Origin of the sequence: Mesorhizobium sp. AR07 (genome assembly GCF_024746815.1) — a bacterium.
GTDB lineage: Bacteria > Pseudomonadota > Alphaproteobacteria > Rhizobiales > Rhizobiaceae > Mesorhizobium.
Window position 1 is genome coordinate 3,455,621 of sequence record NZ_CP080525.1, and the last position, 110,443, is coordinate 3,566,063.

113 protein-coding genes, 1 tRNA gene, 3 pseudogenes and 1 riboswitch (2 of these 118 cut by a window edge) are annotated in these 110,443 nt (G+C 62.7%); of the genes and pseudogenes, 64 read left to right on the forward strand and 53 right to left on the reverse strand.

Features of this window, described 5'->3' with window-relative positions; genetic code table 11:
- From BPNPMPFG_RS17590 to BPNPMPFG_RS17600, 3 genes are all read left to right on the forward strand, one after another.
- On the forward strand, positions 1-718 hold the 3' portion of the coding sequence (locus BPNPMPFG_RS17590) for a LytTR family DNA-binding domain-containing protein (RefSeq protein WP_258589997.1). It extends 152 nt beyond the left edge of the window; the window shows 718 of its 870 coding nt (coding positions 153-870); its start codon lies off the left edge, out of view; its stop codon occupies positions 716-718.
- Positions 719-1,091: 373 nt separating this feature from the next.
- Complete coding sequence (locus BPNPMPFG_RS17595; protein WP_258589998.1) at positions 1,092-1,679, forward strand: YqaA family protein; 588 nt, start codon at positions 1,092-1,094, stop codon at positions 1,677-1,679.
- 89 nt (positions 1,680-1,768) lie between these two features.
- Entirely contained in the window at positions 1,769-2,287 is a 519-nt protein-coding gene (locus tag BPNPMPFG_RS17600) for a disulfide bond formation protein B (RefSeq protein ID WP_258589999.1), read from the forward strand.
- 165 nt (positions 2,288-2,452) lie between these two features.
- On the opposite strand, the gene BPNPMPFG_RS17605 is transcribed toward BPNPMPFG_RS17600, so the two are convergent.
- Positions 2,453-3,010: an HNH endonuclease gene (locus BPNPMPFG_RS17605; RefSeq protein WP_258590000.1), complete on the reverse strand. Its 558-nt coding sequence runs from the start codon at positions 3,008-3,010 to the stop codon at positions 2,453-2,455.
- A 128-nt stretch (positions 3,011-3,138) separates the two neighbouring features.
- Entirely contained in the window at positions 3,139-3,780 is a 642-nt protein-coding gene (locus tag BPNPMPFG_RS17610) for a DNA-3-methyladenine glycosylase family protein (RefSeq protein ID WP_258590001.1), read from the reverse strand.
- A gap of 73 nt (positions 3,781-3,853) precedes the next feature.
- On the opposite strand from BPNPMPFG_RS17610, the gene gluQRS reads away from it, so the two are divergent.
- Positions 3,854-4,729 (forward strand): tRNA glutamyl-Q(34) synthetase GluQRS, encoded by an 876-nt coding sequence (gene gluQRS / locus BPNPMPFG_RS17615; protein ID WP_258590002.1) that lies wholly within the window; start codon positions 3,854-3,856, stop codon positions 4,727-4,729.
- Positions 4,730-4,879: 150 nt separating this feature from the next.
- Positions 4,880-5,788 carry a DMT family transporter gene (locus BPNPMPFG_RS17620; RefSeq protein ID WP_258596800.1) on the forward strand — a complete coding sequence of 303 codons (909 nt, stop codon included), beginning with the start codon at positions 4,880-4,882 and terminating at the stop codon, positions 5,786-5,788.
- Here the strand turns inward: BPNPMPFG_RS17620 and BPNPMPFG_RS17625 are convergent.
- Positions 5,758-6,606 carry a YihY/virulence factor BrkB family protein gene (locus BPNPMPFG_RS17625; RefSeq protein ID WP_258590003.1) on the reverse strand — a complete coding sequence of 283 codons (849 nt, stop codon included), beginning with the start codon at positions 6,604-6,606 and terminating at the stop codon, positions 5,758-5,760. The genes BPNPMPFG_RS17620 and BPNPMPFG_RS17625 overlap by 31 nt on opposite strands.
- Positions 6,607-6,665: 59 nt before the next feature.
- Between BPNPMPFG_RS17625 and BPNPMPFG_RS17630 the strand changes: the two genes are divergently transcribed.
- The 7 genes from BPNPMPFG_RS17630 to BPNPMPFG_RS17660 all read left to right on the forward strand — a co-directional run bounded on the left by BPNPMPFG_RS17630 (position 6,666) and on the right by BPNPMPFG_RS17660 (position 12,203).
- The gene (locus BPNPMPFG_RS17630) at positions 6,666-7,532 is read left to right on the forward strand and encodes an SDR family oxidoreductase (protein WP_258590004.1); all 867 of its coding nucleotides are present in this window, start codon (positions 6,666-6,668) and stop codon (positions 7,530-7,532) included.
- A 23-nt stretch (positions 7,533-7,555) separates the two neighbouring features.
- The gene (locus BPNPMPFG_RS17635) at positions 7,556-7,747 is read left to right on the forward strand and encodes a twin transmembrane helix small protein (protein ID WP_258590005.1); all 192 of its coding nucleotides are present in this window, start codon (positions 7,556-7,558) and stop codon (positions 7,745-7,747) included.
- Positions 7,748-7,773: 26 nt separating this feature from the next.
- Positions 7,774-8,355 (forward strand): cob(I)yrinic acid a,c-diamide adenosyltransferase, encoded by a 582-nt coding sequence (locus BPNPMPFG_RS17640; protein WP_258590006.1) that lies wholly within the window; start codon positions 7,774-7,776, stop codon positions 8,353-8,355.
- 28 nt (positions 8,356-8,383) lie between these two features.
- Entirely contained in the window at positions 8,384-9,184 is an 801-nt protein-coding gene (locus tag BPNPMPFG_RS17645) for a rhomboid family intramembrane serine protease (protein WP_258590007.1), read from the forward strand.
- Between the two features lie 182 nt (positions 9,185-9,366).
- Positions 9,367-10,116, forward strand: coding sequence for an electron transfer flavoprotein subunit beta/FixA family protein (locus BPNPMPFG_RS17650; protein WP_258590008.1), 750 nt, complete (start codon positions 9,367-9,369; stop codon positions 10,114-10,116).
- Positions 10,117-10,277: 161 nt separating this feature from the next.
- Positions 10,278-11,207, forward strand: coding sequence for an electron transfer flavoprotein subunit alpha/FixB family protein (locus BPNPMPFG_RS17655; RefSeq protein ID WP_258590009.1), 930 nt, complete (start codon positions 10,278-10,280; stop codon positions 11,205-11,207).
- 117 nt (positions 11,208-11,324) lie between these two features.
- Positions 11,325-12,203, forward strand: coding sequence for a 3-hydroxybutyryl-CoA dehydrogenase (locus tag BPNPMPFG_RS17660; protein WP_258590010.1), 879 nt, complete (start codon positions 11,325-11,327; stop codon positions 12,201-12,203).
- A gap of 150 nt (positions 12,204-12,353) precedes the next feature.
- Here the strand turns inward: BPNPMPFG_RS17660 and BPNPMPFG_RS17665 are convergent, their stop codons facing one another.
- From BPNPMPFG_RS17665 to BPNPMPFG_RS17675, 3 genes are all read right to left on the reverse strand, one after another.
- Positions 12,354-14,276 (reverse strand): PAS domain S-box protein, encoded by a 1,923-nt coding sequence (locus tag BPNPMPFG_RS17665; RefSeq protein WP_258590011.1) that lies wholly within the window; start codon positions 14,274-14,276, stop codon positions 12,354-12,356.
- A gap of 346 nt (positions 14,277-14,622) precedes the next feature.
- A complete protein-coding gene (locus tag BPNPMPFG_RS17670; RefSeq protein WP_258590012.1) occupies positions 14,623-15,261 on the reverse strand; it encodes an NrsF family protein in 639 nt (212 codons plus the stop codon).
- 1 nt (position 15,262) lies between these two features.
- Positions 15,263-15,814, reverse strand: a complete 552-nt coding sequence (locus tag BPNPMPFG_RS17675; RefSeq protein ID WP_258590013.1) for a sigma-70 family RNA polymerase sigma factor — start codon at positions 15,812-15,814, stop codon at positions 15,263-15,265.
- Between the two features lie 233 nt (positions 15,815-16,047).
- Here BPNPMPFG_RS17675 and BPNPMPFG_RS17680 point away from each other — a divergent pair, with 233 nt between their 5' ends.
- From BPNPMPFG_RS17680 to BPNPMPFG_RS17705, 6 genes are all read left to right on the forward strand, one after another.
- Positions 16,048-16,185: a hypothetical protein gene (locus tag BPNPMPFG_RS17680; protein WP_258590014.1), complete on the forward strand. Its 138-nt coding sequence runs from the start codon at positions 16,048-16,050 to the stop codon at positions 16,183-16,185.
- Positions 16,186-16,260: 75 nt separating this feature from the next.
- Positions 16,261-17,301, forward strand: a complete 1,041-nt coding sequence (locus tag BPNPMPFG_RS17685; RefSeq protein WP_258590015.1) for a hypothetical protein — start codon at positions 16,261-16,263, stop codon at positions 17,299-17,301.
- A gap of 9 nt (positions 17,302-17,310) precedes the next feature.
- The gene (locus tag BPNPMPFG_RS17690) at positions 17,311-18,663 is read left to right on the forward strand and encodes a hypothetical protein (protein WP_258590016.1); all 1,353 of its coding nucleotides are present in this window, start codon (positions 17,311-17,313) and stop codon (positions 18,661-18,663) included.
- 123 nt (positions 18,664-18,786) lie between these two features.
- Positions 18,787-19,794, forward strand: a complete 1,008-nt coding sequence (locus BPNPMPFG_RS17695; protein WP_258590017.1) for an iron ABC transporter substrate-binding protein — start codon at positions 18,787-18,789, stop codon at positions 19,792-19,794.
- A 173-nt stretch (positions 19,795-19,967) separates the two neighbouring features.
- Positions 19,968-21,548 (forward strand): ABC transporter permease, encoded by a 1,581-nt coding sequence (locus tag BPNPMPFG_RS17700; RefSeq protein ID WP_258596802.1) that lies wholly within the window; start codon positions 19,968-19,970, stop codon positions 21,546-21,548.
- Positions 21,545-22,627, forward strand: coding sequence for an ABC transporter ATP-binding protein (locus tag BPNPMPFG_RS17705; protein ID WP_258590018.1), 1,083 nt, complete (start codon positions 21,545-21,547; stop codon positions 22,625-22,627). The genes BPNPMPFG_RS17700 and BPNPMPFG_RS17705 overlap by 4 nt, the downstream gene beginning before the upstream one ends.
- A 15-nt stretch (positions 22,628-22,642) precedes the next feature.
- Here the strand turns inward: BPNPMPFG_RS17705 and BPNPMPFG_RS17710 are convergent, their stop codons facing one another.
- The 5 genes from BPNPMPFG_RS17710 to BPNPMPFG_RS17730 form a co-directional block, all read right to left on the reverse strand.
- Positions 22,643-23,452 carry a phosphodiesterase gene (locus tag BPNPMPFG_RS17710; RefSeq protein WP_258590019.1) on the reverse strand — a complete coding sequence of 270 codons (810 nt, stop codon included), beginning with the start codon at positions 23,450-23,452 and terminating at the stop codon, positions 22,643-22,645.
- Between the two features lie 67 nt (positions 23,453-23,519).
- Positions 23,520-24,620, reverse strand: a complete 1,101-nt coding sequence (locus tag BPNPMPFG_RS17715) for a sn-glycerol-3-phosphate import ATP-binding protein UgpC (RefSeq protein ID WP_258590020.1) — start codon at positions 24,618-24,620, stop codon at positions 23,520-23,522.
- Between the two features lie 19 nt (positions 24,621-24,639).
- On the reverse strand, positions 24,640-25,554 hold the full coding sequence (locus BPNPMPFG_RS17720; RefSeq protein ID WP_258590021.1) for an ABC transporter permease subunit: 915 nt from the start codon (positions 25,552-25,554) through the stop codon (positions 24,640-24,642).
- A 7-nt stretch (positions 25,555-25,561) separates the two neighbouring features.
- On the reverse strand, positions 25,562-26,446 hold the full coding sequence (locus BPNPMPFG_RS17725; RefSeq protein ID WP_258590022.1) for an ABC transporter permease subunit: 885 nt from the start codon (positions 26,444-26,446) through the stop codon (positions 25,562-25,564).
- A 159-nt stretch (positions 26,447-26,605) separates the two neighbouring features.
- Complete coding sequence (locus tag BPNPMPFG_RS17730; RefSeq protein WP_258590023.1) at positions 26,606-27,958, reverse strand: extracellular solute-binding protein; 1,353 nt, start codon at positions 27,956-27,958, stop codon at positions 26,606-26,608.
- A 241-nt stretch (positions 27,959-28,199) separates the two neighbouring features.
- Between BPNPMPFG_RS17730 and BPNPMPFG_RS17735 the strand changes: the two genes are divergently transcribed.
- The 4 genes from BPNPMPFG_RS17735 to BPNPMPFG_RS17750 all read left to right on the forward strand — a co-directional run bounded on the left by BPNPMPFG_RS17735 (position 28,200) and on the right by BPNPMPFG_RS17750 (position 33,268).
- Entirely contained in the window at positions 28,200-29,234 is a 1,035-nt protein-coding gene (locus tag BPNPMPFG_RS17735; protein ID WP_258590024.1) for an endonuclease/exonuclease/phosphatase family protein, read from the forward strand.
- 79 nt (positions 29,235-29,313) lie between these two features.
- Entirely contained in the window at positions 29,314-30,012 is a 699-nt protein-coding gene (locus BPNPMPFG_RS17740; RefSeq protein WP_258590025.1) for a hypothetical protein, read from the forward strand.
- Between the two features lie 20 nt (positions 30,013-30,032).
- On the forward strand, positions 30,033-30,563 hold the full coding sequence (locus BPNPMPFG_RS17745; RefSeq protein ID WP_258590026.1) for a hypothetical protein: 531 nt from the start codon (positions 30,033-30,035) through the stop codon (positions 30,561-30,563).
- 254 nt (positions 30,564-30,817) lie between these two features.
- Positions 30,818-33,268 (forward strand): sensor domain-containing diguanylate cyclase, encoded by a 2,451-nt coding sequence (locus BPNPMPFG_RS17750; RefSeq protein ID WP_258590027.1) that lies wholly within the window; start codon positions 30,818-30,820, stop codon positions 33,266-33,268.
- Between the two features lie 34 nt (positions 33,269-33,302).
- Here the strand turns inward: BPNPMPFG_RS17750 and tlpA are convergent, their stop codons facing one another.
- Entirely contained in the window at positions 33,303-33,992 is a 690-nt protein-coding gene (gene tlpA / locus BPNPMPFG_RS17755; RefSeq protein ID WP_258590028.1) for a thiol:disulfide interchange protein TlpA, read from the reverse strand.
- 35 nt (positions 33,993-34,027) lie between these two features.
- On the opposite strand from tlpA, the gene argH reads away from it, so the two are divergent.
- The 5 genes from argH to BPNPMPFG_RS17780 all read left to right on the forward strand — a co-directional run bounded on the left by argH (position 34,028) and on the right by BPNPMPFG_RS17780 (position 38,007).
- A complete protein-coding gene (argH, locus tag BPNPMPFG_RS17760) occupies positions 34,028-35,428 on the forward strand; it encodes an argininosuccinate lyase (RefSeq protein ID WP_258590029.1) in 1,401 nt (466 codons plus the stop codon).
- Positions 35,429-35,521: 93 nt separating this feature from the next.
- Positions 35,522-35,728, forward strand: a complete 207-nt coding sequence (lptM, locus tag BPNPMPFG_RS17765) for an LPS translocon maturation chaperone LptM (RefSeq protein ID WP_258590030.1) — start codon at positions 35,522-35,524, stop codon at positions 35,726-35,728.
- 69 nt (positions 35,729-35,797) lie between these two features.
- Positions 35,798-37,066 carry a diaminopimelate decarboxylase gene (gene lysA, locus BPNPMPFG_RS17770; RefSeq protein ID WP_258590031.1) on the forward strand — a complete coding sequence of 423 codons (1,269 nt, stop codon included), beginning with the start codon at positions 35,798-35,800 and terminating at the stop codon, positions 37,064-37,066.
- 124 nt (positions 37,067-37,190) lie between these two features.
- The gene (locus tag BPNPMPFG_RS17775) at positions 37,191-37,676 is read left to right on the forward strand and encodes a BrnT family toxin (RefSeq protein ID WP_258590032.1); all 486 of its coding nucleotides are present in this window, start codon (positions 37,191-37,193) and stop codon (positions 37,674-37,676) included.
- Between the two features lie 79 nt (positions 37,677-37,755).
- On the forward strand, positions 37,756-38,007 hold the full coding sequence (locus BPNPMPFG_RS17780; RefSeq protein WP_258590033.1) for a BrnA antitoxin family protein: 252 nt from the start codon (positions 37,756-37,758) through the stop codon (positions 38,005-38,007).
- Positions 38,008-38,061: 54 nt separating this feature from the next.
- On the opposite strand, the gene BPNPMPFG_RS17785 is transcribed toward BPNPMPFG_RS17780, so the two are convergent.
- Positions 38,062-38,364, reverse strand: a complete 303-nt coding sequence (locus BPNPMPFG_RS17785) for an ArsR/SmtB family transcription factor (RefSeq protein ID WP_258590034.1) — start codon at positions 38,362-38,364, stop codon at positions 38,062-38,064.
- 49 nt (positions 38,365-38,413) lie between these two features.
- Here BPNPMPFG_RS17785 and BPNPMPFG_RS17790 point away from each other — a divergent pair, with 49 nt between their 5' ends.
- The 3 genes from BPNPMPFG_RS17790 (at position 38,414) to BPNPMPFG_RS17800 (ending at position 42,506) form a co-directional block, all read left to right on the forward strand.
- A complete protein-coding gene (locus BPNPMPFG_RS17790; RefSeq protein WP_258590035.1) occupies positions 38,414-39,355 on the forward strand; it encodes a threonine/serine dehydratase in 942 nt (313 codons plus the stop codon).
- A gap of 116 nt (positions 39,356-39,471) precedes the next feature.
- Positions 39,472-42,078, forward strand: coding sequence for a TIGR02302 family protein (locus BPNPMPFG_RS17795; RefSeq protein WP_258590036.1), 2,607 nt, complete (start codon positions 39,472-39,474; stop codon positions 42,076-42,078).
- 56 nt (positions 42,079-42,134) lie between these two features.
- Positions 42,135-42,506, forward strand: coding sequence for a VOC family protein (locus BPNPMPFG_RS17800; RefSeq protein ID WP_258590037.1), 372 nt, complete (start codon positions 42,135-42,137; stop codon positions 42,504-42,506).
- 75 nt (positions 42,507-42,581) lie between these two features.
- Here the strand turns inward: BPNPMPFG_RS17800 and BPNPMPFG_RS17805 are convergent, their stop codons facing one another.
- Together BPNPMPFG_RS17805 and BPNPMPFG_RS17810 are read right to left on the reverse strand one after the other, a co-directional pair.
- Entirely contained in the window at positions 42,582-43,532 is a 951-nt protein-coding gene (locus tag BPNPMPFG_RS17805; RefSeq protein WP_258590038.1) for an IS630 family transposase, read from the reverse strand.
- 179 nt (positions 43,533-43,711) lie between these two features.
- Positions 43,712-44,575, reverse strand: a complete 864-nt coding sequence (locus tag BPNPMPFG_RS17810; protein WP_258590039.1) for a LysR family transcriptional regulator — start codon at positions 44,573-44,575, stop codon at positions 43,712-43,714.
- Positions 44,576-44,777: 202 nt separating this feature from the next.
- Between BPNPMPFG_RS17810 and BPNPMPFG_RS17815 the strand changes: the two genes are divergently transcribed.
- A complete protein-coding gene (locus tag BPNPMPFG_RS17815) occupies positions 44,778-45,728 on the forward strand; it encodes a DMT family transporter (protein WP_258590040.1) in 951 nt (316 codons plus the stop codon).
- A gap of 9 nt (positions 45,729-45,737) precedes the next feature.
- Here the strand turns inward: BPNPMPFG_RS17815 and BPNPMPFG_RS17820 are convergent, their stop codons facing one another.
- From BPNPMPFG_RS17820 to BPNPMPFG_RS17835, 4 genes are all read right to left on the reverse strand, one after another.
- Positions 45,738-47,339, reverse strand: a complete 1,602-nt coding sequence (locus tag BPNPMPFG_RS17820) for a tetratricopeptide repeat protein (RefSeq protein ID WP_258590041.1) — start codon at positions 47,337-47,339, stop codon at positions 45,738-45,740.
- A gap of 139 nt (positions 47,340-47,478) precedes the next feature.
- Complete coding sequence (locus BPNPMPFG_RS17825) at positions 47,479-47,850, reverse strand: response regulator (RefSeq protein WP_258590042.1); 372 nt, start codon at positions 47,848-47,850, stop codon at positions 47,479-47,481.
- Between the two features lie 74 nt (positions 47,851-47,924).
- Positions 47,925-48,467 (reverse strand): hypoxanthine phosphoribosyltransferase, encoded by a 543-nt coding sequence (gene hpt, locus BPNPMPFG_RS17830; RefSeq protein ID WP_258590043.1) that lies wholly within the window; start codon positions 48,465-48,467, stop codon positions 47,925-47,927.
- A 24-nt stretch (positions 48,468-48,491) separates the two neighbouring features.
- Positions 48,492-49,136, reverse strand: a complete 645-nt coding sequence (locus BPNPMPFG_RS17835) for a hypothetical protein (RefSeq protein ID WP_258590044.1) — start codon at positions 49,134-49,136, stop codon at positions 48,492-48,494.
- Between the two features lie 192 nt (positions 49,137-49,328).
- On the opposite strand from BPNPMPFG_RS17835, the gene ftsE reads away from it, so the two are divergent.
- From ftsE to BPNPMPFG_RS17850, 3 genes are all read left to right on the forward strand, one after another.
- Positions 49,329-49,988 (forward strand): cell division ATP-binding protein FtsE, encoded by a 660-nt coding sequence (ftsE, locus tag BPNPMPFG_RS17840; protein ID WP_010911739.1) that lies wholly within the window; start codon positions 49,329-49,331, stop codon positions 49,986-49,988.
- A complete protein-coding gene (locus BPNPMPFG_RS17845; RefSeq protein WP_258590045.1) occupies positions 49,981-50,970 on the forward strand; it encodes a cell division protein FtsX in 990 nt (329 codons plus the stop codon). Before ftsE ends, BPNPMPFG_RS17845 begins: the two co-directional genes overlap by 8 nt.
- 133 nt (positions 50,971-51,103) lie before the next feature.
- Positions 51,104-51,829: a YdcF family protein gene (locus tag BPNPMPFG_RS17850; RefSeq protein ID WP_258590046.1), complete on the forward strand. Its 726-nt coding sequence runs from the start codon at positions 51,104-51,106 to the stop codon at positions 51,827-51,829.
- A 4-nt stretch (positions 51,830-51,833) separates the two neighbouring features.
- On the opposite strand, the gene BPNPMPFG_RS17855 is transcribed toward BPNPMPFG_RS17850, so the two are convergent.
- Positions 51,834-52,478, reverse strand: coding sequence for a pyridoxamine 5'-phosphate oxidase family protein (locus BPNPMPFG_RS17855; protein ID WP_258590047.1), 645 nt, complete (start codon positions 52,476-52,478; stop codon positions 51,834-51,836).
- 24 nt (positions 52,479-52,502) lie between these two features.
- Positions 52,503-52,973 carry a nuclear transport factor 2 family protein gene (locus BPNPMPFG_RS17860; protein WP_258590048.1) on the reverse strand — a complete coding sequence of 157 codons (471 nt, stop codon included), beginning with the start codon at positions 52,971-52,973 and terminating at the stop codon, positions 52,503-52,505.
- A 122-nt stretch (positions 52,974-53,095) separates the two neighbouring features.
- Between BPNPMPFG_RS17860 and BPNPMPFG_RS17865 the strand changes: the two genes are divergently transcribed.
- Both BPNPMPFG_RS17865 and BPNPMPFG_RS17870 read left to right on the forward strand, forming a co-directional pair.
- Positions 53,096-53,998 (forward strand): LysR family transcriptional regulator, encoded by a 903-nt coding sequence (locus BPNPMPFG_RS17865; protein WP_258590049.1) that lies wholly within the window; start codon positions 53,096-53,098, stop codon positions 53,996-53,998.
- Between the two features lie 124 nt (positions 53,999-54,122).
- Positions 54,123-54,911: a lysophospholipid acyltransferase family protein gene (locus BPNPMPFG_RS17870; RefSeq protein ID WP_258590050.1), complete on the forward strand. Its 789-nt coding sequence runs from the start codon at positions 54,123-54,125 to the stop codon at positions 54,909-54,911.
- Between the two features lie 18 nt (positions 54,912-54,929).
- Here the strand turns inward: BPNPMPFG_RS17870 and BPNPMPFG_RS17875 are convergent, their stop codons facing one another.
- The 3 genes from BPNPMPFG_RS17875 to BPNPMPFG_RS17885 form a co-directional block, all read right to left on the reverse strand.
- Positions 54,930-55,553, reverse strand: coding sequence for a LysE family translocator (locus tag BPNPMPFG_RS17875; RefSeq protein WP_258590051.1), 624 nt, complete (start codon positions 55,551-55,553; stop codon positions 54,930-54,932).
- Between the two features lie 91 nt (positions 55,554-55,644).
- Positions 55,645-56,592 (reverse strand): aldo/keto reductase, encoded by a 948-nt coding sequence (locus BPNPMPFG_RS17880; RefSeq protein ID WP_258590052.1) that lies wholly within the window; start codon positions 56,590-56,592, stop codon positions 55,645-55,647.
- A 123-nt stretch (positions 56,593-56,715) separates the two neighbouring features.
- On the reverse strand, positions 56,716-57,237 hold the full coding sequence (locus BPNPMPFG_RS17885; protein WP_258590053.1) for a gamma-glutamylcyclotransferase: 522 nt from the start codon (positions 57,235-57,237) through the stop codon (positions 56,716-56,718).
- A gap of 134 nt (positions 57,238-57,371) precedes the next feature.
- On the opposite strand from BPNPMPFG_RS17885, the gene BPNPMPFG_RS17890 reads away from it, so the two are divergent.
- Both BPNPMPFG_RS17890 and BPNPMPFG_RS17895 read left to right on the forward strand, forming a co-directional pair.
- Positions 57,372-58,367 carry a DUF2125 domain-containing protein gene (locus BPNPMPFG_RS17890; protein ID WP_258590054.1) on the forward strand — a complete coding sequence of 332 codons (996 nt, stop codon included), beginning with the start codon at positions 57,372-57,374 and terminating at the stop codon, positions 58,365-58,367.
- Positions 58,368-58,374: 7 nt separating this feature from the next.
- Positions 58,375-59,298, forward strand: coding sequence for a sugar kinase (locus tag BPNPMPFG_RS17895; protein ID WP_258590055.1), 924 nt, complete (start codon positions 58,375-58,377; stop codon positions 59,296-59,298).
- Between the two features lie 8 nt (positions 59,299-59,306).
- Here the strand turns inward: BPNPMPFG_RS17895 and BPNPMPFG_RS17900 are convergent, their stop codons facing one another.
- Both BPNPMPFG_RS17900 and hisC read right to left on the reverse strand, forming a co-directional pair.
- On the reverse strand, positions 59,307-60,242 hold the full coding sequence (locus tag BPNPMPFG_RS17900; protein ID WP_258590056.1) for a prephenate/arogenate dehydrogenase family protein: 936 nt from the start codon (positions 60,240-60,242) through the stop codon (positions 59,307-59,309).
- 6 nt (positions 60,243-60,248) lie between these two features.
- Entirely contained in the window at positions 60,249-61,358 is a 1,110-nt protein-coding gene (gene hisC / locus BPNPMPFG_RS17905) for a histidinol-phosphate transaminase (RefSeq protein WP_258590057.1), read from the reverse strand.
- Positions 61,359-61,631: 273 nt separating this feature from the next.
- On the opposite strand from hisC, the gene BPNPMPFG_RS17910 reads away from it, so the two are divergent.
- Complete coding sequence (locus BPNPMPFG_RS17910; protein ID WP_258590058.1) at positions 61,632-61,847, forward strand: hypothetical protein; 216 nt, start codon at positions 61,632-61,634, stop codon at positions 61,845-61,847.
- Positions 61,848-61,881: 34 nt separating this feature from the next.
- Here BPNPMPFG_RS17910 and BPNPMPFG_RS17915 read toward each other — a convergent pair whose 3' ends face one another.
- Positions 61,882-62,136: a type II toxin-antitoxin system Phd/YefM family antitoxin gene (locus tag BPNPMPFG_RS17915; RefSeq protein ID WP_258590059.1), complete on the reverse strand. Its 255-nt coding sequence runs from the start codon at positions 62,134-62,136 to the stop codon at positions 61,882-61,884.
- Positions 62,137-62,333: 197 nt separating this feature from the next.
- Positions 62,334-62,411: riboswitch (SAM riboswitch) on the forward strand.
- A gap of 114 nt (positions 62,412-62,525) precedes the next feature.
- Between BPNPMPFG_RS17915 and metX the strand changes: the two genes are divergently transcribed.
- Together metX and metW are read left to right on the forward strand one after the other, a co-directional pair.
- Positions 62,526-63,695 (forward strand): homoserine O-acetyltransferase MetX, encoded by a 1,170-nt coding sequence (metX, locus tag BPNPMPFG_RS17920; protein WP_258590060.1) that lies wholly within the window; start codon positions 62,526-62,528, stop codon positions 63,693-63,695.
- Positions 63,696-63,810: 115 nt separating this feature from the next.
- The gene (gene metW / locus BPNPMPFG_RS17925; RefSeq protein WP_258590061.1) at positions 63,811-64,425 is read left to right on the forward strand and encodes a methionine biosynthesis protein MetW; all 615 of its coding nucleotides are present in this window, start codon (positions 63,811-63,813) and stop codon (positions 64,423-64,425) included.
- Positions 64,426-64,441: 16 nt separating this feature from the next.
- Here metW and BPNPMPFG_RS17930 read toward each other — a convergent pair whose 3' ends face one another.
- Entirely contained in the window at positions 64,442-64,762 is a 321-nt protein-coding gene (locus tag BPNPMPFG_RS17930; RefSeq protein WP_258590062.1) for a DUF1330 domain-containing protein, read from the reverse strand.
- A 372-nt stretch (positions 64,763-65,134) separates the two neighbouring features.
- On the opposite strand from BPNPMPFG_RS17930, the gene BPNPMPFG_RS17935 reads away from it, so the two are divergent.
- Entirely contained in the window at positions 65,135-66,070 is a 936-nt protein-coding gene (locus BPNPMPFG_RS17935; RefSeq protein WP_258590063.1) for a glycosyltransferase family 2 protein, read from the forward strand.
- Positions 66,071-66,078: 8 nt separating this feature from the next.
- Here the strand turns inward: BPNPMPFG_RS17935 and BPNPMPFG_RS17940 are convergent, their stop codons facing one another.
- The 3 genes from BPNPMPFG_RS17940 to BPNPMPFG_RS17950 all read right to left on the reverse strand — a co-directional run bounded on the left by BPNPMPFG_RS17940 (position 66,079) and on the right by BPNPMPFG_RS17950 (position 69,714).
- Positions 66,079-66,882, reverse strand: a complete 804-nt coding sequence (locus tag BPNPMPFG_RS17940) for a DUF1194 domain-containing protein (protein ID WP_258590064.1) — start codon at positions 66,880-66,882, stop codon at positions 66,079-66,081.
- 88 nt (positions 66,883-66,970) lie between these two features.
- Complete coding sequence (locus BPNPMPFG_RS17945) at positions 66,971-68,797, reverse strand: ABC transporter ATP-binding protein/permease (protein WP_258590065.1); 1,827 nt, start codon at positions 68,795-68,797, stop codon at positions 66,971-66,973.
- A gap of 128 nt (positions 68,798-68,925) precedes the next feature.
- The gene (locus BPNPMPFG_RS17950; protein WP_258590066.1) at positions 68,926-69,714 is read right to left on the reverse strand and encodes a class I SAM-dependent methyltransferase; all 789 of its coding nucleotides are present in this window, start codon (positions 69,712-69,714) and stop codon (positions 68,926-68,928) included.
- Between the two features lie 162 nt (positions 69,715-69,876).
- Between BPNPMPFG_RS17950 and gloB the strand changes: the two genes are divergently transcribed.
- Both gloB and BPNPMPFG_RS17960 read left to right on the forward strand, forming a co-directional pair.
- Positions 69,877-70,644, forward strand: coding sequence for a hydroxyacylglutathione hydrolase (gloB, locus tag BPNPMPFG_RS17955; protein WP_258590067.1), 768 nt, complete (start codon positions 69,877-69,879; stop codon positions 70,642-70,644).
- A 12-nt stretch (positions 70,645-70,656) separates the two neighbouring features.
- Positions 70,657-71,085, forward strand: a complete 429-nt coding sequence (locus tag BPNPMPFG_RS17960; RefSeq protein ID WP_258590068.1) for a cupin domain-containing protein — start codon at positions 70,657-70,659, stop codon at positions 71,083-71,085.
- On the opposite strand, the gene BPNPMPFG_RS17965 is transcribed toward BPNPMPFG_RS17960, so the two are convergent.
- From BPNPMPFG_RS17965 to BPNPMPFG_RS17975, 3 genes are read right to left on the reverse strand one after another with little or no spacing between them, the layout of a single operon-like run.
- Positions 71,082-71,756: a lysoplasmalogenase gene (locus BPNPMPFG_RS17965; RefSeq protein ID WP_258590069.1), complete on the reverse strand. Its 675-nt coding sequence runs from the start codon at positions 71,754-71,756 to the stop codon at positions 71,082-71,084. The two genes, BPNPMPFG_RS17960 and BPNPMPFG_RS17965, sit on opposite strands and share 4 nt — an antisense overlap.
- The gene (gene yddG, locus BPNPMPFG_RS17970; RefSeq protein WP_258590070.1) at positions 71,753-72,667 is read right to left on the reverse strand and encodes an aromatic amino acid exporter YddG; all 915 of its coding nucleotides are present in this window, start codon (positions 72,665-72,667) and stop codon (positions 71,753-71,755) included. The genes BPNPMPFG_RS17965 and yddG overlap by 4 nt, the downstream gene beginning before the upstream one ends.
- 42 nt (positions 72,668-72,709) lie before the next feature.
- Positions 72,710-73,498 (reverse strand): DUF3108 domain-containing protein, encoded by a 789-nt coding sequence (locus tag BPNPMPFG_RS17975; RefSeq protein ID WP_258590071.1) that lies wholly within the window; start codon positions 73,496-73,498, stop codon positions 72,710-72,712.
- Positions 73,499-73,754: 256 nt separating this feature from the next.
- On the opposite strand from BPNPMPFG_RS17975, the gene rpmB reads away from it, so the two are divergent.
- From rpmB to BPNPMPFG_RS17990, 3 genes are all read left to right on the forward strand, one after another.
- Complete coding sequence (rpmB, locus tag BPNPMPFG_RS17980) at positions 73,755-74,051, forward strand: 50S ribosomal protein L28 (RefSeq protein ID WP_258590072.1); 297 nt, start codon at positions 73,755-73,757, stop codon at positions 74,049-74,051.
- A gap of 138 nt (positions 74,052-74,189) precedes the next feature.
- A complete protein-coding gene (locus BPNPMPFG_RS17985) occupies positions 74,190-74,870 on the forward strand; it encodes a queuosine precursor transporter (protein ID WP_258590073.1) in 681 nt (226 codons plus the stop codon).
- 80 nt (positions 74,871-74,950) lie between these two features.
- The gene (locus tag BPNPMPFG_RS17990; protein WP_258590074.1) at positions 74,951-75,631 is read left to right on the forward strand and encodes a spermidine synthase family protein; all 681 of its coding nucleotides are present in this window, start codon (positions 74,951-74,953) and stop codon (positions 75,629-75,631) included.
- 24 nt (positions 75,632-75,655) lie between these two features.
- On the opposite strand, the gene BPNPMPFG_RS17995 is transcribed toward BPNPMPFG_RS17990, so the two are convergent.
- From BPNPMPFG_RS17995 to BPNPMPFG_RS18020, 6 genes are all read right to left on the reverse strand, one after another.
- Positions 75,656-76,141, reverse strand: coding sequence for an SRPBCC family protein (locus BPNPMPFG_RS17995; protein WP_258590075.1), 486 nt, complete (start codon positions 76,139-76,141; stop codon positions 75,656-75,658).
- Positions 76,138-76,506, reverse strand: coding sequence for an ArsR/SmtB family transcription factor (locus BPNPMPFG_RS18000; protein ID WP_258590076.1), 369 nt, complete (start codon positions 76,504-76,506; stop codon positions 76,138-76,140). Before BPNPMPFG_RS18000 ends, BPNPMPFG_RS17995 begins: the two co-directional genes overlap by 4 nt.
- Positions 76,507-76,828: 322 nt before the next feature.
- Complete coding sequence (locus tag BPNPMPFG_RS18005) at positions 76,829-77,857, reverse strand: esterase-like activity of phytase family protein (RefSeq protein WP_258590077.1); 1,029 nt, start codon at positions 77,855-77,857, stop codon at positions 76,829-76,831.
- Positions 77,854-79,752 carry a cobaltochelatase subunit CobT gene (cobT, locus tag BPNPMPFG_RS18010; protein WP_258590078.1) on the reverse strand — a complete coding sequence of 633 codons (1,899 nt, stop codon included), beginning with the start codon at positions 79,750-79,752 and terminating at the stop codon, positions 77,854-77,856. The genes BPNPMPFG_RS18005 and cobT overlap by 4 nt, the downstream gene beginning before the upstream one ends.
- Positions 79,753-79,763: 11 nt before the next feature.
- A complete protein-coding gene (gene cobS / locus BPNPMPFG_RS18015) occupies positions 79,764-80,750 on the reverse strand; it encodes a cobaltochelatase subunit CobS (protein ID WP_258590079.1) in 987 nt (328 codons plus the stop codon).
- 122 nt (positions 80,751-80,872) lie between these two features.
- A complete protein-coding gene (locus BPNPMPFG_RS18020) occupies positions 80,873-81,502 on the reverse strand; it encodes a J domain-containing protein (RefSeq protein WP_258590080.1) in 630 nt (209 codons plus the stop codon).
- 180 nt (positions 81,503-81,682) lie between these two features.
- Between BPNPMPFG_RS18020 and BPNPMPFG_RS18025 the strand changes: the two genes are divergently transcribed.
- Complete coding sequence (locus BPNPMPFG_RS18025) at positions 81,683-81,985, forward strand: BolA family protein (RefSeq protein WP_258590081.1); 303 nt, start codon at positions 81,683-81,685, stop codon at positions 81,983-81,985.
- Positions 81,986-82,006: 21 nt separating this feature from the next.
- On the opposite strand, the gene BPNPMPFG_RS18030 is transcribed toward BPNPMPFG_RS18025, so the two are convergent.
- The gene (locus BPNPMPFG_RS18030; RefSeq protein ID WP_258590082.1) at positions 82,007-83,560 is read right to left on the reverse strand and encodes an acetolactate synthase large subunit; all 1,554 of its coding nucleotides are present in this window, start codon (positions 83,558-83,560) and stop codon (positions 82,007-82,009) included.
- Between the two features lie 127 nt (positions 83,561-83,687).
- Positions 83,688-84,494, reverse strand: coding sequence for an alpha/beta hydrolase (locus BPNPMPFG_RS18035; protein WP_258590083.1), 807 nt, complete (start codon positions 84,492-84,494; stop codon positions 83,688-83,690).
- Between the two features lie 391 nt (positions 84,495-84,885).
- On the opposite strand from BPNPMPFG_RS18035, the gene BPNPMPFG_RS18040 reads away from it, so the two are divergent.
- Genes BPNPMPFG_RS18040 through BPNPMPFG_RS18050 form a run of 3 tightly spaced genes read left to right on the forward strand, consistent with a single transcriptional unit; the run spans position 84,886 to position 89,719 of the window.
- Positions 84,886-86,835, forward strand: a complete 1,950-nt coding sequence (locus tag BPNPMPFG_RS18040; RefSeq protein ID WP_258590084.1) for a PrkA family serine protein kinase — start codon at positions 84,886-84,888, stop codon at positions 86,833-86,835.
- Positions 86,836-86,854: 19 nt separating this feature from the next.
- A complete protein-coding gene (locus BPNPMPFG_RS18045) occupies positions 86,855-88,168 on the forward strand; it encodes a YeaH/YhbH family protein (RefSeq protein WP_258590085.1) in 1,314 nt (437 codons plus the stop codon).
- Between the two features lie 9 nt (positions 88,169-88,177).
- Positions 88,178-89,719, forward strand: a complete 1,542-nt coding sequence (locus BPNPMPFG_RS18050; RefSeq protein ID WP_258590086.1) for a SpoVR family protein — start codon at positions 88,178-88,180, stop codon at positions 89,717-89,719.
- A gap of 132 nt (positions 89,720-89,851) precedes the next feature.
- On the opposite strand, the gene BPNPMPFG_RS18055 is transcribed toward BPNPMPFG_RS18050, so the two are convergent.
- The 3 genes from BPNPMPFG_RS18055 to BPNPMPFG_RS18065 are packed head-to-tail and all read right to left on the reverse strand — an operon-like array spanning position 89,852 to position 92,516.
- A complete protein-coding gene (locus tag BPNPMPFG_RS18055; RefSeq protein ID WP_258590087.1) occupies positions 89,852-90,748 on the reverse strand; it encodes an HlyC/CorC family transporter in 897 nt (298 codons plus the stop codon).
- Positions 90,745-91,908 (reverse strand): 3-dehydroquinate synthase, encoded by a 1,164-nt coding sequence (gene aroB / locus BPNPMPFG_RS18060; protein ID WP_258590088.1) that lies wholly within the window; start codon positions 91,906-91,908, stop codon positions 90,745-90,747. Before aroB ends, BPNPMPFG_RS18055 begins: the two co-directional genes overlap by 4 nt.
- Positions 91,905-92,516 carry a shikimate kinase gene (locus tag BPNPMPFG_RS18065; RefSeq protein WP_258590089.1) on the reverse strand — a complete coding sequence of 204 codons (612 nt, stop codon included), beginning with the start codon at positions 92,514-92,516 and terminating at the stop codon, positions 91,905-91,907. The genes aroB and BPNPMPFG_RS18065 overlap by 4 nt, the downstream gene beginning before the upstream one ends.
- A gap of 211 nt (positions 92,517-92,727) precedes the next feature.
- On the opposite strand from BPNPMPFG_RS18065, the gene BPNPMPFG_RS18070 reads away from it, so the two are divergent.
- The 5 genes from BPNPMPFG_RS18070 (at position 92,728) to BPNPMPFG_RS18090 (ending at position 96,706) form a co-directional block, all read left to right on the forward strand.
- A complete protein-coding gene (locus tag BPNPMPFG_RS18070; protein WP_258596803.1) occupies positions 92,728-92,880 on the forward strand; it encodes a histidine kinase in 153 nt (50 codons plus the stop codon).
- A gap of 64 nt (positions 92,881-92,944) precedes the next feature.
- A complete protein-coding gene (locus BPNPMPFG_RS18075) occupies positions 92,945-93,862 on the forward strand; it encodes a site-specific tyrosine recombinase XerD (protein WP_258590090.1) in 918 nt (305 codons plus the stop codon).
- A 99-nt stretch (positions 93,863-93,961) separates the two neighbouring features.
- Positions 93,962-94,912, forward strand: coding sequence for an acetyl-CoA carboxylase carboxyltransferase subunit alpha (locus BPNPMPFG_RS18080; protein ID WP_258590091.1), 951 nt, complete (start codon positions 93,962-93,964; stop codon positions 94,910-94,912).
- A 219-nt stretch (positions 94,913-95,131) separates the two neighbouring features.
- Positions 95,132-96,451: a L,D-transpeptidase family protein gene (locus BPNPMPFG_RS18085; protein ID WP_258590092.1), complete on the forward strand. Its 1,320-nt coding sequence runs from the start codon at positions 95,132-95,134 to the stop codon at positions 96,449-96,451.
- 12 nt (positions 96,452-96,463) lie between these two features.
- Positions 96,464-96,706: a sulfurtransferase TusA family protein gene (locus BPNPMPFG_RS18090; RefSeq protein WP_258590093.1), complete on the forward strand. Its 243-nt coding sequence runs from the start codon at positions 96,464-96,466 to the stop codon at positions 96,704-96,706.
- A 3-nt stretch (positions 96,707-96,709) separates the two neighbouring features.
- Here BPNPMPFG_RS18090 and BPNPMPFG_RS18095 read toward each other — a convergent pair whose 3' ends face one another.
- Positions 96,710-97,816 carry a CobW family GTP-binding protein gene (locus tag BPNPMPFG_RS18095; protein ID WP_258590094.1) on the reverse strand — a complete coding sequence of 369 codons (1,107 nt, stop codon included), beginning with the start codon at positions 97,814-97,816 and terminating at the stop codon, positions 96,710-96,712.
- Positions 97,817-97,884: 68 nt separating this feature from the next.
- Positions 97,885-99,048, reverse strand: coding sequence for a D-alanyl-D-alanine carboxypeptidase family protein (locus BPNPMPFG_RS18100; RefSeq protein ID WP_258590095.1), 1,164 nt, complete (start codon positions 99,046-99,048; stop codon positions 97,885-97,887).
- A gap of 216 nt (positions 99,049-99,264) precedes the next feature.
- Here BPNPMPFG_RS18100 and BPNPMPFG_RS18105 point away from each other — a divergent pair, with 216 nt between their 5' ends.
- Positions 99,265-100,428: a M20 aminoacylase family protein gene (locus tag BPNPMPFG_RS18105; RefSeq protein ID WP_258590096.1), complete on the forward strand. Its 1,164-nt coding sequence runs from the start codon at positions 99,265-99,267 to the stop codon at positions 100,426-100,428.
- Between the two features lie 83 nt (positions 100,429-100,511).
- Positions 100,512-100,588, forward strand: a tRNA-Arg gene (locus BPNPMPFG_RS18110).
- 363 nt (positions 100,589-100,951) lie between these two features.
- On the opposite strand, the gene BPNPMPFG_RS18115 is transcribed toward BPNPMPFG_RS18110, so the two are convergent.
- The 3 genes from BPNPMPFG_RS18115 to BPNPMPFG_RS18125 all read right to left on the reverse strand — a co-directional run bounded on the left by BPNPMPFG_RS18115 (position 100,952) and on the right by BPNPMPFG_RS18125 (position 104,341).
- On the reverse strand, positions 100,952-101,308 hold the full coding sequence (locus BPNPMPFG_RS18115; RefSeq protein WP_258590097.1) for a hypothetical protein: 357 nt from the start codon (positions 101,306-101,308) through the stop codon (positions 100,952-100,954).
- Positions 101,309-101,903: 595 nt separating this feature from the next.
- Positions 101,904-102,962, reverse strand: coding sequence for a YihY/virulence factor BrkB family protein (locus BPNPMPFG_RS18120; protein WP_258590098.1), 1,059 nt, complete (start codon positions 102,960-102,962; stop codon positions 101,904-101,906).
- Between the two features lie 812 nt (positions 102,963-103,774).
- On the reverse strand, positions 103,775-104,341 hold the full coding sequence (locus tag BPNPMPFG_RS18125; RefSeq protein ID WP_258590099.1) for an ABC-type transport auxiliary lipoprotein family protein: 567 nt from the start codon (positions 104,339-104,341) through the stop codon (positions 103,775-103,777).
- Positions 104,342-104,518: 177 nt separating this feature from the next.
- Between BPNPMPFG_RS18125 and BPNPMPFG_RS18130 the strand changes: the two genes are divergently transcribed.
- Positions 104,519-105,130, forward strand: coding sequence for a DUF2062 domain-containing protein (locus tag BPNPMPFG_RS18130; protein ID WP_258596805.1), 612 nt, complete (start codon positions 104,519-104,521; stop codon positions 105,128-105,130).
- 128 nt (positions 105,131-105,258) lie between these two features.
- Here the strand turns inward: BPNPMPFG_RS18130 and BPNPMPFG_RS18135 are convergent, their stop codons facing one another.
- Together BPNPMPFG_RS18135 and BPNPMPFG_RS18140 are read right to left on the reverse strand one after the other, a co-directional pair.
- The gene (locus tag BPNPMPFG_RS18135) at positions 105,259-105,534 is read right to left on the reverse strand and encodes a hypothetical protein (protein WP_258590100.1); all 276 of its coding nucleotides are present in this window, start codon (positions 105,532-105,534) and stop codon (positions 105,259-105,261) included.
- 169 nt (positions 105,535-105,703) lie between these two features.
- Positions 105,704-105,914, reverse strand: a pseudogene (locus BPNPMPFG_RS18140) (cold-shock protein).
- Between the two features lie 739 nt (positions 105,915-106,653).
- On the opposite strand from BPNPMPFG_RS18140, the pseudogene BPNPMPFG_RS18145 reads away from it, so the two are divergent.
- Together BPNPMPFG_RS18145 and BPNPMPFG_RS18150 are read left to right on the forward strand one after the other, a co-directional pair.
- A pseudogene (locus tag BPNPMPFG_RS18145) lies at positions 106,654-106,941 on the forward strand (CorA family divalent cation transporter); the annotation flags it as partial.
- A 404-nt stretch (positions 106,942-107,345) separates the two neighbouring features.
- A complete protein-coding gene (locus tag BPNPMPFG_RS18150) occupies positions 107,346-107,651 on the forward strand; it encodes a GlsB/YeaQ/YmgE family stress response membrane protein (RefSeq protein ID WP_258590101.1) in 306 nt (101 codons plus the stop codon).
- Between the two features lie 126 nt (positions 107,652-107,777).
- Here BPNPMPFG_RS18150 and BPNPMPFG_RS18155 read toward each other — a convergent pair.
- Positions 107,778-108,079 (reverse strand): annotated as a pseudogene (locus BPNPMPFG_RS18155) (ABC-type transport auxiliary lipoprotein family protein); the annotation flags it as partial.
- A 120-nt stretch (positions 108,080-108,199) separates the two neighbouring features.
- Between BPNPMPFG_RS18155 and BPNPMPFG_RS18160 the strand changes: the two are divergent.
- From BPNPMPFG_RS18160 to BPNPMPFG_RS18170, 3 genes are all read left to right on the forward strand, one after another.
- Entirely contained in the window at positions 108,200-108,505 is a 306-nt protein-coding gene (locus tag BPNPMPFG_RS18160; RefSeq protein WP_258590102.1) for a hypothetical protein, read from the forward strand.
- Positions 108,506-108,651: 146 nt separating this feature from the next.
- The gene (locus tag BPNPMPFG_RS18165) at positions 108,652-109,020 is read left to right on the forward strand and encodes a PAS domain-containing protein (RefSeq protein WP_258590103.1); all 369 of its coding nucleotides are present in this window, start codon (positions 108,652-108,654) and stop codon (positions 109,018-109,020) included.
- Between the two features lie 50 nt (positions 109,021-109,070).
- Positions 109,071-110,443, forward strand: the 5' portion of a protein-coding gene (locus BPNPMPFG_RS18170; RefSeq protein ID WP_258590104.1) for a PAS domain-containing HWE histidine kinase family protein. Its footprint extends 1 nt past the window's final position; only the first 1,373 of its 1,374 coding nucleotides appear in the window; its start codon is at positions 109,071-109,073; its stop codon straddles the right edge of the window (only 2 of its three bases are visible, at positions 110,442-110,443).

The following is a 110,443-nucleotide window of genomic DNA, read 5'->3' on the forward strand; positions in this document are numbered from 1 at the left end:
CGATGCCGGCATTCCCCTGGTTCTGGAATTCTCCAGCGTATCGGTACTCTTGGTACTAATTCCTCTGATGAGCGTCTTCATGCGCATGGTGCCATTGCAGCCTTCGCGATGGCTCGTTGCTCTGCCGCTTTATCTGGGCATGAGCATTGCCTTCTCCGCTCTGCATGTGCTCGGCATGGTGACACTGCGCAAAGCACTCTTCTGGGTCTTCTGGGGCCGTTCCTACATCTTCTTCAGGGCGCCGTTGACCGATTTTCTCTATGAATACCGCAAGGACCTGCTGTCTTTCTCGGTCATCGTGGTGATCTGCCACCTGGTGCGGCGGCTTGAGGAAAAACGGCGCGAACCGACGGCCGCCGGGGTGCAGTCACATCCGGCGGGCCGTCTGGCGTTGAGGTCGGGCAGTCGCACCGTCTGGGTGGATGCCGCTACCTTCGAATGGGCCAGCGCTGCGGGCAACTATGTCGAATTCCATGGCGGCGGCTCACATCTCCTGCGCATGACACTTCTGGGGCTGGAGGATCTGCTCACACGGTCTGGAGTGGATGTGGTTCGGGTGCATCGCTCTCGCATCGTCAATCGCGCCAAGGTGCGTGAAGTGCTGCCCACGCGCGATGGCGACTTCGTGGTGCGTCTGCTGAGCGGCGCTGAAGTGCGCGGCTCCAGACGTTATCGCGAAATCCTGGCAGTCGACGCAAGCGGCGATAGTTGCCCCTAGAGCAATCCCAGGAAAGTGTGAAACGGTTTTCCCGGGGAAAAGCGCGTAGCGCTTCCCTTAGGGAATTGCGACAAAACAAAGAGATAGAGCGGTTCGGCGTTTCCGTGAAACGATGAACCGCTCCAGATGCGACAACGGGTCGGACCCTGTTCGTCAACTGGCCAATTGCCGACGGTCGCGGATGCGACCAAACTTCACCTTTCGATTTCGTGACGGCGCTGCCATTGTGCAGCGCGGAAAATCTTTCTAGACAGGCGGCGCATCAAAGTGCGGCGCGTCTGACGGGATGGATGGCGCGCTTTGGGTCTTGTTTGTGCATGCCATTGTCCCGAAACCGCTGCGCACTTTTGGGCGACACGCATTAGGAGTGCCGATGCTTCGCGGATTGTACAACTGGACCTTGTCGCTGGCGGCGAGCAAATCCGCCGAGTGGTGGCTCGCCTTCATCGCTTTCGTCGAAAGCTCGGTGTTTCTGGTGCCGGCCGACGTGCTCTATCTGCCGATGGCGCTGTCGCGGCCGGAGCGCGCCTACCGCTACGCGCTGATCGCCACCGTCGCTTCGGTGCTGGGCGGCATCGCCGGCTGGTTCATCGGCCACTATGCCTATGATGCGGTGGCGAGGCCGATCCTCGAATTCTACGGCAAGTATGACGAGTTCGAGAAGCTGCGCGCGGGGGCGGGCACGGGCTTCATCATCCTGATGCTGATCACCTCCGGTGCGGCCCATCTGCCCCCGATCAAGGTCGTGACCATCCTGTCCGGCGTTATCGGCGTCAATCTGGCGCTGTTCATCGTGCTGGCGATCGTCGCGCGCGGCGCCCGCTTCCTGCTCTTGGCCTGGCTGCTGCGCCGCTATGGCGAGCCGATCCGCGAGTTCATCGAAAAGCGCCTCGGACTGATCGCCGGTGCTGCGGCGGCTGCCCTGATTTTGCTCTATATCCTGGTCAAATACGCGCTCTAGTCCATGTCGCCCAAAAGTGCTCAGCGGTTTTGGGACAACGACATGGACGAAGGTATCGAGCGCGGCGAACGCAACGGATGAAAGACACGATGACAGCGACCATGAATGCCGACGCTGGACGCCAGCGGACCCGGGCGGCCTTGTTTCTCGCTGTTGCCATGGCCGCGACCGTCGGCTCGGCACTGGGCTTCCAGTATCTTGGCGGCTACATCCCTTGCCACCTCTGCCTGGAACAGCGCACGCCCTACTACATCGGCGTGCCGCTGATGCTGCTGGCGGTGATTGCATCCATGCTGCACGCGCCGGCATGGCTGACGCGCGGCCTGCTGGCCATTGGCGGCCTGCTGATGCTCTACGGCCTCTATCTCGGCGTCTATCACTCCGGCGTCGAATGGCAGTGGTGGGCCGGCCCGACCGATTGCACCGCCGGCGCCGGGCCGGTCGACACCGGCGGCAAGGGCGTGCTCGACGCGCTCGACAAATTCGTGCCGCCGTCCTGCGACAAGGCGGCGCTGCGCATCCTCGGCCTGTCGCTGGCCGGCTGGAACGCCATCGCCAGCCTGATCCTGGCCGCCGTCGCCTTCCGTGGCGCTCTCACCCGCGACTGAGCCAGGGCGAATGAGCGGCGCGACGCAGGGTTCGAGCAAAAATTCGGCAGGCTGAGTCGGATGGCGCGGCTTTCGAGAACCGGAGCGGAGCGTACTTAAGTACGTGAGCACCGGAAGCGCAGAAAGCCGCGCCAGGCGGCCAGCATGGCGGATTTGTGTCGAACTCTATGGTTCGAGTTCGACATCCCAGTACAGATAATCCATCCAGCTCTCATGCAGATGGTTGGGCGGGAACAGGCGGCCGTTGTTGTGCAAATCGTGCACCGTCGGCTGGTAGGGTTTCTGCAGCGGCCACATCTTGGCGTGCGACGGCATCATGCCGCCCTTCCTGAGATTGCAGGGCGAGCAGGCTGCAACGACATTCTCCCAGGTCGTGGCCCCTCCGCGATGGCGCGGGATGACGTGATCGAAAGTCAGATCCTCCGGCGTGCCGCAATACTGGCATTGGAAGCGGTCGCGCAGGAAGACGTTGAAGCGGGTGAAGGCCGGATGCCTGGACGGCTTCACATAGGCCTTCAGGCTAACGACACTCGGCAGCCTCATCGAGAAGGTCGGCGAGGAGACGGCGTGCTCATATTCGGCGACGATGTTCACCCGGTCGAGGAACACCGCCTTGATGGCATCCTGCCAGGACCAGAGCGACAAAGGGTAATAGCTGAGCGGACGGTAATCCGCATTCAGCACCAGTGCTGGAAGCCCATCCGGAGATACGGCAACCGTCACGTGTTTACCTCCTTGGTTCTAGACCCGAACGGCGCGGATACTGTAAGCCTGACATGACAGGGATGTGAAGCGGATTGTCGCGTCGCTGAAGCGCCAAAAATGAATGATTTTTATGCTTTTTCGCGGATTCAGGCCGGTGGCGCGGCGTCCCGCCCCCTGGTTTCGCGATAATACGACCAGAAAAGCCGCGATGCGACACCTCGCCACGGGCTCCATGATTCGGCCAAGGCGATCAGTGTTTTCTCCGGCGGACGCGGCTCGATGCCGAGCGCGTGGCCGACCGCGCTCTGCAAGGCGACGTCGCGCGCCGGAAAAATATCGGGGTGCCCGGCGGCAAACAACAGATACACTTCCGCCGTCCATGGGCCGATGCCAGACACCGCCGTCATCGCCGCGATCGCCTCCTGGGCATCGAGCGAACAGAGGTGATGAAGATCGAGCCCGTCGTCCACCGCCTGGGCAATGGCGATCAGGCCGCGCTGTTTCGGCCGCGACAGCCCAGCCTCGCGAAACATATCTTCGCCGGCAGCAAGGATCGCCTGCGGCGTCAGCGGATCGACGAGTTTGATCAGCCGGCCGAAGATCGCATCGGCGCTGGCGCGCGACACCTGCTGCGAGACGACGATCGAGGCCAGGCTCCGGAACCCCGGCTCGGAGAGCCGCAGCGGCACCTCGCCGGCCATGCCGCGCACCTTTTCGAGGCGCGGGTCGATCACGCAAAGCGCATCGAGCCCCCGGGCAATGTCGTCTGATGTGGCGATGCGCTGCATGCTTTCTTGTTCCTTGACCCCTGACAAGGTAGCAATTGGCGAAGCGCCGCAAAACAGGATTGCCGCCTGAGAGATGACACTCCTGACATTCCGCTTCGCGCCCAGCCCCAACGGCGAGCTGCATCTCGGCCATGCCTATTCGGCACTGCTCAATCAGCAATTGGCTGACGCCACCGGCGGTCGCCTGCTGCTGCGCATCGAGGACATCGACACGACGCGCTGCACGCCGCAATTCGAGGCCGGCCTGCTTGCCGATCTGAAATGGCTGGGACTTGGCTGGGACGTACCGGTGCGCCGCCAGTCCGAGCATTTCGCCGAGTACCGGGCGACACTTGACCGGCTGGTTCGGGACGAACTCGTCTATCCCGCCTTCATGAGCCGCGGCGAGATCCGCGCCTTCATCACCGACAGCGAAAAGCGCGGACGCGACTGGCCGCGCGATCCCGACGGCGTGCCGCTCTACCCCGCCGCCGACAAGGCGCTGCCCGTGAAGGAACGCAAGCGAAGGATCGCCGAGAACGCGCCCTTCGCCTGGCGGCTGGACGTCGATGCGGCCATGGCGCATGTCGGCAAGGACCTGTCATGGGCCGAATTCGTCGATGAGACGCTGTCGGCGACGCGCGCGATCGAAGCCCGCCCACAGGATTGGGGCGACGTGATCGTGGCGCGCCGCGACATCCCGACCAGCTACCACCTCGCCGTCGTCATGGACGATGCGCTGCAAGGCATCAGCCATGTCGTGCGCGGCCGTGATCTGTTTTCCGCCACCGGTGTGCAACGCCTGCTTCAGGAGATCCTTGGACTGCCGCAGCCGGCCTATTTTCATCATCGCCTCATCCTGGGGCCTGACGGACGAAAGCTGTCGAAGAGCCTCGGCGACACCGGCCTTGCCGCCTTGCGCCGTGCCGGTGCATCGCCGGACGACGTCAGGCGGATGGTCGGGTTTTGATCCCGGCGAGGCCAGGGGAACCGCGTGGCGAATTCGCCGACCGTTGAATTCCGGTGACGCATGGATCAATGGTTTCGTTTTGCGCGCCGGCTTGAACCGCATTAGAGCATCGCCACGGTCAACTCTCCTCAGCACGGCGGTCTCTTGAACATGCACAGCATCAAGCGGTTCATCCCCGCCACCTTCGTCGTCCTGTGGGCGACCGGCTTCATCGGTGCGCGCTACGCCATGCCATGGGCGGAGCCGTTCACCTTCCTCGCCGCGCGTTTCGTCCTGGCCGCCATCCTGCTCGCCGTCCTGATGCTCGTGCTGGGCTCGAAGAGAGCCACCCGCACTGAAGCGCTGCACGCCACCGGCGCCGGCATCCTGATGCACGGAGTCTATCTCGGCGCCGTCTTCTGGGCCATCCACCGGGGCATGCCGGCCGGATTTTCGGCCCTCATCGTCGGCTTGCAGCCGCTGATCACGGCCGTGCTTGCCGGCAAATTTCTCGGCGAGGCGATCCTGCCGCGCCACTGGGCAGGCCTTGGCATCGGCCTCATCGGCATCGTCATCGTGCTGTGGCCCAAGCTCCTCGCGCTCGGCGGCGGCGTGACGGCGGCGACGTTGACAGCCTCGCTGGTCTCTGTGCTCGGCATGAGCGCCGGCACCATCTGGCAGAAGCGCTTCGCCTCCGGCGGCGACCTCGTCGCGGCGACCATGTGGCAATATGTCGGCGGCGCATCGCTGATGATATTGGCCGCACTCGCCTTCGAAACGCACACGGTCGTCATCAACGGCGAATTGATCTTCGCCATGGCCTGGCTGGTGCTGGTGCTGTCGCTCGGCGCCATCTTCCTGCTGATGGTGATGATCCGCGACGGCGAGATGTCGAAAGTCGCCTCGTTGTTCTATCTGGTGCCGGCGGTGACGGCCATCATCGCCTGGGCCTTGTTCGACGAGCAGCTCAATGCGCTGCAGATCGCCGGCATGGTGATCGCGACATTTGGGGTTGGGCTGGCGACGGCTCGCCCGACCAAAGCATCGGGTCAGCCGACCCGGGCACGTGCCTCCAGGTAGCGGCTGATCGCGGCATTGAGCTCGCCGCCGAGGATGAAGATCGCCGAGACCATGTAGAGGAAGACCACGGCGATCATGATCGAGGCGAGGCCGGCATAGGTCGTCACATAGGACGAGAAATGATCGAGATAGGTGGCGAAAATCGTCGATCCGACAAGCCATGCCACCAGTGTGAAGATGATCCCCGGCACCAGCGAGACGAAGCGGCGCTTGCCCGCCGGCAGCCAGAAATGGACAGCAAACAATCCGCCGACGATGACCGCCGAGGCGATGACATAACGCCATAGCGTGATGGTGCCCATATAGGGCTTGATGCCTTCGATATGGGCTTCGGCGAGCCGCGCCAGCAGCGGCGCGAACACCAGGAGTACGCTGATCGCCAGGAAACCGGCCGTCGCGATCAGCACGAAGATGATGCTCTGCACGCGGCGATAGATGATGCCGCGCGTTTCCGAGACGCGATAGGCGCGGTTGAGCGACGTGCGCAGCGCCTCGATGCCGTTCGAGGCAAAATAGGCGGCAAGCACCACGCCATAGGTCAAAAGGTCGCTGCGGCGGACGGTGAGCACATTGAGCACTTCGCGCGCGATAGGCTTGGCAATCTGTTCGGGCCAGGTGTCGAACACCAGATGCACGGCCGTGTCCGAGAACGCCTGCGCGCCCAGGAAGCTCGCCAGCGTGGTGGCAAAGATCAGGAATGGGAACAGCGCCATCAGCGAGGTGATCGCCAGATGGCTGGCCATCGCCCAGCCGTCATCGGTGTTGAAGTGGCCAAGCGCGTCGTAGAGAACCCGCTTGAGGGCTACGATCTTCCGCATTGAGAACCGCGTCCCTCCAATTGTCTCCACGCCGCGAATATGGGAAGGGATTGCGGCAAATGGCAACCCTTGGCGAAACCACGAACAGTCCGGCGCAAGAGTTGCGCTCGATCATCGTCACCGGCGCATCTTCGGGAATAGGCGCCCATTGCGCCCGCGCGTTGCAGGCGGAAGGCTGGCGGGTGTTCGCAACGGCGCGCAAGCCGGAAGACATTGCCGCACTGGAAGCCGACGGCATCGAGGCTTTCTACCTCGACTACAGCGAACCGGACTCCATCGCGGCACTGGTGACGGCCGCGCTCGATCGCACCGGCGGCCGGCTCGATGCCCTGTTCAACAATGGCGCCTATGCGCAAGCCGGCGCCGTCGAGGATCTGCCGGTGGCGGCGCTCAGGGAGCAATTCGAGGCGAATTTCTTCGGTTGGCATGATCTGACCCGCCGTCTGATGCCGGTGATGCGCCGCCAGGGTCATGGCCGCATCGTCCACTGCTCGTCGATCCTCGGTCTTGCGCCGGTGCGCTTTCGCGGCGCCTATTCGGCATCGAAACACGCGTTGGAAGGTCTGATGCTGTGTCTGCATCAGGAGCTCAGGGGCAGCGGCATCCATGTCTCGCTGATCGAGCCGGGACCGGTAACGTCGAAAATCGCCAGCAACGCGCTTCCGTGGTTTCTAAAGAACATCGATCACGAGAATTCGGTCCACCGCCTCGACTATGAGGCGCAACTGGAAAGGCTGCGGGCCGGCGGCAGCACGTCGCGGCTGAAACCAGGCCCGGAAGTGGTGCATGCGGCGCTGCGCCATGCACTTCTGTCGCGGCGCCCGCGTCCGCACTATGTGGTAACAGTGCCGGCCAGGATCGGCGTCATGCTCAAACGCATCCTGCCGGCATCGATGCTCTACCGCTTCCTTGCCGAACGCGCCTGAACCAACCGAACTGGGAACACACCATGGGAACCGTCTTCAACATCCTCGCCATTCTGGTCATGGTCGCTGTGGTGATCGTGCTTGTTCGCGGCCTCATCAACATGATGCGCGGCGGTTCCGGCGTCACCTCGAACAAGCTGATGCAGGCGCGTGTTCTGCTGCAGGCCGTGGCGCTGGCGCTGATCCTGCTGGCGGTGTATTTCACCCGCAAGTGAGGGATATCGGCCGCTGGGGAGGCGACGTGGTCAAGCTCAACAAGATCTACACCCGCACCGGCGATGACGGCACCACGGGCCTCGGCACCGGCGAAAGGCGGCTGAAATCCGACTTGCGGGTGGACGCCTACGGCACGGTCGACGAAGCCAATGCCTGCATCGGCATCGCCCGGGTCCACACGGCGACAACCTACCCGGCAATCGACGCCATGCTTTCCCGCATCCAGAACGACCTTTTCGACCTCGGCGCCGACCTCGCCGTTCCCGATGACGGCAAGCCCCTCGGATATGAGCCGCTGCGCATCATCGCCACGCAGACTGACCGGATCGAAAAGGATATCGACCTGCTCAACAAGGATCTTCAGCCGCTCAAATCCTTCGTTCTGAACGGCGGCACGCCGGCCGCCGCCGCCTTGCACCTCGCCCGCACGGTGGCACGGCGGGCCGAGCGGCTGATGGTGGCGCTGGCCCAGGATCCGCGCGAGCACGTCAACCGCGACGGGCTGAAATACATCAACCGCGTCTCGGATTTCCTGTTTGCCGCCGCCCGGGCGGTCAATGACAATGGAAATGCCGACGTGCTATGGGTTCCCGGCAAGAACCGCTGATTGTCGAAAGCGGAAGAGGGCCTGGGGAATGTTCATCCCGCTTTACGACACCAACAGGCTGCGCCACATCAGGCTGCAATATGTGACGATCGGGCTGATCGTGGTCAACGCCCTGGTCTATTGCGCCACATCGCTCGGCGGGGAGAACTTCACCAATGCCGCGGTGCTTGGCCTAGGCTTCATCCCGTCGGTCGTTCACAACACCGCCGAGCTCGACCCTCGTTTTGTCGTCATCCCCGCGAGCCTGAGCTACCTCACCTATTCCTTCCTGCATGCCGACATCTTTCACCTCGGCGGCAACATGCTGTTTTTGTGGGTGTTCGGCGACAATGTCGAGGATGCGCTCGGTCACATCCGCTACCTCATCTTCTACCTGTTGTGCGCCGTCGCGGGAGCCGCCTTCCAGAGCTTCGTCGCCTGGGACTCGCAGGTGCCGCTGATCGGCGCGTCCGGCGCCATCGCCGGCGTGGTCGTCGCCTATCTGATCCTTTATCCCAGGGTGAAGGTCTGGGTGCTGGCCTTTGCCCGTATCCCTCTGCGCATTCCGGCCTTCATCCCGCTCATTCTGTGGGTACTCTTCCAGGTGGTGATGTTTGCCGCCGGCGGCGAGGACCAGATTTCCTGGGCCTGCCACATCGGCGGCATCATCGCCGGCGCCATTCTGGTGCTCGTCTTGCGCAGCCGTGGCGTGCCGCTGTTTGCTCCCGCTGACCAGGATGACGCCGCTGCTGCTCCCGAACAGCCTGCGGTTGCTGCTGAGCCGGTAAGGCCTCAGCCACCCGCCACGCCGACTCGCTGGGGGCGAGGAAACGCTTCCAATCCGGACTGAACCGATTTGAGCGGCTTGCTGCGTATTGACGTGCAGTGTTGCCGCAACTACGGAAACGTCTCCGTCTGAGCCCAAGGCGGGCAAAGACCAGAATTTCCATCCGGAATGTCGGCTTTCGACAACTCAGAAAGGGCGCGGACTGTTATAGCGCGCCCAACTATCTCAAGAGAGGTGACAGGCAAATGAAGATCCTTGTGCCCGTGAAGCGGGTTGTGGATGCGAACGTGAAGGTTCGCGTGAAGGCTGATGGTTCGGCGGTTGAGCTGGCCAATGTGAAGATGGCGATGAACCCGTTCGACGAGATCGCGGTCGAAGAAGCGATCCGGCTGAAGGAAGCCGGCAAGGCGGACGAAATCATCGTCGTTTCGATCGGCCCGCAGCAGGCGCAGGAAACCCTGCGCACCGCGCTCGCCATGGGCGCCGATCGCGCCATCCTGGTCAAGACCGACGAGCAGACCGAGCCGCTCGGCGTCGCCAAGGTGCTGAAGGGTGTCGTGGAGGCCGAACAGCCCGGCCTCGTCATCCTCGGCAAGCAGGCGATCGACGACGACAGCAACCAGACCGGCCAGATGCTGGCAGCACTCCTTGGCTGGGCGCAGGGCACTTTCGCCTCCAAGGTGGTGATCGATGGCGACAAGGCCAAGGTGACGCGCGAAGTCGACGGCGGCCTGCAGACGGTGGAGTTGAAGATGCCGGCGATCGTCACCGCCGACCTTCGCCTCAACCAGCCGCGCTATGCCTCTTTGCCCAACATCATGAAGGCCAAGAAGAAGCAGCTCGACGAGAAGAGCCCGGCCGACTACGGCGCCGACGTCAAGCCGCGGCTGAAGGTCATCAAGACCGAGGAGCCGAGCGGCCGCAAGGCAGGCGTCAAGGTTAAGAGCGTCGCCGAGCTGGTCGACAAGCTCAAGAATGAAGCCGGCGTGTTGTAAGGAATTCCGATGAGGCCGGCCTGCAAACGGTCGGCTTCTGCGCTTCCGGTGCTCACGTACAAGAGTACGCTCCGCTCCGGTTCTCGAAACCAACCGTTTTCGGCTCGGCCTGATCGGAATTCAGGGAGCCTCGAAGACGAAAGTCAGGGAAACCAAATCTAATGGCAATTCTCCTCATCGCCGAACATGACAACGCAACGCTTTCCGACCAGACCGCCAAGGCGCTGTCGGCGGCGCTGCAGATCGGCTCGGACGTGCATGTGCTGGTGGCCGGCAAGGGCGCCAAGGGTGCGGCCGATGCCGCCGCCAAGCTGAAGGGCGTCAGCAAGGTGCTGCTGGCCGAGGCCGACGAACTCGCCGAGCGCCTCGCCGAACCGATGGCGGCACTCGTGGTGTCGCTGGCGGGCGCTTACGACACCATCATCGCGCCGGCGACCTCGTCGGGCAAGAATGTCGCGCCGCGCGTTGCGGCCCTGCTCGATGTCGCGCAAGTGTCCGAGATCATCGAAGTGGTGTCATCAGATACGTTCAAGCGACCGATCTATGCCGGCAATGCCATCCAGACGGTGCAGTCGAGCGACGCCAAGAAGGTGATCACCGTGCGCACGGCCTCCTTCCAGGCAGCCCCCGAGGGTGGCTCGGCCGCGGTCGAGACCGTCAAGGCGGCAGCCAATCCCGGCCTCTCCAGCTTCGTCGAGAACAAGCTCTCCGACACCGACCGTCCGGAACTGACCTCGGCCAAGATCATCATCTCGGGTGGGCGCGCGCTGGGTTCGGCGGAAAAGTTCCAGGAGGTCATCCTGCCGGTCGCCGACAAGCTCGGTGCCGCTGTCGGCGCTTCGCGCGCTGCGGTCGACGCCGGCTATGCGCCCAACGACTGGCAGGTCGGCCAGACCGGCAAGGTCGTCGCCCCCGATCTCTACATCGCGGTCGGCATTTCCGGCGCCATCCAGCACCTGGCCGGCATGAAGGATTCGAAGGTCATCGTCGCCATCAACAAGGACGAGGAGGCACCGATTTTCCAGGTCGCCGACTACGGCCTCGTCGGCGATCTCTTCGTCATCTTGCCGGAACTGCAAAAGGCACTTTGACGCTTTCTGCCAAAGCGTATTAAATAGTGAAGGGTGGGGTAGACGAAGTCGCCCCGCCCTTTTAGTTTGCACCGCACAAAAAGCAGGCCGAGAAGGCCTTTTGACGGGATCGGTGTAATGAGCAAGATCGAGACGATCGGCATCATCGGCGCGGGCCAGATGGGCGGCGGCATCGCCCATGTCTCCGCGCTTTCAGGCTTCAAGGTGCTGATCTACGATATATCGCCCGACCGCATCGAGAAGGGCATCGCCACCATCAGCGGCAACATGGCCCGTCAGGTGGGGTCCGGCAAGCTCGACGAGAAGGTGCGCAACGAGGCAATGTCGCGCATTTCGTCCGCGCCGGCGATGGCCGATCTTGCCGGCGCCGATCTGGTGATCGAGGCGGCGACCGAGGACGAGACGGTCAAGCGCAAGATCTATGCCCAGCTCTGTCCGCAGCTCAATCCCGAAGCCATCCTGGCGACCAACACCTCGTCGATCTCGATCACGCGGCTTGCCGCGCAGACCGACCGGCCGGAGCGTTTCATCGGCATCCATTTCATGAATCCGGTGCCGCTGATGAAGCTGGTCGAGCTGGTGCGCGGCATCGCCACCGAGGACCAGACCTTCGAGGCGGCAAAGACCTATGTGAAGCAGCTCGACAAGACGATCACGGTTTCGGAGGATTTTCCGGCCTTCATCGTCAACCGCATCCTGCTGCCGATGATCAACGAGGCGATCTACACGCTCTATGAGGGTGTCGGCTCGGTCGACGCCATCGACACCGCCATGCGGCTCGGCGCCAACCATCCGATGGGGCCGCTGCAGCTGGCCGATTTCATCGGGCTGGATACCTGCCTGTCGATCATGCAGGTGCTGCATGACGGCCTGTCGGATTCGAAATATCGCCCCTGCCCGCTGCTGGTGAAATATGTCGAGGCCGGCTGGCTCGGCCGCAAGACCGGACGTGGTTTCTACGACTATCGCGGCGAGCATCCCGTCCCGACGCGGTAGAGCGGTTTGTTTTGACGCAATTCCCCAAGGGAAAACGCTATGCGCTTTTCCCGGGAAAACCGTTTCACACTTTTCCTGGAATTGCTCTGGTCAGTCCACTCAGCGAAAACTGCAGCTGGCTTTCGGGATCGCAAGCCATCGGCACCGGGATCAGGAGGCCGCGGCCAGCGGCTCGGGCGGTCCTGCCCTGTCGTCCACGCTCTCGCCGTCCGGCGCCACGGAAACGCAGCCACGACCGGCCGCCTTGGCCGCATAGCAAGCGGCGTCGGCCCTGGCGATGATCTCGTCGACTTCGCCGCAATTGGCGCCGATCGCGGCCAGCCCAATGCTGGCGCCGATCATGTGAGGACGGCCGTCCCAGGTGAAATCCAGGCCGCCTATCGCATCGATGATGGAGCGCGCCGCAATCTTGGCGCCGGCCGCCGAACCCGATTTCAGAACGACCGCGAATTCGTCGCCACCCAGACGCGCGACGATGTCTTCGGGACCAAAGACGCCGCGCACCGCCTCGGCAACCCGCTTGAGCAAGGCATCTCCCGCTGCGTGGCCGCCGGTGTCGTTGACCAGTTTGAAGTGGTCGAGGTCGATGAACATGAACTGATGTCCGCTGCCTCTGCCCGACGTGCCGTCCTTGCGCGCCTGATCGACCAGTTCCTCCATGGCGCGGATGAAACTCGAGCGATTGGCAAGGCCGGTCAGCGCATCATGCGCGGCGGCGTGCGCGAGCTGGCGCTGCAGCGCGCGCGCATCGGTGAAGTCCTGGAAGACGATGACCAGCCCGCAGAATTCGTTCCGCTCGTTGATGATCGGCGACACGACCTGGCGGATGCTGCAGCGCGTGTCGTCGCGCCGGATGAGAACGGCGCGGCTGTTCTGATCGGCGGGGGTCTGGCCGCCGATCGCCGGCCGGGTCACGCCGATCCGGTGCCCCGTCTCCTCGTCGGCCGCCCAGTAGACATGGCCAAGCATCTTGCCGAGGGCCTCGGCGCCGGCAATCCCGGTCAGCTTTTCGGCGACCGGATTCATGAAGGTAACGCGGTTTGCGGCATCGGTGCAGATGACGGCATCGCCGATCGACTGCAGCGTTACCCTCAGCCGCTCCTTCTCATCGGCCAGCATTGCCGCCGACACGGTGAGGCGAGCTTCGGCCTCCTTGCGCCGGGTGATGTCGGTCAGGCTGCCGATGGCCCTGACCAGGCGGCCTTCCTCGTCACGCTCGATGGCCTTGCCGCGGTCGAGGATCCATATCCAGTGGCCATCCTTGTGGCGCATCCTGAACTCGGCTTCGAAGAACGGCGTCTTGCCGTCGAGATGGGCGCGATCCGCCTCGGCGACGGTCTCGCGATCGTCGGGATGGATGAGCGTCAGCCAATGGTCGGGATTTCCGTCGAGTTCGCCATCCGTATAGCCCAGCATCTTGACCCAGGTCGAGGAATAGGTCGTGCCGCCCTTGCGCATGTCGAGGTCCCAGACGCCTTGGCCGGCGCCGGCCAGCGCGAAATTCCAGCGCGTTTCCGCTTCGGCTATGCGCGCCTCGGCCTGCTTGCGCGCGTCGATGTTCTCGATCTGCGAGACGAGATAGAGCGGACGGCCGCTGTTCTCGTCACGAATGACCGAGCCGGCAAGATGAGCCCAGACGGGCGTGCCGTCCTTCCTGAGGTAGCGCTTCTCGAAATGGAAGGAATTGACCGTGCCCGCTTTCAGACCGTCCATCGTTTCCCGGCCGACCTGCAGATCGTCGGGATGCGTAATCTGGAAAAAGGTCAGCGCCTCGATCTCCCCGCGGCTGTAGCCAAGCATGGCGGCGAAGGCCGGATTGGTCTCGAGAATGCGACCGTCGAGGCCGACAACGGCGATGCCGATCGCCGAATCCTCCATGGCGCGGCGGAAGCGCTGTTCGCTCTCCGCGATCTGCCGGCGATCCTCACTGACCCGGCGGTTGAACAGGACGGCGAGGAAAAGCGCGCCCACCGCCACCCCCACCGAGATCAGCAGGCAGAATGTCAGCGCCTCGGTGCCGGGATCCAGTCGCGACAGCACCAGCGAAGCCGCCACGACGCTGAGGCCGGCCACGAGCAACGCCAACCCTGCGTGCCCAAAGGATCTTCGGCCGGCCATTCCTCGCCACATCACGATACGTGCACCCCCGTGCGCAAGCGCATGCTCTCGCGCCAATCCTGACGGACCGATTTTAAGGAAAGGTTGCGCGCGGCATACCGGCGCCATCGCCAACCGACAAACAATTGCCGGCATGATTAAGGATCAGTGTGCAGGGGTCGCGGCTGAGCAATTCCAGGAAAAGTGTGAAACGGTTTTCCCGGGAAAAGCGCGTAGCGCTTTCCCTTAGGGAATTGCGCCAAACAAGGAGATGGAACGGTTCGGCGTTTCCGTGAAACGATGAACCGCTCCGGGCGGGGCGCTACCAGCGCACGAAAAACCGCCCGCCGAGCGCGCCAAGCAGCGCCAGCGCCGCGATCGCTATCGAGTACCAGGTGGCGACGAATAGCGGCGAATCGTCGAAGCAGTGCGCGGCATAGAAGGTCGCAGCCAGCCCGCCGGCGAGCAGGCCAGCGACCGCACCGGCAAGCACCGGCCGTGTCGGTGCGCCGTAGCGCAGCATCCACAGGAAGATCGCAAGCGGGCCTATCCCGATCAGCGGAATGAAGGTCATGCAGATCATCATATTGGTGCCAACCAGACGCGTCCCCCAGTCGGCCGAGGGCACGGCGAACAGTTCCAGCACCACGGCCACGGCCACAAGCAGCGGCGCGGCGATCATCCCCACGGCCGCCCGACCGGTGGAAGCGCCAGGGGTCGACAGCGCGCGGATCAGGACAAAGGCGCTGATTGCAAGCGCGCCCGTGAAGACGAATTTGGAGAGGAAACGCATCGTATGCGCGGCCGCCATGAAGTCCGGACGCGGACCGATCGTCAGCAGGAAAACGATTGCCGCGATCACGGCCGCCGCGCCGGCGGCCATCCACCAGGCCGAGCGCAACGGCATCGTCTTGCTGTGGGCATCGGCGTCGAGCGCCTTGATAAGATCGTCGGTCCTCATGTCATTCCCGCCCAAAACGCCCCTGGCCAAATCGCTTGGCAATCGCGGCGAGCCCGCGATGCAGCGACACGCGCACAGCCGTCTCGCTGATGCCGAACTTGGCCGCCGTCTCGCCGATGGAACGGCCTTCCACCGAGACGGCCGAAACCACCGAGCGCTGCGCCGGCGACAGGCTGTCCAGCGCCCGGTTGATGTCACGTTCGCTGGCGGTCTCCGTTTCCGGCTCGGCGAAGGTCTCTGCTATGTCGTCGACATCGATCTCGATGCGCCGCCCGCGCCGCCGGAATGCGTCGATGAGCTTGAAGCGGGCGATCGCATAGATCCACGGCAACACCGGCGCATCCTGGCGCCAGGTATGTCGTTTCACATGAATGGCCAGCAAGGTTTCCTGCACGACATCCTCGGGGTCGACTCCGCCCTGCACGATCTTGCGCCGGGCAAAGCCCCGAACGAGCATGGCAACCCGGTGCAGAAAGTCGGCGTAAGCCCTTTCATCTCCCGCGATCGCGGCCCGCATCAGCCGGGAAAGCTCGGCCTCGTCCTTGCCGCTCACAAGAGTTCACTCCCCGATTTTCGCGCCTCGGCACTGATTTGTTACGTGGCCGGCGAAATAATGTCCAAGCCAAACTAAGGGCAAATCACGAAAGTTTGCGAAAATGACACGCCGAAATTCCATGCCGGAATCCTTGGGCCTTTGGCCTGCCATGGCGCGGAACAGGGCGGTCAAGCTTTGGTTGACGTTAGGTAAGCTCTTCTGTAGCGTCAAAGGATCGGGGGGACGCCGACATGGATTTCATTGAACGTATCTTTGGATTTTCTCCCGACAACGGCTCGGGAACTTTCGAAGGCAGCATTGTCATCGCGGTCATAGTCGTTATCGCCGCCATCTATTTCTACAGAAGACAGAAATCGTCGAGAAAATGACATCATCGACATTGGTGGGGCTATGCCCCGCCAGACAGGCATCGCCGTTGCGTCCTCAGCGTGGGAAAACACGGTATGGTAGGATCTCTGGTCGACCACATTCGAATTGCGGCCCTGCTGTTGTTCACCGCGGATTTCTGGAAGCGTCTCGCCGCCGGCCTGAAGGCGCTGTTCGCCACGGTATGCATGTTGCTTTGCCGGTTGGCCAAGCGCCAGCGGTTGCCGAGCCCCGCACAGAACGATTGCTGTATTCAGCTGCCGCCCGATATCTATAAGCGCGCTGACCCGCTTCTCTATGCCCAGTACTATCTGATGGCGCAGGGGCTCGCCGTCACCTGGGACAATCCCGACATCGACATTTTCGACGGTGCCACACTGGTCACCGGCGCGCTTAAGCCCGCTCATCGATATCGCGTGCGCGTCCGCGTCTGGAACGGGTCCTATGACGCCCCAGCGGTCGGGGTGGGCGTGGCGCTGTCCTATCTGTCCTTCGGCGCACAAACCGTCTCTCATCCGATCGCCAGCACCGGCGTCAATCTCGGCGCCAAGGGCACGATCGATTGTCCCGCCTACGCCGAGTTCGGTTGGACCACACCTGCCATTGGTGGCCATTACTGCCTTCAGGCACAGCTTTCCTGGGGCGATGATGCCAACCCCGACAACAATCTTGGCCAGAAGAACGTCAACGTCGCCCAGTTGCAGTCACCGGCAAAATTCGCCTTCACCGTCCGCAACGAAGCCTCGGTCGCCCGCCGCTTCCAGATCGAGGCGGACAGCTACGGCCTGCCGAAACTGCGGCCATGTACCCCAGGTCGAGGAAGCGAGCGCGCGGACGCACCGGAATCGCGGCTTGCCGAGAGCAAGGCGCGCTGGGCAAGAGCCCTGGGCGAACAGGCTTACGGCCGTTTTCCCGTTCCGGAGGGCTGGTCGGTCAGAATCGTGCCGAACATTTTTTCGCTGCAGCCGCGCCAGGAGGCCGAGGTCGCTGTAGAGATCGAACCGAAGGACGCCGCCTTCAGCGGCTCAAAAACCTTCAACGTCCACGTCTTCACGATCAGCGAGAGCGGATTGCGCACCATGACCGGCGGCGTGACGCTGACCGCAACGAAAGGCTGAGGCGCTCCGATGGCTTACAAGCACTATACGAGCTGCTTTCTCTATCCGGCCGGAGGCAAGCCCTACAACGAGAACGACCGGCTGGCTTTCCTCGCCGGCCAGGCGCTCCAGATCATCGTGATCACGGGTCTTGCAGCCGCCTTCGGCTTCCTGCTCGGGCCGGTCGGCGCGGTGCTTGCCGCCGCCATCGCATTTCTGGCTTCCGCCACCGCGACGATCGACAAGGCGGCCGCGGAATGGCTTAACCATCGCCTGATCTGCCTGGACAAGGACAATCCGAAATGTGCCGTCGGCATCGTGTCCTACAATCCGTTCCGGAGCGATCTCGGCGCGTTCGACAACGATCAGTATTTCGACGTCATACTGATGCCGCATCCGACGACCGAAATCCTCAACGCCGAAACGAACGAGGCGGCGTTGGCGGCCGCCAATCGCTACAATGCCGATGGCACCGTCGTCACGGAATTCGCCGCGAAGATCTTGGCCCATCCGGCAAACGACATTCTCAATGACGGCTTCCAGGGCCATGAATTGCTGCTGCCGCGCGACGACCTGAATACCGATTTGGGCTACGCCACCGCCGATGACCATGCGCGCTGGGGCCTGCACTGCGAGGCCGAGGGCGACTTCTGGATCAAGATGCGCCAGTGGGCGCCGGCCATCGTCATCCTGCTGACGGCGGCGCTGGTCGTCACCGCGGCGTCGGCAGCGGCCGGCGCCAGTGTTGGAGCCACTGTCGGTTGCGCCATCGGATCGTTTTTCCTGGGTGCGCTGGGCTGCGCCATTGGCTCCTTCTTCGGAGGATTGCTCGGAGGAGCCATTGGTGGCGCCATCGGCGGAGCGGCATCCTACTACGGCGGAATCAAGCCGGTCCTGGGGGGACTTTTCAACTGGAACCCAGGCGATGTCGAGGACGCCAATGTCGGCGACAAGGCGCTCGGACCGATCCGGATGGGCGATCACGTCGCCGTCCTCGGCGAACATGTCTATGACGGCTACCACAAGGGCTGGCACGAGTTTCATCCGCTGATGGCGGTGGTCAAATTCCATGCCGCGGCGAGTGTCGATGCAAAACACTATCTGCAGTGGGATCCGGACTTTCCAGATGCGGGCACCGTCCCGCCAAAACCTCCGGGAGAAGCGACCGACCTCACCGCCCAGGACATGCGCGACGGGCTTGGCAGCGCGGCGTTCAGGACGCGCTGCGAGAATTTGCGCAAAACCTGGTGCGCCATGCTCAACGAGGCTTTCGATCCAGAGACCAAACGAACACGGCAGGGACTGGAACAGCGCTGGACCATTCATCCGATGATCGATGGCTGTATTCCGGAGGCGCAGCCACCTGTCCCGCATATCGGGTGATCCCGCCATCGATGTCTTGACGCTCGAAACCGTGATGAGCTGACTCTTTTTAAATCTTGACTAACATGTTCATGAATTGGTAATCGGGCGCATCCGCAGTGCGGACAACCCGAGGAGTCCCTGATGAAATCCACCCTTCTTGCCCTGGCCGGCGCCACCGCGCTCGCAATCAGCCTGATCGCGGGCCCGGCAATGGCCGAAGATGCCGGCATCGTCGTCTACAACGCCCAGCACGAGAGCCTGGCCAAGGCATGGGCCGAAGGCTTCACCAAGGAAACCGGCATCAAGGTCACCGTGCGCAACGGTGGCGACAGCGATTTCTCCAACCAGATCGTCGCCGAAGGTGCTGCCTCGCCCGCCGACGTGTTCCTGACGGAGAACTCGCCGGCCATGGCGCTGGTCGAGAGTGCCGGCCTGTTCGCGCCGGTCAACGCCGACACGCTGGCCCAGGTGCCGCAGGACTACCAGCCGGCCAGCGGCAAATGGGTGGGTGTGGCCGCACGCAGTACCGTCTTTGCCTACAACAAGACCAAGCTCAACGCCGACCAGCTGCCCAAGTCGATGCTCGATCTCGCCGATCCGAGCTGGAAAGGCCGCTGGGCCGCCTCGCCGTCGGGCGCCGATTTCCAGGCCATCATCAGCGCGTTGCTGCAGCTCAAGGGCGAGGCCGCCACGGCGGACTGGCTTAAGGCGATGAAAACCAATTTCACCGCCTACAAGGGCAACAGCACGGTGATGAAGGCGGTCAATGCCGGCGAGATCGAAGGCGGCGTGATCTACCACTATTACTACTTCGGCGATCAGGCCAAGACAGGCGAAAACAGCAAGAATGTCGACCTGCACTATTTCAAGAACCAGGATCCGGGCGCCTTCGTTTCGATCTCCGGCGGCGGCGTACTGGCCTCGAGCAAGCATGCGAAGGAAGCCCAGGCCTTCCTGAAATGGGTGACCGGCAAGGGCGGCCAGGAGATCTTGAAGACCGGCGATTCCTTCGAATATGCTGTCGGCAAGGGTGCGGAGTCCAATCCCAAGCTGGTGCCGCTGGCCGATCTGCAGGCGCCCAAGGTCGATCCGACGACGCTGAACTCCAAGAAGGTCACCGACCTGATGACGGCAGCCGGCTTGCTTTAGTTGCCATTCGTCCTAAAAGGACAGCCGACCACGCTCCCGCGGGAATTCGCTTTCCGCGGGAGTGATTTGTTTTTCGAGATGACATTCGTCGATGACGACACGCTGTGTTCCCGATCGCAATTGCGGTCCTTCAATTGCTGCCGCTGGACGGCAACGGCACGGCGTCTGACCTGATGCAGTCCGCGGTCGATCTCGCGCGCGCGGACCTGCCTTCGGGCAGAAGCCGGAGAACGCAGCGACGCGCAGCCCCTTGGCTGGTCATCGCCGCCATCTGCGTTTCGCTGCTGGCGCTGCTGCCGCTAGCCTTCATCATCTGGGTCGCGGTGCGGACCGGCTGGGAAACCGTCGCGGCGCTGGTCTTCCGGCCGCGTGTCGGCGAGCTTCTGGTCAACACCGGCCTGCTGGTCGTGCTGGCCGTGCCGATCACCATCGTGCTGTCGGTGACGCTGGCCTGGCTGACCGAGCGCAGCGACCTGCCCGGCGCCAGGCTCTGGGCATGGCTGTGCGTGGCGCCGCTTGCCATCCCGGCTTTCGTGCACAGCTATGCCTGGATCACCTTGGTGCCCGGACTGCACGGCCTGTGGGCCGGAGTGCTGGTGTCCGTCATCGCCTATTTTCCGTTCCTCTATCTGCCCGTATCGGCGGCGCTCCGCCGCCTCGATCCCGCCCTGGAGGACGCAGCAGCCGCACTCGGCCTCGGGCCATGGCGCGTGTTCTGGCGCGTCGTGCTGCCACAGCTCAGGCTCGCCATCTGCGGCGGTTCGCTGCTGGTCGGCCTGCATCTGCTGGCCGAGTACGGCCTCTATGTCTTTATCCGCTTCGACACCTTCACCACGGCGATCGTCGACCAGTTCCAGTCGACCTTCAACGGACCGGCCGCCAACATGCTGGCCGGCGTGCTGGTCAGCTGCTGTTTCGTGCTGCTCGGCCTCGAAGTGCTGGTGCGCGGCGAGGAACGCTATGCCCGTGTCGGCTCCGGCGCCGCACGGTACCAGCAGCGCACGAGCCTTGGACGCGCCACCATCCCGAGCCTGGCCTTGCTTGCCGTCACCACTCTGCTGGCGCTTGGCGTGCCGTTCGTCACCATCGGCGGCTGGCTGGTCGCCGGCGGCGCCGATGTCTGGCGCTTCGACGAGATTGGCCTGGCGCTCGGCCAGACGCTGTTCCTGGCGCTCGCCGGTGCGCTGCTGGCCACTGTCGCCGCCATGCCGATGGCCTGGATCTCGATCCGCGCACCGGGGCCGCTGCAGCGCCTGCTGGAGGGTTGCAACTACATCGTCGGCTCACTGCCCGGGGTCGTGATTGCGCTGGCGCTGGTCACCATCACCGTGCGCATCGCGCTGCCGCTCTACCAGACCCTGTTCACCATCCTGGTGGCCTATGCGCTGATGTTCCTGCCGCGCGCGCTGGTCAGTCTGCGCGCATCGATCGCCCAGGCGCCGGTCGAACTCGAACGCGCCGCCGCCAGTCTCGGCCGGCCGCCGTTGCGGGCGCTGTGGTCCACGACGATCCGTCTGTCGGCGCCCGGCGCCGCAGCCGGCATGGCGCTGGTGGCGCTCGGCATCATGAACGAACTGACCGCCACCCAGATGCTGGCGCCCAACGGCACCCGCACGCTGGCGATGGCGTTCTGGTCCTACAGCGGCGAGATCGACTATGCCTCGGCGGCGCCTTACGCCTTCATCATGGTGGCGATGTCGCTGCCCCTGACGTGGCTGCTCTACGTCCAGTCGAAACGGATGGCCGGACGATGAGCTTTCTCGAACTGAACGGAGTGCACAAGCGTTACGGCCCGGTCGCGGCCGTTGCCGGCGTCGATCTGAACGTCGTCAGCGGCAGCCGCACGGCGATCGTCGGTCCGTCCGGCTGCGGCAAGACGACCTTGCTGCGCCTGATCGCCGGCTTCGAAGCGCCGGACCAGGGCCGCATCGCGCTCGACGGCGAGGTGCTCGCCAAGGACGGCAGCGCCGTGCCGGCGCACCGCCGCGGCATCGGCGTGGTGGCGCAGGACGGCGCGCTGTTCCCGCACCTGACCATTGGCGACAACATCGGTTTCGGCATGGGTCGCGGCGAAGACAAGCGCGCCGAGCGTATCGTCGAACTCGCCTATATCGTCGGGCTGGACAAGGCGATCCTCAAGCGCCGCCCGCACGAGCTCTCCGGCGGCCAGCAGCAGCGTGTCGCGCTCGCCCGCGCCATGGCGATGAAGCCGCGGCTGATGCTTCTCGACGAGCCGTTCTCGGCCCTGGACACAGGCCTGCGCGCCTCGATGCGCAAGGCCGTGGCCGAGCTTCTGGAGGCGGCCGGCATCACCACCATCCTGGTGACGCACGACCAGGCCGAGGCGCTGTCCTTCGCCAGCCAGGTGGCGGTGATGCGCGATGGCAGGTTCTCGCAGGTCGGCACGCCGCGCGACCTCTATCTCAAGCCGAAGGACAGGATGATCGCCGAGTTCCTTGGCGACGCCATCATCCTGCCGGCAAAGGTCGCCGACGGCTTCGCCAGTTCACCGCTCGGCCGCATCGCCGTCGACACGAATGAGCGGCGCGATGTTGCCCGCATCATGCTGCGGCCGGAGCAGATCGCCTTGAAGAGAACGTCGCGCGAAGGCATGTCGGGCACCCCGGACATGCTTTTCGGCGAGGTGACCGAATCCGAATTCGCCGGCTCGATGTGCACGATCGCGGTGCGGCTTTTGAACAGCGCCGATCCGCCCGACGCCGCCGCGATCGGCAACACGCCGCTGGTCCTGCGCAAATCCGGCATGGACGCGCCGGCGGTCGGCGAGATCGTCCGGCTGACCGTATCGGGGAAAGCGCACGTGTTCGCCTGAGGCTTGCGATGAGCCTCAGGCAGTGATGCGTTCGCCGGTTTTGGCGGAATAGATCGGCCATTGTTCGAGAAAATCGCAGCCATGCACGACCACGCGCCCGGCCGCGCTGTCGGCGAGGATGACCGCGTAGGAAGGCGGCGCCTGCTCGACGATCTCGCTTGATCTGTCGAGCGCCAGCTCGAACCGGCAGTGCAGGCCGCGCTGCGCCGAGAACGGGATGCCGGCGACCGTGCCGGCGATGTCGCGATGAACATGGCCAAAGAAGATGTGGCGGACGTTGCCATGGCGCCGCAGCAGGCCAAGGAATTGTTCGGGCTGCGCAAGCGCCAGCGGGTCGAGTTGCGGCAGGCCGAGCGCGACCGGCGGATGGTGCATGAAGACATAGGCGGGCCTGCCGGCTGCTTCTTCGAGCCGGGCGTCGAGCCAGGCAAACCGCCTCTCGCACAATTCGCCTTCGATGCGCCCTTCCGCCAGGCTGTCGAGGAACAACAACACCTCGTCGGCCGTCTGATGGGTCGACTGCGCGAAGCCGTTCTCGTCGACAGCGCATTCGGGAAACGCCCCGGCAAGATTGGCCCGCCGGTCGTGATTCCCCGGCAGCAGCCGCCAGGGCACCGACAGTGCGCTCAACGCCGCCCTGAGGTCGGCATAGCTTTCGGACGCGCCGGTCTCGGTCAGGTCGCCGGTGAAGACGCAAAGAGCGGCATCACCGTGATGCGCGTTGATGTGCGCGATGCATGAGGCCAGTCGCTGATGCAGGTCGACGCCATAGCGGCGCTCGCCTTGCCGGCCGAGATGGACATCGGTGACCTGGATAATCTTCATCGCGTTTTTTCAACCTGCCGAGCACTCACCGCGCCAGCCATCATCCTGACGGTCGATTTCCGGGAGATCAGAGTGCCGGCTCCGGCACGGAAGCCTTGAAGACATCGAGACGGCTTCCCGTCTCCGACGAGAAGAAATGCATGTCCTCTGGTGAAATCTTCAAGCCGACCGCACTACCGGGCTCTGGATGGACCGCCTCCGACGTCATCACCGAGAACGGTGCGCCGTCGAGATCGAAATAGATCACCCGTCCCGCGCCCAGTTCCTCGACCAGATCGACAGTGGCATCGAGCGCGCCGGCCGTGCCCGGCGCCACCAGCCGGACGGCTTCCGGCCGGATGCCCATCGCGACCCGCGTGCCGACAGGCAGGCCGGCACGCGCGATGGCGAGGCGCCGGCTACCGCCGAGCAGCGACAACCCGTCGAGTTCTACCGTGCCCTCAAGCATGTTCATCGCCGGGGCGCCGACGAAGGTGGCCACGAAGCGACTGGCCGGCCGGGTGTAGATCTCACCGGGCGTGCCGACCTGTTCGACACGTCCGCCGTTCATCACCACCAGCCGGTCGGCCAGCGTCATCGCCTCGACCTGGTCATGCGTGACGAACACCGAGGTCGCGTTCAAACGGCGGTGCAGCTTGCGGATTTCCGAGCGCATCTGAACGCGCAGTTTGGCGTCGAGATTGGACAGCGGCTCGTCGAACAGGAACACCTTGGGTTCGCGGATCATGGCGCGGCCCATGGCGACACGCTGCCTCTGCCCGCCCGAGAGCGCCATCGGCTTGCGGTCGAGCAGATGCTCGAGCTCCAGCGTGCGGGCAACCGCCTGTATGCGCTGCGTGCGCTCGGCGGTCGGAACACCGGCCACCTTGAGCGAATAGCCGATGTTCTGCGCCACGCTCATATGCGGATAGAGCGCGTAATTCTGGAACACCATGGCGCAGCCGCGCTCGCGTGGCTCCAGTTTGTTGACGACGGCTCCGTCGATCGCGATCTCGCCGCCGGAAATCTCTTCCAGCCCGGCGATCATCCTGAGCAGCGTGGACTTGCCGCAGCCGGAAGGCCCGAGAATGACAACGAATTCGCCCGAGGCGATGTCGAGGTCGACGCCGTGGACGATCTGCAACTTGGCGTAGCTCTTCTTGACGTCGCGAATGGTGATGGAGGCCATCGGCTCTCTCCTTCTGAAGTCACTTCTCGGTGGCGATCAGGCCGCGCACGATCCAGCGCTGCATGGCGACGACGACGATCAGCGGCGGCAGCATGACGATGAGTGTGCCGGCCATGGCGATGTTCCATTCGGGAATGCCGCCGACGTTGGGGATGAGTTGCTTGAGTTCGGTGACCGCCATCGCATGGGATTGATCGGTAGTGATGAGCAACGGCCACAGATACTGGTTCCATGCATACAGAAACATGATGGTTCCAAGCGCCGCCATGTTGGTGCGCGACAGCGGCAGCAGAACATCGATGAAGAAGCGCAGTGCGCCGGCGCCGTCCATGCGCGCCGCCTCGGTCAATTCGTCCGGTATCGTCAGGAAGAACTGCCGATAAAGGAAGGTGCCGGTGGCCGTCGCGACCAGCGGCAGGATAAGCCCGGGATAAGAATTGAGCAGCCCTAGGTTCAGCGAGACCTGAACGCCCGAAACCTTTTCGATGAGCCAGCTTATGCCGGTCACGTCGAGGATCGCCTGGTAGGGCGTAAGCACATTGGCAACGACCGCGTAGGTCGGGACAATGCGCACTTCCAGCGGCAGCATCAGGGTGACGAAGATCAGCCAGAAGATGAAGGTGCGGCCGGGATAGCGGAAATAGACGATCGAAAAGGCGGTAAGCGCCGAAATGATCACCTTGCCCGCCGCGACCCCCGTGGCAACGATGAAACTGTTGAGCAGCTTGGGGCCGAGATCGGCCGTCGTCCACGCCGTCTTGATGTTGAGCCAGAAATCGCTGCCCGGCAGCAGGGACATCGGCACGTCGTTGACATCCTTCAGATTGTGCGACGAGGCAATCACCACGATCACGAAAGGCGCGATCGCCAGCAAAAACCCGATGAACAGCACGAGGTGCGTGACGAAGTTCAGGATGGGGTTGCGCTCTACCATGACCGTCTCACTGATAGTGCACGCGCCGCTCGATAAAGCGGAACTGGAAGATGGTAAGCACGATGATGAGCACCATCAGGATGATGCTCTGCGCGGCGGCGCCCGAAAAATCGAGGCCTTTGAAGCCGTCGGAATAGATCTTGTAGACCATCAGATTGGTCGCGTTGGCCGGCCCGCCCGAGGTCATGATGTCGACGATGCCGAAGGAATCCTGGAAGCTCTCGGTGATGTTGATGACCAGCAGGAAGAAGATCGTCGGCGTGATCAACGGAAACTGGATATCCCAGAAGCGTCTGACGACGCCGGAGCCGTCCATGGCCGCCGCCTCGATCAGCGAACGCGGGATGGCCTGGAACGCGGCGAGGAAGAAGATGAAGTTATAGCCGACATATTTCCAGGAAAAGGCGATGATGATCGAGGCCATGGCATTGGCGCCGTTAAGGCCGGGGTCCCAGAAGCCGGGCCAGGCCTGATTGACGACCGCCATGAAGCCGGCTTCCGGCGCCAGAATGAAGCGGAACGCCATTGCCAGCGCAGGCGCCGCGATGCCGTAAGGCCAGATCAGCACCACGCGATAGAAGCGCGAGCCGGCAAGCTGGCGGTCGGTCAGCGCCGCGAGTACGAGCGCGATGAACATCGCAAGCCCGGTGCTGATGGCGGCAAAGACCAGGCTGGCGGTGACCGAATTCCAGTAGTCGGCGTTGGACAGGATCGAGCGGAAATTGTCGAGCCCGACCCAGACATTGCCGCCACCCCAGGGCTGCTGCAGTGTCAGCGACCAGTACACGGCCTGACCGGCCGGCCAGTAGAAGAACGTGAAGATCAGGAGGAGCTGCGGCACCGCGAAAAGGATGCCGATCGTCCAACTGCTGAAGGTAATGCGTTTTTCCATCGGTCCGCCGCCGCTGATCAACAGCCAGTCTGGAGCAAAGGGAGATTAATATACGAAGCGGCCGCCCGTCGACCCAAGCATGATCCCGAAAAGTGGAAACCGGTTTTCGGAAAAGATCATGCTCGGACAAGACCGGCGGGCGGCCATGGATTTCGGCTATCAGGGCAGGGTCTTGCCCGGATAGGTCTGCTGGAAGCGGTCGAGAATGGCATTGCCATTCTTGACCAGCGTATCGAGGCCTTCCTGGACGCTGACCTTGTTGGCGAAGATCGCCTGCATCTGCGTGCCGAACTCGGCGCGGATCTGGGTGAAGTTGCCCAGCCGGACACCGCGGGTGATTTCGGTCGGCTCGGACGCGGTCAGGCTGGCGATCGCCACTTCACGGCCCTTGTAGGGCGCCTTGTCGTAGAAGCCGGTGGACTTCATGTAGTCGAAGCCCGACTTGGTCACCGGGATGTAGCCGGTGTTCGTCGACCAGAACAACGCGGTCTTGGGGTCGTGGATGAAGTTGAGGAACGCGGCCGCGCCCTTGTATTCCGCATCCGACTTGCCGGAGAGAACCCACAGCGAGGCACCGCCGACGAGCGAATTCTTGCGCTCGGTGCCGGCATAGGCCGGCAGTTCGGCGACATCCCAGCGCATGCCTTCCTTCTGGGTCTTGCCGACGGTGCCATGGTCGCCGACCGAGGTCAGGATGACCTGGCAGGTGCCCGAGGCGAAGGCCTGGACCATGTCCTGGCCGAGATCCTTGGACTTGATCTTGATCAGGCCGGCATCATACCACTTCTTGAGGTCGGTGACGTACTGGACGAACTTGGTCTTGTTGACTTCCAGACGCGCGTCGAGGCCGTCATAGCCATTGTTCTTAGTCGCCACCGGCTGGTTGTGGATGGCGGAGAACTGTTCCATCAGCTGCCAGCTTTCGTTGGCGGAGATGTTGATCGCCATCGGGCACTCGTAGCCGGCGCTCTTCATCGCCTGAAGGTCGGCGCCGACATCTTCCCAGGTCTTGGGCGCTTCGGTCTTGCCGATCTTGGCGAAGGCGTCCTTGTTCCAGTACATCAGCGCCGTCGAGGAATTGAACGGGAACGACAGCATCTCGCCCTTCGACGTCGCGTAGTAGCGCGCGATGCCGGGGAAATAATCGGCGTAGTCGATCTTGTAGCCGTTTTCTTCCATCAGCTTGTCGGCCGGCTTGTAGGCGCCGGAAAGCATCATGGTGGCGGTGCCGACATCATAGACCTGGACGACGGCGGGCTGCTTGCCGGCGCGGAAGGCAGCGATCGTGTTCTGCAGCGTGGCGTCGTAGTTGCCCTGGCTGGTGCAGACGACTTCATAGTCGGACTGCGAGGCGTTGAAGTTCTTGCACATCGTGTCGACCACGCGGGCGAGGTCGCCCGAAAGGCCGAACCAGAAATCGAATTTTACCGGCTCTGCGACGGCAGGCATCGCCAGCACCGTGCTGAGCGCGCCAACGGCAAGGGCAGCGAAGCCCCGCTTGATGATGGTCATGATTTCTTCCCTCTTGAATGGCTGTTGACAAGGGTCTTGCGCAAGTCCTTGCCCGCTCTCTTAGAGAAGGTATGTGACAGTTCTGCTGTGGCCTTCGGGCCAGTGGACAGCCCGTCTCTTCTCCCCTCGGCGTGTACCGGCACGAAAACGTCATGCCGGTGCTTTAGGTAGCTAGGGCAGCTGTCGATGACGTAAAGACTGAAGAGCGCCAATGATTATGCGGCTAAAGGGATGAGTGAAGATGCTTGTTCGGCAGCTGACACATGTACCCATCGCCGACCGCCACGCGATGCGCCAGGGACCGCGCGACAGCGCCACCCATCTGCGACATGCGACCACCATTCCGGCACTTGGCCAGATCGAGATCGGCGGCAAGGCCTCGCGTGAGTATGCCGGCGAGACGCTCACCGTCGTCGCCTGGAACGTCGAGCGGCTGCGTTACGGCGACGCCATCGCCGCGACGCTTGCCGGCCAGTCCCCGGATGTCGTGTTGCTGTCGGAGGTGGACGAAGGCATGGCGCGCTCGGGCAACGGTCATCCGCTGCGCGCGCTCGCCGACCGGCTCGGCCATGCCTTCGCCTACGGCGTCGAGTTCGTCGAGCTCGGCGGCGGCAACGAAGCGGAACGTGCGGCCACCGGCGACGCCACCAATGCCGAAGGCTTTCATGGCAACGCCGTCACCAGCGCCATCCCGCTGCTTCGGCCCTTCCTGGTGCGCCTCGACGCGACCGGCGGCTGGTTCCGGCCGGAACACGGCCAGCCGCGCATCGGCGGGCGCATGGCCATCGGCGGCCAGGTGCGGATCGGCAACCGCAGGGTGACGGTCGTCTCGGTGCATCTCGAAAACCGCACCGATCCCGCCGGCCGCGCCGTCCAGACACGCCACCTTCTCGATGCCATCGACAAATATGATCCGCAGGCACCGGTGCTGCTTGGCGGCGACTTCAACACGCTGACCGCCGGCCATGAGGAACGCCATGACGATCCCCAGGCCTGGGCGGCGCGCATCGCGGCCGAGCCCGACCGGCTGCTCAATGTCGAGCCACACGAACCGTTGTTTGCGATCCTCGCCGGGCGTGGCTACGACTGGAACGCCGCCAACACCCTCGACCTGCCCACCCAGCGACGCGAGGCCGGCACGCCGGTCGGCCGCATCGACTGGTTCTTCACCCGCGGCCTCGTTGCCAGCGATCCAGCGGTTCTTCCCGCTATGCTGCCGGACGGCGGCCCGAGTTCCGATCACGAGGCACTCATTGTGACGGTTCGCGTGGCATGATCCGATACTGGCTTACGAAGCTCATTGACAAGAAATAGGCCTCGACCGACGATGTCTGTCGCCGTCCCTGCCGCCGCTATTGCGCCGGCTGGCGGGCGGCAATTCGGGGCGACCACTTCGCATGAGCCGGATCGAACTAGTCGGAGGCCTGGTCGGCGTTGTTGTCGCCGTTCTGGGGCTGGTCGATTCGTTTCACAGCTTTCTCGCCGCGGGACTGGCCCTGAAACTCTTCGTGCTCGGAATTGCCGGTGTCATTTCGATAGCCTTGCTGACCTCGCGGCTGATGAGTGGACCCCGACCACGGAACATTCTTTCCGGCGCCGCCAAATTGCTGCTCGTTTGCGGCGTCTTTGTTGTGGTGGCGCTGCTGCTGGCGACGAGATCGCCGATCATGCTTCGGGAGGAGACCACCAATGGCAAGTCGGTGTCTACACTTGTCGCCGCCTATTCATCGGCCAATGCCGTCACCATCCAGCTTCCCCCACAAGTGACAGCCAATTGCATATGGTCCGATGCCGGGCCTGGAGGCTTTCCCCAGCTGGATGTCCAGATGGTCGACTGGGATTCTCCGGTTCCCAAACTCCACATCGATAACTTCGTCCATCCCCAGCGCGTGGCGGTTGAATGCAGCCCTCCGGCGCTGCTGCGCGACATCACAGTGGACCCACCGCTGACCGAAATGTTCCTGCGGCGACAAGCCGACCGCTGGTTGAATTGGATCTTGAGTTTGGGAGGATTGACATGGCTGGCCGCTTGCTGCCGTCTTTGGGTCTCGTAGCGCTTGGCGTAGGACTCGGTATGTCCTTCGGCGCCTTTGGCGAGTCGACCACCTACGATCACCTCGGGCAGGTCATTGAATATCAGACCGGCCGGCCCGTTGAAGCCGCGATCAAGGCTTGGCCACAGTCGGTCCGCACGGGTCGCGACGGCGACTGCTCTCTCTATGGCGATACACCACTCGATTCCCGGAGATCTGAAGGCGATGGCCATTTCCAGCTCGATATTTCGAGCGAAAGCCATACCTACACCGTGACCTATTGTGCGTCCGGCTTCGTGCCTCGCGACGACCGCGATCTGCCGAACGACAAGCAGGGCGAGGTCCTACCGACACCGGCCAGGCTATGGCCGATCAAAATGAACGAGGGCGACGCCGTCGCTTTCAACCAGGCGGTCGGCAGCCGATTGATCTTTTCACTGAACGAGATCGCCTATCTGAGGAAAGTCGACACAAAGGCTTTCCAGCAAATCGTTGACCAGATTGCCGAGCGATCCCAGAATGGCGACACGATCCAGGCCCTGTCCCGTTTAGCGGGCCTCTGGGACAAGTAGACGCGGCGGCAAAACTGACGTGACGGGCCCCGGCCCTTGAATTCATAGATCTCAATCTTCGGCCGGATAACCGGTTACTGAAGCACATCCGGCCCATTGAACCCCGCGTCCATCCGGACAACGGCCTGATCTCGCAGTCGCCCTGCCCTGGAAAAGCACGCCAGGGTTGCAAGCTCCCTTAATCGATCCTTCAACGAGCAAGGGCTAGTCAATCACATTGCCTTGTTTGCTTCGAATAGATCAGGTTGGAGAAGATGCTGACGGTCTACAATTGTATCGTCAACGAACACGATCTGAGACTGGTCGCGCTTGCGGCATTGATCTGCGGAATATCTTCTTTCTCTGCAGTCAATTTGCTTCATCATGTCGGCAGATCGGCAAATCGAAACCGGCTTGCCTGGTTGATGATTGCGGCGACGTCGACCGGCTTCGGTATCTGGGCAACGCATTTCATCGCCATGCTTGCATTCACGCCGGGAATACCCAACGCATACAACCCGGAATTCTCCGTGCTCTCGCTTGCCGCCGCTGTCGTCCTGACAGCGGCCGGCATGTGGGTCGCCACCTTGCGCAACGGGCTCGACCACCATCTCGTCGGCGGCGCCATTCTGGGCGGTGGCATCGCCACCATGCACTATGTCGGCATGGCGGCATTCGAGGTGCAGGGCCGGATCGAATGGAACCTGCTGCTTGTGGCGGTCTCCTTGCTGGCGGGGGTGGCACTTGCGGCGCTGGCGCTTGTTGTTGTCCTGCGTCGCCCATCGCTGTCCGCGACACTGGGCGGCGCGGTGCTCCTGACACTGGCGATCTGCAGCTTGCATTTCATCGCCATGGCCGCGGTCTCGATCTTCCCGGACTCCTCGATAGAGATATCGCAATACACGATCGAGCCCACGTCGCAGGCCTTCGCCGTGGCGGCCGCCAGCCTGGTGATCCTTGTTCTTTCGGGCACGGCACTTTGGATAGATCTGCGCTTCCGCCGCCAGAGGATCGAGGTCGACCGCATGCACGGTCTAGCCAACGCCGCCGTGGAGGGTCTGATCGTCTGCGACGGCAGCCGCGTCATCAGCGCCAATGACAGCATGGCGAAGCTGACGGGCATCGCGACCGCGACGCTGAACGGGATGCTGCTTGGCGACCTCTTCGACGAGCGCACCGCGTCCGATATGTCCGGCTTCGGCGAGCAGCCTCGGGAGACCGAATTGAGGGGCCGCGATGGCACAGGCATTCCCGTCGAACTGATCGCCCGGAGCATCGACTATTGTGGCAAGCCTCACAACGTGATTGCGGTCCGCGACATTCGCGAGCGCAAGAAGGCGCAACAGGAGATCCTGCGCCTTGCCCATTTCGACCCATTGACCGGACTTGCCAATCGCCGCAGCTTTTCCAGCCGGCTCGATATGGAAATCGCCGCGATGGGCCAGGCCAGGAAAAGCGGCCACCTGGCGCTTCTGCTGCTCGATCTTGACCGGTTCAAGGAGGTCAACGACCTGTACGGGCACGGCGCTGGCGACGCCATGCTGCAGAAGGTTGCGCATTGCGTGACCGGCATCCTGCATCAAGGACAGATGGTCGCGCGACTGGGCGGCGACGAATTCGCCATCATCGCCCCGAACCTGACCGACCCGCTGGAGGCCGGCCGCATCGCCGACGCTGTGCTGACCGCGATGCGCGAGGAAAACAGGGGCTCGGTCGGCGGCGGCCTCGTGTCGGCCAGCATCGGCATCGCGCTCTATCCATCGGATGCCGAAAACCAGGCCAGCCTGATAAGCCACGCCGATACGGCACTCTACCGGGCCAAGACCGAAGGCAAGGACACATACCGCTATTTCGAGGCCGCGATGGGGGCCGAGGCCCGCGACAAGCGCGTGATGGAGCACGAACTGCGCCAGGCGGTCGCGCGCAACGAGTTCTACCTCGTCTACCAGCCGCAGAAGGAGATCAGCAGCGGCAAGATGCTCGGCTTCGAAGCTCTGATCCGTTGGCGGCATCCGGTGCGCGGCGATGTACCTCCGACCATATTCATCCCGGTGGCCGAAGACAGTGGAGCCATTGGCCAGATTGGCGAATGGGTGCTGACGGCGGCCTGCGAGGAAGCCGCCCGCTGGGAAAACCCGCTGGCGGTGGCCGTCAACGTCTCGGCGGTGCAGCTTCACAATCCGAATTTCAGCCGCAAGGTCCACGAAACGCTGCTGAATTCCGGTCTTGCACCGGGCAGGCTGGAACTCGAGATCACCGAAACGGCGCTTGTGAAGGACATGCCGCGCGCGCTGGCGACCTTGCGGCAGGTCAAGGCGCTGGGCGTGCGCGTGGCCATGGACGATTTCGGAACCGGCTATTCCTCGCTCTCCAACCTTCGCGCCTTTCCCTTCGACAAGATCAAGATCGATGGCTCCTTCATCAAATCCGTCGACAAGAACGGTCAGGTCGCGGCGATCGTGCGCGCCGTTCTCGGGCTTGGGCGCGGTCTCGGCCTGCCGGTTCTGGCGGAGGGCGTCGAGACGCTCGGCGAACTGAAATTCCTTGACGCGGAGGCCTGCGAGATCGGCCAGGGCTACTATATCGGCAGGCCAGGCCTCATCGAGGAATTCAGCGAACTGACAGGCGTCGACGCCTCTATGGTCGGCAAGGATGCCGCTGACCAGCGCAACAGAAGCGTCCTGGCCTTCGCGCCAGCGCCTGCACTTGGTCTGAACAGGGCCTGATGCATGTCGCTCAAAAGTGGCAAACGCAACGCGCTTAGAGGCTTTCGGGCTTGAGCGCCGTCTCGATCAGCCGCTTTGCGTCCGGCCCCGACCATTCGGCCGGGCCGTTCATGTGGGCGACCAGGCAGCCTTCGCCGTCGATCAGCAGGGTGACGGGAAGGCCGAGCGCAAGGCCGCGCGTCTTGAGGTCATTGAACAGCGCCATCGTCGAATCCCGGTAGTAGCCGAGCGTTGCCACGCCGGTGTCCTTGAGGAACTTCTTCGGCTTCACATCGTCGCCGGCATCGACATTGACGGCGACCACCTGAAAGGCGTCGCTGCCCTTTTCCTTCTGCAGCGCATCCAGCGCCGGCATTTCGGCCCGGCACGGCGCGCACCAAGTCGCCCACAGATTGAGCAGCACCGTCTTTCCGGCATGGTCGGCGAGCGTCATCGGCTTGCCGTCCGGGCCGTTGAAGGCAAGCGCCTTCAAGGATTGCGGCGGATCGGCCGGCAACAGTGCCGCGACCTCGCCGGTGGCGGCTGCAGCTATCTTCTTGGCGCGGTCGCTCTTGGCGGCGCAGGCGACATCGTCCTTGGTCTCGCCAATGGCCACTTGGCGCTCGGCGTTGTTGCCAGACCGGCTCTCGCTGACATATACCGCGACCGCGCCGGCCAGCACGCCCGCCACCAAAGCGGCGAGGATCAGGCGCGGGGCCGGGAAGAATCTATTACCGTCTGCCATTTTCTCAAAACTGCTCCGAAGCACGGGTTATAGCGATGAGCGACAAGAAGACCAGCAACCAGATGTGGGGCGGACGTTTTGCCTCGGGTCCGGCCGCGATCATGGAAGCGATCAACGCGTCGATCTCGTTCGACCGCAAACTCTATGCGCAAGACATCAAGGGCTCGATCGCCCATAGCGAGATGCTGGCGCAAACGGGCATTATTTCGGCGGCCGATCAAGAAAAAATCGCTCACGGGCTGAACACGATTCTGAAAGAGATCGAGGCCGGCACGTTCGAGTTTTCCACCCGGCTCGAAGACATCCACATGAATATCGAGGCTCGCCTCGCCGACCTCATCGGTCCGGCGGCCGGCCGGCTGCACACCGCCCGCTCGCGCAACGACCAGGTCGCGGTCGACTTGCGGTTGTGGGTCAAGGACGAATGCCTTCGCGTCGCCGAGGCGCTGAAAGGGCTGATCGAGGCGCTGCTGGCGCGGGCCGAGGAGCATGCGGCGACCGTGATGCCGGGCTTCACCCATATGCAGGCGGCGCAGCCGGTGACCTTCGGCCATCACTGCATGGCCTATGTCGAGATGTTTTCGCGTGACCTGTCGCGGGTCCGCGACGCGATCGAACGGATGGACGAAAGCCCGCTTGGTGCCGCAGCACTTGCCGGCACCAGCTTCCCGATCGACCGCCACAGAACCGCCAAGGCGCTCGGCTTCCGCGAGCCGATGCGCAATTCGCTGGACAGCGTTTCGGATCGCGATTTCGCGCTGGAGTTCCTCGGCATGGCCGCGATCTGCGCCACGCATCTGTCGCGGCTGGCCGAGGAGATCATCATCTGGTCGACGCCGCAATTCGGCTTCGTCAGACTGTCGGACAGCTTTTCCACCGGCTCGTCGATCATGCCGCAGAAGAAGAACCCAGACGCCGCCGAACTGGTGCGCGGCAAGACAGGCCGCGTCACCGGCCATCTGGTCGGCTTGCTGACGGTGATGAAGGGCATGCCGCTGACTTATGGCAAGGATATGCAGGAAGACAAGGAATCGGTGTTCGATGCCGCCGAGACCCTCGACCTGATGCTGGCGGCGATGACCGGCATGGTTTCGGACATGACGGTCAACGCGGCGGCGATGAAAAAGGCCGCCGGCTCCGGCCACGCGACCGCCACCGACCTCGCCGACTGGCTGGTGCGCACGCTCGGCCTGCCGTTCCGCGAGGCACATCACGTCACCGGCCGGGCGGTGGCGCTGGCCGAAGAAAAGAAAATGGGGCTGGAGAAGCTTTCGCTGGAGGATCTGCAGTCGATCAATCCCGGCATCACGGCGGATATATTCTCGGTGCTGGCGGTGCAGAACTCGGTCAAGAGCCGGACCAGTTTCGGCGGCACGGCGCCGTCGGAAGTCAGGAAGCAGATCCGCGGCTGGAAAAAGCGCATTGCAAAGGCGTGATCCCGGATATTGCGACCAGCAATATCCGGGGTGCAATACGCTGAGAACTCGGCTAAAAGCGGCGGCTGGCAAGAATTTCGGACGGATGGATCGATGACCGGAAGCAGGATTTTGGTGACGCTGACGCTGCTGGTGGCGATTGCGGCCGTCTCGGCCTGCGGCAGGAGGGGCGCTCTCGACACGCCCTATGAGGCGGCCGTCCAGGCGCGCAAGGATGCCTCGAAGGCGCGCCAGCCCGTGCCGCCGGAGCCGGAAAAACCGGTCAAGGACAAGAAGTTCTTCCTCGACCCGCTGATCTAGAGCCGATGAGCCGGGGGTAGTCTTCCTAAACCCGGTTTCTTCGTGCTCCAACTTTCCGGAACCACTCTCGTGAACCATTTCGACTACCGCGACGGCGTGCTGCATGCCGAGGACGTGGCGATACCCGATATCGCCGCACAGGTCGGCACGCCGTTCTACTGCTATTCGACAGCCACGCTGACCAGGCACTACCGGGTGTTTGCCCAGGCTTTTGCCGGGCTCGACACACTGGTCTGCTACGCTATGAAGGCCAATTCCAACCAGGCTGTGCTGCGAACGCTAGCCAGGCTCGGTGCCGGCGCCGACGTGGTGTCGGAAGGCGAATTGCGGCGGGCGCTGGCCGCCGGCATTCCGGCTGGCAAGATCCTGTTCTCGGGCGTCGGCAAGACCGCGCGCGAAATGGACTTTGCGCTGACCGCCGGCATCCTCTGCTTCAACGTCGAATCGGAGCCGGAACTCGAGCTGCTGTCGGCGCGAGCCGCGGCACTCGGCAAGGTGGCGCCGATTTCGCTGCGCATCAATCCCGATGTCGACGCCAAGACCCACAAGAAGATCTCCACCGGCAAGGCCGAGAACAAGTTCGGCATCCCATGGCAGCGGGCGCGTCAGGTCTATGCCCGCGCCGCTCAGCTTCCGGGCATCAGGATCACCGGCATCGACACCCATATCGGCAGTCAGATCACCGAGCTGCAGCCTTTCGACGACGCCTTCGCCCTGCTTGTCGATCTGGTCGGCACGCTGCGTGCCGATGGCCATGCCATCGAGCATGTCGATCTCGGCGGCGGCCTCGGCATCCCCTACCGCGTCGACAACAATCCGCCTCCGCTACCCGACGCCTATGCCCAGATCGTCAGGAAGCATGTCACTAGGCTCGGGCTGAAAGTGATGTTCGAGCCGGGCCGGCTGATCGTCGGCAATGCCGGCATCCTCGTCTCGGAAGTGATCTTCGTGAAGGAAGGCGACGCCAAGAATTTCCTGGTCGTCGACGCCGCCATGAACGACCTGATACGGCCGACGCTCTACGATGCCTTCCACGACATAAGGCCGGTGGTTCAGCCGCCGCCCGATACGCCGCGCATGATGGTCGATGTGGTTGGCCCGGTCTGCGAGACCGGCGATTATATCGGCCTCGACCGCGACTTGCCCAGGCTGAGGGCCGGCGACCTGATTGTCGTCTCCACCGCAGGCGCCTACGGCGCGGTGCAGGCCGGCACCTACAACACCCGCCTGCTGGTGCCGGAAGTGCTGGTCGACGGCGACCGTTTCCACATCGTGCGCCCGCGCCTGACCTATGACGACCTGATAGGGCTGGATTCGGTGCCCGACTGGCTAAGGTAGACCCGCTTCATCCCGTGTTGCCATCGGGGATGAACGGCAGCTTCTCACGTATTCCTTCGCAGAAACTCAAAGAGTTCGCGTTTGTCCGGTTGCGGTGCACGCAGTCGGCAGGACAGCGGCAGGCTTGACCTCGGTCTCCCTGGCGAAAGACTTGTGTTTATGCGTGCGGCGCAGCGGCCGCGAAACATGCCCAATATGTCCCACGCACTTTCGCGGCCAAGGCGGCGACGGTCACGCGGTCGCGAACCTGAAACTTTCCTGTATATACGGAAATGCTTGTGCCGAGCGCATTTTCTGTATATACAGTAAATGGCAGCGGGGGCTGGCGATGAAGTTTGAAGGGGATGACGAAAAGGCGAAAAAGAACAAGGCAAAACACGGCGTATCTTTCGAGCTTGCCGAGGCCTTCGACTACGACAACGCCATGATCTTCGAGGATGCAAGCGAAGATCATGGCGAGGAGAGGTTCGTCGGGATCGGCTTTATCGGCAACACGATCCATCAGATCGTTTACACACCGCGCGACGGCAACATCAGGGTCATCTCCCTTCGACGCGCCACCAGACAGGAGATCAGCGACTATGTCGAATACGTCGAAACCGGTTACTAGGAGCTCCACCCCACTGAGAAAAAGGCGAGCACCGGCAGTAGCGTTGATCGGCACAAATGAGCAGGAGAGAAGGAGCCTCTTGGAACGGGCCAAGGCGGCTCTTGAGAATATGACGGACGAAGAAGACGCCGTCATCACCGCCGCGGCTCGAACGGATCCCGACGCACAGCCGAACCTGATTGCTAGACGCGGGAGGCCGCGATTGGATCACGCCAAGGTCGCAATTTTGCTGAGGCTGGATCCGGACGTCGTTGAGAGCTTCAAGAAGAGTGGTTCAGGCTGGCAGACACGCATGAATGCGGCACTGCGCCAGGCGGCCAAGCTCGACTAAGCATAGATGGCACCGCGGCACGACCCACGTGTGGTCAGGGCAATCTCTCGACCGCTACAGCCGACTCTGGATGAGCGCTTTTGTTTCGGCGATCCTGTCCTCGTCGCGGCGATAGAACGTCCATTGCTTGATGCGCTTGGCCCGCAACAGGCCGGCCTGGGTCAGCACACGCATATGTTCGCTGAGCGTCGCCTGTGTGATGCCGAGCTTCTCGGCGATCAGCAGCGCGCAAACGCCGTCCTCGACCAGATCGCCATCGACTTGGCGTGGGAAATGCGCGCGCGGGTCCTTCAGCCAGTCGAGGATCTGCAACCTGCGTTCGTTGGCGATCGCCTTGAAGACATCAACCTCTTGCATTTAGCCATTTTGCCAAGTTACTAATTGCTGTCAATCCCGGGAGATGGTCATGACCAACGGCAACACGATCACACGCGAACGCATTGCCGCGATGGAGCCGCGCATCCGGCCCTATGTGCGCCACACACCGGTGCTGCGCGTCGACATGGCCGACTTCGACCGGCCGCCGCTGGCGGTCGACCTGAAGCTCGAATGCCTGCAGCATTCCGGCTCGTTCAAGGCGCGCGGTGCCTTCACCAATCTTTTGGAGCGACCTGTTCCCGAGGCCGGTGTCGTCGCCGCATCGGGTGGCAATCATGGCGCGGCGGTCGCCTATGCTGCTATGCGGCTTGGCCACAAGGCGACCATCTTCGTTCCCGAAGTGAGCCCGCCGGCCAAGCTGGAGCGGATCCGCAGCTACGGCGCCGAGCTCATTGTCGGCGGCGCCCGCTATGCTGAGGCGCTGGCCGCCAGCGAGCGTTTCGCCGAGGAAACCGGCGCCTTGCAGATCCATGCCTTCAACCAGGAGGAAACGCTGATCGGCCAGGGCACGCTCGGGTTGGAGATCCAGAGCGATCTGCCTCACCTCGACACGCTGCTGGTCGCCGTCGGCGGCGGAGGCCTGATCGGCGGCATCGCCGCCTGGTTTGCCGGCCGCATCCGCATCATCGCCATCGAGCCGGAAGGAGCGCCGACGCTGCATCGCGCCTTCGAGGCCGGACGCCCTGTCGACGCGCCGGCCGAGGGCATCGCCGCCGATTCGCTGGCGCCAAAGCGCGTCGGCGACATGATGTTCCCGATAGCGGAGGCCTTTGTCGAACGCTCGATCCTGGTCAGCGACGACGACATCATCGCCGCGCAGAAGGCGTTGTGGAACCGGGTGCGCATCATTTCCGAACCGGGTGGCGCGGCCGCCTTCGCGGCGGTCCTGTCCGGGCGCTACGCGCCGGCACCAAGCGAACGCATCGCCGTGCTGGTCTGCGGGGCGAATGCGAACCCGGCAACCTTCTGAGCGAACCTTCGCGGCGGCCTTCACGTTTTTTCGAACTGCCTCGCCTTTGCCGTGTTTGCTGGTATTCTTCTGACTCGTGAGGCTTGGGCTATCCCGCCCGCCCCATGGAAGGGCCGATGACGCAACGACCCATCTTCAACAGCGATCGCGGCCTGGCCGGACGCCTTGCCTTGAGCCGGCTGGCGACACGGGTCTCGATGATGGTCGAGCGTGGCTGGCCGTTGCTGCTGCCGCTCTTCATCATCGCCAGCCTTTTCCTCAGCGTCTCCTGGCTCGGCATCTTCTCGCGGCTGCCGGATATGGCGCGCATCGGCCTTGTCGCCGCATTCGGCGTGGCGGCGCTGGCCGCGCTCTATCCGTTGCGCTTCTTCCGCGTGCCTGACGCCACCGAAATCGACCGCCGGATCGAGGCGGCCAATGGCTTGTTGCACAGCCCCGTGCTGGTGCAGACCGACCGGCCAAGCGGCAGGGAAAGCAGCTTCTCGCAGGCGCTGTGGCGCGAACACCAGAAGCGCATGGCCGGAAAGCTCGGCAGCCTCGGTGCCGACCTGCCGCGCACGCGCGTGCCGGAGCGCGACCCCTGGGCGCTGCGCGCGGTGGCGGCGCTTCTGCTGGTTACCGCCTTTGCCTTCTCCTTCGGACCGACCGGCGGCCGGATGGCTGACGGGTTCAATGCCCATGGCGCGCACGATGCCGTGCCGCCGCGCATCGACGCCTGGGTGACGCCGCCGGCCTATACCGGCAAGCCGCCGATCTTCCTGACCGCCGACGCCAACCAGGCAACACCGGCCTTCACCGTTCCGGAAGGCAGCGACGTTTCGCTGCGCGTCACCGGCGGGTCGGGCAAGGAAACGCTTGCCTATACCAACAAGGACGGCAATTCCCGCGCCATCGACCCGGCCAGCCCGCAAGCCGCCGCTACGGCCAAGCCGACGGCAAGCCCGGCAACGCCATCCCCGACAACGCCATCAAAGGTGCGCCAGTTCACCGGCAAGCTGACCGGCGACGGCACGCTGACGCTGAAGTCGGGCGAGGATCAGCTCGGCCGCTGGGCCTTCGCCGTCGTGCCCGACAAGCCGCCGCAAATCCGCTTCGTCGGCGAACCGAAACGCGCCGCCAACGGTGCCCTCGAGCTCAACTACCAGATCGACGACGACTACGGCGCGGCCAGCGCCAAGGCGGTTTTCGCGCTCGCCGATCCGCAGGCACCCAATGCGCATCCGCTCTATGGTCCGCCTGAAATGGCGCTCTCGCTGCCGCGCCGTGGCGGCAAGTCGAACGCCGCCAGGACGTCGAAGGACCTGACCGAGCATGTCTGGGCCGGCAGCAGCATCAAGCTGACGCTGTTTGCCACCGACGATGCCGGACACACCGCATCGAGCGAGACCAAGACGTTGCCGATGCCGCAGCGGCCATTCGCCAATCCGCTGGCGCGGGCGGTGATCGAGCAACGCCGCCTGCTGGCACTCGATGCCAACGCCAAGCCGCGTGTGCTCGACCTGATGGACGCGATCACGCTGCGGCCCGAGGACACGTTCGACAACATGTCCCACTACCTCGCCATCATGAGCGCCCGCAGCCGGCTGAAGATGGCCGTCAGCGACGACCAGTTGCGCAACGAGGTGTCCTATCTCTGGGAAATCGCGCTCGGCATCGAGGAAGGCAACCTCTCGGCCGCGGAAAAGCGGCTGCGCCAGGCGCAGCAGGCACTGCAGGACGCCATCAAGAACGGCGCCAGCGACGCGGAAATCGAAAAGGCGATGAAGGAACTGCGCGAGGCGATGAACCAGTTCCTGCAGGAATTCGCGGAACGCGCCAAGCAGAATCCCAACGCGCCGCAGATGCAGCAGAACGGCCAAGAACTGCGCCAGAGCGACATCGACCGCATGATGAACCAGATCGAGAATCTGGCCAAGTCGGGCGATCGCGACAAGGCGCAGCAATTGCTGTCGCAACTGCAGGACATGATGAACAATCTGCAGGCCGGCCGTCAGCAGCAAGGCGGTCAGCAGGACAGCGAGATGCGCCAGCAGATGGACAAGCTCGGCGAGATCCTGCGGCGCCAGCAGGAGATGATGAACGACACCTTCCGTATGGATCAGATGCAGCGCGGCGAGCGCCAGCGCGGGCAGAACCGCGACGAGCAGCTCGGCCAGAACGGTCAGCAAGATCAATCGGGCGAAAACGGCAAGCCCGGCCAGGATGGCCAGCCGAAGCCGATGACGCCGCAGGAATTCGCCGACGCGCTGAAACAGCTGCAGCAAGGCCAGGGCCAGCTGAAAAGCGATCTCGAGCAGCTGAAGAAAGGGCTCGAAGGCATGGGCATGGAGCCCAATGAAGGATTTGGCGAGGCCGGCAAGTCGATGGGCAATGCCGAGCAGGCGCTCGGCGATGGCGAAGGCGATCAGGCCGTCGGCCACCAGGGCCGCGCGCTGGAAGCGCTGCGCAAGGGCGCCAAGGACATGATGAAGCAGATGCAAGCCATGCAGGGCGATCAGGGCGGCAGCCAGGAAGGCGGCCGCCAGCAGAACGCCGACCGTGACCCGCTCGGCCGGCCGCGCGCCAGCCAGGGCCCCGATTTCGGCGATTCGGTGAAGGTGCCCGACGAGATCGACGTGCAGCGCGCCCGCCAGATTCTGGAAGCGATCCGCAAGCGGCTCGGCAATGCGCTCAGCCCCGACATCGAACGCAGCTATCTGGAACGGTTGCTCGAGCTGAAATAGGGATTGCAGCCCCGCCTTCACCCCGCCCGAAAACCCTCTCGAACGGTGGCAACACCATGCCGAAACTTGGCGCCATAACGGCCATCCTGCGCATCTTCGACATTGCCAAGGCGCGCGAATTCTATGTCGGCTTCCTCGGTTTCGAGGTGCAATGGGAGCATCGCTTCGACGACAATGCGCCGCTTTACATGGCGGTCGGCCGCGACGGCTGCGTGCTGCATCTCAGCGAGCATCACGGCGATGGCGCACCTGGCATTGCCGTGCGCATCAAGGTCGAAGACATCGCGGCACTTCATCGCGAACTGATCGGCAAAAACTACCGCTTCGCCAGGCCGGGCCTGGAAGAGACGCCGTGGAAATCCCGCGAGGTATCGGTCGCCGATCCGTTCGGCAACCGGCTGCATTTCTACGAGGATGCCGCAGGCTGAGTCTTTGTTTTGTGCATGTCGTTATCCCAAGACCGCCGCACACTCTTGAGCGACACGCACTAAAGCGTGTCGCGATTAATTGGCCTCATATCCGGCAGCCTTGAAGAAGTTTCTGCATTCGGCTGGCTCGAACAGGTGGCAGATATCGCCGAGAGCGTCGCAGAGGGCATCGAAAGTTCTGGCCGCCTTCTTTCGCAGCCGCGCCTTGAGTTTTGAGTAGGCCATCTCGATCGGATTGAGATCGGGTGAGTATGGCGGCAGGAACAGGAGCCATGCGCCCCTTTGGCGAACCAGTTGGGCAGCGCGCTCGTTCTTGTGGAAGCCGACATTATCGAGAATGACGACATCGCCGGGCGACAGTTCGGGAGCGAGCTGCGTTTCGACGTAGCGTTCGAAGATGGCGGCATTCATCGGCGCGTTGACGATCCACGGCGCGACAAGACCGTGACATCGCAGCCCGGCGATGAAGGTCTGCGTCTGCCATTTGCCGAATGGCGCATGCGTCCTGAAGCGCTCGCCCTTCGGCGCCCAGCCGGTGCGTTTGGTCAGTTTGGTATTGGTCGACGTCTCATCGATGAAGATCAGCCGCGCCAAAGCCTTGTTGAAGAAGCGCTTTCGCCGCCCGATCCACAGTTCACGCGCCTGGCGCACGTCGGCCCGCTGCTGCTCGCTGGCCAGTAGAGTTTTTTTATGACTGAGCCCAAGGCGATTGAGCAGGCGACCGACATTGGAGCGGTGCACGCTCACCCCGCGCACCTCCAGCTCGACGCAAAGCTCATCTAGCGTCAGTTCGCCGGTCTCGGCCAACCGCGAGCGGACAAACTCGGCATGCGGCTCAAGCTTGCCGCCGCCCACATGGCCCTGCCGACGCGCTTCAAGCGAACCGGTCTGCCGCCGCAGGTTGATCAGATTGTTCACAAAGCGAGGCGAAACGCGGAAATGGCGCGCAGCCTCGCGGTGACCATGTCCCTCATCGACATACGCAACAACACGCCGACGCAACTCAAGCGGTAGCGGCTTGCCCATCGCGGTCTCCTTTCAGCCGCAATGAATCACGAACTCAAATCTATGGGAATCCTGAATCCCTTAAATCGCGACACGCTTTAGAGCAGTTCACCGTTTCACGGAAACGCCGAACCGTTCTATCTCTTTGTTTTGATGCAATTCCGGACGGAAAACCGTTTCACACTTTTCCTGGAATTGCTCTAAATCTGCCTGTTGACGAACGCCTCGCGGATCGCCTCTTGCATGCCGTCGATCGCCTCGCCGGAGGCATTCGGGTTGCGATGCATGACCACATTCGAGGAATCGATGTCGCCGAACCCGTCCGCGGACGTCAGTTCGCGACAGCCGGCCGGAATGTTGCTGCGCGAGATCGGCGCGATCGCCAGCCCCGAGGTGACGGCGAGCTTGAGACCGCCGGTGGTGTCGCTGGTATAGGCGACACGATAGGCGAGGCTGCGCTGCTCCAGCGATTTGACGGCAAAATCCTTGCACCAGCCGGCCCGGTTGTAGAGGGCGATCGGCACCGGCCGCTCCTCATGCATGTGATGCAGGGTCGATGTTACCCATACGGTCGGATCGTGCATCAGCACTTCGCCGCCGGCAGGGTCCTGCCATTCGAACACCACGCAGAGATCGAGTTCGCCGGCGGCGAGCGCTGCGATCTGCGCGCCTGAGTGCGCATAGCGCACGGTAACCTCGACCTGTGTGTGGCGCTTCGAAAAAGCGCCGAGTGCGCGCGACAGGATGGCGTGGCCATATTCCTCCGGAATGCCGATGCGCACCGGCCCGCCAAGCGGCGCTGCCGCCATCGAGGCCGCCGTCTCGTCGAGCAGTGAGACGATGCGGCGGGCGTTGACGATGAGTTCGTCGCCACGCCGCGTCAGCGCGACGCCGCGCGAACCGCGCTCGAACAGGCTGTCGCCGATCAGCTCCTCGAGCTTCTTCATCTGCATCGACACCGCCGACTGGGTGCGGCCGGCCTGCTCCGCCGCCCTGGTGAAATTGCCGGCCTCGGCAATCGCCACGAAGGTGCGCAGAAGATCGCTGTCGAGGGTCGGCCGCATAGGAATCCGCCATCAGGAAATTTGATTTCAGATATCATTCCAATTCGTTTGCAACATGTCAAATGCCGGACGATAGTCCCCTCACCCCATTGGATATGCGGCCGCGAAATCGGCCGCGGACCAATTCGAAGAGTCCTCACTCATGCCCGCTGCCCGAAACGGTGGCGGGTTCTTTTTCGCTTGCAGGGAGCCCGGAAGGCACATGCAGAACCGGATGGTGCTTGGCATCCTGAGCCTGTGCCTGGGCGTGCTGGTCTTTTCTCTGCAGGATCCGCTCGTCAAAGCCGTGTCGAGCGGCTACCCGGTGACCGAGGTGATGGCGATCCGCTCGATCGTCGCCTTGCCGATCCTGATCGTTCTGGTCCAAGCCGATGTCGGCTTGCCGGCGATCCTGTCGAAGCGATTCGGCATGCTGACGATACGCGCTTTCATTCAGTTCACCTCCTATACGGTGTATTACCTGGCCATCGCCGCCTTGCCGCTGGCCGACGCGGTGGCGCTCTATTTCATGGCGCCGCTGTTCATCATGATGCTGGCAGGGCCATATCTTGGCGAGCGTGTCTCCTGGCAGACGCTGGCGACCGTGCTGATCGGGCTGTTCGGCGTCGTCGTGATGCTGCGCCCCGGCGCCGGGCTGTTCGACTGGGCGGCGCTGCTGTCGCTGGGCTCGGCGGCGCTGTACGGTTTTTCGCAGCTGATGGCCCGCAAGATCGGCGATACCGAATCGTCCACCGTCATGGCCTTCTATCAGAACGGCGCCTATCTGGTCGGCGCCGCCGTGGTTGCCGGCGCGTTCCACCTGGCCGGGATCACCCACGCCGTCCACCCGAGCCTGGAATTCCTGGTGCGGCCCTGGCTTTGGCCGACGCTGCCCGATTTTCTCAAGATGGCGGCCTGCGGCTTCGTCGCCTCGGCCGGCATGATCCTGCTGTCGCAGGCCTACCGGATGGCACCGGCCAACCGCGTTGCCACATTCGAATACACCGGCATCCTGTGGTCGCCGCTGTGGGGCTTCCTGTTCTTCGCCGAGGTGCCGCGGACGACGACCGCGATCGGCGCGGCCCTGATCATCGGCGCCGGCCTGCTCGCACTCAACTCCGAACGCCGCAAGAGTGCTCCGCCCGTGCTTGCCGCCACCAGCGACACGGCATAAGGCCCGGTGTCAGCCTGAGAGAATTTCGATGAAGCGCTGGATGATTGGTCGGGTTGGCGAATTCGTCTTGTCCAGTTCCAGGAACTTCTTGTAGGCGGCGATCGCTTCGGGCTTGCGATCGCTGTCGCGGTAGCTGTCACCCAGCGCGCTGTAGATTTCCGCCTTGTCCGGCGCGAGCTTCACGGCCGCGTCCAGCGCCCCCAGCGCTTCTTTCTGCTTGCCTAGCGCCTGCAGGCAGTGGGCATATTCCAGCCAATAGGAAGCGTTGCCGGGCTCGATCGTCCTGGCACGATCGTATCGCTCGGCTGCGGCATCCCATTTGTGCAGCAGGGCAAGCAGATTGGCGTCCTGGGCCTGCGCATCGGCATTTGCCGGCGAATAATCGGCGGCGTCGCGGAAAACCTTCTCCGCCTCCTGGTAATTGCCGTCACCGACATACATCGACGCGAGATAAGCGAAGGCCACGATATAGCCGGGGTCGAGTTCCAGCGAACGGCGCAGCAGGCTGACGCCTTGGTCCTTGTTGCCGCGATCGAGTTCGATCTTGCCGGCCTTGGCGTAGTAGCGCGGATTTTCCGGATCGAGGTCGGCCGCCTCGATCAGAAATTTTATGGCGTCGTCGGGCTTTTTGCGAGCCATTGCTATGTCGGAGAAGCCTTCGACAGCGAGCGCGTTGTGGGCGTCGCGACTGTGGACCTCCTTGAATTCGGCCTGAGCCCCATCGAGATCGCCGGAGACGCGCAGCACATTTCCCAGATTGAGCCGCGCCGGCAAAAAACCGGCGTCGAGCGCTATGGCCGCCTGAAAATCCTCGATGGCTGCCGGCAGGTCGCTGGCATTGTAGCGGATGAGACCGACGAGATTGTAGGCCCATTTCGCATCCTTGTGGTGCGAGCGGATCAGCCGCCGCGCCAGTGTGGTCGCCCGCAGCGGCTCTTTCTCGGCATCCGCCGCGATGGCGACAAACGGATCAAGGCTCGCCATGATGCTGGAGGCTGCGTCGGCAAAGTATTGCCGTTCGGGTTCGTCGCCGATCGGCGGCAGATCGATGATCTCGACCGTGTCGCGAACAACCCGCAGCCGCAAGCGCAGGCCCGCGCGGGCACATTCTTTGTCGGAACAGACGAATTCTCCCGAAATACGCGTCTCATAGGCATTGAACAGCCGGCGCACGTGAAAGATCAGCGACTCGATCGAGAAGCCGGAATCCGGGAAGGAAAATTCGACGCGGCGCGACTGCGGGATAGCGCTTATGCTTGCCTTGCTGGTCTTGGCCTTGGCCGTTACGTCCTGAAGTCCGTCCCAGACGCGGCTTGCCGCGACATCAGCGGTCAGGCCTTCCTTGCTCAGCGCCTCGGGGACGGCGATCGGCTCGATGACCACCTCATCACGGCGAAACTGGCTGACCAGCACCGGAAACACGATGATGACGGCGACCAGGAAAAGCGCGTTCAGAAAGATGCTGCGGACCGTGGTCGACCACGTATCGAAACCGGCAAGCGAAAGCCGCTCGCGCAGACGGCGTGGCCGGACCTGTGGCGGCGTCGAAGTTTGCGCGCTTGCAGGCTGTTCTCCCGCCGTCGTTTCAACCTTGCGACGCTGACGCGCCATTCGCCCACCCCAAACTGCCCCAGGTCATATTAGGTGATACGAAGATAGATTGTCACGTGGCGGCTTTTTTTGTGGTGATGTGGTTAGCGAGCCCGCGCCAGGATCGGGCAGCAATCGATTCGGATATGCAAGACTTGCCTTAAGCGAAGCAGATCAGCGCCCGTTCGACGCGTGAGCGGATTTCGGCGAGCGTAAAAGGCTTCTGCACGACATCGAGAATGATGCCGTTCAACTCCTCGGCGCGCTCGCGCTGGTCGGCATAGCCGGTCATCAGCATGATCTTCATTGCCGGAAAAAGGGCTGCTGCCGCGATCGCCATCTCGATGCCGTCCATCTCCGGCATGCGGATGTCGGAGACAACGAGATCATAGCCGCCACGCGCTGCCTGGATCAGCGAAAGCCCTTGCGCGCCGTCCGCGGCGATATCGATTGCGTGCCCGGCGCGTTCAAGCGCGCGTGCTGCCAGGGTGCGGACGGACTCATCGTCCTCAACGATCAGAAGCTTTGCCATGGCCGGCATATTTGGCTGCGAAAAGTTGACTTTTCCTGAAGGCGCAGGGGTCAACAAACCTTTTTGGAAATCACTCACACATCGCCTTTCACGACGCCGACGAACGGCAATTCGCGAAAGGCGTGCGCGACGTCCATGCCATAGCCGACGACGAAATAGTCGGGGCAGTCGAAGCCGACATAATCGGCATTGAGCGCGGTCTGGCGGCGCATGCGCTTGTCGAGCAGCACGGCGATGGCGCAGCTCTTGGCGCCGCGCGACAGCATCAGTTCGCGGGCGAAGCTCAGCGTCTTGCCTGATTCGAGGATGTCGTCGATCAACAGCACGTCGCGGCCGGCAACCTCATTGTCGATGTCGCGCAGCACCCTCACCTCGCCGCTGGCGGTGCCGGCGCCGTAGCTGGAGATGAAGATGAATTCGACCTCCGGCGACAGGCCGACATCATGCATGGCGCGGATCAGGTCGGCGGCGAAGATGAACGAGCCCTTCAGCACCGAAATCACCAGCAGATCGTGGTAATCGTGGCCGGCGATCTCCTTGGCGAGTTCGAGATTGCGCCGTGCGATCGCCGATGCCGAAAACAGCACCTCGATGTCCTTGCCGCGTACGATGGGCATTGGTGATCTTCCCCCGGTGATCGCCTATTGGGCGAAAGTGACCAAAACGGTTCTTACGCCGTTTCTAGGCACGTCGAGCCGGCTGGCAAAGCCGAATCTCTCGCCAGACGCCAGCGCGCGGCCGGATGTCCCCAACGTATAGCGGGTTGTGCGCCCGTCATTGCCGGTCACCCGGATTTCGAGCGGCGGCAGCGGCGCCGGTTTCGCGCCGTCGTTGGCGGCCTCGCCATCGACGAACAGCACGGGGTTCGCTCCGGAGGCGTCGACGCGTGACGTGACACTTGTAATGCTCAGCGCCGACGCCTGCGCGCTGGGCAGGAACGGCGATTGACGCACCAATGCATGCCCGCCGGAGACCCAGAAGGCGGCTAAGGCGGCACCAATCCCGGCGATCCAGAAGATCGGACCGCCGCGCGAGGCCGGCGGCCGCTCCGCTGGGGCCTCGGGCTTGCGCAACATGTCCATGCCCTCGATGGACGGCGTGACGATTGCACGCGGCAGCGGCGAAACGTTTTCCACGGCGGGGACAAAACGCGGCATCACCACGTAGTCGGCATCGACGATATCGGTCGCTGGAGCGCGCATGAACCGATCCGCTGCGGCAATTGCCGCCGGATCGGTCATGATTTCGCCGGAAACCGGGCGCGCGGTTCTATCCTCAGCCATCATGGCCCCAGCATTGCAGCACGTGTTCGCTTTTCGTTTCTTTTGCGTAAACACAAATGGTTAACGCTTCCCCACCGGAGCCTTCGTGACGAGCCGAAAGAGCCCAGTAATTAACCGCCGGTTAACCATGCCGGCCGATGGTCTTTTCCCAGAACAGGCTGGCTCGCTGCCGCCGCGAATTTCAGGTCGTCGAAATTGATTCGCTTCGAAAATGTCGGCCTCCGCTATGGCATGGGTCCGGAAATCCTCCGCGACATTTCCCTGCACATCCCGGAGCGCTCCTTTCAGTTCTTGAGCGGACCTTCGGGCGCCGGCAAGACGACCTTGCTGCGCCTGCTGTTCATGTCGCTGAAGCCGACACGCGGGCTGATCACCATCTTCGGCAAGGACCGCTCGCGCATCTCGCGCACCGAACTGCCGCATCTCAGGCGTCGCATCGGCGTGGTCTTCCAGGATTTTCGCCTGCTCGACCACATGACCACCTATGAGAACGTCGCCCTGCCGCTGCGCGTGCGCGGGCGCGAGGAGGCAAGCTACCGCACCGATGTCACCGAACTGTTGAAGTGGGTTGGGCTCGGCGAGCGCATGCATGTGCTGCCGCCGGTTTTGTCCGGCGGCGAGAAGCAGCGCGCAGCGATCGCGCGGGCACTGATCGAGCAGCCGGAAATCCTGCTGGCCGACGAGCCGACCGGCAATGTCGACCCGCCGCTGGCGCGACGCCTGTTGCGGTTGTTCATCGAGCTCAACCGTCTCGGCACCGCCGTGGTGATCGCGACCCACGACCTTGGCCTGATGGAACAGGTCGACGCGCGCCGCATGATCCTGGCCGGCGGAAGGCTGGATATCTATGACTGAGATCTCCGCCGAACATGTTGCGGAACAGGACGCCGAGGTGGCGCAGGCAAGGCCCCGCGCCCAGCGCAAGATGGCCCCGATCGTGCCGGCGCAGAACATTGCCGGCCGCGCGCTGGTGCTGGTCATCGCCATCATGACATTCCTGTCCTGCCTGACCTTCGGCGCGGTGACGCTGGTGCGTGATACCGCCTCGGTCTGGGAGAACCAGATTTCGCGCGAGGCAACGATCCAGGTCAAGCCGGTCGACGGCCTCGACATGGAGGCAGCCCTTACGCAAGCCTCGCAGATCGCAGGCCAATTCCCTGGCGTGAAGGCGACCCGGATCATCGATCGTGAGGCGACAGCGCGGCTGCTGGAGCCGTGGCTAGGCTCTGGTCTCAACATCGACGAACTACCGGTGCCGCGCCTGATCATCGTCACCATCGACGAGAACAGCCCGCCCGACTTCGCCGCAATGCGCGCCGCGATCACGCCGAAATTGCCGAGCGCCTCGCTCGACGATCACCGCACCTGGGTCGACCGGCTGGTGGCCATGGCCCGCACCACGGTGACCATCGGCATCGCGGTGCTGGCGCTGATGCTGTCGGCGACGGTGCTGACCGTGGTGTTCGCCACGCGCGGCGCCATGGCCGGCAATGGTCACATCATCGAGGTGCTGCATTTCGTCGGCGCCGAGGCAAGCTTCATCGCGCGTGAATTCCGCCGGCATTTCCTGGTCACCGGGATGAAGGGTGCCGCCGCCGGCGGGGCCGCCGCGGTGCTCGTTTTCATCGTCTTTTCCTGGTGGTCGTCGCGCAACATGGCGACGCCGCAGGCCGACCAGGCGACCGCGCTGTTCGGCAATTTCGCCATCGGCTCGGCGGGCTATCTCGGTGTCGTGCTGATGGTGCTGGTGATCGGCGCGCTGACGGCGGCAACCTCGCATGCCACCGTCGTCGCCTATCTCAGCGACATCGATGTCCGCCAGCCGGATGCAGGGTGATGCATGTCGCCCAAAAGTGGGAACCGGGTTTGGGACAACGACATGGACAGAACAGGGTGATCACGGATGGAGAATTGCCGTAACGTAAAGTGCGTCTTTCACCTACCCAAGGCCGCATTTCAGGGTTAACCATATGGCGATGGACGCGCGGGATTCGACCGGGACGGCTGGACAGATGCCAGTGGTGGTTGCGCGTTTGCACGACCACGGCAAAGCCAGCCGTTTGAGGGCTGCGCTCCGCATATCCGCCTTCTCCCTGCTCTTGCTCGCAACACTGTTCGCTGGCGGCTTCGGCTGGTTCGCCAACAAGGTCAGCCATCTGACGACGCCCGCCAATCCGGCCAAGGCTGACGCGATCATCGTTTTGACCGGCGGCCAGTCCCGCCTTGATGCCGCCATGGATCTGCTGGCCTCCGGCAAGGGCGAGCGGCTGTTGATCAGCGGCGTACATCCTTCCGCCAGCCGCCGCCAGCTTCAGGCCGCCACCGGCGGCGACAAGAAGCTATTTTCCTGCTGCGTCGACATCGACAGGGCCGCGCTCGACACGATCGGCAACGCCGAGGAAAGCGCCAAATGGATCGAGAGCCATGCCTATGGCACGGTGATCCTCGTCACCAACAACTACCATATGCCGCGCAGCCTGCTCGAAATGGGCCGGCTCTTGCACCATGCCAGGCTTGAGCCCTATCCGGTGGTCAACGCCAATCTCGACAATGGCGGCTGGCTGACCAAGCCGGCGGCTCTGCGCGTGCTGTTCACCGAATACAACAAGTATCTGCTGGCGCTGGCGCGCGGCATCGTGCCGGTGAAGCCGACTCCCGACGGCATCGCGCTGGCCGAAACCGCGGCCGGCGGCTGAACCATCATTCCCGGGCGCCTGCCCCGGCGGCTGCGCTTCCCATCCCCTTGAGGCGTGCGATCTCCTGTTCAAGGCGCTCGATGCGCCTGTCCCGCTCGCCAAGCGCCGCTGCCACGTCAGCCGCCTCGAAGCGCTGCGGGATATGTTGCGGGCAATTGGCGTCCCAGGCCGAGACCGCGAACAGGATGACCTGCTCGGGGCGTGCCTTGTAGTCTCGCGGCATCAGTTTCGCCATCAGCTCGGCATCGTTCTCGACGACGCACGCCGTGCCCCAGAGCTTGATGCGCTGCCGGTGGGCATAGTCGATCAGGAACAGGAACGCCTGCGGATTGTCGGCCAGATTGCCCTGCGTGATGAACTGTCTGTTGCCGGCAAAATCGGCGAAACCGATCGTCTTTTCATCCAGCACCTTGAGAAAGCCCGCAGGCCCGCCGCGATGCTGGATGTAGGGCTGGCCATCACCATTGGCCGTCGACAGGAAGACGCTGGTCTGCATCTCGATCAAGGCGGCGAGATCCGATGTGATGACGGTTTGCCAGCCGCCGCGCTCCTCGACGCGAGCATAGGACTGGCGTGAGCCCTTGCGGGCCTGGATCGCCTTGACGGTCGGCGTGAAGGCGACGTCGCTGGTGAAAGCATGCGCGTTCATCGAAAGCCTCCTGCTCGGAAGGTGCTAAAGCCCGAGCGCCGAAAGCGACGGATGATCGTCCGGACGGCGGCCGAGCGGCCAGTGATATTTGCGGTCGGCCTCGCCGATCGGCAGGTCGTTGATGCTGGCGATGCGCAGGCGCATCAGCCCGTGTTCGTCGAATTCCCAGTTCTCGTTGCCATAGCTGCGGAACCACGAGCCGCTGTCGTCGTGCCATTCATAGGCGAAGCGCACGGCGATGCGGTTGGCGTGGAAGGCCCAGACCTCCTTGATCAGCCGGTAGTCGAGCTCGCGGCTCCATTTTCGCGTCAGAAAGGCCTGGATGGCATCGCGGCCTTGCAGGAATTCGGCGCGGTTGCGCCAGCGGCTGTCCGCTGTGTAGGCAAGCGCGACCCGGGCCGGATCGCGCGAGTTCCAGGCATCCTCGGCCATGCGCGCCTTTTGCGCGGCGGTCTCGGCTGTGAACGGCGGCAGCGGCGGCCGGCTTTCAGACATGGTGGCTCCTTGCTCGTCGAGGCCATGCTGCAGGCTGGCCAACACCTCTGATATAGAGCCTTCCATCCTTCAAATGCAGATGACATATTCGCAACCTATCCTTCCATTTTCCGGAAGAAGCTATGGATCGTCTCGAAGCCATGTCGCTCTTTGTCGCCGCGGTGGAGGCCGGCAGCCTTTCCGCGGCGGCCCGCCGCTTCGGCATTCCGCTTGCGACGGTCAGCCGCAAGGTTTCCGACCTGGAACGCCATCTGAACACACGCCTGTTGAACCGCTCGACGCGCCGGCTGACACCGACCGATGCCGGCCGGGCCTATCTTGCCGCCTGTCGTCGCATCCTTGACGACGTCGGCGAGGCCGAGCGCACGGCAGCCGGCGAATACAGCGCTCCGACCGGCGAACTGGCCATCACCGCGCCGGTCGTCTTTGGCCGCCCGCACGTGCTGCCGGTCGTCACCGGTTTTCTCGCTGCCTATCCCGACGTGAACATCCGCCTGACGCTGGCGGATCGGATAACCCAGTTGGTCGAGGACCATTTCGACCTCGCCATTCGCATCGGCCAGCTGCCCGATTCGAGCCTGGTCGCCATCGGCGTTGGCTCGATCCGCCGCGTCGTTTGCGCCAGCCCGGCCTATCTGCTCGAACACGGCACACCGACGACCCCGCAGGGGCTGGAAACGCACAGCTGCATCACCTTCGAGGGACTTGCCTCCGCCTCCACCTGGAGCTTCGCCAAAGGCAAGGCCGAAATCCCGGTTCAGGTCCGCTCGCGGCTGCAGGTCAACACCGCCGAAGCGGCCATCGACGCGGCGATTGCCGGCGTCGGGCTGACAAAAGTGCTTTCCTACCAGATCGAGGATGCGCTGCGATCGGGCACGCTGCGCGTCCTGCTGCGGGAGTTCGAACCGGAGCCATGGCCCGTAAGCCTGGTGCATGCGGGCCACGGCCTGCTGCCGGTCAAGCTGCGCGCATTTCTCGATTTTGCCGCCCCGCGCCTGAAGGAGCGGCTGGCGCGATTGATGTAGCGGAACCGGGCAGCCCGCCGATCGACGGATCGTTCTTCTTCGCCGGCCGGAGCGGCCCTGCGGCCATTTCCATTTTCCCCGCGCTTGGTGTAACCAACGCTCACCTCCTCACCGGGCCTCCCCAATGCTCTATGTCCGATCGCTGACGTTCAATTTCGTCTTCTACGTCAATCTGATCGTCCAGATGATCCTCTGGACCCCCTACTATTTCCTGTCGCCCCGGCACCGCGCCTGGTTCGTGCCGAAATTCTGGTCGCGCAGCTCGATGTGGCTCTATGACAAGATCGCCGGCACCAGCAACGACATCACCGGCCAGGAAAACCTGCCCGAAGGCTCCTTCATTCTGGCGCCCAAGCATCAGTCGTTCTGGGACGCCATCGCCTTTTTCCCCTTCCTCCAAGATCCGCTCTACATCCTCAAGCGCGAGCTGACCTGGATCCCGTTCTTCGGCTGGTACATCATGAAGATGCGGATGATCCCGGTTCACCGCGGCAGCCGCTCAAAAGCGCTGAAGGCAGTGGTCGCGGCGACAAAAGAGGAAATGGCGCGCAATCCCCGCCAGCTCATCATCTACCCAGAAGGCACCAGGCGCGCGCCGGGCGACGAGCCGGCATACAAATACGGCATCGTCGAAATCTATGCGCAGCTTGGCGTTCCGGTGGTGCCGGTCGCCCATGTCGCCGGCCTCTACTGGCCGCGCCGCAAATTCCTGCGCTATCCCGGCACCGTCAAGGCGCGTTTCCTGCCGCCGATCCCGCCTGGCTTGAGCAAGGACGAATTCATGGCGCGGCTGATCGGCGAGACCGAGGCGGCCTGCGATGAGCTTCTCATCGAGGCATCCCGCGCGCCCAACCCGCCGGCCTTGCCGCCAACCGCGGTGAAGCGGTTGCAGGAACTTGGCGCCAAAGCCTGAGCGAAGGCGCTCGGCAATTCAGCCGAACATGGCCAGCGCGGTGGTCAGCACCAGCGTCGCGGCAAAGACCAGATTGATGATCCGCGAGGCCGCGGGCCGACGCAGGAAGCGCGCGAACGCCGCCCCCGCGACAAGCCACAGAGCGTGGATGGCGACGATCATCAGCGCGAGAACGGCCAGCTTGAGCCATATGCCGATGTCGCCGCCTTGGCGCGATGAAGCGCCGGCGAACACGGCGGCGATCGCCACATAGGCTTTTGGATTGGCGACAGCCAGCAGAAACCCGGCCAGCCATGTAGGCCGCGAAGCCTCGCCGGAACGCGCCGCCAATGGCGGGGCCGTGGCGATCTTGAACGCGAGATAGAGGATGTAGGCGGCAGAGGCGACGACCAGCAACGGCGCCAGCTTCGGCATCGAGGCAAGCACCGCCACCACCCCGGTTGCCACCACCACAAGCACGGCGATCGTGCCCATGATGATCCCGCAGGCATAGCGCAGCGAGTGGCGCAGCCCGAAGGCCGCCCCGACGGCGGTGACGCTTATCGTAGCCGGCCCCGGACTGCCCATGACGACGGTGGCGGCAAGCACCAGCGCCAACAGCTGCCGCCAAAGGTCCGGCTGCGAAAGAAGCGGCTCAGTCATTTCACCCTCTGCCTTGCCCGTGCGAAGGACGGTATGACAGGACAGGAGGGGTGGGTCTTGGACGTTCGTGCGTGCGCGGCCGCCGGAAGCTTCAGCCGCTCGCTCTGTCGAGTTCGGCCATGTCGTTGGCGGTCAGCTTCAGCGACACCGCCTTGATCAGGCTGTCCATCTGGCTCGGCTTGGTGGCGCTGGCGATCGGCGCGGTGACGCCTGGCCGCGCGATAACCCAGGCAAGCGCCACCTCCGCCTGCTTCGCCGCATGCCTGGCCGACACGGCATCCAAAGCCGCGAGGATGCGCATGCCGCGCGCATTCAGATAGCTGCCGATATCTTCGCCGCGCTCGCTTTGGCCGAGATCGGCCTCACTGCGGTATTTGCCGCTGAGAAAACCCTTGGCCAGGCTGAAATAGGTGATGACGCCGATATCCTCGGCCACGCACAAATCGCGCAACGGCCCATCGAAGGAGGACCGATCGTAGAGATTGTATTCCGGCTGCAGCACCTCGTAGCGCGGCAGGCTGCGCAGGCTGGCCACATCGAGTGCGGCGCGTAATTGGCCGGCGTCGAGGTTCGAGCAGCCGGCATAGCGGATCTTGCCCTTGGCGAGCAGCTTCTCGTAGGCGCCAAGCGTTTCCTCATAGGGCGTGGCCGGCTCCGGCCAGTGCGACAGATAGAGATCGATGACGTCGGTCTGCAGCCGCTTCAGCGACGCATCGACCGCCTTTTCGATATAGGCGGCGGACAGGTCCTTGTGGCCCTGCCCCATATCCGAACCGACCTTGGTGACCACCACGACCTGATCGCGATTGCCACGCTCCTTCATCCACTTGCCGATGATGGTTTCCGATTCGCCGCCCTTGTGGCCGGGCACCCAGCGCGAATAGGCGTCCGCCGTATCGATGGCGTTGAGGCCGGCCCCGACGAAGCGGTCGAGCAGGTCGAAAGAGGTCTTCTCGTCGGCGGTCCAGCCGAAGACATTGCCGCCCAGAACCAGCGGCGCGATGGAAAGGTCGGTGCGACCGAGACGACGTTTCTGCAAGGCGGATCTCCGGGATGATTTGGGCGGGCGAATGCCGCCCACTGGCTGGGGTTCGGACCCTAACCTAGGTCTTACCTCATCGAGGTCAAAGGCCTGGCCGCCTTTTTCCGCAGAGCCAGCGCTTCACAAAGGCGCGACCCGCCTGGCCACATCCTCCAGCCAGTGGTCGCTTATCCCCAGCGCCTCGAGATGCTCCAGCGTGCTGAGCACATAGTCCTCGTTGTTGCCGGACTGGCCGACCGCGCCGCGCACCACGGCCGCCGCGTCCGCCGCGTCGAGCGCACCGGCATATTGCTCATGCTGGCGGTCGACGATGTAGGCCACGGCCTCGACCGTCCCGCCGCCGTCCACGCGAACCTTGAGCGTGCGTTCGAGATAGACATTGGTGACCAGCTCGCGCTCGCGCAGATAGGCGATGACCTCGTTGCGCAGTTCGCCGGGAACGCGGAACGCCAGGCCGACGCAGGAGCCGCCACGATCGAGGCCGAGCACCAGCCCCGGCCGCTGGCGCGTGCCGCGATGCACGAAGGAATAGACGCACAGCGAGCGGCGGTAACCATGCAGGCGGGCGCGTTGTGTCTCGACATGCGCGAAACCCGGCCGCCAGATCAGCGACCCATAGCCAAATACCCAAAAATCGCCCATATCGCCGTGCCTGATTGCAAAAGAGTGGCAACACCGCACCGAAGCCGGTGTTTTTTCCGTCCGTCTCCGTCTACCTATTGCTGCCGGAATCGAGAATCCGCCTACAACACCCATGCGTTAATGAGAGCCCAAGCATGACGTCAAGTGACGAACGCCAACCGAAGCGCCGCCGCCTGTCGTGGCTTGTGGCCTTCGTCGTCGTGCTGTTCGCCATCTACAGCGGCGGCTGGTTCTATCTGGCCGGGCGGGTCAAGAGCGAAGCCGACAAGGCGGTGGCCACGCTCAACAAGAATGGCGTCCAGGCCGGCTGCGCCAACCTCCAGGTCAGCGGCTACCCCCTGAGCTTTGCCGTCTCCTGCGACAACCTTGCTTATGAGGACGATGGGAGGAACATCGCCGCCTCGGCCGGCAGTTTCAATGCCGTCGCTCAGATCACCCAGCCCCTTTCGCCGGTCGCCGATCTGCGCGGTCCGCTCAGGACGTCCGTTCCGGGCATGGTGCCGCTGTGGATCGACTGGGACAATCTGCAGGCCAACGTCAAACTGTCATGGCCGCTGCCACGGCGGATTTCGCTCCAGGCCGATGGCCTGTCCGGCCAGACCGACCCGGCCGACGACACCGATCCGGTCCAACTGTTCAGTGCCGGCAAGGCGGCCGGCCAATTGCAACCGAACGGCGGGGATCTCGACTATCTCGGCAGTTTTGGCGATCTCGAGATCAATGCCGACGCGATCGGTGGGCGCGTGCTGCCGGCGCTCGATGCCAGCGGCGACGTAACGCTGAAGAACGGCATCGCCCTGATCGGCACGCAAATGAAGAGCCTGCGCGGCCAGGCGATCGAGATCCGCAACCTCGATCTGTCGTCGGGCACGGCGCGCGTCACCGTTTCCGGACCGCTGTCGGTCGATGCCGAAGGCCTGGTCGACGCCGACCTGATGATCAGGCTGAAGGACCCGAAGGCCGTGGCCGCCATCCTGGGCGCCGCCATACCCGAGCAGAAGAGCCAGATCGAGCAGGGCTTTGGTGCCTTGGCGCTGCTCGGCAGCGAACCGTCGATGCCGCTGAAGGTGGTCAAGGGCAAGGCATCGCTCGGCTTCATTCCGCTGGGCAAGATCAAGCCTGTGCAATAGCGCGTCGATGGCAAAGCCCGTAAAACTCCTGAGTGTCGGCGCGCTGACGCTGGACACCGTCCTGCGCGTCGAAACGCTGCCCGTGCACCAGGGTAAGTTCATCGCCTCCGACGGCGTCCAGATCGCCTCGGGCATGGCGGCGAGTGCTGCCTGCGCAGCACTTCGTCTGGGCGCCGAAATGTCGCTATGGGCGAGTGCGGGTGATGACCCTGTCGGCGATCAGCTGATTGCCGGGATAGAGGCGGAAGGCGTCGATTGCAGCTTCGTGCGCCGCGTCAGGGGCGCGCGCTCGGCGTTGGCGTCGATCCTGGTCGACGCGCATGGCGAGCGCATCATCGTGCCTTTCTACGACAGGCTCGCCCAGGCCGATCCGCAAGCTTTGCCGGTCGCCGACCTCTCCGCATTCGATGCCGTGCTGGTTGATGTGCGCTGGCCAGGTGCCGCGGCGCTGGCGCTTTCGGCAGCGCGCGCGATCGGCCGGCCGGCGATCCTCGACGCCGATACCGCGTCACGGGATGTGCTCGAGCGGCTGTTGCCGCTGGCGTCCCACATCGTCGCTTCGGAACCGGCGGCGCGCATTCTTTGCGGCGCGGAACTGGATCCGCGCCAGGCCTGCGAGGCACTTGCCCGGCGCAGCGATGCCTTTGTCGCGGTCACGGGCGGCGCGGCGGGAACCTGGTGGTTCGATCGCGCGACGGGATCATCGCGCCATGTCGCGGCGCCAAAAATCAAGGCGGTCGACACGCTGGCCGCCGGCGATGTCTTTCACGGCGCCTTCGCCGTCGCCATGGCCGAAGCCATGCCGGTCGAGCAGGCCTTGCGCTTTGCCAGTGCGGCCGCCGCGCTCAAATGCCTGCGCTTTGGCGGCAGGCTGGGCGCGCCGGACCGCGCCGAGACGCTGGCCATGGTCGCTGCGACCTGGCCAGTCTGAAAACAGACTTAGCTCTTCGCAGGGTGCTCGACCGCCTGACGGCCGAAATCGGGCACGTCGATGTCCTGGCCGGCCTCGATGATCGAACGGCGCACGGCCCGGGTGCGGGTGAAAAGGTCGAAAAGCTTTTCGCCATCGCCCCAGCGGATCGCCCGCTGCAGCGACGCCAGATCTTCAGAAAACCGCGCCAGCATTTCGAGGATGGCGTCCTTGTTGTGCAGGCAGACGTCACGCCACATCGTCGGATCGGAGGCGGCGAGACGGGTAAAATCGCGAAAACCCGAGGCCGAATATTTGATCACTTCGGACTTGGTCACCGACTGCAGATCGTCGGCGGTGCCGACGATGTTGTAGGCGATGATGTGCGGCAAATGCGAGACGATCGCCAGGGTCATGTCGTGGTGCTGCGGATCCATGGTGTCGATGTTGGCGCCGCAACGGCGCCAGAATTCCGAAAGCCGCTCCAGCGCATCCGGATCGGTGTCGGGCAGCGGCGTGAAGATGCACCAGCGATTGTCGAACAGATCGGCGAAACCGGCATCCGGGCCGGATTTTTCCGTGCCCGCCAACGGATGACCGGGAATAAAATGCACGCCATCGGGCACATAAGGCTGCATCTGCGCGATGACCGATGCCTTGGTCGAGCCGACATCGGTGAGGATCGCGCCCTTCTTCAGCGCCGGCGCGATTTCCTCGGCCACCGCGCCGGAGGAGCCGACCGGCACCGAGACGATGATCAGATCGGCGTCACGGACCGCTTCTTTCGCATCGGTGGTGTAGGAAGAGCCCAGCCCAAGCTCTTGCGCCCGCGCCAGCGTCGCGGCACTGCGGGTCGAGATGGCGACGTGGCGGGCGAGGCCCTCGCGGCGGATGACGCGGGCCAGCGACGAGCCGATCAGGCCGATGCCGACCAGCGCGATTTTTTCAAACATCGGTGAAGCCATGGTGTTCTAGCTTTTCAGGAATGTCGTGAGTGCGGCGACAACACCGCGATTGGCCTCTTCGGTGCCGACGGTCATACGCAATGCGTTGGGAAAGCCGTAGCCGGAAACGCGCCGCAGGATATAGCCGCGCGCGGTCAGATAATCGTCCGCCGCCGCCGCCGAATGTTTCTGGTCGTCGGGAAAATGGATGAGGATGAAATTGCCGACGCTGGGCGTCACGCGCAACCCGAGCCCCGTCATCTGTTCGCTCAACCAGGCCAGCCAGGTCTCGTTATGCGCCACACTGCGCTCGACATGGGCGCGGTCGCGGATCGCCGCGATGCCGGCCTCGATCGCCGTCGCGTTGACGTTGAAGGGCCCGCGCACGCGGTTGATCGCGTCGACGATATGCATCGGCGCGTACATCCAGCCGATCCGCGCGCCGCCCAGGCCGATCTTTGAGAAGGTCCGGGTCATCACCACATTCTCGGCGCTGCCGACCAGTTCGATGCCGGCTACATAATCATTGCGGCGGACATATTCGGCGTAGGCCGCGTCGAGCACCAGGAGCACATGCCTGGGCAGGCTTGCATGCAGGCGGCGCACCTCTTGGAACGGCACATAGGTGCCGGTCGGGTTGTTGGGATTGGCGAGGAACACGATCTTCGTACGCGACGTGACAGCGGCCAGAATGGCGTCTATGTCGGCGCGCTCGTCGGTCTCCTTGACCGCGACCGGAGTGGCTCCGGCCGATTGGATGTAGATCTTGTAGACCATGAAGGCGTGTTCGGTGAAAATTGCTTCATCGCCGGGCGCGAGATAGGTCTGTGCCAGAAGGCCCAGGATCTCGTCGGAACCGTTGGAGCAGATGATGTTCTGCGCGTTGAGGCCATGCACCTCGGCGATCGCTTCGCGCAGCCGCCTGGCGGTGCCGTCGGGATAGACGTCGAGCTTCCCGGCAATCTCGCGTGCGGCCTCGATTGCCTTCGGCGACGGACCGAGCGGGTTCTCGTTCGACGACAGCTTGTAGACCTTGGCGACGCCGGCGGGCGCCGTGCTCTTGCCCGGCACATAGGCGTCGATGTCCATGATGCCCGCGCGCGGGGTTGGACGTGCCTTGTCCGGTGTCTGGCTCATGTCGCAAAATCCGTCGAGAACGCTTCCGCCGGGAAGCCGCAGCGGAAATACAAGTCATGGCCCGCAATGTCGAGAGGTGGCAGCCCGGGTGCCGCGTCAATCATCACGGCTGACGACCCGAGTTTTGCGCACCCGCTGGAGCTCCAAAATTCCACGACGTAGCTGATCGAACAAAGCTGGTGGAAGCATCCCATAGGCATAGCTGCCGTTGGAGCGCGGTCGAATATCATAGCCCGGCCAAAGGAAGCGGTTCAATTCGTCAAGACGCAACCAATGCTGGCCTTCATCGAGGCCAAGCGCGCGGCAAACCGCAATCGGAATCTCGATCGATGTTGCTTTGTTGGATGGTGGGCTATGAGTGATCGGGGCGACAATGGTACGGAAGTGGCCATCCGTGTCACGCGGCGTGGCAACAACGATCGCGCAAGGACGATCCTTTGCGCCTTCGATGTTGCCATCGGCGCGTTCGGCACTCCACAGAAGCTATAGCGAATGACCAGGCCCGGCTTCGGAACCGGGAGCCTCACCTCGGTTCCACGCCATATTCGGCAGCCTCGATGGAAGCTATGGTGTCGTCATCGAGTTCGCCCACGATCAGGACTTCACGTTCCCGACGCTTCAGCAATTCGTAATGCTCGAATTCGGCGGCAGAAAGGTACGCCCCAACAACCCGCCCATGATTGGTCACATTGATGACCTTCTTGGAGATGGCTTCATCCTGATACTTCGCAAAATTTCGGGCGAAATCGCTCGCCGGTATCGCGGTATTCCGTGGCACACCTGCCTCCATCCGATACAAGGGTCTCTGAAGCGGCTGAGATAAAATAGAGGGGACCTCAGGCGATCGTATGAATATGCGTAATTTACGCAAATTGCGCAAGATAGTCGAACAGGCGTCGTCGGGCAATTTCTCGGAACACCAAAGACGCGCGAACGCTCCCGTTGACGTTGATACCCCTCAGGCTTAGAAGAGGTACGAACTTCCGTGGTGATTTGGCCGGTCGGCTTGCAGCCACGTTAAACAAGTTGCTAAAGGGCCGTTTGCATCCTGTAACCGGCTTTGCGACTGCAATGCCGGTTTTTTGTTGTCCGCGCCGGCCGGACACCGCATCGGCATCGATTTTCGAGAAGCACGGTGCGTGGATTCAAACGTGTGAGATGGATGCAATGGCCGCTCTGCGCGCTGGAAAAACCAACAACGAGGCCGACCAGCCGTCGAGCCCGGTTTTGCGTTTTGGGCCCGACAAGCCGCTCAAGCTTGACGCCGGCACGCTGCTGTCGCCGTTCCAGATCGCCTACCAGACCTACGGCACGCTGAACGACGCCCGCTCCAATGCCATTCTCGTCTGCCATGCGCTGACCGGCGACCAGCATGTCGCTAGCACCAATCCGGTGACCGGCAAGCCTGGCTGGTGGGAAGTGCTGATCGGCCCCGGCAAGATCATCGACACCAACCGTTTCTTCGTCATCTGCTCCAACGTCATCGGCGGCTGCCTGGGCTCGACCGGCCCGGCCTCGACCAACCCCGCCACCGGCAAGCCCTACGGGCTCGACCTGCCTGTTATCACCATCCGCGACATGGTGCGCGCGCAGCAGATGCTGATCGACCATTTCGGCATCGAAAAGCTGTTTTGCGTGCTCGGCGGCTCGATGGGCGGCATGCAGGTGCTGGAATGGGCGTCGAGCTATCCGGAACGCGTCTTCTCGGCACTGCCGATCGCCACCGGCGCGCGCCACTCCTCGCAGAACATTGCCTTCCATGAGGTCGGCCGGCAGGCCGTGATGGCCGATCCGGACTGGCATGGCGGCAAGTATTTCGAGCACGGCAACCGCCCGGAAAAGGGGCTGGCGGTGGCGCGCATGGCCGCCCATATCACCTATCTGTCGGAAGCCGCCCTACACCGCAAGTTCGGCCGCAATCTGCAGGATCGCGAGGCGTTCACCTTCGGCTTCGACGCCGACTTCCAGATCGAGAGTTACCTGCGCCACCAGGGCATGACCTTCGTCGATCGTTTCGACGCCAACTCCTACCTCTACATGACGCGATCGATGGACTATTTCGACCTCGCGGCCGATCATGGCGGCCGGTTGGCCGACGCCTTTGCCGGCACCAAAACCCGCTTCTGCCTTGTGTCCTTCACCTCGGATTGGCTGTTTCCGACCGAAGAGAGCCGCTCGATCGTGCATGCGCTCAACGCCGCCGGCGCGTCGGTATCCTTCGTCGAGATCGAGACGGACCGAGGCCACGATGCCTTCCTGCTCGACGAACCGGAACTGTTTGCCGCCATCAACGGCTTCATCGGCTCGGCGGCACGGGCGAGAGGGCTCAGCGCATGACCCCGAAAAGTTGCAGACTTTTCGGATCAGGATCATGCGCCAGGCATCAGCGCTTGACCCCGAAAAGTTGCGGACTTTTCGGATCGGGATCATGCGCCAGGCAGGAGGCGAAATCATGAGCGTCAACCGCGACCACCGCGTCGATCTCGAGGTCGTCGCCAACCTCATCCCGCCACGGTCCCGTGTGCTCGATGTCGGCTCGGGCGATGGCTCGCTGCTCGAATTGCTGCAGGACAGCAAGCAGGTCGACGGTCGCGGACTTGAGCTGTCGCAGCGTGGCGTCAACGAATGCGTGGCGCGCGGCCTCTCGGTCATCCAGGGCGATGCCGACACGGATCTCGAATTCTATCCCGACAAAGGCTTCGATTTCGTCGTCCTGTCGCAGACCCTGCAGGCCACCCGCAATCCGAAGCTGGTGCTCGACGAGCTGCTCAGGATCGGCAATCGCGCCATCGTGTCCTTCCCCAATTTCGGCCATTGGCGGGTACGCCTGTCGCTGTTCGTCAACGGCCGCATGCCGGTGACGAAGGATTTGCCCTATTCCTGGTACGACACGCCCAACATCCACTTTTGCACCATCCGCGACTTCGTCAATTTGTGCGACGAGCTTGGCGCGACAGTGGAAAAGGCAACAGCACTCGACGACAACGGCCAGAAGATCGGCCTGTCGATGCCCTGGTGGTTCTGGAACTTCTTCGGCCAGCAGGCGGTGTTCCTGCTGAAACGATAGGAGCCGCTCGCCGCCCCTATTCCAGGACGTCCGTGGCCTTATGCGGATGCTCGACCCCATCGACGAAGATCACGTCGGATTCCGAGTTGTTGGTCCGCAACGTCAGTATCGCCTGATAGGCGGCTGAATAGTACCAGTTGCGCACTTGCTGCCTGTCGGGAAATTCGATGATGATCAGGTGGCCCGACCATTTGTTTTCGATCACCTCCACATTCCCGCCATGAACCAGAAAGCGGCCGCCGAACGGCTCCAGCGTGGCATCGATCTTGTGCAGATATTCGATAAGCTGCGGACCCATCCGGGCCTGGCGCATATGGGCAACGGCGTAAGCAGTCATGACTGTACTCCTCTGGAACGGAAGCCGACCAGCCGGCCTCGCGATGGGCAATCTGCCCAAACACCGGCCGCGATGCGATTATGTCAGACGTAATGGGATCCATGCGATCCGCCATCGATGGCGGTGTCGTCACGGGAGCGATTTGCAAGCAAATCCCGTCGCAATAGTGTTGCAGTTGAAGCGCTACACTTGGAATTCGTCATGTCCCGCGCATCGCGCAGCATCATGATGGGGTGACACGGGCGCCTGTTTTCTGTAGCGTCATGGCGAATACAGGGGATATGGAAGGGGGAGTCCGATCCATTTGACCGTCCTGAGGATCGAAAGACCTGGCAGGAGGCGCATTTTTGTGCTGGAAATGGCTGACGCAACATGACCGGGAAGACTGAGCAGGCTCCTCTCATCACAGTGATCACGCCGACCCACAACAGGCGGGAAGCGGTGTTGCGCGCCGTGGAAAGCGTACTTTCCCAGAGCATGTCGAGGTTCGAGCATATTGTCATCGACGATGGCTCGACGGACGGAACCGCGGCGGCGCTGGCCCGCATTCGCGATCCGCGACTGATCTATATCGGCGCGAAATGGCGAGGCGCCAATGCCGCCAGGAATGCGGGCATCGAGCGAGCGCGAGCACCCGTCGTGACGTTTCTCGATTCCGACGACGTCTATCTGCCGCACAGGCTTGAACGGACCCTGACCTGGTTCGATGCCGACCCGGGGCTCGAAGTGCTGATCAGCTCCTATATCTCCCTGAAGGGCGGACGCGCCACCAATTGCGTCAATCGCGATGCGTTCCTTAACTCGGCCACGCTCGAGCGAACGCTGGTCGCGGAGACGATCTTGATCGCAGGATCGGCGATAACAGCCCGCCGCGAGGCCTTGCTGGCCATCGGCGGCTACGACAGCGACATCGCCCGGATGCAAGATCGGGAATTGCTGCTGCGCCTTGCCCGGCGCTTCGGCGCGCAATTGTCCCAGAATATCGACTGGACGAAGCACAATTCGGAGAATTCGATTTCGCGACGTCGCCGCGGCTATGTCGAAGCCTATGCGAACCTGATGCGCAAACACCCGAATATTGCCCGCTCCTACCCGCACATTCCGCCCTACATGATCACACGGCAGATCGTTTCCGATATTCTGAAGTGCCGGATCCCGGAAGCCTTCTCAGGCTACATGGCCAACCGCTCGTCGAAAGACCTCGGCTATTCGCTGCCCGAGCTGATCAATGGCTATGTCTATGGCCGACGCTGGCGCCGCGACCTCCACGATGAGTTTCGGCAGAAGTTCGGCGCCCGGCCGGCCTGACACTGTGCTTATCGGTCGAGTTCCGGAAAATACGGGTCCGAAAGAAGCCGTCTGTCTCGCTCGCCTTGCAGGCAGTCGATAGGCGCGGCAGCGTCGACGGGGATGACCCTGGACTTATCCTGACTGCCGCTGACCTCCAGGATCAGCTTGCGGCGGATAGCCGTCGAAAATTCGGCGGCCCCATAAATCGGCAGCACGAAGGATCCAGGCCCTCCGGTCACGCACTGCGCATAGTACTGGTCGAGATGGCTGAAGGTTGGCGACGGGCTGATCAGGATCGGCAGGCCGTTGATAACGATGCCCTTGGCGATTGCCGCATCACGCGTCGCGGTGACCGGCGGCCCGATATTGTTGGGGCCATCGCCTGATATATCGATGACGCTGCGTTCGCCCTCGAAGGACGTGCGATCGAAAAGCCCGGCGCCGAAAACCAGCGCGCCGGAAATCGAGGTGCCGCGGAAGCTCCGGAACGGGCGCGCCGCGACCTTGTCGGCAAAGCTGTTGGCGCTCTCGGCGCTGTCGATGATTTGCCAGTCGATGACCCCGTCGTCGCGCACCGTGCCGGCCCATTCGAAATAGGCGAGCGCGATGCGGCCCGTATTGCCGGCACGGACAGCCTGGATGAAATCGGCATGCCGCAGTGCCTCGACATAGCCGGCGCGCTGCAGGGCGAACTCCTTCTCGTCCATCGACAGCGAGATGTCGACCGCCAGCACCAGCTTGACGTCCACGGCCAGCCCATCCCGTGGCGCGGCGATGGGAGCTGCCTGGGCGCAGGCAAGACAGGCAAGCAGGCGGAGCGCATCAAGCATGGCCGGCGCCAAGGTTGTTTCTTCGGGGCAAGCTTCCCTTGCGATCACGGCAAAATAAAGCTTGGCGCCCGTAACCCAGGAAGACAGCCTACTTTTTGCGGCGGGCGCCAGCTGGCGGCGGGTCGATCGCGCCGGCTCTGACGCGGGCAGGTTTCAGCGCCGGTGCGCCGGAATCCTTGACGATCGTCAACGCACGCGGAAAGAAATGATTGTTGTGCAGGCCGCGCCCGATGTTGAGGATCGCGGCCTCGGGCAAGCGCTTCTCCAGCATCGACAGCACGCGCCGCAGTGAGGGTCCGTCGAATGCGTCCATGGCTTCGTCGATGATCACCCATTTCGGCTGTCGCAAGGCGAGCCTGGCGAAGGCCAGCGAGCGCTGTTCGTCATCGCCCAGTTCATGCTCCCAGCGTCCGGCGCGGTCGAGCGACGAAGACAGCCGTTCAAGACCGACCTCGGCAAGCACCGCCGAAATGTCGGCATCACTCGCAGGTGCTGGTCCGTTCGGGTGATCGAGAACCTCGCGCAACGTACCCGCCGGGAAATACGGAACGCGCGGCACGAATATGGGGGTTTCTCCCGCCGGCAGGCCGATCCGCCCGCTTCCCCACGGCCACAGGCCGGCAATGGCGCGGAAGAACAACGTCTTGCCCGCGCCCGGGTCGCCGGTGATCATGACGCGCTCGCCGGGGCGGATTTCGACATGCTGGTCGCCGAGCCTAGTGCAGCCCTCCGGCGAGGCCACTTCCAGCTTCTCGAAAGTCAGGTTGCCATTGGCGTTGTCACCGAACTCGATGCGCCTTTCCTTGTCATGCAGTACATCGGTTTCATCGAGCGCGATGCGGAAGTCGGCGACGCGCATCAGCGTGGCGCGCCAATCGGCGATGCTGCCGATGTTGTTGATGAACCAACGCAGGGAAGAGTGGACCTGGTTGAAGGCGCCGACCGCCATCATCAGCCCGCCAAAGCTGATATCGCCTGAGAAATAGACCGGCGACGCGACCAGGATGGGCGCCACGACGGTGATCCAGCCATAGGTATCGGTCACCCAGGACAGGTTGATCTGGGCGGTGTAGATGCGCCGCATGGCGCCCAGCACCGTGTCCAGGTCGAGCCCGAGCCGTCGCCTGGCGTCGGCCTCGCCATGGTACAGCGCAATGGCATCGACATTCTCGTTGACGCGCACCATCGAAGAGCGCAGCTCCGCTTCCCGCGTGTAGCGGTCACTGTTGAGGCGGATGAGTGGCCGACCGACCAGCCAGCTCAGCCAGGAGGCGGTGCCGGCATAAAGGATGGCGGCCCAGACCATGTAGCCCGGTATGGCCAGCGAGGTGCCGCCAATGTGGAAGACGAAGCCCGCGGACAGTTCCCACAACACGCCGACGAAGGACACGAGCAGGATGCACGACTGCAGCAACCCGACGCCGAGATCGGTCGACAGGTCGCTAAGATGCGCGGCATCCTGCTGCATGCGCTGGTCGGGATTGACGCCGATGGCGCCGGCATTGGCCAGCCGGAAGGCGCGTGCCGGCCGCATCCACTGCTCGATCAAGTCCAGCGTCAACGCCTCGCGCAACTTCAGCCTGATCATCTGGTTGAGCCAGGTCTGGCCGATATTGAGCACCAGAAGCCCGCCTGCGATTGCCGCGAAGACGAGAAGCTGGTGCAGGAAGGCCGCCATGTCGCGGCGCGCAAGCGCATCGTAGAAAGGCTGGTTCCAGCGGTTGAGCAGGACCTGGCCGATCGACGTTGCGATGATCACGGCCATGATGCCGGCCGACATCCAGAGCAGTGTCTTGCGAACCGGAGATCCCGTCAGCGCCCGCCTGATCGTCGCCACCTGATCGCGCAGGCTGCTGGCCTCGACCGTCACGGCAACCGGCTGAGCGGTAGCGTCTTTGTCCAGCTGATCAGCCATGTCAGTGGTCCTTGCGTTCAGATTGCGTGCTGAAACCGGATGGAGAGAACTGACGGCATTGGTCTTTCAACGGGCCGCGAACGACAGATAGGTCGGGAAACGCCGCGCGTCGCAAATTTTCACCATGATCACGAAGGTGTCACCCGGCGAGCCAACGATGTCGCTGCCTCGGCCTCGGCCCGGCGGCCTAGCCGCGTGGCGCCGTGCGGCGACAGCACCGGCACGAAGACGCGGCGCGAGGCGCGCTGGGCGACCGGCACGCCTTGATAGAGCCGTTTCTGCGCTTCGACGACGATGACACCGGAAAAGATCGGCCACAGCCGCCGGCCGGCGCGTTCCAGCACATTGTGAAAGCGCATCATGAAACGCCGCCGCGACGGCGGGAAGAACAGCGCATCCGACCAGGACGCGGGCGTGAAATTCGCTTCGCGCAGCAGCTCGGTCAGCTGGCCGCGCGAGAAGGGCCGGCCATTGCCGAACGGCGTGTGCTCGAAGCGCGCCCAGACACCGCGCCGGTTGGGCACCACGATGACGACGCGCCCCGCCGGCGACAGCACCCGCCAGATCTCGTTCAGCGTTTCGCGCGGGTTTTCGACATGTTCGAGCGAATGGACGAGCAGCATGCGGTCGATGCAGGAATCGACCAGCGGCAGTTCCTCGTCGAAGACCAGTGCCGTCGCCGTCGGCCCCGTCGCTGGCCAGACCACCGCGCCTTGCGTTGCCGGCATGAAGGCGAAGACCCGCTCGGCGTCCGTGCCGAAGCGCTCCAGCCACGGCAAGGTGTAGCCGAGGCCGACCAGCCGCTCGTTGGGTACGGCTGCCCAGATCGACGACAACGCCATGGTGATCGAGCGCTCGGCGAACCGGCCGAGTGTTGTCGAATAGAAGGAGCGAAGATCGACGATGTCGGAATGCATGTCAGCGATGTAGCCGTGATATCGGCGGGTTTCAACAAAAGGCCTCGATGAGCCCGACATTCCAGAATGTCATTCGACATTCCCGAGGTGTCGTTGGACATTCCTGGGATGACATCGGCGCGCCGACGCTCTATGTCTGCGGCGACAATGGAGATAGATGCGATGCCGGTCGAAATCGAACAGTTCATGTGCCGCAGCGACAATTTCGGCGTGCTGGTGCATGACCCGAAAAGCGGTCAGACCGCGATCATCGACGCGCCCGAGGAAGCGCCGATCCTGGCCGCGCTCAAGCGCACCGGCTGGACGCCGACGATGATCCTGACCACGCATCATCATGTCGATCACATCGAAGCCAATCTGGCGCTGAAGGAGCGCTTCAAGCTGCGTATCGTCGGCCCGGAAGCGGAGAAGGCCAAGATCCCCGGCATCGACGAGACCGTCGAAGAGGGGTCCGTCATTCATCTCGGCGACGAGCGGATCGAGGTGATCGCCACGCCCGGCCACACCGCCGGCCACGTCTCCTACTACTTGCCTGCATCGAAAGTGGCGTTCACCGCCGACACGCTGTTTGCGCTGGGCTGCGGGCGACTGTTCGAATGCAAGCCGCCGGTCATGTATGACTCGTTGAAGAAGCTCGCAGCGCTTCCCGCCGCCACAACAATCTATTGCGGCCACGAATACACGCTCTCCAACGCCCGTTTCGCGCTGACTGTCGACCCGACCAATTCGGCGCTGAAGGAGCGTGCCGCCAAGATCGAGGCGCTGCGGGCCGACAACAAGGCGACGCTGCCGACGACGATCGGCGAGGAACTGTCGACCAATCCGTTCCTGCGCTGGCACGATCCGGCGATCCGCAAGCATCTTGGGCTGGAGAAAGCCTCGGACGCCGAGGTGTTCGCCGAAATCCGCAGGCGCAAGGACAATTTCTGAACGTTGGAACCCATGACCGCTGCTGCCGAAATCATCGCGATCCTCGGTCTGAAGCCGCATCCGGAAGGCGGCTGGTATGCGGAGACCTTTCGTGATGGCGCTGGCGGCGCGCGCGGCCATTCGACCGCGATCTATTTCCTGCTGGAACGGCATCAGGTTTCGGCCTGGCACCGGGTCAAGGACGCCACCGAGGTCTGGCATTTCCATGCCGGTGCCCCGCTGGCGCTGTCGATGAGCGAGGAAGATGGTGCCGTGGTCGAGCAGGTGCTCGGCACCGACCTTGCGGCGGGCGAGCGGCCGCAGATCGTCGTGCCGGCCGGCTGGTGGCAATCGGCGCGCAGCCTGGGCGAATGGACGCTGGTCGGCTGCACCGTCGCGCCGGGCTTTGAGTTTGCCGCGTTCGAGCTGGCTGAGCCGGGCTGGCAGCCTGGAACACCCTAACGCAGCAGGAACCCCAGGGTGATCGCCAGTTGGGCGGCGTAGTAGAGTACCCAGACGGCGAAGCGCATCCAGACGCGATGCGGCGAGATGGCGGCCACCAGGAATTTTTCCGCGGCGAGCAACCCGTCCGATGCCATGAACGACACGGCACCACTGATCACCCAAGCGTTGCTGGTGGTGAGCGCCGAGATTCCCATCGCCAGGATGGCCGCGACATAGACAACGATCGGAACACGCAAACCGGGACCGACGCGCCGCCTCAGCGCCGCCAGCATGACGATCGCGAACACGACCATGGCCAGGACGATCGCCCCGCGCCACGGTTCGGCGCCAAGCAGTGTCAACCCGCCACCGTTGCGCAGGAACAGCGCGACATAGACGATGTGGGCGACGAGAAAACTGGCCAGCCCGCCGAGAAACGCCTTTTCGCCATCGCGCGACAGGAAGGCGTCGCCGACGGCGCTGAGCGCGAGCGCAATGACCAGCAGCAGCGGGCCGCCCTGCAGCGCCGCCAGCACGGCAAGCATCGCCACGGCGAGCGTCTTTGCAGCCGAGCGGGCAAGCCTCGGCGGCATGCCTAGCGTGAAAGCATAGATCACCGCCGCCGCCAGCGAAAAGATCAGCGTCGCATTGGCGTTGGCGTCGATGCCGCCTGGGAACGGCATCGTCATGCCCCGGCTCCGTTTTCGGATGCCTTGGCTCCGCTCTCAGTCTCGGCCGGCTTGCGCTGGAACAGGGACTTTGCCGCAAGTGCCGCCCCGCCGGTGATCAGCACGCAGGCGGCGAGGATGCGCAGCGACGGCTCGGCGACACCGGCGGCGATCAGCACCAGCGTCGACAACAGCGGCGCCGCGTAGCTTGCAGCACCCAGCACCTGGATGTTGCCGCGCTTGACGCCGATGTCCCAGGCATAGAAGGCAGCACCGACCGGCATCAGGCCAAGGCCGAGCACGGCAAGCCACTGGCCGGCGCCGTCCGGCAGCACGGTCTGTTCCAGCGCCAGATGGCAGGCGAGCGACAGCACCGCTGTCGCGGCGCAGAACCAGGTGACGATGCTGGTCGGCACCGACGGGAAGCGTCGCGACAAAAGCGAATAGGACGACCACAGCACGGCGCAGACGGCGGCCATGGCATAGCCGAAGGCATACTGGGCGTCGAACGCCAGCCCGCCGCCCTTGGTGACGATCAGCACGGTACCGGCAAGGCCGAGCAGCGCGCCGACGACATGGTTCCAGGCCAGGCGCTCGCCCGGCATCAGCGCCCACCCCAGCACGATCAGCAGAGGCCACAGATAGGCGATCAGGCTCGCCTCCACCGCCGGCGCATTGCGCAGCGCGGTGAAGTAGAAGAAGTGGTAGCCGAACAGGCCGGCAATGCCGATCAGCCACACTTGCGGCGGTATCTTCTGGTTCTTGTCGGCGGCGGGCATGAACAGCCGTGCGACAAGCCCGACGCCGGTGCCGATCGAGAAGGTGATTGCCGACAACAGGAACGGCGGCACCTTGCCGGATGCATCCGTGAGCAACGCCAGCAGCGCCCACATGGCGACCGCCGAAAAGCCGATCAGTGTTGCGCGCCCCATTCTGTCTCCAGTGGCGCGCCCATTCTGTCTCCAGTAGCGCGCCTATTGTACCGCTTCGAAACGTCCGGCGCTGATGGTCAAGGTACCGATCTGCGTCTCGACCGTGGCGTGGATCGGCGCATATACGCCGGTTTGGCCGAGCGGCGCAAACGTCACCATCATGCGGCTGCGGTCCTTCAGATAATTGAGCGCCTTGCGACCTTTGCGGTAGCCCGACACCGGCTCGAAACCCATCCGGCAGGTGACGGTGTCGCCCTTGTAGCCCGGCACCGAGATCGTGCCTTTCGAGGCATAGGTCAGCGTCAGGTCGGCACGCATCTCGCCATCATAGAACTTCACCGTGCGGCCGCAGACCTGGTCGAGGCTGTCGGCATGGATGACGGTGGCGGCCATCGGGTCGAGCACCGACGACAGGTCGCTGGCGCCAAGCGGCACCCAGTCCTTGGGGTCGCGCTTGCCCGGCGCCGGGATGACCTGCGTCGAGGTGACCGTGCCATTGGTGAAGCGGATGTCGACCACCGAGGCCTTCTTGCCGGAGGTGTAATCGGCACGGAACGCCTGCGGCACCATTTTCTTGTCCGCAATCGTGCCTTTGGATGAGATCGTGCCGCGCGTATCGTCGAACAGCTTGGCAAGGCCCGCGGCCTTGACGCTGCCTTCGATCGCGTAGGCTCCGTTCTCATAGTGGCTGGAAAACGTTGATTTCGCTATTGAAAGACCGAAGAACGACACCGTGTACTCGCCCTTGAACGATTGCGGCGAGGCAGCTGTGGCGGCGGACGGCAAGGCAATGGCAAGCACGGCAACAAGGGCATGAGACGAACGAGGCATGGCGGGATCGGGTCCTTGTTTTTGGCCGGAGGCGGGCAACTCCGGGCTGGCATGTCCCTATCAGACCGCTTATAGGATGAAATCCGGCCTTAATATGAAATGCCGGGCGCGTCCGTGGGGAAGCCGGAGCTTGACGCCTCGGCGAAATGCAACTATGGAACGCCAACTTTTTCCATAAGGCCGCCTGACCAGAACCGCGCGCCACCCGGCGTGGGCTTGAATGTTTGGCAGACCCCGAGAACTGAAGGTTAGAACAATGTCCCGCACCTGCGAACTCACTGCCAAGGCAGTCATGTCCGGCAACAATGTGAGCCACGCCAACAACAAGACCAGGCGTCGCTTCCTGCCGAACCTCGTCAATGTGACGCTGATTTCGGAAGCGCTGAACCAGAATGTGCGCCTGCGCATTTCCGCCAACGCGCTGCGTTCGGTCGAACATCGCGGCGGTCTGGACGCTTTCCTGGCCAAGGCCGACGTCAAGGAATTGTCGCAGCGCGCGCGTCTCTTGAAGAAGCAGATTGCCAAGAAGCTCGCCGAACAGGTTGCAGCTTAACATCGTTTAAGGCGGGGGACGACCGCCCTGGGCATCGGATCGATCCGCAAGGTTCGGCAATCCGATGCTCAAAATACGAAGCGAGCACCGCCCGAAGGGGTGTGATGCTCCGCTGGTTCCATTACCCAGGATAAAAAAATGAATTCCTTCTCGCGATATCTGCCCTTCGTGGCCGCCATGGCGCTTGTCGTCGTGGCGTCGAACATTCTCGTGCAGTTCCCGATGCAAGGGCAGATCGGCGGCCTGTCGCTGGCCGACCTGCTGACCTGGGGCGCCTTCACCTATCCCTTCTCGTTCCTGGTCACCGATCTCGCCAACCGCCGCTACGGGCCTGCCGTGGCACGCAGGATCGTCTTTGTCGGCTTCATGACCGCGGTGGTCTGCTCGATCCTTGTCCCGCCCTTCCTGTTTCGTCACGGCCTGATCGAATTCGAGACCGCGGCCGACCGGCTGGTGCGCATCGCGGCGGCGTCCGGCGCGGCGTTCCTCTGCGCGCAGCTGCTTGACGTGACCGTGTTCAACCGGCTGCGCCGGCAAAGCTGGTGGCGGGCGCCGATCGTCGGCACGCTGGTCGGCTCGGTGTTCGACACCGCTGTGTTCTTTACCGTCGCCTTCTCTGCCGCCTTCGCCTTCGCTGGTCCCAACGACAGCTTTGCGCTCGAAACCGCGCCGCTGATGGGTGTGCTCCATGTCGACGCCATGCGCTGGGTTTCCTGGGCACTTGGCGACCTCAGCGTGAAGCTGATCATCGCAATTGTCGCGCTGATCCCCTACCGGTTGCTCGCCGCCCGCTGGAGCCAGCCGGCTATCGCGGCCTAGACCATGATCCTGAACCGAAGGACCGCGTCAGCGAAAAGTCGGATCCGGTTTTCGGAAAAGATCATGGTCGGACAAAGAGCATGATCCCCTGGGTCCAGCTCGATTCGGCAAAGACCCCGGATGGCGGACAAGAGCTTCGCCTCAAGCGGCGGGGCACCGAATTCTCGATCATGCTCGGCACCAACGAGCTGATGAACAGCCGCCTCAGCGGTTCGGAGGAAGCGCTGGCAAAACTGTCTTGCGACAGGATTGCCGGCCGCCAGCAGCCGAAGGTTCTGATCGGCGGTCTTGGTATGGGGTTCACGCTGCGCGCCGCTCTCGCCGAACTCGGCAATGATGCCAGCATCGTCGTCGCGGAACTGGTGCCCGCGGTCGTCGCCTGGGCACGTGGTCCGATGACCGACTTGTTTGGCGGCTGCCTCGACGATCCGCGCGTCACCGTTGCCGAAACCGATGTCGGCCGGCTGATACGATCGGAGCCCGCGGCCTGGGACGCCATCCTGCTCGATGTCGACAACGGCCCGGAAGGCATCGTCCACAAATCCAACGATGCGCTTTACAGTCTGCCGGGCCTGGGAGCCGCGCGCACCGCCCTCAAGCCGGGCGGTGTGCTGGCGGTGTGGTCGCAAGCCCACGACAGCGGCTTTGCGCGGCGGCTGAAGCAGACGGGTTTCGTGGTCGAGGAGGTCAACACGCGCGCCAACGGCAAGCGCGGCGCGCGCCATGTCATCTGGATCGCCACCAACAGCCCACGATCCTGACCGAAAGCCGGGCAGCGGATCGGTTTACTTCGACTTCTGGAGTTCCGCGGCAAGGGCTTCCAGCAGCCCACGGGTTCCTTCCTCGCGTCCCTTCGCGGAATCGACACCGTCGAAAAAGGCACCCTGCTCGGTATAGATCAGCCGCGTGCCATCGCCCGAGGGCGTCAACTCGACGGTGGTAAGCGACGCCGACATTGGCTGCGGCCCGATTGCCATCCGGTAGGAAAACACGATGCGCTGGTCGGGAACGATGTCCTGGAACTGCGCGTCGAGCCTGACCTCCGGACCATCGCCATAGCTGAAACGCGACACCTCGCCACCGCCGACGCGAAAGTCGAAGCTGAATTCGGCGATGGTAAAACCGTCGCCTTCCACGCGCCAGCGCCGCACCGTCGCCTTGTCGGCGAAGGCATGGAAGACGCGGGCGGGCGATTGCGGATAGGTCCGCTCGATGGTGAACGTGGAGTGGATGACGGAATGCTCGTCTTTCACGGGGGCGATCTGGTTCATGTCTGTTCGTCCTTTTCCTGATCTTGAGCTTTCGGGGGCGATTGGTCGGTCTCGGCCAGGATCTGGCCAAGACGGTCGAGGTGACGTTCCGCCGGTATGCGGCGTTGCGTGATCCAGTCGGCGAGCGGGGCAAGCCCGCCCGGTTCGATCCGGCAGGTGCGCACCCGGCCGATCTTTTCGCTGCGGATCAGCCCGCAGGCCTCCAGCGTCTGCAAATGTTGCAGCACGGCGGCGAACGTCATGCCGAACGGCTCCGCCAGCTGGCTGACCGTGGCCGGTCCGCGGCTCAACCGTTCCAGGATCTGCCGGCGTGTGGGCTCGACCAGAGCCCGCAAGATGCTGTCGATCTCGGAATAGTTAAGCATGGACTTGAGTATTGCGGGGTCAGGGTTAATTGTCAAGTCTAGGCTAAAGTATTTTGGCGAGCGCAAATCGAGTGATGAACAGTCGACCCCCACTCCGTCGAGCTTCGCTCGACACCTCTCCCCCGATCGACGGGGGAGAGGAAGGGCGTTTCCCCCTCGACGGGTAGAGGAAAGCACGCGTTCGCCAAACCAGACTCCCTTCCTCTTCCTCCGGAGGGGGAAAGGTGGCGCTGCGAAGCAGCGACGGAGTGGGGGAAGGCGTCCGACCAAATCGAACCGCCGTTGAAAACCCTCAACTTCAGGTTCGCGGTTGGAGCGTCGCTCAATCCTGGTGCAGGATGAATTCCAGATAGAGGTTGCGCTGCAGGATCGAGTGGTTGTCGTCGGAAATCAGCGACACCATCAGCGCGCCGTCGTCGCGGGTCCAGACGTCGAGCCCTTCCATATTGTCGATCTGGTAGCCCATGTCGGCCTCCAGCAGCACCGGCCCGTCGGCGACGGCGCCCTTCTCGACGCTTTCGCCATGGATGCGCCGCAGCCGCATCTTGACGCCGCTGGCCATCGAAAAGCTGCGCTCCAGCAACAACAGGTCACCATCCGGCAGGAAGGCGCCGTCGGTGATGTCGAAATCGCCGTTGCGCTTGACGGTGAAGACGCCCTTGTGCGGCCCTTCGATGATGGCGGCATAGATGTTGCCGGCCTTGTCGAGGCTCTTTTCAGACACCACCACCAGCCCGCTCTGATGCTGGCTGTTGGCATTGGCATGGGTGACGGTCTCGAAGCCGCGATTCTGGCGCAGCTCCCGGGCCGGCACCAGGAAGTCCAGCTGCCTCAACGGCGCCTTCATGTCGGCCGGGTCGATCTTGAACCGGGCGACGCGGTGGTTGCGCTCGAAGCCGACGGTGGCGATACCATCCTTGACCGCGAGGCCTTCGGCGTCGACTTCCCACTTCTTGTCGATCGCCTGGCCCGATGTGTCGACCATCTGCTGCATGCGGAAATTCCGGATGCCGGACGGCCGCTTGTCGGCGTCGCGCACCACCGTGCCGAAGAACCAGAAGCCGGTTTCGGCAACGCCGATGAAATCGCTGCCGCCTCTCAGAAAGCGGAAGGCCGACAAGGCACCGAAATCGCGTGTCCGCGACGTCATCTCCAGCCCGCCGACGAATTCGAGCGAGCCGAACTGCTTTTCGGCGCGACTGATCTGGAATTCGGTGATCGGGCGGGCCGAGACTTCGACCGGTTCCACCGAAGTCGAGCCGGCCGAACCGGCAGGCGCCGAGGCCATGCCGGCAAGCAGGGCGACGGCGGCGAAAAACGTCTGCCGGAAGCCGCCGCGCAAAAAAATCATCCGGCGCGCCGCATGCCGCCGCGTCGCGTGTCGCGGGCGCTTTCCTCGGCGAACAGCGAAGCCAATTGCTCGGTCATCGCGCCGGCCAGTTCCTCGGCATCGACGATGGTGACGGCGCGCCTGTAATAGCGGGTGACATCATGGCCGATGCCGATGGCCAGCAGTTCCACCGGCGAGCGCGTCTCGATCAATTCTATGACGGCGCGCAGATGGCGCTCGAGATAATTGCCCGGATTGACCGACAGCGTCGAATCGTCGACCGGGGCGCCATCCGAGATCATCATCAGGATCTTGCGCTGTTCCGGCCGGGCGATCAGGCGGTTGTGCGCCCACAGCAGCGCCTCGCCGTCGATGTTTTCCTTGAGCAGGCCCTCACGCATCATCAGGCCGAGATTGCGCCGTGCCCGCCGCCACGGATGATCGGCGGATTTGTAGATGATGTGGCGCAGATCGTTGAGGCGGCCGGGGTTCGGCGGCTTGCCGTCCTTCAGCCACTTCTCGCGCGCCTGCCCGCCCTTCCAGGCCCGCGTGGTGAAGCCGAGGATCTCGACCGAGACGCCGCAGCGTTCCAACGTGCGCGCCAGGATGTCGGCGCAGGTGGCGGCAACCGTGATCGGCCGGCCGCGCATCGAGCCGGAATTGTCGAGCACCAGCGTCACCACCGTGTCGCGGAACTTGGTGTCGCGCTCCTGCTTGAAGGACAGCGGCTGCATCGGATCGATGACGACGCGCACCAGCCGCGCCGGATCGAGATAACCTTCCTCGAGGTCGAAATCCCAGGACCGGTTCTGCTGCGCCATCAGCCGGCGCTGCAGCCGGTTGGCCAGCCGGCCGACGACGCCGGACAGATTGGCAAGCTGCTTGTCGAGGAAGGCGCGCAGCCGGTCGAGCTCTTCCTCTTCGCAAAGCTCCTCGGCGCCGACCGTCTCGTCGAAAGCCGTGGTGAAGACCTTGTAGTCGATCTCTTTCGGCAGATTGGTGAAGGGATTGTCGTTGCGGCGCGCCTCGCCGGGCGTCTCGGCATCCGCATCGTCATCGTCGGACAGATCGTCGGCGGTGGCGTCGGAGGCTTCCGTCTCGGCCGACTGCTCGTCGTCGGCGGAAGCCTCGGCATCCTCCGACTGCGACTGCTCGGAGCCGGAATCCTCTTCGCCGCCCTCCTCGCTCTGCTCCTCGCCTTGCGGCTGGTTGTCGTCATTGTCCTCGGAGTCTTCCGTCTCCTGGTCGTCACCGAGTTCCTCGGCCATTTCCATGGAGGCGAGCATATCGCGCACGACCCGGGCGAAGGCCTGCTGGTCGTCGAGCTTGGCCGAAAGACCGTCGAGATCGGCGCTGGCCTTTTCCTCGACCCACGGACGCCACAGTTCGACCAGCCGCTCGCCGCTCTTCGGGATCGGGCGGCCGGTCAGCTTCTCGCGCACCATCAGCGCCAGCGCTTCCTCGATCGGCGCGTCGGCCTTGTCCTTGACGTCGACGAGGTTGGCCTTGGCGTATTTGTCCTCCAGCATCGAGCCGATATTGTCGGCGACGCCTTGCATGGCGCGGCTGCCGATCGCTTCGACGCGGGCCTGCTCGACCGCGTCGTAGACGGCACGGGCCGCCTTGCCTTCCGGCGCCAGCTTGGTGTGGATACGCGCGTCGTGGCAGGCGCGCTTCAGCGCCATGGAATCGCCGAGGCCGCGGGTGATGGCGATGTCGGTCTTCGATGCCTTCTTCGGCAGTTCGGGCAGTCGCGCACGGCTGCCGGCGAGCGCCGGCCGATCCTTGGCGAAGCCGACTTCGAGTTCCTTGTCGCCGGCGATGGCGCGCATGCAGACGGTGACGGCGCGCTTGAAGCTGTCGGCTTCAGACCCCGTCTTCGACTTGTTGCGCGTGTTGTCGCCCGGACCCGCCATCGAGGCTCTGCTTAGCCCAGCACCACGTTGGCGGCGCTCTCGGGCAGATCCTCGCCAAAAGCGCGCTGGTAGAACTCGGCCACCACCGAGCGCTCGAGCTCGTCGCACTTGTTGAGGAAGGTCAGCCGGAATGCCATGCCGATATTGCCGAAAATCTCGGCATTCTCGGCCCAGGTGATGACGGTACGCGGGCTCATCACGGTCGACAGATCGCCATTGATGAAGGCCGAACGCGTCATGTCGGCGACGCGCACCATCTTGTTGACGATGTCCTTGCCCTTGGTGTCGCGATAGTGCTTGGCCTTGGCCAGCACGATGGCGACTTCATTGTCGTGCGGCAGATAGTTCAGCGTGGTGACGATCGACCAGCGGTCCATCTGCGCCTGGTTGATCTGCTGGGTGCCGTGATAGAGGCCAGTGGTGTCGCCGAGCCCAACCGTGTTGGCGGTCGAGAACAGCCGGAACGCCGGATGCGGGCGGATGACCCGGCTCTGGTCGAGCAGTGTCAGCCGGCCAGACGATTCCAGCACGCGCTGGATGACGAACATCACGTCCGGACGGCCGGCGTCATACTCGTCGAAGCACAGCGCGACATTGTGCTGGTAGGCCCAGGGCAGGATGCCGTCGCGGAATTCGGTGATCTGCAAGCCGTCCTTGACGACGATCGCATCCTTGCCGACGAGATCGATACGGCTGACATGGCTGTCGAGGTTGACGCGCACGCAAGGCCAGTTGAGGCGGGCGGCGACCTGCTCGATATGGGTCGACTTGCCAGTGCCATGATAGCCCGACACCATGACGCGGCGGTTGTAGGCAAAGCCGGCGAGGATCGCCATGGTCGTGTTCTTGTCGAACAGATAGTCCGGATCGATGTCGGGCACATGCTCGCTGGTGACCGAATAGGCCGGCACCACCATCTTGGACTCGAAGCCGAATTTTTCCTTCACCGACACCGTCGTGTCGGGCAAATTGGCGATGTCGCGATCGACCTTGTTCATATCTCTCAACGTCTCCACGGGCGAAAGCCTGATTTCGCCGGCAATCGATTTTGTCCGGGGGCGGTCTTAGAGCCTTTTCCAACCTTATGAAAGTTGGAAAACGACACGAACCGTATGGTCGCTCAGCACAGGCCCGCCTGTTTGAGCACGCGATAGGCCTGCAGCACATCGCGGAACCGGTCTTCCGAACCTCTGTCGCCGCCATTCGCATCCGGATGGTGACGCTTTACCAGTTCCTTATAGCGCGCCTTGATCTCCTTGCCAGTCGCCTTTGTATCAAGGCCAAGCGTTTCCAGCGCCTTGGCCTCAAGCGGCTTGGCCTTGCGCTCGCGCGCCTCGCGCGGATCCTTCGGCCCCTTGAACAGGTCGAACGGGTCGCGCATGCGGTTGTAGTAGCCGGCACGGCCGGAACGCATCTGAGCCATATCGGGCGACGATCGCGTCGAAGCGCCATTGACGCCCATCTTCCAGGTCGGCCGGTGGCCGGTCATCGCTTCCTTCTGGAAGCGCGCAACCTCGGTGTCCGGCACGCCGGAAAAATAATTGAAGCCCTTGTTGTACTCGCGCACATGGTCGAAGCAGAAGCGGAAATACTCGCCCTCCTTCATGCGCCCGACCGGCGCGCGATGGGTGCCCGCCTCCTTGCAGCCATCCCACTGACAGATCGGCGAGTGCGACTTCAGCTCCGCGTCCTTGTCGGGGCGGACGCGAATCTTCTCGAAATATTTGGGGTACGGCTTCATCTTACCCATTTATGGGGCGTTCGCAGATGCGAAACAAGAATTGACATTTTCGCGATGATCGCCCTAACCGCTGAATCGCGGCATAAAGCAGGCGAATGGCGGATTTTGTTGCGCGGCAGCAGCTTTTGCGGGAGCTGAAACCGGCTTGTCGGCTGATGCGCCAGCCACATGTGGTGAAGGGAGACGGCGATGTCCATACAGGCGACCATGGAAGACAAGCTCAACAGGGCATTTTCGCCGGACCGGCTGGTCATCATCAACGAAAGCCATCTCCATGCCGGCCATCACCATCAGGACTCCGACCATCACGGCACCTATGACGGCACCGGCGAGACGCATTTTCGCGTCCGCGTCGTCGCTTCCGCCTTTGCCGGCATGAGCCGCATAGACCGCCACCGCGCCGTTAACGAACTGCTTGCCGACGAACTGAAGGCCGGCGTGCACGCGCTGGCGATCGAACCGGCGGCTCCCGGTGAAAAGACACGCTGGTAGGTCAGTTCCGCTTCGCTGTGCTCAGAGCACCGCTTCGATGAGAAACGGTCCCGGGCGCGACAAGGCACTGTCCAGCAGCGTGTCGAAGCGCTCGCAGGTATCGGCACGAGCCGCCTCCACGCCCATGCCTTTGGCCAGCGAGACCCAGTCCAGCGACGGACGGTCGAGGTCGAGCATGCGCCTGGCGTTCTGGCCGATCGCCCCGACGCCGACATTGCGCATTTCGCCATGCAGGATCGCGTAGGTCCGGTTCGAAAAGACGATCGTCACCACGTCGAGCTTTTCCCTGGCCTGGGTCCACAGTCCCTGCACCGTGTACATGCCGCTGCCATCGGCCTCGAGATTGATCACTTTGCGGCCGGGACAGGCGATCGCCGCCCCGGTCGCCAGCGGAATGCCTCCACCGATCGATCCGCCCGTGCCCATCATGTAGTCGTGAGGCGCGGCAAAGGCCGACAGCGCGAAGAAACGCCGCGCCGAAGTCACCGCTTCGTCGCAGACGATCGCATCGGCGGGCAGCTTTCGCGCCACTGACAGCGCGATGGCATCTTCCGTTAGCTTGCCGCTCGGCGTTGCCTCGTCGGGGAAGGCGGTCGCGAACACCGTTTGCTGCGACGGCTTGACGCCGAGTTCGTCGCGAAGCGCTTCCAGCGCCGCGTGCAGGTCGTCGCCATGCGCTGCCAGCATCAGCACCTGGCAGCCCTCGCGAACAAGCCGCCCCGGCTTTCCCGGATAGGCGAAGAAGGCAACCGGCTCCTTCGCGCCGACCAGCACCAGGACGTCGATATCGCCAAGCAGCGCCGTCGCCGCATCGACGGGATAGGGGATGCGGGTCGGCGCGACACGTCCGCGCCCGCGTTGCATCCGGGCGATCAGGACCTCGCTGAACAAACGGACATCCCTGCCCGTCGATATCTGGCCGGCGACGGCAAGCGCATCGGCTCGTGCGGCCTGTCCGCGAACGATGATGCCGGCACGACCCGGCGCGGCACGGATCGCTGCGGCGATCTCGCGCACCGCGTCCATGTCGACGGCGGGCGGCCGCGCAAGCTTCACCTTGCCGGACGAGACCGCGCCGACCTCGCCCCAGGCGGCATCCGCCGGCAGGATCAGGGTCGCGATGCCCGGCGGCGTCAGAGAGGCACGAAAGGCGGCCTCCGCAGCGGGGCCGACATCGCTCGGACCATCGACACGGCGCACCCAGTTCGACATCGGCTTCGCAAGGCTCTCGATATCGCTGGTGAGCGGGGCGTCGAGCGCCAGATGGTAGGAGGCGTGGTCGCCGACAATGTTGATCATCGGGCTCAGTGCGCGCCGGGCATTGTGCATATTGGCCAGGCCGTTGGCCAAGCCCGGACCGGTGTGCAGCAGCGTCACGGCCGGCCGATCGGTCATCCGCGCATAGCCGTCGGCGGCACCCGTCACCACGCCCTCGAACAGGCCGAGCACGCAACGCATCTCGGGTTTGCGGTCAAGTGCGGCAACGAAGTGCATTTCGGATGTGCCGGGGTTGGCGAAACAGACCGTCACATTATTGGCCAGCAGCACGTCACACAGGACATCGGCGCCGTTCATGAAATTCTCTCCCGCTTGACGATCGAAGAGTGCAATTGCACTGGCAGGCGCCCGCCCGGCAATATCCCGCCAGCGCTTTTGGTCTGATCCAAGTCCTCTGACGCCTGTGCTTCGTCGGGGTCGGGGATCAGCCGACCGTCGATTTCAGGAACGCCAGCGCCGCCGCCGTCAGCGCGTCGCCATCCTCGCCGAAATCGCGATTGATCGACATGTGCGTATAGGCGCTGCCGTCGAACAGCGTAACCTGTGTGCCGGCGGCGCGCAGGCGCTCGGCAAAGGCCTTCGACTCCTCGCCGCGGCCCGAAGCGCCCGAATAGGCGATGAAGGTCGGCGGATGCTTGCGGCCATCGACATAGCTGGCCGGCGAAAGTGTTGCCCATTGCGAAGGATCGGAAAAGACACGCGCATAGGCCCGGACCATGCCGCCATCCTTGGCAAGCGCTGCAAGATCATAGGCCCTTGTATCATCAAGAAGCAGGGCAGCGACGCCAGGCAGCCCGCCGCGCATGCCGGTCAAGGCAATCAGATGGCAGCCCGCCGAATGGCCCATGCCGACAATGCGGTTCGGATCACCGCCATGCTGGGCGATGTTGGCGCGCACATAGGCATAGGCCTTTTCGACGTCGCCGGCCTGCGTGGCGACATCGGCCTCGGGCAACATGCGATAGTCGATGGAGACGAAGCAAAAGCCGTTGGCGAGCAGGAAGGCCGGCTTGGCGTCCACCTGGCTGCGCTTGCCGAACTGCCAGGTGCCGCCATGGACGAAAAAGACCACCGGCAAGCCGGTTGCGCCGTCGGGCGCATAGATGTCGAGCCTGGCCGGTCCGTAATCGAATGTTTTTGGCGCGGGTTGGCGCGGGCGCCGCGCGGCCGATGCTCCCAATGGCAGCATCGCCGCCACGGAGGCCAGAATGAGGCTTCGTCGATCGATCATCATGGTCTCCCGACCGTGTAGGCCAACAGTGCCCGCAGGCGCCACGAGCGTCCAGTTAAGGATTGGTAATACCCGGAGGTCCGCAGAGGAGGCCGGATCAACCGGGCCTCGTCGAACTCGCACCGGGTCGCAACTCTCGCAGCATCAGGCCGCATCAGATGCACGGCCTTTGCAGTTCAGTTCACGAAATCAATATCTGCCCCTTGACGGTCTCATCTGGTCATCACCACCTAAGTATTCAGGCAAGCATTCCAGTCACATGGGTGGCGTCCCGGGCTTCGATGCCAGATGCACGCGCTCTCCTTCATGTGAAGGGAACCACAATGCGTTCCGGCAGTTGAATATATGATGAGCCAGCTGACAGCCAGAACGGCTCTGAGGGCAAAGTATCATGCGCGAGAATCAGTCCGACGTCTTCGATCTGTTTTCGGAGATCTATGCGAACGCGGCCCAAGAGGAAATCAGCCTCCAGCAATATCTCCTTGCTTGCCGAGAGGACAAATCAATGTATGCCTCGGCGCCTGAACGGATGGTCGAGGCAATCGGTGAGCCGAACCTGGTCGACACCAGCAAGGACGAGCGGCTCGGCCGTATTTTCTCGAACCGCACCGTTAAGGTCTATCCCTCCTTCTTCGATTTCTACGGAATGGAGGAAACGATCGAGCGCATCGCCGGATATTTCCGCTATGCCTCCCAGGGACTCGAGGAGCGCAAACAGATCCTCTACCTCCTCGGCCCTGTCGGCGGCGGCAAATCCTCTCTGGCCGAACGGCTGAAGAAATTGATGGAGCAGCGCCCGATCTACACGCTGAAGATCGGCAACCAGATCAGTCCGGTTTTCGAATCGCCACTTGGCCTTTTCCATCCCGATCGCATGGGCGACCTGCTGGAGGACAAATACGGCATAGCCCGACGCCGTCTGAACGGGCTCATCTCACCATGGGCGGCCAAGCGCCTCGACGAACTGTCCGGCGACATTTCCAAATTCAGCGTTGTCAAGTTGATGCCTTCGCGGCTGCGCCAGGTCGGCATTGCCAAGACAGAGCCTGGCGACGAGAACAATCAGGATGTCTCGGCCCTGGTTGGCAAGGTCGACATCAGACAACTGGAAAATTTCAGCCAGTCCGATCCGGACGCCTATTCCTACAGCGGCGGACTGAACCGGACCACGCAAGGCCTGCTCGAATTCGTCGAGATGTTCAAGGCGCCTATCAAGGTCCTGCATCCGTTGCTGACGGCGACCCAGGAAGGCAGCTACAACGGTACCGAGAATTTCGGCGCCTTTCCCTATCAGGGCATCATCGTGGCCCATTCCAACGAATCGGAATGGCAGCAGTTCAAGAACAACAAGAACAACGAGGCCTTTCTCGACCGCATCCTCGTAGTCAAGGTGCCGTATTGCCTGCGGACCACCGAAGAAAGGCATATCTATGAGAAACTGTTACGCGAGAGCGAACTGGCGGGTAGCCCCTGCGCACCTGAAGTGCTGGACATTCTCAGTCGATTCACGGTCTCGACCCGCCTTGCCGAGCACGACAATTCGCCGCTCTACACCAAGATGCGCGCCTATGACGGCGAAAACCTCAAGGAAGTCGACCCCAAGGCGAAGTCGGTTCAGGAATATCGCGACGCCGCCGGCGTAGCCGAAGGCATGACCGGCGTAAGCACCCGCTTCGCCTTCAAGATCCTCTCGCAGACATTCAACTACGACACCAAGGAGGTGGCTGCCGATCCCGTGCATCTGATGTACATCCTGGAAGAGGCGATCAAGCGCGAGCAGTTTCCAAAGGAGACGGAAGCTGCCTATCTCGAGTTCATCAAGTCGGAACTGGCAACGCGCTATGCCGAGTTCATCGGCCACGAAATCCAGAAGGCCTATCTGGAATCATACAGCGAGTATGGCCAGAACCTTTTCGACCGTTACATCGCCTATGCCGATGCCTGGATTGAGGATCAGGATTACAAGGATCCCGATACCGGCCAGGTTCTCAATCGCGAGGTACTGGACAAGGAATTGTCGCAGGTCGAAAAACCGGCCGGCATCGCCAATCCCAAGGACTTCCGCAATGAAGTGGTCAAATTCACGCTGCGCGCCCGGGCGCGGAACCACGGCCGCAACCCGTCCTGGACAGGTTATGAAAAACTTCGCGAGGTCATCGAGAAGCGTATGTTCGGCCAGGTCGAAGACCTCTTGCCGGTGATCAGTTTCGGCTCCAAGCAGGACAGCGTCACGGAGAAGCGACACAATGAATTCGTGCAGCGCATGGTGGAACGCGGCTACACCGAGCGGCAGGTGCGCCGGCTTGTCGACTGGTACATGCGCGTGAACAGGGCGGGTTGAGAAAAACCCGAATGGTTCCATGCCGATCTTTATCGACCGCCGCCTGAATCCGAAGGACAAAAGCTTGGGCAATCGCCAGCGCTTCCTCAGGCGCGCGCGGGAAGAACTCAAGCGGAGCATACGCGATCAGATCCGCACCGGCAGGATCGCCGACGTGGACGCCGAGCACGCCGTGCCCATGCCTGAAACAGGAACGGCCGAGCCGAGCTTCAACAACGCCAGGAACAGCGGCAGGCGCCAGCACATCCTGCCGGGCAACAGGCATTTCTCCCCTGGGGACCTGATCCCCAAGCCCGGCCAAGGCGACCGCGCCGGCGCGTCGTCCCCAGGAAACACGGTGTCTGAAGATGCCTTTCGTTTCGTGCTGTCACGCGAAGAGGTGCTCGATCTCTTTTTCGAGGATCTCGAACTCCCAGATATGGTCAAGCTCAACCTAAAGGAGATCCTTGCCTTCAAGCCGCGCCGGGCTGGCTTCGCCGCCACTGGTTCACCGACCAATATCAATGTTGGGCGCACGATGCGTAACAGCCACGGCCGGCGCATTGCGCTGAGGCGCCCTAAGCAGCAGGAATTGGACGCCATCATCGAGGAAATCGCCACGCTTGAGGTGTTGCCATCCAGTGCAGCGGCGCGCCAGCGCGTTGCGGCATTGCGCGAGGAGCTTGACCGGCTGGAGCGGCGGCGCAGGCGAATTGCCTATGTCGATCCTGTCGACATCCGCTTCAACCGCTTCGATCCCCGACCTGTGCCGAACGCCAATGCCGTCATGTTCTGTCTGATGGATGTGTCCGGCTCGATGGGCGAGCGTGAAAAGGATCTGGCCAAGCGCTTCTTCGTGCTGCTGCACCTGTTCCTGAAACGGCGCTACGACCGCATCGAGATCGTCTTCATCCGTCACACCCACCTGGCCCAGGAGGTCGACGAGCAAACATTTTTCTACAACACGCAAAGCGGCGGCACTGTCGTTTCCACCGCGCTGGAGGAAATGCACCGCATTATTGACGAACGTTACCCCTCCCACGAATGGAACATTTACGCCGCCCAGGCCTCGGACGGCGACAATTTCGCCGGCGATTCCGAGCGATGCATGGCATTGCTCAACGGCAAGCTCATGCGGCTGTGCCAGTATTTTGCCTATGTCGAGATCATCGACGAGCGTGAAGCCCATATCTTCGGCACGACCGAAAACGGGACATCGCTATGGCGTGCCTATAGCGAAATCGACCTGAGATGGCCGAACTTCCAGATGAGCCGCATCGCCACGCCCGCCGATATCTACCCGGTCTTTCGCCAACTCTTCGGCAGACAGCCAGCTCCCCTTAAGAGAGCGTGAGGGGGTCCGATGGCCAGACAAGCCAGTAAATCCAGCCTTCTTTTTTCAGGGTCAGACTGGGATTTCAAGACATTGTCGCGGACCTATGACGCGATCGAGGCAATCGCGGTCGAAGAGCTTCATCTCGATACCTACCCCGTGCAAATGGAGATCATCTCCTCCCAACAGATGCTCGACGCCTATTCGTCGGTCGGCATGCCACTCATGTACCATCACTGGTCTTTCGGCAAACATTTCCTCCACCAGGATCTGCTCTATCGTAAAGGCGGGCGAGGGCTTGCCTATGAACTGGTCATCAATTCCAATCCCTGCATCGTCTATCTGATGGAGGAAAACACCATGGCCCTGCAGGCCTTGGTGACAGCCCATGCTGCGCTCGGGCACAACCATTTCTTTAAGAACAATCAGTTGTTCAAACAATGGACGGACGCTGGGGCGATCCTCAGTTACCTGGACTTCGCCAAAGGCTACATCGTCCGTTGCGAGGAGCGGCACGGCCTCGCCGCCGTCGAAACTGTTCTCGATTCCGCCCACGCGCTGATGGCGCAGGGCGTGTTCCGCTATCACCGGCCGCCGAAGCTGTCGTCGGAGCGGCAGCGCGAAGGGCTTCGCGAGCGCCTCGAATACGAAGAGCACTCCTATAATGATTTGTGGCGCACGCTGCCGCCGTCGCCGCAAAGGTCCCACGACAAGAGACAAGACCCGGAGCGGAAGAAATCGCTCAACCTTCCCGAGGAAAACCTGCTTTATTTCCTGGAAAAGAACAGCCTGGTTCTAGAGCCCTGGCAGCGGGAGATCATCAGGATCGTTCGTGTCATAGCACAATATTTTTATCCGCAACGGCAAACACAGGTGATGAACGAGGGCTGCGCCACTTTCGTCCACTATACTCTGATGAACATGCTGTTCGATCGCGGCCAGATCAGCGAAGGTGCCATGCTCGAAATCCTGCGGAATCATTCCAACGTGATCTTCCAGCCGGCGTTCGATGATCCACGCTTTTCCGGCATCAACCCCTACGCTCTCGGCCTCGATATGATGCAGGACATTCAGCGCATCTCGACCGAGCCGACGGCCGAGGACCGGGACTGGTTTCCGGACATCGCCGGCCACGGCAACTGGCGCGAGATCTTGCTCGACGCGTGGGCGGACCACCGTGACGAGTCCTTTATCCGCCAGTACCTCAGTCCGACTTTGATCCGGAAATGGCGGTTCTTTGTGCTCAGCGACGCTGCCGACCAACCGCATTGTCAGGTCGCCTCGATCCACAACGAACGCGGCTATGACAAGATACGCGCCGCGCTCGCTCACAGCTACGAGGTCGGCGCGAACCAACCGGACATCCAGGTGGTGGATGTCGACCTGCTCGGCGACCGGCATTTACGACTGCAGCACAAGGTCAATGACGGCATCCTTCTCGATGACGCCAGCCGCGACGCCACGCTTCGTCACATCCGCAGGCTTTGGGGTTACGAGGTCAGCTTGGCAGCTGTCGACGCTGAGACGGGCGTGACGATCCACGAACGCTCGACGAGCCAGATCTCAGAATGAGGCTCCGTAGTTGCGCTGATTCTCATGGCGTCCAAAAATGCGCAGCGGTCTCGGGCGACATGCATTGGGACAGGAGCTTGAAAGGACAGGGCTTGAAGCACGCCGCCTGAATTCGCTTCAACGCGACGCGCTTTAAGCGTCGCCGGCTGGCCTGATCCTGAGCCGGGCGATCCGGTTCTTGTCGCGCTTCATGACGATGAACCGTTTGCCGTGGAACGTGAAGGCTTGCTTCTCCTCGGGGATCGACTGCGTCTCGTGGATGACGAGGCCGGCAATAGTGGTCGCCTCCTCGTCCGGCAGGTTCCAGTCGAGCGCCCGGTTCAGGTCGCGGATCGGCACCGTGCCGTCGACGACGACGGAGCCGTCGGCCTCCTGCTTGACACCCTGGATGTCGACATCGTGCTCGTCGGCGATCTCGCCGACGATCTCCTCGATGATGTCCTCCAGCGTCACCAGCCCTTCGACCTCGCCATACTCGTCGACGACGACGGCAAAATGCGCCTTGCGGCGCAGGAAGGCGTTGAGCTGTTCCTGCAAGGTCGTGGTGTCGGGCACGAACCAGGGTTTCGAGGCGATCTTCATCACGTCGATCTTGGAAAAATCGTTGCCGACATCGTTCAAAGCCCGCAGCAGATCCTTGGCGTGCAGCACGCCGACGATGTTGTCGAGCGAGCCCTTCCACAGCGGCATGCGGGTGTGCGGGCTCTGCAGGATCTCGCGCACCACCGCCTCTGGCGCGTTATCGGCATTGACCGAGCGCATGTTGGTGCGGTGGACCATGATGTCGGATACTTCGAGTTCGGCGAGGTCGAACAGGCCGCCGACGCGGTCGCGATCCTCGCGCACCACCTGGCCGTCGCGGCGGAAATCGTCGACCGCGCCGCGCAATTCGGCCTCGCTCGACCGCTGCGGCTCGATGCGAGACAGTTCATAGCCGAACGCGGCAAGCAGGCGCGTGCGCAAGGCAACGGCCAGCAGGACGAGGGTGGCAAGGACGGCGACGACGATCCAGCCGGTCTCGTTGGTCATATCGGCCGGCTCTTCTGTTGGCCCGGCCGGCTCTTCTGTTGTTCCGGATGGTTCTCTTTCAGGAAGGACAGCACTTCCGAAGCCGGCACATCCTTGGCGATGAAGGCCTGGCCGATGCCGCGCGTCAGGATGAAGGTCAACGCGCCGCGCGACACTTTCTTGTCCTGCGCGATGAAGGCAAGCAGCGCCTCGGTATCCGGCAATTCGCCAGGAATATCGGCCATGCGCCAGGGCAGGCCGACGGCGCGCAGATGCGCCTCGACGCGCGCCGCGTCGTCGGGGCTGGCCAGATTGAGCCGCGACGAGAACCGGTGCGCCAGCGCCATACCGATGGCGACGCCCTCGCCATGCACGAGGCGGGTTCCGTCATACCTTGTGGCGGCTTCCAGCGCATGGCCGAATGTGTGGCCGAGATTAAGCAGCGCGCGGTCGCCGGTCTCGAATTCGTCGCGGGCGACAACGTCGGCCTTGGCACGGCAGGCTTCGGCAATCGCTTCAGCCCTCTCCGGGCCGCCGGCGAACACCTTTGACCAGTTCTCTTCCAGCCAGGCGAAAAATTCCGGCCGGTCGATGAGGCCGTATTTGGCGAGCTCGGCATAGCCGGCGCGGAATTCGCGGATCGGCAGCGAGTCGAGCACTTCGGTGTCGGCCAGCACCAGCTTCGGCTGATGGAAGACGCCGACAAGGTTCTTGCCGCGCGCACTGTTGATGCCGGTCTTGCCGCCGACCGAGGAATCGACCTGCGCAAGGAGCGAAGTCGGGATCTGCACGAAATTCATGCCGCGCCGCACAATGCCGGCGGCAAAGCCGGCAAGGTCGCCGATGACGCCGCCGCCGAAGGCGATGACGATGTCGCCGCGTTCCAGCCTGGCGGCCAGCACGCCGTCGACCACCTCTTCAAGATGGGCAAAGCTCTTGGTCTTCTCGCCGGGCGGCAGCGTGATGATTGCGGGCTGGATGCCGCTCTTTTCGAGGCCGGCCTTCAGTGCATCGAGATGCGCCGCCGCGACATTGTCGTCGGTGATGACAGCGGCGCGTGTGCCCGGCAGGCGGTGTGAAATCTCCGCCCCGGCGCGCGCCAGCAGCCCGGAGCCGATCAGAATGTCGTAGGTCCGGTCGCCAAGGCCGACCTCGACGGTGACTGGTTGATCCGCACTCACGATCCCACCTCGCCTGTCGCGGCAATCTCATCAATGCCGAAATGCCGGCACAGCGCCCCCACCACCTCGGCGGCGATGACTTCCTTGCGATCGTCGCGGGTCGGCACGGTGACATCGGATGTTGCGTAGACCGGGTAGCGTTCGTCCATCAGCCGTTCCAGCACGGCGCGCGGATCGGCGCTTTTCAGGAGCGGCCGGTTCTGCTTCTTGGAGACGCGTTCCATCAAAAGGTCGAGTTCGGCCTTCAGCCACACCGACACGCCATGGGCAGCGACGGCCTCGCGCGTCTGCGCATTCATGAAGGCGCCGCCGCCGGTCGACAGCACCTGCGGGCCGTTTTCCAGCACGCGCAGGATGACACGCTGCTCCAGAGCCCTGAACTCGGTCTCGCCATAGCGCTCGAACAGCTCCGGAACGGTCATGCGCGAGACGCTTTCGATCTCCTGGTCGCTGTCGATGAAGGGCAGCGCCAGCATCGTCGCCACCTTGCGGCCGATCGCCGTCTTGCCGGCGCCCATCAAACCGACAAAGACGATGGAACTGCTGCCCAGCCGGCCAAGCAGCGCGGCATGGTTCTCGCCTGGAGGATTTGCTGGCAGCGCGTTCATCGGATGTTTCGAGGGCCCTCTTTGCCGGCGTATCGACATGAAAAGCCGGTTTGCGTCAAGCGTGGCGAGCACCCAGAGCCTGATATGGGCTGGCCGGGACCTGCATCAGAAGTTGCTAACAGGCCTGAGCTTCTTCCTTGAATTGGCCGGATTGGCGTCCCATAAGGGCACAGGGTTTGGAAACACAGAACAAGAAGACGGGCGAAAATTGATGCCGACACTGTTTCGCTTTGTCGTGATCCTCGCGATTCTGGCCGGCATTGCCTATGGTACGATGTTCGCGCTGGTGATGTTCGTCGAGCCGAAGAAAGCGGAAATGAACGTGCGCATTCCTCCCGAAAAGCTCAATCCCAAGAAAAGCTAACTCAAGAAAAGCTGATCCCTGCCCGGAAACGTCCTGCCAGGAAAGCCTGCCAAGAAACCCCCGAATGAACAGCGCCGCCCGCATCGAAGCCTTCCTGGAAATGATGAGCGCCGAGCGCGGGGCCGCCGAAAACACGCTGTCCTCCTACCGCCGCGACCTCGAAGACGCGTCAAGCGCGATCGCTGGAGGGCTCGCCGGTGCCGGCGCCGCCGATATCCGCGCCTATCTCGACGACATCGCCGCGCGTGGCTTTGCGCCGACGTCGCAGGCGCGCAAGCTGTCGGCGATCCGTCAGTTCTTCAAATTCCTCTACGCCGAAGGCCTGCGCGCAGACGACCCGACCGGCACGCTGGACAGCCCGAAAAAGGGCCGGCCGCTGCCGAAGACGATGAGCGAGGCCGACACCGGCCGGCTCATCGACCGCGCAGCACTTGAGGCGGCGAATGCCTCGCTTGGCGACGGCGATAGTCTGGCTTCACTGCGCCTGCACGCGCTGGTCGAGGTGCTTTACGCCACCGGCTTGCGCGTTTCCGAACTGGTCGGCCTGCCGGTGACGGTGGCGCAGCGCGACGACCGGTTCTTCATGGTGCGCGGCAAGGGCGACAAGGAGCGCGTGGTGCCGCTCTCAGTCAAGGCGCGCACGGCGATGCGGAGCTGGCTTGCCGCCCGCGCCAGGGTGCCGGGCTTCGCCGACAGCCCGTTTCTGTTTCCGGCCGCGTCCGACAGCGGCTATCTCTCGCGCCAGGTCTTTGCCCGCGACCTCAAAGGGCTGGCGGCAAGGGCCGGCATCGCCTCGGCGAAGATCTCACCGCACGTGCTGCGCCACGCTTTCGCCAGCCATCTCTTGCAGAACGGCGCCGATCTCAGGGCGGTGCAGCAACTGCTCGGCCATGCCGACATATCGACGACACAGATTTACACCCATGTGCTGGAGGAGCGGCTGGTGCGGCTGGTCAACGATCATCATCCGCTTGCCGACTAGGCCTCATATCGCTATGTGAGGACGACATTTCACCGCCCGGAGCCATGGATTCAAGGGTTCCGTCAGCCATCGCCTTCCGACGTATCGGTCCGCTCACCCATGTACAATTACCTCGATTTCGAAAAGCCGGTGCAGGACCTTGAACTCAAGATCCTCGAGTTGAAGAAGCTTGCCGAGAATGGCGAAGCGGTCGACGTCGGCGACGAGATCAGCCGTCTCGAGAAGCGCGTGCGCGACGCGCTGCGCGACATCTACAAGGCGCTGACGCCGTGGCAGAAGGTGCAGGTGGCGCGCCATTCGGACAGGCCGCATTGCATCGACTACATCAAGGGCCTGTTCAGCGATTTCACGCCGCTCGCCGGCGACCGCAATTTCGGCGAGGACCAGGCGATTGTCGGCGGTTTCGCCCGTTTTCGCGGCGAGCCGGTGGCGATCATCGGCCAGGAAAAGGGTTCCGACACGACGAGCCGCCTGAAGCACAATTTCGGCTCGGTGCGGCCGGAGGGCTACCGCAAGGCGGTGCGACTGATGGAGCTCGCCGACCGCTTCAAAATCCCGTTGCTGACGCTCGTCGACACCGCTGGCGCCTATCCAGGCGTCGGTGCCGAGGAGCGCGGCCAGGCGGAAGCCATTGCCCGCTCGACCTCGGCCTGCCTTGGCCTGAAAGTGCCGTCGATCTCGGTGGTCATCGGCGAAGGCGGCTCCGGCGGCGCCATTGCGATCGCCACCGCCAACCGGGTCTACATGCTCGAACACGCCATCTATTCGGTGATCTCGCCGGAGGGCGCCGCCTCGATCCTGTGGCGCGACACGACGCGCTCGAAGGACGCGGCCACCAACATGAAGATCACCGCGCAGGATCTTCTGGAGCTGAAGATCATCGACGCCATCATCCCCGAGCCGCTCGGCGGCGCCCAACGCGGCCCGGAAACGGTGATCGCCGCGACCGGCGATCTCATCGCCAGGACGATGAAGGAATTCTCCGGCGCCAACACCGACTTCCGCGAGCAGCGCCGCGAGAAATACCTGGCAATGGGTCGTAGTCTTTAAACCGCTGTCCGGTCCTGCCCGCCACAATGTGGCGGCGCGGAGCATTTTTGCCACAAAAATGCCGCTGCTTTCGGCTCAATGAGACTGCCCGAGGGGACGCGTCGACACTTGCGGTAAGGAATTTATTAGGGTTAACGGGCTTAGGGTCCGTCCACGTTCAGTGCAGTAGCCGTGGCATGTATCGCCTTGGCGCCAGAGAAAAAGACGATATCCGCAGCCATGTTCGCCAAGCTTGCCCGCACCGGAATCCTGATCGCAGCCCTCGGCGTTGCCGGCTGCAACGATTCGTCGATGAAGGATTTTGCCCCGGAGGCCAACAAGCCGCTGCCTGACAAGATCCTCGCCGACATGAGGGCCAAGGGCATGATCCGCACCTCGTCGGTGATGGCCCGCATCTTCAAGGAAGAGGGCAAGCTCGAAATCTGGAAGGCCAAGACCAACGGCCGCTACGACATGGTCGCCAGCTACGACATCTGCAAATGGTCGGGCAAGCTCGGGCCGAAATACACCGAAGGCGACCGCCAGGCGCCGGAAGGTTTTTATACGGTGCGTCCGGCGCAGATGAACCCGCGCTCGAACTATCATCTGTCCTTCAACATCGGCTTTCCCAACGCCTATGACCGCGCCAATGGCCGCACCGGCGCCAATCTGATGGTGCATGGCGCCTGTTCGTCGTCAGGCTGCTATTCGATGACCGATGCGCAGATCGAACAGATCTATGCCTTTGGCCGTGACGCCTTCCAGGGCGGCCAGACAGAATTCCAGATACAGGCGTTTCCGTTCCGCATGACCGCCGCCAACATGGCGCGCTATCGCAACGACCCGAATTACGAATTCTGGAAGATGCTGAAGGTCGGCTACGACAATTTCGAGGTCACCAAGGTGCCGCCGAAGGTCGACGTCTGCGAGAAGCGCTATGTCTTCAACCAGGTTGCCGCCGACGGCCAGACCTTCAACCCGACCGGCGCCTGCCCGGCGACCACGCAGCCGGATTCGCTGAAGAGCGCCTACAACGCCTATCAGAGCACCTACGACGCGGCGTTCAACGGCGCACTCAAGGCCAGCGTGCCGCCGCCGAAGCCGACCATCGCCGGCGTCAAGGAAGCCAGCATCGTCTCCGACTGGTCCAAGCGCCGGGCGCGCGGCGAACGCGTGCCGATCGACCCGCCGTCGCTCAATTCCGATGGCTCGCTGACCGAGACGGCGCGCATGGGCCGCATCGATTCGCCTGCCGGCCGCAAGATGGCGGCACTCGACGCCGAAAAGGCCGCCAAGCAGAAGGCCGAGGAACAGAGGCTTGCCGCCATAGAAGCTGCCAAGCAGGCCAAGGAAGCCGCCAAGGCACAAGCCCTGGCCGAGAAGGAAGCGGCCAAAGCCGAAAAATTGGCGGCCAAGGCCGCCAAGGAGGCACCTGTCGCCACCGCCACCATCGCGGCCCCCACCGACGCCGCGCCTGAGGCCGAAACGCAGGCAGCGAGCGCCGATGAGAGCCGGGTGACAAGGCTGAAGAACAAGCTGCTCGGCATGTTCGGCGGCTGAGGTTTTTTCGCCTTGGCCAAACGTGCGAGCGTCTACGATCTCAAGGGGCTGAACTGCCCCTTGCCTGTGCTCAAGGCAAAAAAGCGCCTCGCCGGAATGCAGCCAGGCAGCCGGCTCTGGCTCGAAACCACCGACCCGCTCGCCGTCATCGACATACCCGCCTTTTGCTCTGATGCCGGCCATCAGTTGATTGAAACGGCATCGGTGTCCGGTGGCCATCGGTTTCTGGTCGAGCGCGGCGAGCCACGGTCGTAGAGTTTAACGCCCGGCAATCGCCAGCGGATTGTTTTCAAGCGCCGCGCGGTCGGGCGTGTCGATCGACGGCCGGTTGGTGAAGGCGGCGAACAGCCGGCGAATATAGTCTTCGGGCATGTCGAGCGTGATCAGCACCAGCCGCGTGCCGCGCTGGCCGTCCGGCCAGGACGGCAGTTGCACCGGCGGATGCAGGATCTTCTGCACGCCATGGATCACCAATGGCCGCGACGGGTCTTCCCTGAGTTCGATGACGCCCTTCATGCGAAGCAGATGCTCGCCATGCGTCGAACGCAGCAGGTCGAGGAACATCTCGATCGCCGAAAACGGCACCGGACCGTCATGGACCAGCGAATAGGAACGCACGCGCTGATCGTGGCTATGGCCGTGGTCATGGCTGTGCGCGTGATCATGACCGTCGTCATGATGATGATCATGCGCCGCCTCCTCACCCAGCCAGCGCCGCACGTCGGCGGATTTGGTCGCCGGGTTGTATAGGCCGCAGTCAAACAGCGCCGCCACACCTGTCTTCGTGTCGCCGGCATCGAACAGCTCGGCACCCGGATTGATCTGCCGCAAGCGCGCCCGCAATGCTTCCAGTTCATGCGGGTCGGCGATCAGATCGGCTTTGCTGAGCACGATGCGGTCGGCAACCGCTACCTGCTTGACCGCCTCGACATGCGCATCGAGCGTGGCGCCGCCGTTGACCGCATCGACCAGCGTGATCACGCCGTCGAGCCGGAAGGCCTGGACCAGCGCTGGATGCGCCATGATCGACTGCAGCACCGGCGCCGGATCGGCAAGACCGGTGGTTTCGACGATGACGCGGGCGAGCCGGGCGATGCGGCCGGTCTGCAGCCGGTCGACCAAATCGGCCAGCGTATCGACCAGTTCGCCGCGCACCGTGCAGCACAGGCAGCCGTCCGAAAGCTGGATGATGCCGTCGGAGGCCTGTTCGACCAGCAGATGGTCGATCGCCACCTCGCCGAACTCGTTGATGATGACCGCCGTGTCGGCCAGCGCCGGATCCTTCAACAGCCGGTTGAGCAACGTCGTCTTGCCGGCGCCGAGGAAGCCGGTCAGCACCGAGACTGGAATGGGAAAGCCGCTCATCAGGCTCTAGCCGTTTGTTTGAGCATGACCTTATCCGAAAACCGGATTCCATTTTTCGGGATCATGCTCTAATTCGCGACCTTGACCGGCTGGTCGCCCTGGGCAGCCGAACCCGCTAGCGTCGGCTCCGTGCCGGTCGGTGCCGGCCTGTCGGGCCGCCAGCTCGGGATCGGCACGTCGGCATATTCCTGGCCGCCCTGGGCGAGCATCGCCTTCGGCGCCGGGCCGCTGGCGCCGCCAAGGCCGACAGCAACCAGCGTCGGCACATGGTCGAGCTTTTCCTGATAGGGTGATTTCGGCACATCTTTGGCGGCGACCGGCGGTGCCTCGGACTGTTCCTCCGGTGCCTTCTTCTTGCAGATCTCGTCATGCATGTCGTTGGGCGAGACGGTGTCGCCGTAGGGCGCCAGCGTGGCGATGGTGGCCGAACCGGCGGCCGGCGCGTCAAAACCCTGGTCGAGCAGTTTCGCCGCGGTCTCGGCCCGGGTGACTGCCGACTTCTCGCCAAGCACGACCGCGACCAGCGTGCGCCCATTGCGGGTCGCCGAGCCGATCATGTTGAAGCCGGAGGGGCAGACGAAGCCCGTCTTCATGCCGTCGGCGCCGGGATAGCGTCCGATCAGCAGATTGTAGTTCGGGATCGCTTTCTTGCCGACGGCAAGACCCTCGATCGAGAACCACGGCGCATATTGGGGAAACTCGCGCCGGATCGCCATCACCAGCACGGCGAGGTCGCGCGCCGTCGTGTACTGGTCCGGCGAATAGAGCCCGTTCGGATTGACGAAATGCGTGCCGTTCATGCCGAGCCGGGTCGCCTCGGCGTTCATCCGTTCGGCGAAGGCTACCTGCGAGCCGCCGACATTCTCGCCGACGGCCATGGCGATGTCGTTGGCCGACTTGACCAGCATCATCTTCAGCGCGTTGTCGAGCCGCATCACCGAGCCGGGCTTGAAGCCCATCTTGCTCGGCGGTTCGGCGGCGGAATGCTTGGTCACCTTGATCGGCGAATCAAGCTGGACTTCGCCGGCCGCAATCGCGCGGAAAGTGACATAGGCGGTCATCAGCTTGCTCAACGACGCCGGATACCAGCGCTTGAACGCATCCTGATGCTGCAGGATCTTGCCGCTGTTGAGGTCGAACAGAACCACCGGATTGGCCAGCGCCGGCCCGGCCAGAACCGACAGCACGATTGCGCCAGCCGAGAATAGTTTGAGGAAATGCCTGTGCCGCATGATCAAATCCGAAATCGCCTCTTGCCGTAGTCACCCCTGGCTCCGTAAGATTTCGTTACGCGATCGCCAGCATAATGGGTCCGACCCTCAAAACCCGGACCGCATCGTTGCGGTGCTATTTACCCTATGTGACGCCAACATGGCAAAGTGCCTGACGATCACAATTAGAAGGCAGCGGGGAAAACCCGCCTGTCCCAACAGCGAGATGGAACCATCATGCCAATCCTGAACCGTGCCGCCGAAATGCAGGACGAGGTTGCCGGCTGGCGCCAGCATCTGCACCAGACGCCAGAACTGAACTTCGACGTCTTCAAGACCGCCGCCTTCGTCACCGAGAAGCTGAAAGCCTTCGGTTGCGACGACGTGGTCACCGGCCTCGGCAAGACCGGCGTCGTCGGCATCATCCGCGGCCGCCAGGGCGAAGGCCCCACCATCGGCCTGCGCGCCGACATGGACGCGCTGCCGCTCAACGAAATCAGCGGCAAGCCCTACGCCTCGACCGTTCCCGGCAAGATGCATGCCTGCGGCCATGACGGCCACACGGCGATGCTTCTGGGCGCCGCCAAGTACCTCGCCGAGACACGCAACTTCACCGGTTCGGTGGCGGTGATCTTCCAGCCGGCAGAGGAAGGTGGCGGCGGCGGCAACGAGATGGTCAAGGACGGCATGATGGAGCGCTTCGACATCTCCAAGGTGTTCGGCATGCACAACATGCCGGGCCTGCCTGTCGGGCAGTTCGCCATTCGCCCAGGTCCGATCATGGCGGCGACGGCCGAATTCACCATCACCGTGCGCGGCAAGGGCGGCCATGCGGCCATGCCGCACGGCACGATCGACCCGATCGTCATCACCAGCCAGCTGGTCGGCGCCTTGCAGACGATCGCCTCGCGCAGCACCGACCCGGTCGAGGCCGTGGTGGTGTCGGTCACCATGTTCCACGCCGGCGATGCCTACAACATCATCCCGGAGACGGCCGAAATCGCCGGCACCGTGCGCACCTTGCGCAAGGAAATCGCCAAGAAATCAGAAGAGCGCATCCGCACCATCTGCGAAGGACTGGCAACCGCGTTCGGCGCCAGGATCGAGGTCGATTATCAGGCAAATTACCCCGTCACCTTCAACCACGCGGAAGAGACGGTGTTTGCCAGCGACGTCGCGGCAGGTGTCGCCGGCGACGCCCAAGTGCACCGCGGCATCCAGCCGGTGATGGGCGGCGAGGACTTCTCCTACATGCTCGAAGCCCGCCCCGGCGCCTTCATCTTCATCGGCAATGGCGACACCGCCGGCCTCCACCATCCGGCCTACGACTTCAACGACGAGGTCATCCCGCACGGCATGAGCTATTGGGTCAAGCTGGCGGAAACCGCACTCGCTGCCTGACCATCAGCTCCAAGGGCCGGTCGAATTGCGTTCGGCCGGCCTCTTGGCGAAACGATCCGAAGCGGCTATGTGTCGGGCCGCGTGGTCCCGTAGCTCAGTAGGATAGAGCGGCAGATTCCTAATCTGTAGGTCACAGGTTCGATTCCTGTCGGGATCACCATGCTTTTCAATGACTTATACAGCATTTTGCCGTGCTTTTTTGCGAACTACCGGAAGCAAATAGTACGGCGAATTTCGTAGACCTACAGACTTTTGGCACACATATTCAAGGACGAAGCGGCCAAGCACTGCGATGCGCAAATTGAGGTAGGGCATCGAGTGTTACCAATCACGTCTGCCGGTTTTTCGACGTACCGAAACTGCGGACGGAAGCCGCAACCGCCCCTCAGCATGGACGTCTCCTGGCCGCCGCAGGTTCAAATCACTGCCCAGCAACCAACGATTTTTGTGTTTAGTGGGATGCACTCTGCTTGCTTGTTATGGCGGCGGGATCGATCGTCGGGACTTTCATCGGCGTAGCGGGCTACTTATAGAACCAGCGATTGCCACTAGACCCACTGGGGTTGAGGGTGAGACCAAGCAGCAGACCCATTGCAGCGCCGAGAATGAAGGCGGTTGACACTGTACCCGGGTTGTCTTGGACGGCTCCGGAAACAGATTGCGCCCCGGTCCGAAGCGCCTGAGCTGTACGGCCCGCCTGATCGGCAGCGCTATAATACCATCCTGTGGCTTCCTCGCCGACCTCTGCTGCGCGCTCAGCAAGCGTTCGATTGATCTTGTTGATCTCGCGCTTCAACTGAGCAACCTGCTTCTCCAAGGCTTCCTGAGCTTCGCGCTGCGTCAGCCTCGGTGTCGTGGCGTCATTTGGGTCATCAGCCATCTTCAGACTCCTTGATTGTGAACCCTCAACGGCCAACGGCTGCGTAAGGTTCCTAAGAGAGAAAATGCCCGCACTGCAGGGGACTGGCGTCCGGTTCAGCCGGCGCCTTTCTGGCAGCCTCAGCGGGCGGCGCCGGCTTTTTCCTCGACCGTCTCAGTATTCCGGTCGACTTTGCCGCAGGGCTCGTAAACGACAATTGTCGTTTACGTTAGCTCGCTCATGGATGCGGTTGGCTGCTTGGCGCCATCCACCCGCAGCCGGTCCGGGGTACGGAACCGTCGCCCTGCCGCGTTGATTACATCGCCGTCGGTCAGGGAGATCAAACAAATGACTGTCATACGGACTATCCAACCAACGGAGCCGTATGCGATTGCTGCGCGGCATGGCCGAGCGATCCTAAATGATGACTATGAGCTAGTGGCAGAAAGAAGTCGTTTTGGCTAAAAGATCGCCGTCAGCAAGCTCGCCATAACCTAAGCCAGACCGCGGCTAGGCGAACGGCAAGCGGCAGGAAGTAGAATTGAGCGATCAGATCAGCAGTATAGACGAATGCCGACCAGCGCCCCCGCAGGGCGCGGCGATTCAGATTTGGTGGTTACTCAGCAACCTTGCCAAGAGTATCGGCAACCACGGCCCCTCGCTGACCCATCGGCAGTGGCGGCCCAGTGGTTGAATCGCGCGATGTCTGATGTTCCATTTCAGCGTTGATCGCGGCGCCGACAATGAGAATGACGACCGAAATCCAGGTCCACATCATTAAGCCGACCACGGCGCCTAATGATCCGTATGTTACGTTGTAATTGGCGAAATGCTGCAGATAGAAAGAGAACAGCCACGACGCGACCAACCAGACCAGCGTTGCCATCACGGCACCCCAACTCAGCCAGCGCCATTTGGCTTTCGCCCGGCTCGGGCCGAACCGATAAATGAGCGATATCCCGGTGAGTACGGCCAGCATGAGAATCGGCCACCGCCCTAAAACGAAGAGCACTTCTGCCCATTTGTCGAGATGCAGGTACGACAAGACGACGGGAACCACCCCGACGGCAAGGAGCAAAACGATGCCGATCATTAAGGCACCCATGGTGAAGCCGATCGACATGATGTTTAGTCTGAGAAAGCTGCGTTTTTCAGTCTCCGCGTAGGCGATGTTCATGGCGTCGAAAAGCGCTTTGATACCGCTGTTGGCGCTCCACAATGCAATAGACAGGCCGACGAAAAACCCTACGCCAAGAGCGCTGGTGTTCTGATGTGCCAACGCTTGCAGTTGCTGACGAATGAGATCGAGTCCGGTCGAAGGAAGCAAGCCGGCGAGATAGGAAACGTGATCGGCTACGGTTACTGGATCGGCTACAAACCCGTATAAAGACATAAAGGCCGCTAAAGCGGGAAACAGAGCAAGCAGCATGTAGAAAGTGGCACCAGCGGCCACGAGCAGCATGCGATCCTTGTTGAATTCCTCCCACACGCGCCAAGCGATATCCTTCCAACCTAGAGCAGGAATCTGGGATGGCCATTCAGCCTCCCTGCCTCGCTCTTGCCCGACCTCACCTGCAGTCGTTAAGCGAGCCTTGGACGAATTTGCCGCGTGGCGTTCCGCCTCCCTGTCAATAAGAGATTTGCCTTCTGTGTGCTTAGGTGGTTTTGCTGGCATTTCGAACAGTTCGCATCGTCCATTAATCGGAGTTTGATCTTCGACATTGCACCGGCCTTAGCGCAGATGGCGCGGTGACCGAATGGGAGGCTGCTAGGGTGTCCTGAATAATTTCCACTACGATGTAACGCGTCAAAATCCACCGAAGTTCCAGGAATGAGACGTGGGTTCGTACCTTGATAGGATGGAATGTGCCGCCAAGGCGGACGATAACCTAAACCTAACTGGTCGAACGCATGGAGTGTCGCGCTTCTGGTAGCCACAGCAAGAAAATCCGAAATCGATCGCCGCGTTATCCCGGGCTTACGACTTCTCTGACTGGGATGGTGTGGAGTGCGAACGAGCTTTGGAACATTAGTGGTTTTGGACTGTTGAGGTAGTTCTTCGGGTGCCGCTTCTTGGCGTAGGAAGCGGGGCAAAGGAATCCATTGGCCCGCCGTGCCATCGGTCCTCATTTGGCGGGCTCGCTGAGCAGAAAGGGAGAGATGATGAATCGTATTATTTGGGTTGTTGGCGCGATCGTAATTGTCCTTTTTATCTTAGGCTTCCTAGGACTGCGATAACCCTGCAGGATACGCCGTCCGCGGCAGCGCGGTCACGCTGCACTTGACTTGCACCTCCTGCCAACGTCGCCTTTGGGGAGGGCAAGCAGCTTTGTGCTTTCAAAGTCGCTGGCGTCTTCGGATTATTGGATCCTCACCTTGGCGCAGCACCTGACGCTCCGGCGAGTCTCAATTACCAATCCAGATGCCCATCCGCCCATACGACGCATATTTGCTTCGGACGCAGCCGCAACCGTTGGCTTATCCGCATCAGATCACCGTGTCCGTCCAGCGCACGATATCCTTCGCCGCCTCGCCGAAGGCGCTGTCCAGCGCGTTGACATAGGCCGGATTGCCACTGCCCGAGACAGGGGCCGAAGCGGTAAAACTCTTCGAGGCGCGCACCTCGCCGTTGCGGTCGTTCAGAATGCGTACGGACAAATTGACCTCGGCATGCTCGCCGCCATTGACGCGGACTTCGAAGGAGCGGATCTCGACGATCACCTGATAATCGATCGCCAGCCCCTCGCCCGGCTTGCCGACGCCGGCAAAGCTGCCGGAGCGCTGAAAAGTCTCGGCCAGTCGCGCCTGCACGATCAGCGGCAGCCGGTCGGCCCATTGCGCGCCCTTGAGATACCGGATCGAGCGATCAGACGGCTTGATGACGATGTTCTGGCTGTCCAGCGCCTTGAGCGCGGAAGGCTGGGCGATCAGAATCTGGCGGCGGCTGTGGCCATGCGCATCGATCGAGGGGGCGGACAGATCGAACGTGTCCAGCGGCGCGGGTTTGCCTCCCAACGCCGCGCAACCGGCGAGCGCAAGCGCAAGCAACGCCAAACTAGCTTTCAGGGCGTCCGATTTCACCCCAAGCGATTTCACACGCAATCACCCTTATTCCCAATATTTCTAAACCTGACAAACCGGAACAAAGCAACACAGCCCGCGTTTTTTCTGCCTACTGCGATTACATTCCGACGGACAAGTCCCGCAGCGTTGGCGGAGTTAGGAACGAGAGTGCTCTTTCGACGCCGGAACCCTGATGGTTTCTTCGAGCGCTTACGCACCTATATGTGGCCGCGCAGTTCCTTCTCGCGCTCGCTCCAGTACTTTTCAAAGCGCATCCTGCGGCTGAACGCCACTCCACACGCCGTGGCGGCTGGGGTCGCAGCGGGGGTCTTCGCCTCATTCTTCCCGGTTGGTTTCCATTTCGCCATTGCCGCCGTCCTGTGCTGGCTGATCGCAGGAAACCTGGCGGCGGCCGCACTTGGCGCAGTTGTGTTCGGCAATCCGTTGACGTTTCCCCTGTTGTGGGGTGCCTCCTGGGAGACCGGCAAGGTCATTTTGCACGACCGTGTGCCAAGTCACGGCCCGCCTGCGCATCTGAGCGAGATGTTGCATACCCTTTCGTTTTCGCAATTGTGGGGACCGGTGCTCAAGCCGATGCTGATCGGCGCGGTGCCGCTTGGGTTGATCTTTGGCCTGTTGTTCTATGGCATCACGCGCTGGGGCATGACTGCTTTCCGCGAACAGAGGCGCAAACGGCTGTCCGAAAAGGCGAGTCGGCTTCTTCAGCAAGAAGACAACGCAATACTCCCCACTCTCCCTAGGCCGCCTGAAAGGCTATGATGGAAGAGGCCCGCGCCGGCTTGATGCAGGAAAGCCGCGACGAGGCCCTTGCTAAGGCGCATGACGATTTCTGCGAGATGACCAGACCGCTCGTGCCTCGCGAGAGTTCGCGAAGACTGGCTTTGGTCTTAAACCCTATCGAAGGTGAAGGATGTCAGAAGCGTAGTGACGAAATTACTGGCCTTTTCCTTGACGAGCAGCTCAGTCCATTCGTCCGTGCCTCGGAGCATGAGGCCAGTGTAGATGCTGTCCACCGCAGCCTCTTCTATGCGCTTGATATGCGACTTGAACACCGTTTCGTCGCCCGTCCTGTAAATATCCCGCACGACCATTCGCAGGATTTCCTGGATGGCGATCTGCCATGCGGTATTGATAGTCTGAAGCTCGCTCGTTGTTTCGGTCATCCAGATCTCCTTGATCTTGACGGCCATCGACAAGAGGCGGCATACACGCGCAAATTAGTGGGTCGGTTGGCCGGACATAGAAAAGGTCAGGCAAACTTTGCCTGACCTCGCTTGGTCTCATGCTTTCAACAGTGCCAGTACATCCGTGGTCAAAGGAAAGCTGAACCGATCAGACGGCCTGCAGGTTGCAGGCCGACATTTTGCCCGACTTATTGTCGCGCTCCATTTCATAGCCGATCTTCTGACCTTCGACGATTTCGCGCATTCCAGCGCGTTCGACGGCAGAGATGTGAACGAAAGGCGTCGGCGCCGCCGTTGTCAGGCCGAATGAAGCCGAAGCCCTTGGTGGAATTGAACCATTTAACTGTGCCAGTGGTCATGATGAACCCTTTCATAGCAATATTCGACGACGGCAACGCAAGAGCGCTGCCGATTGTGACGATGACGATTTTGAAGGGAAGGTTCGTTCAGGGCGCGGTGCCAAACGCGCGATAACCAAAGCTCAGCACGCAATATCGACAGGGTTATTCATGTCCTACCTCAATGGCGGCGTCAACTTTTGGTTTCGGAAATTGTGCCCTCAACTTTTTGTTGCTCTCTTCGAGAATGCAATCGGCCTCCCAGCCTCAGGACAGCGACTGGGTAGAGAACGGCGTCTGGATCCACACGGCAGCCATGCAAAATTGTGCATTGCACAATGCCTCGCATCACTCGATGTTACCCGGGTCGGCCATCTACTCCTCCCAGATGCGATGCCGATGCAAAGTGAGCCACACCTCCTCCCGTGGTAAGCTTGATATAGAAACCCGCTGCCACCTCCTCCCGGCAGCGGGTTTTTCATGCCATAAGGACGGCCCGACTAGGCAATTGCGCTCTCGAGAGCCAATGCCCAAATCCGGATCATATTCCCCGATTTCGTAACTGCTGGAGGGCTTTAAACGCTCCGCAGCTGTTCGTGACCGCCGCCTATCAGGAGTGGACGTCGGGCGGTGACGGATCTTCTGGAGCGCGGCCTGGACTGTCCAAAGCCGCATGATCACGCTGCGCTCGCCGGATCTTTGTGCGACCTTCTCTCAACCAAAGCGCAATAGTAATCAGCGCTCGGGTATGGATAAGCTCGACGTAGCGTCGCTCGACAATTACGAGGTGCATCTCTCCGACAAGGTGCAGTTCCTGCTCGACGCTATGGTTGGATTAATCGGCATTGCACAAAACGACATCTTCAAAATCCTCACCATCGTCTCGATCGTCGGCATTCCTCCAACCTTGATGGCGAGCATCTACGGCATGAATTTCAAGAGCATGCCCGAATACGACTGGGCTTTCGGCTATCCCTATGGTTTGCGGATGATCGCTCTCAGCGCAGTTATTCCGCTGGCGTGGTTCAAATGGCGGGGTTGGTTCTAGGGCCCCTTTGGTGCGGAGGGAGAGCCCAAGGCTCGGTCCGCAGGGCGACATGGATTCTCGTTGAGGATCTCGCCTGCGGCCCACATGACACGGTTCAGCAGCAAGTTTCCGGTCATCAATCGTCGTAAGCTGGAACCAAAAGGCCTGCGCGATCTGCACATCCGGCGAGCCACTTGGTGGCGCGTCTCGCCGTGCTTCGAAAGTGAACGACCGCAACGGGAGTGGGTAGCGGTCGCAATCGGTGACCATGTTATCGACCGTCCTATTGGTTGGGTCGCCGCGCGGCGGTCGCGTCGAACCACAGACGCGCTTTGGCTTTCGTGGGGATAGAGGATCGGCTATGGAACTAGTCGCTGGTGGTAGACACGAATCGCGCTGCGAAAACCAGGGCCCGGAGGATCACCATGCATCTGACCAACGAGAGCATCATAGTCATATTGGTAGTCGGCCTTATTGCCGGATGGTTGGCCGGAAAGATCGTGCGGGGCTCCGGCTTTGGTCTAATCGGGGACATCGCGATCGGACTCATCGGCGCGTTCATCGGGGACTGGCTGCTACCCCGCTTTGGCATCCATCTCGGGAGCGGAACGATCAGCTTGATCGTTAATGCCACCCTCGGCGCGATTGTACTTCTCCTAATCATCCGGTTGGTTGCTGGTGGCGGTCGTCTCGGGGGCGGATGGAGGGGTCGATCTGGTCGGTGGCGGTAGCCCGGGGTTCGAGGCCATCGTCTCAAAGGACGGCCGCAACCGGATTTTGCACGGCCTCAGTTGAAGGCTGCATTTAGCCGGCGGGTCAATACGACGCTCAACGTTCCACAGATCCAACGAATGGGCGGCCGACACAAGCGCGCTGACATAGGCCTGATTGCCGCCTCCCGAGACAGGCGCGGAAGCGGTGAAGCAGGTCGAGGCAAGCACCTCGCCCTTGCGGTCGTTCAGGATGCGTACGAACAGCTCGACCTCGGCATGGTCGCCGCCGTCGACGCGCACTTCGAATGAACGGATCTCGACGATCACCTGATAGTCGATCGCCAAGCCTTCGCCCGGGTTGCCGACGCCGGCAAAGCTGCCCGAACGCTGGAACGTCTCGGCCAGCCGCACCTGCACAATCAAGGCAGCCGGTCGGCCCACTGCGACGCTATACGGCCGATATAGACAGTGCGCCATCACCACAGACGTGGAACGCAGCGGTATCGTTGTTATCTTAAATCAAAATTTCGCTTGACGACCGACCTGACCGCTCCAGAGTCACATTCATGGCGTGGGACATAGAGATCGGTGATGAGATTACGTTGACAGCCACCATCATAAAGGTGCTGCCAAGCGGCCGCGCCAGCGTCAGTATTCCGACCTATAACTTCCCCTTCGCGATCGATGCTCCCAAGAAGAAAAGGTCCGGCGACAATGTTAGTCTCGTCGGATATGTCATCCGCGTCGATGACCAAGATGGCAAGGTGACCGTGAAGGTTGGCGGTCTGGTCACGGTCGACATCGCCTCGATAATCGCGCACGGAAAGAGGCGAAAGTCAAAATCCCCACCGTCGAGAGATTGGCCCGACTAATCGCTTTTGCCGGGATGACGGAAAGTCCTCCGCACTCCCACGAACGACGGCCACTGGAGTCGTACGAACCATCGACGGAACGACTGTTGTGGAACGAATTGCCACGAACCGCATTTAGGTCGGTTAAGGAGCGATCGGGGACTCGGATGAAGGAAGTAACGCAGGCGAACGTTGTCGCCTTCAAGAGTCCGGAACTGTCCGGTGAGGATAGTAGGGCCTTCGACTACCAGGATTTCTTCAAGAACGGGGCCGTCGCGCTCCATCTGGTAAGCGCGGATGGTGTCATCCTTCACGCAAATCAGGCTGAGCTTGACCTTCTCGGGTTTAGTGCAGAAAATTATGTCGGCCGCCACATTGCCGAATTCTATCCCGACCGGGACGTGATCGACGACATTCTGGAACGGCTGACCCGTGGCGAGAAGATCACGCGATATCCGGCGCGATTGAGAGCCTGTAACGGATCGATCAAACATGTCGAAATCACGTCGAGCGGCCATTTTCGGACGGCAAGCTGATCAACACAAGGTGCTTTACGGTCGATGTTACCGACCTGGAGCGGACTCGCATGGAGTTGAGGCAGCAGGGCAGCACCTATCACCAAATTCTCGACGCCCTTCCGGTTGCCACCTATACGACCGACCAGCACGGGACGATCACCTACTACAACCGCGCCGCCGCCGACCTTGCGGGCACGGAGCCAAAAGTCGGCAAGGACAAATGGTGTGTCACGTTCAAGCTTTTCACTCCCGAGGGCAAGGAATTGCCGCATGACGAGTGCCCGATGGCCATCGCGCTCAAGGAAAACCGGCCGGTCCGCAACCAGGAAGCCATAGCACGCCGTCCGGACGGATCCTTTTTTCCGTTCCTGCCCTACCCCACACCGCTGCGGGATGAGCATGGCAATCTGATTGGTGCCGTGAACATGCTGCTGGACCTGACCGACCGCCAACGTGCCGAAGAGGTCAGGCAGCATCTGTCAGAGATTGTGGAATCCTCGTTCGACGCAATTGTCAGCAAGGATCTGAATGCGATCATCAAGAGCTGGAATCACGGGGCCGAACGGCTGTTCGGCTACACCGCCGACGAAGCGATAGGCAGGCCGGTGACCATGTTGATTCCGGATAATCTCCAGGACGAGGAACCTCGCATCCTCGAACGCATTCGCCGTGGTGAGCGGGTCGAAACGTACGAAACAATAAGTCAGCGCAAGGATGGCAGCCTGGTTCCGGTCTCGCTTACCGTATCGCCTATGCGTAACGCCACCGGGCGGATCATCGGCGCGTCGAAGATTGCCCGGGACATTACGTCGGCAAGGGAAAACGAGCACCGTATCCGCATGCTGATGCGCGAGGTCAACCACCGGGTTAAAAACCAATACTCTGTCATCCTGTCGATGATCCGGGAGACCAACAAACGATCGGAGACACCAAGTCAGTTTGAATCCCAGGTGCGTGAGCGCATCATGGCGCTGTCGCGATCCCACGACCTGTTGGTATCCGCCGACTGGAAGGGCGCCACCATCAATGAACTCTGGGCGGCCCAGGCCAGGCCTTTCCCACGGGGTGACGTCATCGACATGTCGGGACCATCGTTGGTCCTCAGTCCCAATTCGGTGCAGTATCTCGGAATCGCCTTCCACGAACTCGCCACGAACTCCGCCAAGTACGGAGTGCTCTCAGGGGATAAAGGCCAGATTGCGGTCACATGGTCCGTCTCCGGCTCCCGTGCTTCGAGGACCTTTCACCTGACGTGGGCCGAAACCGACGGGCCGATGGTTCAGACCATTGGACATGGCGGTTTCGGAACCGTGGTGCTGAAGCGGGTTGCGCCCGCAGCGGTTAGCGGGCAGGGCAATCTCGAGTACGGCCCGCATGGCATCACCTGGAGCTTGGAAGCGCCGCTGGCTGCCGTGGAAGCCTCTGTTGCCAATCGAGCTTA

Coding starts and splice junctions, on each gene's coding strand:
- BPNPMPFG_RS17800 (WP_258590037.1), top strand. CDS start 42,135: ATGCCGAAACTTGGCGCCATAACGGCCATCCTGCGCATCTTCGACATT.
- BPNPMPFG_RS17750 (WP_258590027.1), top strand. CDS start 30,818: ATGCTGACGGTCTACAATTGTATCGTCAACGAACACGATCTGAGACTG.
- BPNPMPFG_RS17975 (WP_258590071.1), bottom strand. CDS start 73,498: ATGCCTCGTTCGTCTCATGCCCTTGTTGCCGTGCTTGCCATTGCCTTG.
- BPNPMPFG_RS18035 (WP_258590083.1), bottom strand. CDS start 84,494: ATGATCGATCGACGAAGCCTCATTCTGGCCTCCGTGGCGGCGATGCTG.
- BPNPMPFG_RS18100 (WP_258590095.1), bottom strand. CDS start 99,048: ATGCGGCACAGGCATTTCCTCAAACTATTCTCGGCTGGCGCAATCGTG.
- BPNPMPFG_RS17705 (WP_258590018.1), top strand. CDS start 21,545: ATGAGCTTTCTCGAACTGAACGGAGTGCACAAGCGTTACGGCCCGGTC.
- BPNPMPFG_RS18040 (WP_258590084.1), top strand. CDS start 84,886: ATGCGCGAGAATCAGTCCGACGTCTTCGATCTGTTTTCGGAGATCTAT.
- BPNPMPFG_RS17730 (WP_258590023.1), bottom strand. CDS start 27,958: ATGACCATCATCAAGCGGGGCTTCGCTGCCCTTGCCGTTGGCGCGCTC.
- BPNPMPFG_RS18150 (WP_258590101.1), top strand. CDS start 107,346: ATGCATCTGACCAACGAGAGCATCATAGTCATATTGGTAGTCGGCCTT.
- BPNPMPFG_RS17825 (WP_258590042.1), bottom strand. CDS start 47,850: ATGGCAAAGCTTCTGATCGTTGAGGACGATGAGTCCGTCCGCACCCTG.
- BPNPMPFG_RS17680 (WP_258590014.1), top strand. CDS start 16,048: ATGGATTTCATTGAACGTATCTTTGGATTTTCTCCCGACAACGGCTCG.
- tlpA (WP_258590028.1), bottom strand. CDS start 33,992: ATGGCAGACGGTAATAGATTCTTCCCGGCCCCGCGCCTGATCCTCGCC.
- BPNPMPFG_RS18105 (WP_258590096.1), top strand. CDS start 99,265: ATGCCAATCCTGAACCGTGCCGCCGAAATGCAGGACGAGGTTGCCGGC.
- BPNPMPFG_RS17950 (WP_258590066.1), bottom strand. CDS start 69,714: ATGCATTCCGACATCGTCGATCTTCGCTCCTTCTATTCGACAACACTC.
- BPNPMPFG_RS17810 (WP_258590039.1), bottom strand. CDS start 44,575: ATGCGGCCGACCCTCGACAGCGATCTTCTGCGCACCTTCGTGGCGATT.
- rpmB (WP_258590072.1), top strand. CDS start 73,755: ATGTCCCGCACCTGCGAACTCACTGCCAAGGCAGTCATGTCCGGCAAC.
- BPNPMPFG_RS18080 (WP_258590091.1), top strand. CDS start 93,962: ATGTACAATTACCTCGATTTCGAAAAGCCGGTGCAGGACCTTGAACTC.
- BPNPMPFG_RS17845 (WP_258590045.1), top strand. CDS start 49,981: ATGACTGAGATCTCCGCCGAACATGTTGCGGAACAGGACGCCGAGGTG.
- BPNPMPFG_RS17870 (WP_258590050.1), top strand. CDS start 54,123: ATGCTCTATGTCCGATCGCTGACGTTCAATTTCGTCTTCTACGTCAAT.
- cobT (WP_258590078.1), bottom strand. CDS start 79,752: ATGGCGGGTCCGGGCGACAACACGCGCAACAAGTCGAAGACGGGGTCT.
- metW (WP_258590061.1), top strand. CDS start 63,811: ATGAGCGTCAACCGCGACCACCGCGTCGATCTCGAGGTCGTCGCCAAC.
- hisC (WP_258590057.1), bottom strand. CDS start 61,358: ATGAGCCAGACACCGGACAAGGCACGTCCAACCCCGCGCGCGGGCATC.
- BPNPMPFG_RS17650 (WP_258590008.1), top strand. CDS start 9,367: ATGAAGATCCTTGTGCCCGTGAAGCGGGTTGTGGATGCGAACGTGAAG.
- BPNPMPFG_RS17945 (WP_258590065.1), bottom strand. CDS start 68,797: ATGGCTGATCAGCTGGACAAAGACGCTACCGCTCAGCCGGTTGCCGTG.
- BPNPMPFG_RS18070 (WP_258596803.1), top strand. CDS start 92,728: ATGCCGACACTGTTTCGCTTTGTCGTGATCCTCGCGATTCTGGCCGGC.
- BPNPMPFG_RS18045 (WP_258590085.1), top strand. CDS start 86,855: ATGCCGATCTTTATCGACCGCCGCCTGAATCCGAAGGACAAAAGCTTG.
- BPNPMPFG_RS18120 (WP_258590098.1), bottom strand. CDS start 102,962: ATGCCAGCAAAACCACCTAAGCACACAGAAGGCAAATCTCTTATTGAC.
- BPNPMPFG_RS17625 (WP_258590003.1), bottom strand. CDS start 6,606: ATGCGGAAGATCGTAGCCCTCAAGCGGGTTCTCTACGACGCGCTTGGC.
- BPNPMPFG_RS18030 (WP_258590082.1), bottom strand. CDS start 83,560: ATGAACGGCGCCGATGTCCTGTGTGACGTGCTGCTGGCCAATAATGTG.
- cobS (WP_258590079.1), bottom strand. CDS start 80,750: ATGAACAAGGTCGATCGCGACATCGCCAATTTGCCCGACACGACGGTG.
- BPNPMPFG_RS18065 (WP_258590089.1), bottom strand. CDS start 92,516: ATGAACGCGCTGCCAGCAAATCCTCCAGGCGAGAACCATGCCGCGCTG.
- BPNPMPFG_RS17795 (WP_258590036.1), top strand. CDS start 39,472: ATGACGCAACGACCCATCTTCAACAGCGATCGCGGCCTGGCCGGACGC.
- BPNPMPFG_RS17735 (WP_258590024.1), top strand. CDS start 28,200: ATGCTTGTTCGGCAGCTGACACATGTACCCATCGCCGACCGCCACGCG.
- BPNPMPFG_RS17710 (WP_258590019.1), bottom strand. CDS start 23,452: ATGAAGATTATCCAGGTCACCGATGTCCATCTCGGCCGGCAAGGCGAG.
- BPNPMPFG_RS17630 (WP_258590004.1), top strand. CDS start 6,666: ATGGCAACCCTTGGCGAAACCACGAACAGTCCGGCGCAAGAGTTGCGC.
- BPNPMPFG_RS17900 (WP_258590056.1), bottom strand. CDS start 60,242: ATGGCTTCACCGATGTTTGAAAAAATCGCGCTGGTCGGCATCGGCCTG.
- BPNPMPFG_RS17685 (WP_258590015.1), top strand. CDS start 16,261: ATGGTAGGATCTCTGGTCGACCACATTCGAATTGCGGCCCTGCTGTTG.
- BPNPMPFG_RS18115 (WP_258590097.1), bottom strand. CDS start 101,308: ATGGCTGATGACCCAAATGACGCCACGACACCGAGGCTGACGCAGCGC.
- BPNPMPFG_RS17790 (WP_258590035.1), top strand. CDS start 38,414: ATGACCAACGGCAACACGATCACACGCGAACGCATTGCCGCGATGGAG.
- BPNPMPFG_RS18025 (WP_258590081.1), top strand. CDS start 81,683: ATGTCCATACAGGCGACCATGGAAGACAAGCTCAACAGGGCATTTTCG.
- BPNPMPFG_RS17935 (WP_258590063.1), top strand. CDS start 65,135: ATGACCGGGAAGACTGAGCAGGCTCCTCTCATCACAGTGATCACGCCG.
- BPNPMPFG_RS17655 (WP_258590009.1), top strand. CDS start 10,278: ATGGCAATTCTCCTCATCGCCGAACATGACAACGCAACGCTTTCCGAC.
- BPNPMPFG_RS18075 (WP_258590090.1), top strand. CDS start 92,945: ATGAACAGCGCCGCCCGCATCGAAGCCTTCCTGGAAATGATGAGCGCC.
- BPNPMPFG_RS17930 (WP_258590062.1), bottom strand. CDS start 64,762: ATGACTGCTTACGCCGTTGCCCATATGCGCCAGGCCCGGATGGGTCCG.
- BPNPMPFG_RS17700 (WP_258596802.1), top strand. CDS start 19,968: ATGCAGTCCGCGGTCGATCTCGCGCGCGCGGACCTGCCTTCGGGCAGA.
- BPNPMPFG_RS17600 (WP_258589999.1), top strand. CDS start 1,769: ATGACAGCGACCATGAATGCCGACGCTGGACGCCAGCGGACCCGGGCG.
- BPNPMPFG_RS17855 (WP_258590047.1), bottom strand. CDS start 52,478: ATGAACGCGCATGCTTTCACCAGCGACGTCGCCTTCACGCCGACCGTC.
- BPNPMPFG_RS17695 (WP_258590017.1), top strand. CDS start 18,787: ATGAAATCCACCCTTCTTGCCCTGGCCGGCGCCACCGCGCTCGCAATC.
- yddG (WP_258590070.1), bottom strand. CDS start 72,667: ATGGGGCGCGCAACACTGATCGGCTTTTCGGCGGTCGCCATGTGGGCG.
- BPNPMPFG_RS17610 (WP_258590001.1), bottom strand. CDS start 3,780: ATGCAGCGCATCGCCACATCAGACGACATTGCCCGGGGGCTCGATGCG.
- BPNPMPFG_RS17620 (WP_258596800.1), top strand. CDS start 4,880: ATGCACAGCATCAAGCGGTTCATCCCCGCCACCTTCGTCGTCCTGTGG.
- BPNPMPFG_RS18020 (WP_258590080.1), bottom strand. CDS start 81,502: ATGGGTAAGATGAAGCCGTACCCCAAATATTTCGAGAAGATTCGCGTC.
- lptM (WP_258590030.1), top strand. CDS start 35,522: ATGACCGGAAGCAGGATTTTGGTGACGCTGACGCTGCTGGTGGCGATT.
- metX (WP_258590060.1), top strand. CDS start 62,526: ATGGCCGCTCTGCGCGCTGGAAAAACCAACAACGAGGCCGACCAGCCG.
- BPNPMPFG_RS17645 (WP_258590007.1), top strand. CDS start 8,384: ATGTTCATCCCGCTTTACGACACCAACAGGCTGCGCCACATCAGGCTG.
- BPNPMPFG_RS17835 (WP_258590044.1), bottom strand. CDS start 49,136: ATGATGGCTGAGGATAGAACCGCGCGCCCGGTTTCCGGCGAAATCATG.
- BPNPMPFG_RS17690 (WP_258590016.1), top strand. CDS start 17,311: ATGGCTTACAAGCACTATACGAGCTGCTTTCTCTATCCGGCCGGAGGC.
- BPNPMPFG_RS17635 (WP_258590005.1), top strand. CDS start 7,556: ATGGGAACCGTCTTCAACATCCTCGCCATTCTGGTCATGGTCGCTGTG.
- BPNPMPFG_RS18000 (WP_258590076.1), bottom strand. CDS start 76,506: ATGCTTAACTATTCCGAGATCGACAGCATCTTGCGGGCTCTGGTCGAG.
- BPNPMPFG_RS18055 (WP_258590087.1), bottom strand. CDS start 90,748: ATGACCAACGAGACCGGCTGGATCGTCGTCGCCGTCCTTGCCACCCTC.
- BPNPMPFG_RS18095 (WP_258590094.1), bottom strand. CDS start 97,816: ATGAGCGGCTTTCCCATTCCAGTCTCGGTGCTGACCGGCTTCCTCGGC.
- BPNPMPFG_RS18165 (WP_258590103.1), top strand. CDS start 108,652: ATGAAGGAAGTAACGCAGGCGAACGTTGTCGCCTTCAAGAGTCCGGAA.
- BPNPMPFG_RS17820 (WP_258590041.1), bottom strand. CDS start 47,339: ATGGCGCGTCAGCGTCGCAAGGTTGAAACGACGGCGGGAGAACAGCCT.
- BPNPMPFG_RS17670 (WP_258590012.1), bottom strand. CDS start 15,261: ATGAGGACCGACGATCTTATCAAGGCGCTCGACGCCGATGCCCACAGC.
- BPNPMPFG_RS17595 (WP_258589998.1), top strand. CDS start 1,092: ATGCTTCGCGGATTGTACAACTGGACCTTGTCGCTGGCGGCGAGCAAA.
- BPNPMPFG_RS18050 (WP_258590086.1), top strand. CDS start 88,178: ATGGCCAGACAAGCCAGTAAATCCAGCCTTCTTTTTTCAGGGTCAGAC.
- BPNPMPFG_RS17885 (WP_258590053.1), bottom strand. CDS start 57,237: ATGGGCGATTTTTGGGTATTTGGCTATGGGTCGCTGATCTGGCGGCCG.
- BPNPMPFG_RS17895 (WP_258590055.1), top strand. CDS start 58,375: ATGGCAAAGCCCGTAAAACTCCTGAGTGTCGGCGCGCTGACGCTGGAC.
- BPNPMPFG_RS17805 (WP_258590038.1), bottom strand. CDS start 43,532: ATGGGCAAGCCGCTACCGCTTGAGTTGCGTCGGCGTGTTGTTGCGTAT.
- gluQRS (WP_258590002.1), top strand. CDS start 3,854: ATGACACTCCTGACATTCCGCTTCGCGCCCAGCCCCAACGGCGAGCTG.
- hpt (WP_258590043.1), bottom strand. CDS start 48,467: ATGCCCATCGTACGCGGCAAGGACATCGAGGTGCTGTTTTCGGCATCG.
- BPNPMPFG_RS17940 (WP_258590064.1), bottom strand. CDS start 66,882: ATGCTTGATGCGCTCCGCCTGCTTGCCTGTCTTGCCTGCGCCCAGGCA.
- BPNPMPFG_RS18160 (WP_258590102.1), top strand. CDS start 108,200: ATGGCGTGGGACATAGAGATCGGTGATGAGATTACGTTGACAGCCACC.
- argH (WP_258590029.1), top strand. CDS start 34,028: ATGAGCGACAAGAAGACCAGCAACCAGATGTGGGGCGGACGTTTTGCC.
- BPNPMPFG_RS17815 (WP_258590040.1), top strand. CDS start 44,778: ATGCAGAACCGGATGGTGCTTGGCATCCTGAGCCTGTGCCTGGGCGTG.
- BPNPMPFG_RS17960 (WP_258590068.1), top strand. CDS start 70,657: ATGACCGCTGCTGCCGAAATCATCGCGATCCTCGGTCTGAAGCCGCAT.
- BPNPMPFG_RS17715 (WP_258590020.1), bottom strand. CDS start 24,620: ATGGCCTCCATCACCATTCGCGACGTCAAGAAGAGCTACGCCAAGTTG.
- BPNPMPFG_RS17850 (WP_258590046.1), top strand. CDS start 51,104: ATGGCGATGGACGCGCGGGATTCGACCGGGACGGCTGGACAGATGCCA.
- BPNPMPFG_RS17725 (WP_258590022.1), bottom strand. CDS start 26,446: ATGGAAAAACGCATTACCTTCAGCAGTTGGACGATCGGCATCCTTTTC.
- BPNPMPFG_RS17965 (WP_258590069.1), bottom strand. CDS start 71,756: ATGACGATGCCGTTCCCAGGCGGCATCGACGCCAACGCCAATGCGACG.
- BPNPMPFG_RS17720 (WP_258590021.1), bottom strand. CDS start 25,554: ATGGTAGAGCGCAACCCCATCCTGAACTTCGTCACGCACCTCGTGCTG.
- BPNPMPFG_RS18005 (WP_258590077.1), bottom strand. CDS start 77,857: ATGATTTTTTTGCGCGGCGGCTTCCGGCAGACGTTTTTCGCCGCCGTC.
- BPNPMPFG_RS17890 (WP_258590054.1), top strand. CDS start 57,372: ATGACGTCAAGTGACGAACGCCAACCGAAGCGCCGCCGCCTGTCGTGG.
- gloB (WP_258590067.1), top strand. CDS start 69,877: ATGCCGGTCGAAATCGAACAGTTCATGTGCCGCAGCGACAATTTCGGC.
- BPNPMPFG_RS17985 (WP_258590073.1), top strand. CDS start 74,190: ATGAATTCCTTCTCGCGATATCTGCCCTTCGTGGCCGCCATGGCGCTT.
- BPNPMPFG_RS17785 (WP_258590034.1), bottom strand. CDS start 38,364: ATGCAAGAGGTTGATGTCTTCAAGGCGATCGCCAACGAACGCAGGTTG.
- BPNPMPFG_RS17865 (WP_258590049.1), top strand. CDS start 53,096: ATGGATCGTCTCGAAGCCATGTCGCTCTTTGTCGCCGCGGTGGAGGCC.
- BPNPMPFG_RS17990 (WP_258590074.1), top strand. CDS start 74,951: ATGATCCCCTGGGTCCAGCTCGATTCGGCAAAGACCCCGGATGGCGGA.
- BPNPMPFG_RS18135 (WP_258590100.1), bottom strand. CDS start 105,534: ATGACCGAAACAACGAGCGAGCTTCAGACTATCAATACCGCATGGCAG.
- BPNPMPFG_RS17875 (WP_258590051.1), bottom strand. CDS start 55,553: ATGACTGAGCCGCTTCTTTCGCAGCCGGACCTTTGGCGGCAGCTGTTG.
- BPNPMPFG_RS17745 (WP_258590026.1), top strand. CDS start 30,033: ATGTCCTTCGGCGCCTTTGGCGAGTCGACCACCTACGATCACCTCGGG.
- BPNPMPFG_RS17860 (WP_258590048.1), bottom strand. CDS start 52,973: ATGTCTGAAAGCCGGCCGCCGCTGCCGCCGTTCACAGCCGAGACCGCC.
- BPNPMPFG_RS17910 (WP_258590058.1), top strand. CDS start 61,632: ATGCTGGCCTTCATCGAGGCCAAGCGCGCGGCAAACCGCAATCGGAAT.
- BPNPMPFG_RS17660 (WP_258590010.1), top strand. CDS start 11,325: ATGAGCAAGATCGAGACGATCGGCATCATCGGCGCGGGCCAGATGGGC.
- BPNPMPFG_RS17995 (WP_258590075.1), bottom strand. CDS start 76,141: ATGAACCAGATCGCCCCCGTGAAAGACGAGCATTCCGTCATCCACTCC.
- BPNPMPFG_RS18085 (WP_258590092.1), top strand. CDS start 95,132: ATGTTCGCCAAGCTTGCCCGCACCGGAATCCTGATCGCAGCCCTCGGC.